The following is an 86,401-nucleotide window of genomic DNA, read 5'->3' on the forward strand; positions in this document are numbered from 1 at the left end:
CATCGAGGCGCGCGGACAGGTTATCAGGATCGGTGACGAGACCTTCGAGAACAAGCTCGTCGACGTCTCGAACGGAAACGGTATCACGTTCGTCGTCGACGGCGCGGCAACCATCCGAAACATCGGGATCAGCGGTCTCTACCAGGGAGACGGCTTCATCTTCTCGATCACCGCTCCTCGAGGAACCGTCGAGTTCGAGAACATCTACATCGGCGACGGCGCGAACAAGTCGGGAGCGAGCTTCGTCCACGGTCCCGGCGCGATTTTCTATCACGCTACCGCCGGCGCCGACGTGATCTTCCGCGAGTGTAACGTGCAGGGCTACCCCAACAACGGCTGGTACTGTTCGAACAGCGCCAAAGGCGGCTCGATCACGTGGGAGCGGTGTTTCGGCAAGAACAACGGCGTCACGACGTTTCGCGCCGCCAACCGCAACGACACGCTTCGCGACTGCGTCGCGTACAACGACAACACGGACTACTCGACCGACTACGGCAGCTGGGGCAACTACAGCGAGAGCTCCGGCCGCCCGCTGTGGGTCTGGCAACCCGGCGGCTGCACGGTCGAGGACTGTCACTTCGACGCCGGCCAGTACGGCGCGGCCGTACTCACGCACCGGGGAGCGTCGATCTCCCTCGACGGGGGTGCGGTCTCGGGCGGCACGCACGGGCGCGTCAACACGTCGAGAGCCGGAAGTAATCCCGACCTCTCGATCCCCGACGGCGTGCCGACCTCCGCGGAGGCGGCCGCGTCCGGAGGATCAGCGAGCGAGAGCAGCGCCGACGCGGACACCGACGAACAACTCCCCAACGTCGTCGTCTTCGACGGCGACGGGACCGACGATTCGACGAGCTACGAGTTCGTCGTCAGCGACGAGGTCGAGCCGAGCGACGACGACGGCGCGTCGATCGACAGCGCAGCCACCGTCGACGGAACCCGCGCGAAGGGCACCGTCGTCGACTACCTCGACGCGTGGCGCTTCGAGGGAGAGATCGAACGCCTCAGCCTCGCCGGCGACGCGACGGTCCGCGTCAACGGTACCGAAGTCGACCCCGACGAGTTCGACGACATCCTCGAGCACACGCTCCTCTTCGACGGCGACAGTTCGGACGTGACCCGATACGAGTTCGGAATCGACGGCGACGTCGAACCCTCAAACTACGAGGGGGCGACGATCGACGACGCGACCGAGATCGAAGGGTCCCTGGCCCACGGCGTCGTCGCCGACTGGCGTGATGCCTTCCGCTTCAGCGGCGACCTCGACCAGCTCACCGTCGACGGTCCGGCAACGGTGTTACTCGACGGCGAGGAGATCGATCCGGCCGATTACGGCGAGGACCTCCCGCACGCCCTCGAGGTCGACGGCCAGGGCGAGCCGACGAGCTTCGAGATTACGGTCGACGGGACGATCAAACTCGACTCCGAGGACGAGCCCGAAGACGAGGCGACGACGATCTCGGGCTCGACCGTCCAGAGTTCGGTCACCGACGACAGCCTGACGTTTCAGTTCTCGGGTGCGCTGACGGACGTTTCCATCATCGACGGCGAGGCCGCGGTCAGCCTCGACGGCGAGACGATCGATCCGGACGATTTCGGCGACCACGAACTGCTCCCTCACGCGCTGGTCATCGACGGGACCCGAGACGAGGAGCCGAGCGCGTACGCGTTCGAGGCGAGCGGCGCGGTCTTCAAGTCGACCTATCAGGACGCGACGATCGATGCTGAGGACGTGATCGAGGGCCGAGCCGTCCGCGGCATCGTCGGCAACCACCTCGACGCCTACTGGTTCGACGGCGACATCGAGGACTTCACCCTCCGCGGCGACGCCGCGGTCGACGTGCAGTACAACGTCCGCGATCAGTAATCGCGGCCGGCGCTCGCGACCGGTACCGACGATCGTCACCGGCGCTCAGGTCAGTTGGGCGATCGTCTCGCGCGGGTCGATCACGCCGCTGGCCGTGATCAACACGCCCCAGATAGCGACCCCGGCACCGATCACGCCGAACAGAGCCGGCAGATTCGACGCGTACGGCAGCAACAGCAATACCGCGAGACCCATCCCGCCGGCGATAGCCGTCGTCACGGCGAGCGAACGAGCGATCCGAACGAAGTCGAGCGAGAGTTCGCTGTGCATGACGGAGACGTTCACCAGCGTGTAGACGCCGAACGTGATCACCGTCGCGACGGCAGCGCCGGTGACCCCGTAGATCGGGATCATGACGATATTGAGGCCGACGTTCGCGACGGCCGTCGATCCCTTCGCGTACGCCCGCGTTTTCGCCCGGCCCAGAAAGTCGAGCCCCTGCGTCGTCACGCCGGTAATCGCCTGGAAGACGACGTAGACGCCGAGCACCTGCAACACCGGTGCCGCGCCGGCGTACTCGGCGCCGAAGACGAGCGTGACGGCGGGCTCCGCCACGAGCATCAACCCCACTGCGGCCGGCACGTAGAGTAAGAACATGTACTCGAGCGTCGTCTCGTAGATGTCCGCCGCGTGCTCGAGCGAATCGTTGGCCTTCTCCTCGCCGTACGTCGGCGAGACCGAAAACCCGAGCGAGCCGGCCGGAACGAGTACGAACTCCGCGATCTGCTTGCTCAGCACGTAGTAGCTGACCGCGACGGGGTTGATGAAGAACGCGACCAGGACCGTATCGATCTGCCTGTCGAGCACGCCGGCGCCGTGGGTCGCCGTCAGCGGCACGCTGTACTTCAACATCCGGTTCCGGAGCGACTTGCTCCCCCCGCCGTCGGCGTACTGCGTGTAGAATCGGCGGTAGAGGAAGACCAGACCGACGACCGTTCCAAGGAAGACGCCGACTACGTACCCGAAGAGCGCTCCGGCGACGCCCAGACCGAGGGCCGTCAGGATGACGACGAACACCAGGCGCGAAACGTTGTTGACGACTTCGATGATCGCGCTCAGATCGACTCGATTGAACCCCTGAAAAAGGGTCACGTGGTAGGAGAACAACGACTGGAAGATCAGGTATCCTACGGCGACCACCATCAGCGTCGAGAGCGCCGGAATATCGAGGGCGGCGGCGAGCGGTTCGCGGGCGATCACCAGGGCACCGGAAACGATCGCGAGCAACACCAGCCGGTAGCCGAGCGAGGACCGGAGGAGATAGGGGATCGTCGAGGGCTCGGTTTCTTTCTTGTCCGACACGTAGCGGGCGGCCGAGCGGCCGATCCCGAGGTCGGCACCGAGCTGGGCGACGGCGATGACGGAGATGATGGTGAACAACAGCCCGTACTCGTCGTTCGTCAACAGGAATCGCGCGAGCACGAGCATCAACAGCCCGTTCGCGAGGTTGTTCACGAGGCGGGCGCCGAGCGTCGCCTTGAACCCGTCGACGATACGGTCAGTGAGCGCCACGCTCGAGTAGTCGCTGGTCGTCGGCGTCGTTTCGACGCGAGCCACCGGAACGGCACGCGACGCCTCCACTAATCGAGCGTCGGAGCCACGAACGGTCGACTGCACCGGCGGACTTCGACGGGCGATTCGACCATCGGGAGTGGAGAGACGGGTTCGCTATCACTGACCTGTGGCTCCCCAACCGGAATCATTGTAATCCTCCACATACCCGCTGTTTTAGCAGTCATACCGTTGGCCGACTGCCGGGCGTGAAGCGACCGAGATGGGCCGAGAACCGATACCGCTCTCAGTCGGCATCAGGGCTACTGTCTTGCGGTTTCGACCAACATATGAGACGGACGGATAGTACGCTGAAGATAACAAAGCAGTACGAGAACATCTCACTGGGTATGCAAATCGGGTTCTATCACGACGCTGCTGGGACCCGCCACGCCGGCGGAATCGCCGTCTACACCCAGCAGCTGGCCGCCGCACTCAGCGGATCGAACGACGTCTACCTCTACACGCAGCGAGGGGAGCTGTCGTCCGTGCTGACCGAATCGGACGTCACCGTCGTCGAAACGCCGTCGTTCGACGACCACTGGCTCCACTCGATCGATGCGCTGAGTCCGCTCACCGATCAGGACCACTCGAAACTCCTCATGACGTACTGGGCCGCTCGAAACGACGTGATCGACCACATGGACGACCACCTCGACGTGCTCGTTACCGCCCAGTTCCTCGACGATCTCCTCCTCTCGAACCTGACCGACGTGCCGACTATCTACACCTTCCACCAGTTCTCCGACGTGGGTCTCGGAATCAAACTGCGCGACGCGCTCTCCCGGACGGAGCTGATTCTGGCGAACTCCGACGATACAGCCCGGAAGGTGTCGGAGACGTTCGACTGCGATATCGGGGAGGTGATCTATCCGGGCATCGATCCGGATCAGTTCCGACCGGGCGTCGATCCGGCGATCGACGGCGACGACCCGATCATCCTCTTCGTCGGTCGGCTCATCGAAGCCAAGGGCATCGGCGACCTACTCGAGGCGGTGTCGCATCTCGAGGGGCGCCAGGAACTCCACGTCGTCGGCAGGGGCGACGATCAGTGGGTGCGACGCCGAGCCCGCTCCCTCGGGATCTCGGATGCCGTCGTTATCCATGGGGAGGTTCCCAACGCGGAGCTGCCGTCCTATCACGCCGGCGCCGACGTGTTCTGCCTGCCGAGTCACGACGAGAGCTTCGGCATGGCGAACGTCGAGGCGATGGCGTGTGAGCTCCCGGTCGTCACGACGGATCTCGAGGGCATCGAAACCTACCTCGCCAACGGCGAGAACGGGCTCCTCGCCCGGGTCGGGGACCCGCGGGATCTGGCCGACAAACTGACGATGCTGCTCGACTCGCCGCGGCTTCGGGAGCGACTCGGCGCGCGCGCTCGCGAGGACGTACGGCGGTTCAGCTGGGACGAGCAGGCGCGAAACCTCGAGCGGTTCTGTTACGAAGCGCTCGACATCGACGCTCCCGCCGACCGACCCGAACCGGAGCCCGTTCCGAAGGTGTAGAACGAGACAATCGAACCGGAGCCACGGCTCGCGGTGTGAGTTCGAAAGGTGGCTCCCGCGCCTGAATCGGAAACAGATGCTGGCACGCGAACTGCTCCGGTACTGGATGACGGTCGCCGGGAGCCAGTCAGTACTTCGGGATCCGTGAATAAAAGTCCTTCCTACCCACAGCGGTGACAGGAATCGGGAGACGAGTCGCGTGCGACCGAACGGGCACGCCGATCGCGGGGCGAAGACGGAGCAGTTAGCGGCTTCGGACGGCGTGCTCGACGCCCCCTCGATGGCGTCGCCCTCGCCGACGGACGCGTCGCGGGAGGTCGGCGCGTTCCTCGTCGATGGAGACGTGCGTCGAGCTGTCGACGGACGTGCTATCGTCGACTGCGCCGGAAAGCCGGAAACGCCGGACGCCGCGCTCGATCGATTCCTCGAGCGCGCTCTCGGAGACGGTCGTCTCGACGTAGTCCCCCGCCGGTTCACCCTCGCCGATGACGGCGATCGTATTCTTCGGGAGTTCCTCGAGTCGGCTGACGCGGGACCACAGACGAGCGGATCTCGAAGAACGAGCGGCGAACCACCAGACGTGTGGAAGGAGGCGTGTTGAAAAGGACGCGTGTAGGTGGAGACGCGCGTGGAGCAGTAGACGTACGGGAACGCAGCGAGCGCGAGAGAGAAGAGTCACACCGTGCGAACGTTGCCACCCGTCGGCGCGGCTGTCACCAGCAGGGCGGTCAGTGTCGCCGGAAACGTCGGCACGAGTCCGACAGTACGGTCACTCGATTCGCGAGAGTTTACCATCGACGTTGCGCTCCAGCTGTCGGTTGGTCGCGACGTGTGCGACCGAGAGGAGGAAGAACGCGACGACGACGACGCCGGCGAGTCCGAGCGTCGGAATCGACGACAGCGGCGGGACGCCGAGGAACGCACCGGTGACGACCGCCGCTCCCACGACGCTGAGCGTCGCGTACCATCGGTCCCATCGATCCTGTCGATGCGTATCCGTATCGAGATACATCATCAACAGGTCGGCGTTGTCCGCGAGCGAGATCAGGCCGCGGTCCTGATCGTACTCGACGATGCCGGCATCGTCCATCTTCGGCAGATGCGTCTGGTAAAGGGCGACGTACACTCGCTTACGCTGGTCCGAACTGAGTGCGTTGACCTCGGTATCGTTCTCCCAGGCAGCGATCTGCTCGGCGAGTTCGCCGAGCGTAACCGTTTCGTCGGATTCGAGCAAGTACGCGAGGACTTCTCGACGGCGGCGGTTTTTCAGGAGCTCGAAAATAACGTCTTTCGAGAGCCGTTGCTCCTCGTCTGAGTCGGCGACCGACGCGATCTCGTCCGGAAGCGAGGTATCGATCGACGACATTACTCTCGACCTCCAGGCCCTGAACGGCCGGTCCAGTCCCATCCGTTGGGCGAGAAACGTCTACCATACTGTCGGGTCGACGGGTTCCGCTGTCTGTTTGATCGGCAAATCGCAATCACGATTGACACACCAAGTTGTACACCAATACTGACACTCTTAAGGACGGCCACGTTTCGCACCGGCTGCAAAGCGGGTACGGATACACTTCCCGGCGTTGCCGATACCACATCGAGTCGATACCTCGGCGGTCGATCCGGGCAGCGGATCGGGGCGGACGGTATCGATCGATTGTGGTCGAGTATCTTTCGCGTACGTACGAAAGAGTCGGGGGCAACGAAATGCGTCTCCGGGTCGAGGGGCAAAGATGCGACACGACACTGGTTCGGAACGTTTGCTCGTAGCGACATAAAGTCGAGCGACAGTTCGCACGAGAAACTCGAATTTACGCAGTGAACGCGTGATTTACGCCGGTCCTCCGTCGGAACAATTGCCGCATTTCACGTTTCGTGTCCACACTAAACACAGGAGGGCGAAACCGGTTCCGGCCGACGGCCACCCGTAGCATGGGACGCGACTCGACACGATTCGCCGGCCGCCTCGATCGGGGACGGCGATATCGCGTCGATACTGCTCCGCTCGCTGCGACTCCCACCGCGTGATAGTCGCTCGCAACTCTCGACAACCCGCGTAGAAAGACGGCTGAGCGAATATTCGTCGTCAGTCGGCGATCGAAGCGGTAAGTCAGCGTTTCTCGCGAAACCATGTGAACCCCTTACAGTGCCGGCACGGCTCTTTCCACTACTGATGACGCGGTCCATTATCGATCACACGGAGACAGAATCAACGAAAACGGAGCCCGGGCTGTGTCCTGACTGCGAAACCGATACGATCATCCACGACCCGGACCGCGGCGAACGAGTCTGTGAAGAGTGCGGTCTCGTCCTGACCGAAGATCCGATCGACTACGGTCCCGAGTGGCGGGCGTTCAACGCCCAAGAGCACGACGAACTCTCCCGCGTCGGCGCGCCGCTGACGCAGTCGATGCACGACCGCGGGCTGACGACGACGATCGACTGGCGCAACAAGGACGCGAACGGTCACTCGATGTCGGCCGACAAGCACGGCCAGCTCCACCGACTCCGCGTCTGGCAGGAGCGAATCAGGACCAAAAACGCCGGCGAACGAAACCTCAAGTACGCGCTCTCGGAGATCGACCGCATGGTCAGCGCGCTCGGCGTTCCGCGACCCGTCAAGGAGACCGCGAGCGTCATCTACCGACAGGCGCTCGATCAGGACCTCATCCGCGGCCGTTCGATCGAAGGCGTCGCGACCAGCGCCCTCTACACGGCGTGTCGGAAGGAAGATATTCCGCGCAGCTTAGAGGAGGTAACCTCCGTTTCACGCGTCGATCAACGAGAGATTGGTCGAACCTATCGGTACATCGCTGACGAGCTCGATATCAATCTCGAGCCCACGAACCCGCGTCAGTTCGTTCCTCGTTTTTGCTCCGAACTCGACGTCGGGAAGAACGTCGAGACGAAGGCCGTCGAGATCATCGACGCGACGACCGAACAGGGACTGCACTCCGGGAAATCCCCGACCGGCTTCGCCGCGGCGGCGATCTACGCGGCCGGCCTGCTCTGTGACGAGACGATCCCGCAGCGAGCCGTCGCCGACACCGCACAGACGACCGTGGTGACGGTTCGGAATCGGTACCGAGAACAGCTCGAGGCGATCGATCAGCAGCCGGCCTGATTGCGTGGTGCCGAGAGCTGCTCACATAATCGACCGCTCTTCGTCCCCGCGTCCGCTCGTGTAGAGGTCCTGATCCGCCACCGCGTGTAAGTTCGCGTACGGAACGAACGCGATGAACTCGTCGTCCGCGTCGTAGAGTTCGATGCCGTTCTCGGAGTGCTCGTATCGATCGCAGTCGATCTGCCCCTCGGGGAGGATTGCACGATACATAGCTGACGGGACGCTCGCCAGGCGGAAATAGCTGCGGTAGGGGATAGCAAGACAGTAGTAAGCGGGGGCCGCCGTCGCCTCGAGAACTGCATCCGACGGCTCGCTGCTCGAGCGACTCCGTGGACGGCTGTTGTCCCCGGACGGCATCGGTTCGGCGTCTCCGACCTGACCGCCGAGGACCGCTCGAGAGACGGACCCGCGGCTACCGCAGTGAAGCGAGCAGCCGCGCGTGGCTGCAGTGGAGCGTGGGTAGTGGAGTGGAGTCTCTCTCGAGAGCCGTTCCGACCCCGTGGACGGGCCTATCCGTGGACGTCAGCTGTCTCTGGGTCGCTCGAGTCGGGCGTCTCGTTCTCGGTTCGGCTCGTCGAGTCGGTCCGGCGGGTCGAGTCGAGCGCCTCGTCCCGTCCCGCCTCGCCGGGGATCGAGGCGTCCGCCGGGAGGAGTACCCGTCGTTCGGTGTACTCGAGGCCGTTCTTGCGTTCGGTCTTCCGGCGCACCGCGAGCCGGTTCTTCGAGAGATCCAGGAGGGAATCGATCGTCCGCGAGACCAGCTTCTTCGCGTAGCTCTCGCTGATGCCGGGTTCGGTGCGGCGGATCCAGTGTCGCAGATCGCTCGCGGTGACGAACTCGGCGACGTCCTTGCAGCCGCGTTCCCACGGATCGTCGCCGACGCTCGGATCGGTTCGTGCTTGCCAGAGTTTCGCGGCCAGTCTAGTGGGGAGGGCGTTCGCCGCCGAGCGACGCCGCTGGTCGTCCATCCGGGCGAGTTGCTGGATCGGGAGCAGGTCGCCGTAGGCGAGCGAGACGGCGTCGTCCCGGTCGAGCGGGTCGGCGTGCTCCGGCAGTCGGTAGTAGGCCGCGCCGTCGTCCTTCTCGATCCGCTCGAGGCGACCCTCCGGGACGGTGACCGCGTGCTCGTCGACGTGTTCGGTCCGGAGGTGGGCGCCCTTCTCGAGTTCGCGGGACTGCAGTTCCGCGATCCGTTCCTTGTTCGCGCCGGCCTTGTTCAGCGCCGCGTCGGTGACGCTATCGAGGCGTTGAGTTTCGCTCTCGAGCCGTTCGGTTTCGGCCTCGAGCTCCGCGACTCGATCGCCCAGCCGGTCGACGGTCGCTTCGAGTCGGTCGCGGTCCCGCTCGAGGTCGTCGATCCGGTCGTCCTTGCGCTCGAGGCTGGCCTCGAGGGTCTCGAGACGCTCGCGAAGCTGTTCGAACCCGTTGCATCGGTCGGGCTGCGAGGGGTGGTTGCGGGTCGGTTCGTCGGTCTCGGCTGCTGTCGGTGATGGCATCGGTGTCGAATGGTGTGGGTGGTTGCACGACGATACGGGGGCGTCGGGAAGTGTCCGAGCCGTCACTCGGGCGGCGGATCGTCGGACTCGCTCTGAGAGCCTCGGTCGTCGGACTCAGTGTGCGGGCGACCGGCGTTGGTGGTCCCGCAGGAGTGACCGTCGTCGGTCTCGACGCGAGAGCGGAGCGCGACCAGCAGCGGATTGATTTGGGCGCGGATCTCCCGCAAGCGACGCCTGGTCCGGGCACGGGTCTCGTCGTCGAACGCCTCCGTGTCCGGGATCGACTCGAGAAGCCGCGCGACGTGCGCGTCGAGCTCCTCGAGGTGGTCGATGAACCACTCGGTGGTCATCGCCTCGGGGACGCCGGACGGCTCGGAATCGTCGAAATCGTCGGGATCGTCGCTCACGGCTCGGCCCCCGCGTCGCGTTCACCGTCGGCCCCCGCATCGACCTCGAGACACGGATCGTCCGCCGCGTCGACGAGCAACAGGCCGGGTCGGTCGTCGATCACCGCGAGATCGTAGACGCGGACCGAATCGCCGGGCTCGAGCCCCAGTTCGGCCACGACGACCGAGCCGACGGCGACTCGAGCGGCGTCGTGGCGGGTGCACAGCACGTACGCGGCGATCGGCTCCGTCGACTCGGCCGCGGGGACGAGTGCGACGCCGTCCTCGTGGGCGACGGCGTGGACTCGAGACCGGTCGGTCCAGTCCCGGTCGCCGAGCACGGCAGTCGAGAGCGTGACCGTCCGATCGGTGCTGACGGCGTGCGTGCCGAGGTAGCCCCGACCCGTGGGGACGACGTACCTCGAGTCGGTCATCGGTGGGATCCTCCGCGGGACTCGAGGATGGCGTCCTCGCTGACGACGACGAGCGCGTGATCGCTGAGAAGTGGGAGTGCGATGGCTTCGTCGTCCGGATTGATCGCGGGGTGGTCGTGGCCGTCTCGCTGGCTGGCTGTACGGTCGTCTATGGGGTAATCTCTATGACCCCTCGAGCGTTCGTTTCGCATGGTCGGAAATCCTCGTGAAGAGGGTGACCCGACCCCCGGCGTGCTGAGACACGTCGGACCTTTTGGCCCGAAAGGGACGGATCGACTGGGTATTGAGACTCCGCTTACAAATAGCTTCATAACGATTTACATTCATAGGAGAAGAATTCACCAACAGATTCAAACGGTTTAGATACGATATCGTACTTATCGGTACACCTATGGCCGCTAATCGAGCCTCTAGAGACGTGGTACGACAACGAGCCGACTGGATGCGCCCGGTCGACGAACGCATCATGGAAACGATGCGCGATGAGGGAAATCTCACTCCGCAGGCTGTGGAGAATTTCGAAGTGTGCTCTCGCAGCCATGCCAGCGTTCGGCTCTCCAAACTCGAGGAGTACGGACTCGTCGAGCGAATCGCCCAAGGTCTCTATCGACTCGGTGAGAACGGTCGTGCGTTTCTGGATGAAGAACTTGACGCGGGCGAACTCGACGCAACAAGTAACAATTCGTGACGGTCCACTTCATGACTGGAGTGAGAGTTGCGTAACCGATCTACGACTCGAAAGCGGACCTGTGAACACTGATTCAATTTTTCAATACCAGTTGGTCTAGTGTTAGAGCGACAATGGTGGGAAAATGGCTGAAGAGATTCTAATAAGATGGATAACCAAAATCGAGAGAGATGAACACAGAAAATCCGTGCTCGTGTTCATATACAGTTGATCAGACGATTCTACGTGGGACTCCCCGAAGTGCCATCACTTCTGTCTCTCACGACGTTCTGTCCAGACGAAAACCATCTGTATGGCACGGTAAGTCCACGTACGAAGTGACCGCTCCAATCTCAGTTAGATCTCGGTAATATTTTGAAAATCGTGTTGAACACAGGGCTTGAAAGTCATTTCATCATAAATTCAGTTGTACTCACAGTGATCAGTACAAGGTAAAACATAGCTAGCCCGATTATAACAAGGTCTTGATGATACAGTCTCAATACTAATTCTCCGATGGAAGACAATAATAAAACAATGTAAATTAAAACTAATACTGTTAATAAGAGCTTCGATTTACCACTAAGCGATTTTAGTTTATCTCGCGCTTCTGACTTTGAAAGATCTGAACTCAATGCATTAAGAACCGTATATAGGATAGAAGCGACAACCACACAAACAACTGTGAGAAGGAGAAATGCGCGCTCAGAAAACCCAAATGAGAACGGATTAAAGTAAGGCGTTAATTCGTCGAATTCGACATAGATGTAACCGAACACTAGAACAGGAATGAAAATCACCTCCTCCCTGTCCTTACTGATCCACCGGCCAATGTTACCGAGCATGGGGCTTATTCCTCATCCTCATCGTCTTCGTAGTTATCGTCCTCGTCATCCTCCGAGTCAGAAGAAGGCAAAAACAGAAAAACAAGAAAGGTTAGGGCAACATGGGTAATCATCTCAACGACAACCCTCGTTTGTTGGTCTGCAGTCCTCACCAACTCTGTGAAAGCCTGTCGTTTTTCCCAAACCGGGTCGCTCAGAAGGATTCTTTCAGCACCTTTTGTTGTTGTCTCTGAAAAGGCATCACCACCATTGAGAATGTATGTCGCCACAAAATTGTATGTGTTCTTTTCAATCCCATTCGAAACAGAAACTTCTCGAATTTCTTCGGCTCTTTCTTCGTCTCCTTCCTCAACCGCCTCCACTTCTTCCTCAGCTTCAATCTGATTAATTGCAGCTACAACCTCATACAAATTTAAAATAGATGATTCTTCGATGTCCTTGTAAATATCAAATATTTCGGGGTTGATGCTTCTGGCAATCGCTCTATTTGCTGCATCAAATTGCTTGAACTGCTCCTGCGTCATCTCCAGCTGTCGCGCAAAGCCCTGTAATTCCTGTTGCGGAATTGTGAACTCTTCTGCGATCTGTTCTAAAGTCCTATTGATCGACTCCGTGTCTCTTGCTAGTTGTTGAAAAGCTAACGTAGGAATTCGGATCTGATTAAGTGTCTCGTTCAATTCTTTGAGTTCATTATCAAATGATCCGTAGTAGAAGGGGTTTGAAACAGTCTGTGGGTCGGATTCGTCCTCTTCGTCATCTCTGCTTTCCTCCTCTTCTTCTTCGTTATCTGCTTCTTCAGTGTCGTCAAACTTGGAGTCCTCCGTCCCATTTTTATCTTTATTTTCCTTAGGTTTCTCTGACTCGTCTTCCTCATCATTAGGATCGGGCTTCTCTGATGGCATTGTTGTCTACATGTCACCGCCCCTATTTAAATTGAGTATTTAATTACGAGAAGAGGTGTTCGTAGTGAGTGCAACGTTCATGATCTCTGCATCCGGTTCTCGCTCGAATAGACAGTAGTCCTCACTCCTGTTGGGGGGTTCATTCGAGTAGCACGGATTAAGCCTACTGACCGCTAGTGGAGTCGCTGGAGAAGTCTTCGCTGGACCTACTTAGATGCTCATTCATAGCTTCGAGTCGCTCCTCGAGGTCGGCGATCCGGCACTCTTGCGCGAGTAGGATTGAAATGAGGTGTGTGGTCGTCGGATCGGTGTGATTCTGAATTCCACCAGCGTCGGCGAAGTTCCGCGCTTGGACGAATAGCCGCTCGAAGTGATCTTGATACTCGAGCCGAAGTGCTCTGTGGTACGGTGACCACTCATTCTCGAATTCACAGAGCCGATCGCGGTAGGTAGGGTTTGTTTTGCCCATGTAGCCCAAAGCGAGCGAACAATAGATAAGCAACGGAGAGCTGTTTCCGGAATTCCGATACGGTCTCACATCTGGAATTGCGTCATTGTGCATATTCGGGAAACCGGATCTGTCGACTATAAACTCCAGTGCTTCCCGACATTGTAGCTCCAACACTCCAAAGTGACTAGATGCTTTCCTCTAACCAAGCATGTCATCGAGAGAGGATAGAGTCGATTGACTTTGGCTACTGATGAAGTTGTTTCTGGTTGTCTCCATACTTTCTATTTCGTTGTGATCTATTCCCTGTTTTCTGTCTACGTGATCTAGTACTCGCTGTTCATCTATAGCTGGTTGTAGATTACTGGTTTCTAGAGATTGTTGCTCACCGTTCAGAAGAGTTGCTAGTCGGTAATTGTCATTCTGGCGGGTCAGAATCCGTCTCTTATTCAATCCAGTATCTCTTGGAATGCTGTTATTCAATTGACTATATTCATAATTCTCATAAATGTAGTGATCCTTATTGAACATCCTAAAGGTAGGATCAGAGTCATCTAGCTTTGCAAATAGTTCTGGCGGTAAATTTCCACCAGTATGCTTGTCACCGAGAATGTCCATACCAAATCCAAATGATAAAAAGTCTCTCGCAGGAATATAACTTGCTCCAGCCTTACTCCTTCCCCTGTGGGCGTTTAGAGTATAGAACATGGTATCCTCTTCCATCTCTTCGATCGCAATCCGTCTCATTAATGGAGTGACCATATCAGTCAGTTGTTGCTGAGCCGTTACCGTTCTCCCATCAAAATTGAAGCAGTATGCCCGAATCCGATTGTTGAGATATACATCAAGAACTTTATTTATAAACACTCTAGGCAGCGAGGGCACTGTTCCCATAATCGGCTTATTCCCCATTTGTAGTGCCACTTCGATAAAGTTCTTCACATTATTGAGATACGAAGTAAAGTGGATTGAGGCTGTTCCTTGTCCATCTTCTTTTATTTTCTTCAGCAATTCAGGCATTAGTGGTACAGTTATAAATTCTGAAGTGGAATAAATCAAATCTACCAAGTAATTGAGATTGTTTTTTGGTATCTGATCTGTAGATTGGTAGCTAATGAACACAACGTTGAATTCGTCCTGTCTCCCTTTGTTGAGTGATCGGCGAATGTTGTCTTTCAGACTTGTTTTGTGTTTCCTTTGTGCTTCTTCAAGAGTCCCCTTGTCTACCTGAAAATAATGCTCATTGAAGCCACGTGCTTCTTCAGAAATTTGGTCTTTTTTCCGCGATTTGGCTATTGGGATTGCCTTGCACGGGGTCTCTATCCTTTTTGAGCCAATTTTTATAGTTTTATGAGAGAATAATGTATTATCATCAATGGTCCTCACCTTGACCTGAAACTTTCCCATATTATGTTTCTCAATGAACTAATCCCTTATATAGAAACGGGGTTCTAAACCGGGGGGTATTAAGTGTTTGTGCTTCGAATTTGTGTGTAGTGCAATGAGCGGACAGACGATCAACTCAAAAGATGGACCTGAAGAACTAACAGAAGAGTTGAAGAGTCCTGAAAAGATGGTGCTACTACTGCTGTCTGCAGCTCACGAGAAGGCAATACCTGGAAATCTATGGCTCCAAAAAGAGCTATTCTATGTTTCTGATTCTCTTCCAGACCTCAGAGAATTTCTAGATTATGAGCCTCATCTTCAGGGTCCTTACAGTGAAACAGTGAACAATCTGGCAGAGGATCTCCAATATCTAGGCTTGGTTGAACGTGATCGAAAGGGTCTACGATTGACAAAGCGAGGCAAAGAAGTAGCAGAGATCGTGGAAGATGGGACTAATGAGCAGCTATTAGATATGATTGAGGATTCTAAAGAAAAGCTCAATGACTTATCAAAAGACGAGTTATTGGTCTATATCTATTACACGAACCCCGATATGACTACTGAATCCCTTGAAAAAGATGGGCTAGAACCAAAACGGGCCTCCGTAGCTGTAAAGTTATATGAGAGAGGAAAAGTTGATCTTGAAAAAGGGGCAGAGTTAGCGGGGTTATCACTTGGTGCGTTCGAGCAAAAAGTTACGGCTAAGTAATAATATTCGTACCAACGTCTTCTCCTATTACCATCTCTGGCATCTCTTCAAGGCCGATATCAAATTTACTAGGGTCATCAACGAACATTCTCATATCGAACCCAGAGTGATCACTTAGCCAGTCCTCAAACAGCCGATGTATTGACAACTCGCAACTATCTGCTCTCACGCCTTTCCCAGTTACTTTGATCCGAGCTCTAATATCGTCATCTATCCTTATGCGCCCGCTGTCTTCTGGATTTGGTCCATCTCCGAGAAAGCGTATTTGCTCATTTAAATCTGTTCGAATAATCACGGGAGATAATTGAGGCTCAGTGAGACCATCGTAATCCTCTAGTTGACCCGGGAAATTTGTAGTCACTTTATCAGAAGAGGGGCCACTTTCAGTATGTTCAACTACAACTGCATAAGAGCAATCGTCAACCGAATTCATTGATTTGTTTTCAAAGTGAAAGCTTAATCCAAACTCAAATGGCAAGTCTACGTCTGGTGAATCTAACGTAAGATCCGGATCATATGAATCGACTAGATCTGGACGACGAATGTGGGGTTCCTTAATTACGATTCTTTGCGTCCTCCACTTAGCAGTATATCGTCCGAGATCTATGAGTTTCTCAAAAGCAGTACCCCAGCCCATGTAACCTAGTTATGATTTGCTGGTTGGTAGTCAGTATATATAAAAAGTCTGCTTAGCACTACCACTAAATACACAGTCGAACTAACAATTAATGAATAGAATTGCTGGCAACTCAGGTTTCAATTTGCCTAATCGCATCAGCGACTGTAAGTCCATGTTGACTTGCAATCTCGTCAGCAAGACACAAGATATCTTCTTCTAACTCCGTCCCTCTAAGATCCTGGGCTAATTCAACGAGAGCCCATACAATTAGCAGATCATCTTGTGGGTGTCGCATGGCCATTCCGTCTGGCCGCGCCTTTACTAATAAACCCTCGTAGGCGCATTCGACAATCACGATTATCGAGGTTTCACTACACCCTATCAGTGGCTTGGCGCCGCCATAACGTCCTGTATCGGCCGCTCAATTTTTTGCAAGCACGGCGTGCACTCCTCACGACGCCTAATTTCTCCGCCCTCCAGGGGCATGGTGTGTGAAAAACATCACCTGTTATCCACTTTTGCAATGAGTTTCTGATTGAATTTCTCGCCGTTCTGACCATAGTGTACTCGGCGATGACAATTCGGGCAAAGAGCAATCACATTATCTGGGTGATCAGCCCCACCATCAGTTCGTCGGTGAAGATGGTGTACTTCGAGAAATGGCCGACCGTCTTCGCCAACAAACGGTGACTCATTCTCACAACCTTTGCAGACACCGTCTGCCTCCCTTCGAGCGTACTCTTTGACTATCTTTGAACGACGGTATGTTGTTCGAGAACTACTTTCTGATTCGACTGTGGATTCGCCTGCGACACTATTTTCGGCTCGATCGTAGAGTTCTTCTGTTGAAAGTCTACTAAGGTTCGATTCTCCAACATCCATCTCAAGACCACCAGCGGGGACCAACTCAAAACGGAATGCATCTCGCATGTTGTCGTTGCGATCAGGTAGTCTCAATTGTTGGTGATCGTTATATTGGTATTCACCGACATAGGAAACCTCCCAAGCACCTTCTTTAATTTCAAAGACGTGCAATTCGTCATTGTTCGATTGGTGGTCTCGGATTGCAGCATTTCCACCGTCCATCGTCATATTTCCGTCTCGGCCTTCACCAGTGTAGAGGAACCGGCCATCATCTAAGAACTCGTCATCATAGCCATGCCACTCGCCAGCTTCTCCATAGAAGATGAATACGTAAGGATACTTAGCACAAGGTGCGATCCCACTGTAACGGTTACCGCCGTACTTCTCATGAATGTCTTCTACTCGGTGATAAGTTTTGCCGATCTTGAAAGGAAGGTCAGGCATAACCAATAGTTGTTCATTGTAGGTCATTTAGCTTGCCAAAGCTAATTTGACCTTCATATTTCTACATACAAATAGATTCGGGGAAGAAATTTAGGTGATAATCCCCTATTTTCGTGGATACTACTGGGGTCCGTTTCATATGCTTCAACTGGAGATCCGCGTGCGGAGGCGGGGGCAGGGCGCTGTAATTTTTTGGCTCAGTCCCCTTGGGGACACTCACAACGGGTTTCAACAGAACTGACCGAATCAACTCCCTCAGAAAACGTCGGTACCGAACCGACGTCGAAGCTCCCCATCCGCTGGTGGTGTGTCAACCGGACGGGCCGATCGGCGATCAGGCGTCGGTGACGGTGAACCGATCCCGATCGGTGACGGTGGGGTCGATGTCTCACGTCGAACGGACCTGTCGGCAACGACAGTACCCCTTTCCCCCCGTCGGCTGGGGTATTCGACCGGTGGAAAGTAAGCTTATTGGCCGCCAACGGGGTTCTGAGGCGGCGTTTGCCGGTATTTCGAATTCCCTCGAGCAGCGTTTCGAGTTGCTCCTCGAGGTCGGCGATCCAGTACTACTGAGCGAGCAAATTCCTGGGATGAGTGAATATCTAACAAGAGATTTTACGTAGGTGAACTGCATCAACACTCATACAAATGCAGACTAGTCCTTCTATTGAAAAGATAGACAGGAGTGTGTTAATGTTTTTAAAAGAGGACTCACCATCTACCCCGAAAGATATCAGCAAAGACCGTCTTCGAGAGAACGTCGTCCGTCTCCGTTGCCAGCAATTAACGCGGGAGGGCTTAGTTGTGGAGGTTACCCACGACCTCTATGCACTGTCTGAGAAGGGGCACAGATTCGCAAACTCAGAAACCAAACTAGATGGTTTTCGGGAAAGTATCCCTAGCCCAGGAGTCGATCGGATTACTGATTTTAGTGAACTGGATCCAGAGGACATCAAATGGCGGAATAGAGAATATTTCAAAAATCCAGATCACAGATATGACTATGGAGATCTATTGACATACAATCAAGTGAAACACAAAATTTCGGTAGTTCGAAATGGCGATCTAAATCGTGTCATGGATGAGTTCCCGAAAAGAGAACCAGTAACACAACAATGTGCTCACTGGGTGAGAGCAATTATTGGATTACATTTCTTTCCCGATGCTAATCATCGAACAGCGATGGCGACTCTCAATATATTATTGTCATTAAATGGAATTGAAAAGTTCGATTGGGATGATGTCAGATATCAAAAGGCGATTTTCAAATCGAAACTATTGCGAAGACATATTATTGAAGTCCGGTTCGATAACCTTTGGAGTAAGGACGAACTGTACCTTTTGTGGCACCGTTATTTCGTCGAACGATTTTACGACATTACAGACTTTGATCACCATTCTCCAAATCGTCAAAGGCAAGATCAAATACTAGAACAGCTATAGATAGAGACGGTCACTCTTGAGAGTGGTCTTTTCCTAACTGAACTTCTCCCATTGCCACATAGGCATCGTAGTTCTCCTGTTCATCCTCCCTCATTAACTCTCGTGCTAACTGTCCCATAGACCAAGTCTGATTCCGAGTAAGACACTAGGTTACTTAATCTTTACCATCAGTAGCAAGGCTAATTCGGCTCCTTACGAACCTTACAGGCTCTCTAAAGGCTATTCTTTGTATTTTAGCGCCATATTCAAATATAATTATTTTTATTGTTTGGCTATTGTTTTTATTTGTATGTTTGGAGAATGATGCTTTTCAAGTTTTCAACTGTAACTCTGCTTTGCGGAAGTATGACGGAAGCGGTGTGGTTTTTTAGCGCTGTATCCTTGGGGACGGCCGAAAAGGGTTCGATATGACTAATGGAATCAACTGCGTCAGAAAACATCGGTTCGAAACCAATATTGAAGTTTCCCATCCGCTGGTAATGTGACCACCGATCGGAGTTGTTCTGAATCGTTAGTTGCCGACTTTTCTCGAGACCGCATCCGGCTGGGTAATATTACCACTCACAGCTCTCGAGACCGCTTCACCGAACGCCAACTGATCCTCTCCGAGACGGATCTCTCGCATCACGTCCCCAGCTTCGCTTTGCAGTTTGATCGTTACGCTGCCGTCCGCAGCGCTGTAGCCCTCGATCACCAGGATGATGCCCATGAGACCGACACCGACTCCGACCAGTAGCATCAACCCCATGAGACTTCCGTCGAGGCCCGCTGCCGCTGCGAGGGCTACAAAACCGATAAGAATCGAGAATATCCCGTATCCGACCGTCTCTTGGTCGAAGTCGGGTTTCCGTTGTTGTTCTATCTTCGTCCCGCCCACTAACTCAAGGTGAACCGTATCGACGAGTGTCCGTTCGGTGTCTCCCTCGCTCCTCCGAACCGAGAACAGCCGCTGATCGGTCAGAAGAAACGTTTCTAGCTCATTTGATTGTGCCTCGATCGCGGTTTCGTTCTCACCAATGAATGGCTGGAGTGTCTCTAACCTACTCTGAGATGACATCGATGGGGAGCTATCCGATTACCATCGGTTGATACTTTCGGCCGGAATCACAACCGAGAATCGCAGGCCCTAAATCGTACCACCAGCCGAATAGTTGGCCCAGCGAAACCGTGGGGAGGCGTATGGTTTCCTCTGAAACGCCGATCAGAGTTCGATCTCCGCACCGACGGGAGCCTCGAGCACCACCGTCTCCCCGGCCGTCATCGCATCCCCGATTTCCACGTCGATGTCCTCGAGTTCGACCTCGGGCGGAAACAGGAGATCCACCCGGCTGCCGAAGGCGATGTGCCCGATTCGGTCGCCGCGCTCGAGGTCGTCGCCGCGCTCGGCGTAGGGGTGAATCCGGCGGGCGAACGCGCCGGCGATCAGCGTCACCTCGGCGTCGCTCGGCGGCTGGTCGGCTTTCGCGTGCGGGTCCTCGGCGGCTGAAGCGTCGTCACCGCTCCCATCCCCCACTCCCCCAGACGACCCGGAGGCGGGAAGGTTCGACGACTCGGTTTCACACCGCACGTGCACGCGCTCGTTCCGATCCGAGTCCTTCGAGAAGGCGGGTCGGTTCGCCCCCGAGACGTGCTCGACGTCGGTCACCGACGCGGCAAACGGCGCGCGGACGACGTGGACGTGCCAGACGTTCATGAAGACGCCCAGCCGAACGCGGTCGCCCTCCTCGCGGAGCACGGAGACGTTTCCGTCGGCCGGCGAGACGACGCCCGTCGGCGGCGGCGTTCGCTCCGGATCGCGGAAGAACGCGAGCGTTCCGGCACCGAGTGCGAGTGCAAGAATACTCGCCGTCACGCTGAAGACGAACACGAACGGTGCGGCGAGCAACGGGAGGATCGCGTACTTCCAGGCTCCCGGCGCGAAGTTCATGCGCCAACCCACGTGACCGATTCGTATGGCCGTTACGGTGGCCCGCGGCCGAGAGACGCGAGACGGAGCGCAACACGACCGACGACGACAAAAGACGGTGACCCGCAACGGAAACCCGCACGCACTCGCTCCGACCGAACCGACCCCTACCGAAGCCCCTCGGCCGGCTGTTGGCCCGGCAGCGTAAACGAAAACGTCGCCCCCTCCCCGGCCTCAGAATCGACCCAGATCTCCCCGCCGTGGCGCTCGACGATACGCCGACAGAGCGCGAGCCCGATCCCCATACCGTCGTACTCCTGACGGCTGTGCAACCGCTGGAACACCTGAAAGATCCGTTCGGAGTCATCGGGATCGATCCCGATCCCCTCGTCGTGAACCGACAGCGTCCAGCCGCCGCCGGTTCGCTCGGCCTCGATGCGAACCCGCGGCGGCTCGTCGCCCGAGTACTCGATCGCGTTCGACAGCAGGTTCTGGAACAGCTGTCGGAGCTGATCCGCGTCGCCCCGCACCTCCGGAAGGGGCTCCACCGTGATCTCGGCCTCGTGCTGCTCGGTTATCACCTGCAGATCGGTCAGGACGTCCTCGAGCAGCGCGTCTAAATCAACGGATTCGAACGGTGCCCCCTGCGAGTCGATCCGGGAGTACGCGAGCAGACCGTTGATCATCGACCGCATTCGCTCGGCGCCGTCGACGGCAAACTCGATAAACTCCTCCGCGTCCGAATCGAGCTCGTCCGCGTACCGTCCTTCGAGCAACTGGAGGTAGCTCGAGACCATCCGCAGTGGCTCCTGGAGGTCGTGGCTGGCCGCGTAGGCGAACTGCTCGAGACGCTCGTTCGACTCCTCGAGTTCCGCGACGGTGTCGTTGAGCCGGCGCTCGTAGGACTGCCGCTCGAGGGCGGTCGAGATGATCGTCGCGACGCTCTCGAGGAAATCCACGTCGTGGTCGGCAAATTCCTGTGGCTCCGGATCGTAGACGGTGAGGACGCCCCACGGATCGGTCAGCGAGCCGACGGTGACGCCGATACCGCTGCGGACGCCGGTTTCGCCTCCCCCGACGGTGTCGACGGCGCGAGTATCGGCCTCGAAATTTTCGACGACGACGGGGTCGCTCGCGTCGAGCGTCGCACCCGCGAGCGAACGGCGTTCGTCCGAACGCCGCGTTTCGTTCTCGAGGAGTGCGTCCGCACAGCCGACCTGCGAGCGCACCTGAAACGGGTCGTCGGGGGAGTTGGGAGTGCTCTCGAGGAGCGCACAGCACTCGACGTCGAGCGCCGTCGTGACCAGTTCGGCCGCTTTCTCCGGGAGATCGTCGGTATCCGTGTTCTCGAGTGCGTGCCGGCCCAGATAGGCGACCGACTCGAGTTGGGCGACCTTCGCCGTGAGCGTCTCCTCGGCCTCCTTTCGCGGGGAAATATCCCGAAACAGCCCCACGAAGTAGCGGTCGCCATCGTACGTAAAATCGTTGAGCGAAACGCCGAGCGGGACCTCGTGGCCCGCTTTGTGCTGGCCCGGCAGTTCGACGTAGGTCCAGTTTAAGTTTCGCTCGCCGGTCTCGAGGTACCGCTGCAGCGCGTCGAGGTGCCTCTGGCGGAGGCGCGGCGGGATGATGTTGACCTTGCTCGAACCGAGGAGTTCGTCCGCCGAGTAGCCCAGAATGCGTTCGACGGCGGGGTTGGCGTACTGGATCTCGCTGTTCGTGTCGAGGACGATGATCCCGTCGGGGAGCGCGCCAGCGAGCGCCTGAAACGTCCGGCCGTACGTGAGTCCGGCGTCCGATTCCGACTCGGACGGCACCGATCGCCGGTTGATGACGCCGGCGATCCGAGGCTCGTCCCCGTCGGACTCGAGGCGTTCGAGGTGGACGTCCTCGGAGCGGACGGTCTCCGCGTTCGTCCGAATCGGGAGCGTCGTAGACACCGGCCGTCCGTTGTGCGTCTCGGCGACGATGGACTCGAGGGAGGGAGCGTCCGGCCCCGTGATCCGCGAAAACGGCGTCTCGAGGAGTTCCGAACGGTCGTGCCCGGTCAGCGACGCGAACGCGTCGTTGACGGCCGTAATCGTCCCGTCCGGTCGGGTCCGAAAGCTCGCGATGTCCGCCGCTTCGAGGAGCGAGCCCGGTTCGCTGCTGGTCGCCGCGTCTCGACGGTCCGGGTTTCCGGAGGGCGGCGAAGACGGCGGGCCGGATCCCATTGCGCGTAGTTGGCCAGTCTCCGGCATAAGGGCTGTGTTCCCGAAAACGGCGTCCGGCCGTGACCAGACCGGCTGCCGACGATAGCCGATAGACGAAATCTGCCGGCCGTATTCAGACGTTTCGATCCCAGCGATCGGCCGCATCAGTCCCAGAACGACTGGGTTCGCGCGTACTCTCGCTCCTTCGAGAGGATGTCGCGGTAGAACTCGTCTTCGTCCTCCCGAAGCTTGTTGATGATCCGGGCGGCGTTGTGCGGCCCGACGCCGCGGGCGGCCATCGCGATCACGGCCTGTTTGCCGTGGCTCTGGACCAAGCTGGCCGCACGGAACGCCCGCTCGGTCATGGCCGCCTGCTCCTCGTCTTTCTCCGCGGCCCGAACCGCCTGTACCACCTCGTCGGCCCACGGATTCAGCGAGGCGATCCGCGTCGAGCCACACTCCGGACACTCGGGCTGGTCGCGAACGCGCTTGACCTTCGTTTTCACCTTCCACTCCTTGCAGTGCGTACAGAGCAGGATGATCCGGTCGTTCTGAATCCGCTCCCGGACAGTGTTGATGACGCTCGCGTCCGCGTTCTCGGGCGCCAGCAGCTCCTTCCCGCTCGAGGAGCGACCGCCCAGTCCCACCGGCGTCCGACCGCGGTGGGTCACGAGGTCAATCTCGCCGGATTGGATCCCCGCGAGCACCGCGCTCGCCCGCTCGACGTCCAGATCCTCGTGGAACACCTCGCGGATCGACTCCCGGTACATCGGAGTCTCTTCGAGCGCCGCGAGCAGGCGATCGTTCGAGATCCGCCCCGACCCGCTAGCCTCCCAGCGCTTGAGCGCGCCGAACTTCGCCGAAACCTGCGCGAGTCGGAAGGCGAGCGCGTCCGAGTTCTTGAGCCCGAGTTCGACGATGGCCTCGACGTGCCCGGGATCGGTTTCCTCGAGCACCGACAGCACGTCGCTGGTCGCGACAGAACCGGGGACCTCGAGTTCGATCCGGTAGGGATCCGTCTCGAGCCCCACCGACGAGCCCGACTGCTGGCCCAGAAGCGCCGAGAGCACCCGTCCGAGCGTCTCGTTCGCCGTGTGGCCAAAGGGCGCGTTCAACACGACGGTCCGGCCCTGGCGCTCGAGGACGAGTCGGTCCGCCGTCGGCATCGGCGCCTCGGCCTCGGTCTGACGCTCGAGTTGGTCGCAGGCCTCGGTGAGCGTGTAGTCGTCCGCGGGATATCGGTGCGCCAACTCACGACCGACCGCGGCGGCGTCGGCCCCCGCCGACAACTGCGGTTCGGCGACCCCGCGAATTCCGCCGACTTCACCCGCCACAGCCGCCGGGACTGGGATCTCCTGACCGATCCACGACGGCACCTCGCCCGCGGGGTCCTCGATCGGACTCACCTTGACCCGCCCCTCCTCGTCGTCGATCTCCGCGATCCGCCACATCTCGCCGCGCTGAATGAACACCTCGCCCGGCTGGGCGAAGTTGACCACGAACCGCTCGTCCAAGGTCCCGATCTGGCCGCCCGAGGCGATGTCGTGGACCTCGTAGGTCTCCTCGTCGGGGATCATCGAGAGGTTCGAATAGACGTACTGCCAGGTCCCGCCGGTCGTCTCGAGTCGGTCGTCGCCCTCGTCGAACCAGACGATCCGGTTGCGGTGGAGCTCCGAGACGACCTCGCGGAACGTCTCTTCGGGAAGGTCGCGAAACGGGTACGCGCGCGTGACGGTCTCGTAGGCCTCCCGGAGCGGCGTCGCGCCGCGGCTCTGGACGAATCCAGGAATCTGGTTCGCGACGACGTCCAGACTGCCCTCGTGGATCGCAGCCGGTTCGACCTCGCCGTCGCGGGCGCGCCGAGCGATCGCGAGCGCCTCGAACGTGTCGTCGGGACGGGTCGTAACGATGGTGCCGCTCGAGACCTCGTTCTGGCGATGCCCCGCGCGACCGATCCGCTGGAGCAGCCGCGTCACCTGCCGCGGGCTCTTGTACTGAATCACGTGATCGACCCGGCCGACGTCGATACCCAGCTCCATCGAGGACGTACAGAGCAGTCCGTCCAGTTCGCCCGACTTGAATCGGTCCTCGACACCGATCCGGGCCTCCTTCGACAGCGAGCCGTGGTGGACGCCGATCGGCAGCTCGAGTTCGGTGAATCGAGAGCCCAGCGCCTCGGCCGTCTGTCGCGTGTTGACGAATATCAGCGTCGACTCGTGGTCCGCGACCAGATCGCGGATCAGCCGAACGTGGCTGGCCGTGTCCGCTTCGGTCATCAGTTCGCCCGAGAGCCGCTCGTCTTCCTCGGTGATCTTGGGCTGGCAGACGGTGACGTCGACGTTGCTGCCGACCTCGATCTCACGGATCTCGCAGGGCCGCCCGCCCGTCAGAAATTGCCCGACCTCGCCCGGATCGCCGACGGTCGCCGAGAGACCGATCCGCTGAATGCCGTCCGCGAGGTCCTCCAGACGCTCGAGACCGATGGCCAGCTGTGCCCCCCGCTTGGAGGCCGCCAGTTCGTGGACCTCGTCGATCACGACGTGGGAGACGTCGGCGAGCGCCTCCCGCAGCCGTTCGCCGGTGAGCATCGCCTGCAGCGTCTCCGGCGTCGTGACCAGCACGTCCGGCGGATTCTTCGCTTGCTTGCCCCGCTGGTACTGCGTCGTGTCGCCGTGGCGGACGTCCACTTCGAGATCCAGATACTCGCCCCACCACTCGAGGCGTTCGCGCATGTCGCGGTTGAGCGCCCGAAGCGGGGTCACGTAGAGCGCGCCGAAGCCCTCCGGCGGCCCACCGTCGGAGGGCCCCTCCGACGAGGATCGCCTCCCTGTGTTCGGCTCACCGTCACCCTCGAGCAAGTGATCGAAGACCGGCAGCATCGCCGTCTCGGTCTTGCCACTCCCCGTGGGTGCGATCACGAGCGTGTGCTCGCCGGCTGATAGCGGCGGAATCGCCAGCCGCTGCGGTGCCGTCGGCGTCGAAAAGCCGCGCTCGGAGAGCGCCCCGCGAACCGTCGATCCGAGGTGCGTAAACGCCGCGACGTCGCCCTCACTCATCGAGAGCACGTAGGGGCGAGAACCGGATAAGCGCCACGTTCCCGGCGGTTAGATCGGGCGGATCGGACTCGAGAATCTCCCGCGTGTCCGTCCTCACTCCTCGTCTGCACTCGAGTCGGTAGTATCGTCTTCATCGGTGGTCGAGTCGCCGTCATCATCGTCGGTGGTCGAGCTACCGTCGTTCTCGTCGGAGCCGACGTCGCCGATCGGAATGGCCTGCGATTCCGCGGGAACCGCGTCCGAAACGCGGTCGCTGACGGCCGACGGGACGGCGTCGACGGCTTCATCTCGGATCGACTCGAGCGACGGATCATCCCCGGCACTCGAACCGAGAACGCGATCGAGGGCGTACGCGACGACGACGGTCCCGGCCGCCACGAGTACGAGCGTTCGGAGCGCCCTGCTCGAGTCGATGGTCGTCGCGTTCGGCGATCGGTCCTGCGGCGATGACGTCTCCCTATCGACGGCGGATCGAACGCGCATCGGAAACCGTACAGTCCCGCTCCGGAAGTCGGTTCGGGGTGCCAGCGCAAGCGTCGAGCGTCGACGACCGAGCGGAGGTTAGGCGAACGGGCTCGAACCGCCGGCTCGGCGGTCAACGCAAGCGAGTAGGGGCCGCGTTCCCGATCGCCGGTGCGGGGTAACCACTCCGAAACTGGCGTAAATCGTCTCCTACCCGTTCATGACATTCTGTTATCCGTATCATATAAAAATGGATGAATGACGCGGTTCGATCATATGAACCGATTCAGATCACGGCCGGCGTACCGATCCCGTTCGGAAACGCACCCAGCCCGCGGGGCTTCCCAGGGGACCATCGGTCGAGAACGTGCCGTCGGATTCGAAGCCCGGTCACGGACTCTCGAGCGTCGGGTCGCTACGGACGCAGGAGCCGAAGAACCGAACAACGCGACTGCGACGGTGACTCCCGGAGGACGGTCTCGATGAGTGCGGACCGAACACGGGTGACCGTCGCGGCCGGCGTGTTCGCGCTGTGTCTGGTCGGGATACTCGGACTCGCCGTGATGGGCGGCGCAAGCGCCGACGAGTCGGTGGCCGCATCCGGCGCGACCATCGATCCGGACGCGTCGACGAACGCGACCGTCTCCGAGGACGCGTACGTCGAGGCGGCGCCCGAGCGAGGCGACCCGTACTACGAGGCGAGCAACGGCGACTGGGTCAGCTACATCAATCCGCGCGACGAGTATCGATCCCCGTATCTCGGTGACGGCTCCGGACAGATCTGCGTGACGCTGCTCAACGAAGCCGGCGAGCCGATCGTCGGCGAGACCGTTCCGAACACGACCGTCACGATCGAGACCGGCGACGAGTTGAACTGGCACTCCCAGGCCAACCCGATGACCGTGCAGTACCCGGTGACCGACCACTACGACCGACCCCTCGACGCGGATCAGTTCGGCACGACGCCGGACCTGGCCCAGGGCGACGGCTACATGGACTCCCACTGCATCTCGATCCACGGCCAGCCCGAGGACTCGACCATCGAGTACGGCGAGGCCCAGATCGACGGCGAACACGCGGACAAGATCGAACTCGTCGGCTACATCCAGCAGGCCCACGACACCTGGGATACGAGCGTCGATCCGATCGAGGACGCCGAGTCCTACGAGGAAGCCGGCGGCGAGTGGACCTTCAGGCCGGACGGCTCGCACGGCCAGGTCACCGTCGTCCTCCAGCTCGACGGCGACGCGACGGGCGTCGACGACCCGACCGACGAGGACGAGACGAACTCGAGCAATGATACGGAGCAGTCAAACGACGACGATGAGGAAACGGGCGAAGCCGACGACGATGCCGACGATGATGCCGACGACGGCGATGAACTCCCCGGATTCGGTATCCCGGCAGTGATCGTCGCACTGGCGCTCGCCGCGCTCGTCGGCGTCCGTCGCCGGTCGACCTGACGACGGGCGAAACCGTCTCGGAGACCCAACACGGATAGCTACGCGAGAGCCGAAGCTGGACGAATTCGACTGCCCTACGGCGAACGAAAAACCGGAGAAGACCGGTCGATAGTCTATCGTCCCCTCGAGCGAACTGTCCAGACTCGAGGTAATAAGACTGCTGGCCGACCGACTCGGCCGGCGTTCCGTCAGCGGCCGGGTTCTTTCTGAGTGCGAATTCGCGTTGACGGCGGCGACCGGGGTCGTCCAACCAGTGAGATTTTGCCGCTCCGCTCGAGAGAGTCACGCGATGACAGCCGCCAGCGACTCGGACGATCCCCGCGTCCCGATCGTGTGTCCCGACTGCGAGACGACCTCCCGCATCCCCCTGTCGGACGTGGCCGACTCGATCGAACGCCACAACGACCGGTTGCACGACGGCGAGGACGTCGCGGGCGTCGATCCCGATATCGTCGAGACCATTGCCGACCTCGCCGCTACCGATCTCGGCCTGCTGGAGGACCCGGAGTAAGCGGGTGTTGGCATAGATACGACGGTTATCGGCCCAGGTACGAGCGGAGCCGTCGAAGCAGGGAATCCGACGTCGTCTCGTTCGAACCGTCGTCGGAGTTCGTCATGCGGCCCCCTTCGTCGGAGTTCGTCACGCGGCCCTCTTCGTCGGGCATCTCGTCCATTCGAACGTCGGGACGTTTCGGATCCATACCGCTCGGTACGGCCACGGACGAAACAAGCGGTCCGCTTGCGAGCGAAACCCGCGAGTCGGTGGATCAGAGCACGTCGAGGACGAAGATCGCGAGATACAACTGGCCGAGACCGGCAACGATCATGACGGCCCCCGCAACGCGTTTCAGCGACTCGCTGTGGGCGGCCAATCGACCGGCGCTCGCGACGAGCCCCATCCCGGTCGCGACCGTCAGCGAGACCATCAACACGACGACGCTGCCGACGTACGTGCCGACGACGAGCGCCGCCGAGACCGGCGGGAGCGCCAGCGCCTGTGCGACCACGGCGACGAACAGGGGTGCGACACAGCCCGCCGCAGCCAGCGCGTAGCCGGCGCCGAAAATTCCGAAGCCGAGGACGCTCGAGCGTCGTTTCGGAAGCGGGATCGTCAGCGACGGGGCGCGGTCGAAGACGACCAGCAGGCCGAACACGACGAGAATTCCGCCGACGATCGGCTCGAACAGGGTGATATTCGACAGCGTCGAGTGGCCGACCCAGTAGGCGGCGACCAGGAGTACACCGAACGTTCCCAGGACGCCGACGCCGGCGATGAGGCCGCGACTCAGTGAGCCGGATAGCGAGGCTTGCTCTCCTTCGGTCTGGCTCACGTAGAATCCGACGTACCCCGGCAAGAGCGGGTACGCACACGGCGAGAAGAACGTCGCGACGCCCGCCACCAGCGCGAACGTGAGCGGCAACGAGCCGTCAGTCATCGGTACGTCTCACCCGTAGTATCGGTGGACTCGTCGCCAGTAGCAGCGGTGACTTCGACGTTAATAGTAGCGGTGTACTCGTCGCTGGTACCAGCATCTTACCCGTCACCGGCATCGGCCTCGAGCGCCTGCTCGATTCCGGACACGATCTCGTCCGCGCTCTTGACGCCCGAATCGGCCCACTGGACGCGTCCCGAGGCGTCGATCGCGGCGGCCGTGGGAAAGCCGCCCTCAAGGTATCGCGCTGTAAGTTCGGCCGCCGGATCGTGGCCAACCGTCCAGTCGCCGTCGTGTTCGTCCCACCACTCAGCGAGTTCCGCTTCGGTAATCGAGCCGTTCTCACCGACTGACTCGTTGGTAACGGAACAGAACAACACCTCGTCTCCGATCCGCTCGTTGGCCGTCGCAAGCGCCGGCATCTGTTCGATACACGGCGCACACCAGGTGCCGAAGAGGTCGACGAACGTCACTCGTCCGAGGTCGGGAATCTCGATCGTTCCCGCCTCGCTCCCGGTGGCGTCGATCGTCTCGATCTCGAGCGGCTCGTCGGGTTCGGTGTCCGACTCGTCGTCCAGCAGACTCTCAGTCGACGGGATCCCGTAGACTGCGATCGCACCGGCGCCGGCGACGACGCCCGCACTCCCGAGTCCGGCGAGGACGTCCCGTCTCCGCATACTCACTCCACCCCGACGACCGTCCTCGTGTCCTCGACGATCTGTTCGTTGTCGACCGCTCGTTCGGACTGGACGGCCGACGGATACGCCCGTTCCACGACGCCGTCCTCGTTGACGAGCGTAATCAAATTGTTGTGCGTGAACGTGTACTCGCCGTGATCGTGCTCGTTATGATCAGATTCGTCTTCGTGATCTCCCGTCTCGTCGTGGCTCTCGTTCCCTCCGGCTTCGTCCTCGTCCTCGACTCGCCGGAGGGGCAGATTAAAGGTCTCCGTCATCACCTCCTCGGCCTCGTCGTAGGTCTCGGGCCGGAGGAAGTGCCAGTTGTCCGCCTCGTAGTCGATACTTCGCTCGCCGGCGTACTTCCGAAGGACCTCGGGCGTGTCGCGCTCGGGATCGAACGTGAACGCAAGCAGCGCGATATCGTCCTCGTAGCCGTGTTCGGCGGCGTCCTCCTGAATCCACCGAAGGCGCAAGAGCAGGGCCGGACAGGCGCCGTCCGGGCACGTCGTAAAGAAGTACGTCAGCAGAAACGGCTTCTCGCCGACGAAATCCTCGAGCGAGACGGTCGTCTCCGCGATCGGATCGGGGAGCGAAAACGAGGGGAACTCCTCGCCGTACTCCGGATACGAGGCACCCGTCGGGTGGTCCGGCGGCGGGAGAATCCCGTCACCATCGTGGCCGCCGGAAAGCGCTTGATCCACCGTGTCGAGACAGCCGGCGGTCCCAGCGATACCCGCGACCCCGAGAGCACGAAGGTACGTCCGTCGTTCCATACGAGATGCGTAGGAGCGCGCCATAAAATGCTCGTTGGTTCGCTCACCGAATGCGATACGATTCGGAGCGGGTGCGATACGACTCGGCGCGGAAGATTCCGAAACCGGTGTCGAACGGTTCCCTCTCGACTGCTGCGATCGAGAGCCGATTACATGTGGGTCGGCGTCGTGATATCCGGCGGTGTCACCGACGTGTTCGACTCGAGCGGTCGGTTCGATCGTCCTCGGATTGGGAGCGATCAGTGTCGTCGCGGGCTTCTGGACCGACCCCGCAGCGGCCTCGAACGTCGCCGCCGGCCTCGGTGACGATCGAACGCTCACCGTCCCGACGTGGCTCACGCTGCTCACCGGCGGCGCGGCCGTCGGAGCCTCCGCGCTGCTCGCCGCGCTCGTGACCGACCGTCGCTTCGTCGATGCGGTCCACGAGTGGGGCGTTCCGCTCGCGGCTATCGCGGAGTCGAGTCCCACCGAATCGGGTCTCGGCGAGTCGAGTCTCGATACGTCCAGTCCCGTCGGATCGACGGTGCTCTCGAGACGAACGGTCGCCGCGGGATCGCTCATCGGTGGAGGTCTCGGCGTGCTCGGACTCGCAGCCGTGATCGTCGTCGGTCTCGAGGGGCCGGCGATGCCGACGGCGAACCTCGCTGTTATCATCGCGTTCGTGGGCGTGCGAGCCGTCCTGCCGATGGTCGCCTTCCTCGTCGTCGATCCGTGGCCGGCGATCGATCCGTTTCGGATCCTCGCGCGCGGTGTCGATAAATTGGTGACTCGAGTCCGAGAATTTGTGACTCGAGTTCGAGAGCGCGCCCGGCGTCACCCGTCGAACCCGAACGCGAACGAAATGAACGGAACGAACGGAACCGGTTCCACCGCGGGCGACTCGGCTCTCCTCGAGTATCCCGCGTGGCTCTCGTCGTGGCCGGCGGTACTCGGGTTAGGAACGCTCGTGTGGCTCGAGCTCGTCCTCCCCGTGACGACCGATCCGGAGCGTCTCGCGCTCGTCGTGATCGCCTATACGGGGTACACCGTCACTGGCGCGGTCCTCTTCTCGCCGGCGGTATGGTTCCGACGTGCCGATCCCCTGGCCGTGCTCTTCCGTCTCTACGGTGCCGTCGCTCCGATTCAGCGACGCGACGGGGAATTTCGACTCGTCGTTCCGGGCGCTCGTCTTCGGGACGCGGACCTCGTGACCGACTCGAGCGACGTCGCGTTCGTCGTCCTGCTGGTCTGGGAGCTAACGTTCAACGGCTTCGTCGTGACACGACCCGGCCGACGGACCGTCGAGGGACTCGTCGCGACCGGACTCCCGGCCCGCGTCGTCTACCTCGCGCTGTTCGTCGGCGGATTCGCCGTCGCGCTCGCCCTCTACTGGCTGGCCGCACACCTCTCGCGGCGAACCGCACCGACGTACCTCTCGGAGCGGGTGCTCGCCCGTCGGTTCGCCCCATCCCTGCTGGCGATCGCCGCGGGCTATCACCTCGCACACTACGTCACGTTCGTCGTCTCGCTCTCCCCGGCGTCGCTGGCGGCGCTCTGGAGCCCGTTCGCCCCGCCGGTGAATCCGACGACGCTCGCCGTGCCCGGTTGGATGGGGACGCTCGAGATCGCCACCCTCCTCGCCGGCCACGTGCTCGCGGTCTGGACCGCCCACGCGATCGCGTTCGACTGTGTTCCGGGTCGGTTGCAGGCGATCCGAAGTCAGGTGCCGTTTGTCGTCGTCATGGTCTGTTACACGGCGCTCAGTCTGTGGCTCTTGACGCTGCCGACGGCGGAGCCGGTGTACGTTGCTGGATACGGTTGAACAGGCACTGGCAGCGAGGAGGGGCAAAACAGCCCCTCAATCGGGTCGATCACCGCGGTTCGAACAACAGGTCGACAGCCGCGATTCGAACGGCAGGTGACAGCCGCAATTCGAGCGGCAAACCAACAGCCGTTTTGTCACTGGCACCCCAAGATCGGCGTAATGAACCGTCGGGGATTCCTGCGCGGAACCGCCGTAGCCGGAACTGCCGCCACCGCGGGTTGTCTCGAGCGACTCGGCTTCGAAGAGCAGTCCGCCTGGTCGAACCCGCCGCTCGTCGACGATCGACCCGACGCCGTCTACCTCCCCGCCGGCATCGAGGAGATGGGGACCTACGGCCGGACGACCGACGGCGAGTACGCCGTCGAACTCACCTACACGATCCCGCACCGATTCTGGCTCGTCGCCGGCGAAACCGAGCGCGTCGACGTCGACACCGACGACAGTTTGCACCTCATGCTCACCGTCTGGGACCCCGAAACGGACACCGTCCTTCCGGTGAACGCCGAACTCGACGTGCGCCGGGACGGCAACTCGGTCACCGGACAGTTCTCGCCCTGGCCGATGCTCTCCCAGCGCATGGGCTTTCACTACGGCGACAACATCTCACTCCCGGAGGAAGGCGAGTACACGGCCCGGATTCGAATCGGCCGGCTCGAGGCCGAGGGGACGGGCGCGTTCGAAGACCGGTTCGATAGCTCGTCCACGCTGGAGATCGACTTCGAGTTCAACCGATCGGACATCCACGACCTCGAGTTCGATCTGATCGACGAGGATCGACGCGGAGAGCGGGACGCTCTCGAGTTGATGGACCACAGCGACCACGGAGCGCACGACGGGTACGGAGACGCCGAGCACGCTGATCACGGAGATACCGAGGACGACGAGCACGGACACGGGGACGGCGACGAGGGACACGACCATGACAACCACGATGACGACGACCCCGGACACTCACCGACGTCCGACGGGCCAGCCATTGACGAACTACCGGGTGACGTCCTCGGAACGGAACGGAGCGGCGACGCGAAGCTATCCGTGATCGTCCCCGACACCGACCGGTTCGCCGACAGCGAGGCGTATCTGATGGCCTGTCTGCGGACCCCGTACAACGACATTTTCCTCCCGTCCGCCTCGTTGCGGCTGACGATCGACCGGGACGGATCGGCCGTCCTTGAGAGCAGTGGCGAGTCGCTGACCGAGTGGATCGATCACGAATACGGTCACCACTACGGACTCGCAGTCGACGATCTCGAGAGCGGCGACGAGATCACGGTCGCCGTCGACTCACCACCACAGGTATCCCGACACGACGGCTACGAGACGGCGTTTTTCGAGTTCGAAGACGTTTCGTTCACCGTCTAACAGGCACGTACCTCTTGCGAGCCTACCGGGTGGGCGATCCAGATCTCCTGTAGACCGGGATCGGTGCCAATACCGATGGTGTGATCATTGCCGGTGCCGATCGTCGAACGGTAGAAATTCGACCCTACGACGACGGAACGAATCGAAACCGTCGGCAAATCGACCGTACGCCTGGTATAACTAACCAAAGCTCACGAATACTCTGAGGGTATGTCGCAATCAGACCACTCAGATATGCGTATCGGCTGTCCGGAGTGTGAAGCACGCGTCGACGCGTCCGTGCCGCCAGGTCCGGGGATCCACGAAGAGCGTGCCACGAACCGACTTCAGGGGACGGAAACCGCGTGTCGGAACTGCGGACACGAACTCGAGCTGTACTACTACTGATCCGCTCGAGTTGTACTACTACTACTGATCTCTTCATCAACGTCGGTGTCGACGGTCAGGTTTAGCTTCGACCGTCCGGTTTGATTGGCTCCGAGATCCCGAGTAGCCGTGGACGACGGACCCCACACGAGGGACACTCAGGCGACGGGAGACGAAACCGGACGGAATCCCAGTCAGTATCTGAAACCGTGCAATTGGCTACTATCGAGTGAGACGGACACACCGTGTTTCCGGTGAAATTACACGATGACCGGTACGAGATGCTGACTATCAGTATGCGATGCTGATCGTCAACACACGAGACTCGAGACCAGCGTCGCCACTGAGTCACACACCGTGTTTCCGGTGAAGACACGTGGTCGGTCCGCGGGGGACATCTTGTACGGCGAGTACGCTGAGAGTGAGGCCGTAAGCAGGGAAGACCGTCGGACGGCTGAAGCAGTGAGTAGAGCTACTGATGTGAGAATGAGAGGACCGAGTCGGTAATCGAAGATTCACGTACGTCGCAAACCTCCGGTTCGCTCAGCGTTGGAGTTTTCAGGTTTAACGGACGTGGTATCGTGCCTGCTCCTCGTATAATCGGTTGCACTGACACACCACGTTTCCGGTGAACGAAAAAAACGAGTGGGGATCGGAGATGTGTGAATAAGTGAGACAACTGAAAGGGTAAATGACAGAGTCGGGTCGCGCGCACACACCGGGTTTCCGGTGAAAGGGGGAAACAGGAGGGGGTGTGGGTGAGATCCGATTCGAGAACTACAGCGAAAATCTGAATTCGAACCAGCGTGGATGTACTTGAACGGAACGAATTCGTGCAAAAGAGTCAACCAGAAGAGTATCCTAAGGACCAACGCTGATTAGCGGAATCTGACCCTAACGGACGTGTATACCGGAATCTAACACAGCGAGACCTTGTGTGGAGACCAATAGTGAAAGTCAATAGTGGAGACCAGCACACCACGCTTCCGGTGAAACGAGAAATAGTCTCCAGATGTTTGTTAAGACGGAGAGGGTAAACAGTATCTATAAGTGTTCAGCTATCAAAAAGTCCATTAAGTCCCAAAACAGAACAGAAATCGACGTGAGTCGATTGCAGTTATTTCACCGGAAACGCCAGTCGTATTCCTGTTCTCCAGTGTGGTCGTTCTCAATAATCGGCTTCATTCGGACGTTATCGTCGGTTTTCGCCAAGTGGCGGTTTCATCCTCGAGGTATGCGATCTCGATCACCTTACGCTCCGTTTTTCGTCGCTGATGTCTTTGTACCGGTAGTGCTGGTCTTCCGTCGAGTTGCGTTCAACTGCTCTATTTTCACGATACGAACACTCACACTGATGAAATCGTGCTCTGATACATCGATAACCGACTCTCACCACACCGGGTTTCCGATGAATCCAACCCCCGTTTCAACTGCACCCCCACCCCCCTTCACCCCGTTTCACCGGAAACGTGGTGTGTGTGTGCTCCACTTTTCACCCCCTTCCAGCTCGTTCCACCCTCCCCTCTCGAGATCCGCTCTCCCCGTGAAATTTCACCGCCTTATCGGTTTTCCGCTGTTGAGTCCAAACAGTAAAGACGTTTCACCGGAAACGTGGTGTCTACTACCTATGTCGAGTTCCGGCGACGACCTCTTCACCCGAGACGATCCGATCTTCGAGAACAAAGAGTTGCTCGAGATCAACCACCTCCCCGAAGAAGGGCGTATCGTCGGGCGAGACGACGAGATCGCGGATCTCGCGAACGCCGTTAATCCGGCGATCTTCGGGCAGAGCCCGAGCAATCTGCTGATCTACGGCAAGACGGGCACCGGAAAGTCCCTCTGTGCGAAGCACATCTCCGAACGGCTGGTCCGCGTCGCGAAAGAGGAGGGCGTCACGGCCGACTTTGCTTACGTCGACTGTGCACAGGACAGCACCGAGACACAGGCAGTCCAGACGATCGCCCACTCGTTGAACGACTCAGCGGTCACTGATATCAAGATTCCCGACAAGGGACTCAGCACGTCGACCTACTACAAACGCCTCTGGCGGGTGCTCGACACCCAGTACGAGGTCGTGCTCATCATCTTAGACGAGGTCGACAAGCTGGACGACGACGACATTCTCATGCAACTTTCGCGCGCGGGCGAAGCCGGGAAACTCGAGGATTGCAAGATCGGCGTCATCGGAATCAGTAACAAGATCAAGTACAAAGACCGGATGGACGAACGGGTCAAGTCGAGTCTCTGCGAGCGCGAGTTCGTCTTCCCGCCGTACGACGCGAATCAGCTTCGGGACATCATGCAGGCGCGCAGCGACGCGTTCAAGGACGAGGTGCTCGACCCGTCGGTCATCCCGCGGGCCGCAGCGCTCGCGGCTCGCGAACACGGTGACGCCCGGAAGGCGATCGACATCCTCCGGTACGCCGGCGAGATCGCCCAGTCGAACGGGAGTAAAACGGTTCGCGAGGAGTTCGTCGTCCAGGCCCGCGAACGGGCAGAAACCGACCGATTCCGGGAGCTCATCCGCGGATCGACACCTCACTCCCGGTACGTGCTGCAGGCGCTCGCGGTGCTCGCGCTCAACAGACCCGAGGAGGACGGCTTTCGAACGACGCGCATCTTCGATGTCTACGAGGAGATCTGTCGGCAGGAGGGCTCCGATACGCTCTCGCTGCGCCGGGTCCGCGACCTGTTAAAGGAGCACGCGTTTCTCGACATCATCGAACAGTCCCGCCAGAGCGGCGGCAGCGCCGAGGGGAGCTACACCGAACACCAACTGCTCGAGGATCCGGACGTCGTACGGAAGGTACTCGTCGAGACGGACGACTCGTAGCGGCGATTCCGATCGATAGGCGAACAGTGCGGTGACATTTCACCGGAAACCAGGTGTCTGATTCACTGACAGTCCGAACTGATTCACCGGAAACGCGGTGTCTCGAGTTACGGCTGAGACGGTACGCCGGTTTCCCAGCCCCGCGGTGAGTCGTTCAGGCGTTCGGCACCGTCCTCGGTCACGACGACGAGATCCTCGATTCTGACACCGAATTCCCCCTCGAGGTAGACGCCCGGCTCGACGCTGAACACCATCCCGGGCTCGAGTTCGCGGTCGTTGCCCTCGACGATGTACGGCGGTTCGTGGACCTCGAGGCCGACGCCGTGACCGGTTCGGTGGACGAACGCATCGCCGTAGCCGGCGGCCTCGATCGTCTTTCGAGCGGCCCGATCGATCGTGCCGGCTGTCACCCCGGGTTCGACCGCATCGACCGCGGCGTGTTGGGCCTCCCGGACGACCTCGTGTACTCGCTCGTACTCGTTCGACGGTTCGCCGACGACGATCGTCCGCGTCTGGTCGCCCGGATAGCGTCCCGTGCCGGCCTCGAGATCGGCGTCGACGAACGCACCGAAATCCAACACGATGGGATCGCCGCGTTCGATCGGTCGGTCGCCGCTGTGGTGATGGGGCCGCGCGCCGTTCGGTCCCGACGCGACGATCGTCTCGAACGCCGGCTTCCCGCCGCCTTCGGCCGCGAGCAGCCGTTCGATCTCGGTCGCCAGCTCCGCCTCGGTCGTGCCGAGGAGGTCGTCCCCGCGCGACCGAATCTCGAGCGAGACGCGATCGGCGACCTGTCCGGCCCTCCGCAAGGCCTCGAGTTCGACCTCGTCCTTTCGGACCCGGAGATCCTCGAGGACGTCGCTCGCGAGACCGAACGCTGCATCCGGAACGCACGCTCTGAGGTCCTGTGTGAACGTTACCCACATCCGATCGTCGACGAGTATTGTCGTGCTGTCGTCGCCCGTTCCGTCGGTTGTCGTGCTGTCGTCGCCCCCTTCCTGCTCGAGCAGTTCCTCGAGAACACTGTCGATAACGGCAACCGGGTCGTCGCTGTCGCCCCAGAGTCGGATCTCGAGAGACGGATCGTCGATCGGCACGTCGGCGAGCTGTCGGTCGTACATCGTCGGCGCGACGATGGTGGGGTCGCCTGCTCGCGGAACGAACAGCAACAGGTGGCGCTCGGAGGGCGATTCTTCGAACCCGGTCAGATAGGTCATATTCGGGCTCGGAAAACAGACGAGGAGTGCCGTGTCGGTGCGCTCGAGTCGGCGTTGACAGTCCGCGATCCGGCGCTCGAAGGGCGATTGCATACTCGCGATTCGCGGGAGAACGGAAAGAACGTTTGGACTGACGAGCTGCTTTCTCGGCCGCATAGCGGTGCGGTCAGTGTTCTCCTGCGGGGCGAATCAGTGGCTGTCTGAGAGGCGAATCACTGCTAGCTTGGCAGACGGCCATATGTACTCCCCTCCGCACTATTGTGCTCCACGCGTCGAGAAATATGGGTGATTGGTATTGATTGGCTAGGCCAGATCCGATCATTTTTCCTCATTGTCTGATGTGTCTGACGAGTAGTGGACGCTATTAGAGGTCCATGCGGATGCAGGCCGCGCAGCAACCCGCCACGAAACTGTGTATTATCAGCGAATGCGATTTACCGACGAGCGGTCGTCGTCGACGCGCCCGACTAACAGACAGTTGCGGGCCGACGGGTACGGTCGTGTGACAGCCGACACGCAGGCCGACGGATCGACCTGTCCCGGCTCGCTGATCGTCGTTTCCAACCGGCAGCCGTATCGACACGAATACGGGGGCGGCCAGGAGGCAGCCGCGGGGACGGACAGTCGATCCATCGAGGTCGACGAACCGACCGGCGGACTGACTGCCGGTCTCGACCCCGTTCTCCAGGAGTCCGAAGGCACCTGGATTGCCTGGGGCGACGGCGAGGCGGACTTCGACGTCGTGGACGAGGACAACTGCGTTGCCGTCCCGCCGGCGGAGGAGTCCTACACCCTTCGACGGCTCGACCTCTCGGACGAAGCGGTCGACTCCTACTACTACGGATTCAGTAATCGCGTCCTCTGGCCCCTCTGTCACGGCTTTACCGATCTGATCGAGAATCGGACGAACGATTTCGACTGGTACCGGACCGTCAACGAACGGTTCGCCGACGCGGTGAGCGAGCACGCGACTGACGATTCGGTCGTCTGGCTGCAGGACTATCACTTCGCACTCGCGCCGGAAATGATCCGTGAGTCGGTTCCGCAGTCGACGACTATCGCGCAGTTCTGGCACATTCCGTGGCCGCTGGCCCGGACGTTCCAGCACTGCCCGTCGGGCGGCAGCCTGCTCGAGGGACTGCTCGGAAACGACCTGCTCGGGTTTCACGTCGACCGATACGCTGAGCGGTTTCTCGACTGCGTCCAGCGGTACGTGCCGGCTGCCAGCGTCGATCGCTCTCGGCGGGTCGTCCGTTACAACGGGACGACGACCCGCGTCGTCGCGACGCCGATGGGCGTCGACGCCGAGTCCTACGACCGAGATGCGCGATCGGTCTCGGATGCGGCGGTATCCGAGCTGCTCGAGCGATACGATATCTCGACGGAGAACGTCATTGGGCTCGGCGTCGATCGACTCGACTATTCGAAGGGGATTCCGGAACGACTGGCCGCTCTCGAGCGATTCCTCGAACGGAACCCGTCGTGGCACGGCGAGTTTACCTTCGTGCAGTCGTGCTCGCTCTCCCGAACGAATATTCGGACCTACGAGCAACACGGCGACCTCGTCCGAAGCGAGGTTACGCGCATCAATCAGCGATTCGGGACGAACGACTGGACGCCGATCGTCTACACCGAAGACTACCTCTCGAACGACGAGCTCTGTGCGCTCTATCGTCGTGCGGACGTGATGGTTGTGAGCCCGCTGTGCGACGGGATGAATCTCGTCGCCCAGGAGTACGTCGCCGCGAGCGTCGACGGCGATGGGACGCTCCTGTTGAGCGATCGGACCGGTGCCCACGAGACGCTCGGCTCCCACGCGCTCACGATCGATCCGGCGGATATTGAGGGCTTCGCGAGCCAGCTCGAGGCTGCGGTCACGATGCCGTCACACGGGCGACAGCGCCGGATGCGCACGCTCCGAAACCGGGTGTTCGACGGCGATCTCGAGTGGTGGATGGACACCCAGTTCGACTGGATTCGCCGGGTACATAACCAGGGCCGCAGCGATAGCCGCCACGGCGGCGCGACTCGAGGAACAGGCTCGGGAGTGGCTCGAGGAACTGACTCGAGCACTGCTCGGGATCGGCCGTCGGACCCGAATTCGGGTCAGACTGGTGACTCCAACGTTAGTACAGAGGATTCCGGTTCTGATTCAGATTCCGGTTCCAGTTCCAATCCAGATTCAGACTCAAATCCGGACTCGGATTCGGATACTGACCCACCCGAATACACCTCCACCGTGTGATCAATGTCGGACGCGACACCACCGCAGCCGATCGACGACCAGCGCGATCGAATACGGTCGCGACTCGCCCGCGCGTCGCATCTCCTGTGCTGTCTGGATTTCGACGGGACGCTCGCACCGATCGTTGACGATCCCGACGCGGCAGCGCCGACGGCCGAAAACGAGGCCGCGGTGGCGACCCTCGCGGCGGCACCGCCGGTGACGACGGCGATCGTCAGCGGCCGTGCGTTAGCCGACGTCCGGCAGCGAATCGACGGCCCGAAGACGTACGCCGGAAACCACGGTCTCGAACTCGAGCGCGATGAGTCGGTCGCCGTCCACCCCGTCGCTCGAAAGCGGGCCACGAAGATCGAGCGGGTCTGCGCGGCGCTCGAGACAGCCCTCGAACCCGTGCCGAACATCCGAATCGAGAACAAGCGCCTGACGGGGACGGTTCACGTGCGATCGGTCTCGCCCGCGCTCCGGCCGACCGTCGAGCACGTGACGACCGCGGTCGTCGATCGATTCGGCGGCGACGCACTCGAGATTTCGACCGGCAAGCGCATCCTCGAAATCGGGCCGTCGATCCCGTGGGGGAAGGGGAACGCGGTCGGCTTGATCGACGCGGATACGCCGCCACGGACGGTGGCGATGTACATCGGCGACGACGTGACCGACGAATCGGCGTTTCGGACCGTCGAACCCGATGGAATCGGAATTCGAGTCGGTGGCGACGAGCCGTCTGCAGCCTCCTGTCGACTCGACGCTCCCGACGACGTCGCGACGTTTCTGGAGTGGCTCGGTTCGATCGGCGTCGACGCACTCGAGCGAAATCGGACGCGAACGAGTTCGGTAGACGACCGATCGACCGCCGCCGTCCGCTCTCTCCCTCCGTTCCGTTCGACCGCTGATAGCCGACCGAACGTCGATACGACACCCATCGACGAGATCCGCTCGAGCTAACTACCCGTTTCAGTCACGCACTGAAACTGAATACCCGATGTTTCCGCGTGCCCTCTTGCCTTCTGCTAGCCGTTAAATGTTAATTTTCGTAATTTTCCGGGCTGTTTTCGCTGCTCGATATCGTAGAAACCACAACCGAAAAAGGCGAAAGTATTAGTTACCACTGGAAATATAGTGGCAGAAGAGAGTGAACGATAGTGAAGTTACGTCAACCTACTGATTTCTTGGTTCTCGAGGCGCTCGAGGACAAGGGTCGAAACGTCGCCACGAATCTCGCCGCTCATACGGGAAAGAGCCGCAAAAACATCAACACGAGGCTCCCGGTACTGGAAGATTACGGACTCGTTCGGAAAATCGGGCCGGCAGAACGGTCCGGATTATACGAGATTACGTCGCTCGGGAAGGCGGCGCTCGTCTACCGGGAGCAGTACGACGAGGTCGACGACTTCGATTCGCTAATCGAAGGTCCAAGCGCGGGCGGGACCGGGCAGAGCGGCGACGCGCAGGCGAGTTTCGTCCGCGGCGAGGACGAGAGCGACGACGACGAAGACTGATTCGGTCGCACCTTCCCCGTCGGCTCCGGGTCGAGTCCTCCCCGTCGATGCGTTTCGGACGGGCTCTCCCCGTCGGCGCGTCAGGGGTGGGTTGTGAAATAAGCGTTCGTCTACGGGAGAAATCCGCCGCCGTAGTTGGCGAGTTCGCGGCGCGCACAGGGCGAGAGCGCCAGGCTGAGCTTCCGGTCGAGACCCGCGGGGTCGGGATAGCTCGTGCCGCATCGCGAGCTATCGGCGTCGTAGTCGGACGACCAGGCGTAACTGCTCAGCATTGGTGAGGCGACGATCGCGTCCCCGTATCGATAGGTGACGCCGTGGTCGTGTTGTAAGCCCAGCGCGTGACCGACTTCGTGGGCGAGGATCTGTATCGTTCGCGGCGGCCGCCCGTTCGGGACGATCCAGCGGTCCGCGTCGGTCTCCGGCGACGAGAAGAGATCCTCGAACGGGTCGAGGGCTGCGATGTGCCTAGCGCCGCCGACCGACGCGATGTGCGGAAGCCCGTAGCCGGTCGGGGCCTGCCGCATCTGGCCGTCCGTGACGAGCAGGTTGACGTCGGAGACCGGTGAGAGATCACGGCGGCCGATCGCCCCCGCAGCGAGCGCTGCTGGCCATTCACCGCCGCTCGTCACCGTCGCACCGTTCTCGGTCGAGACGTCGACGGCTCCGCCACTCGAGACCGTGAGCGACCAGTACTCGAGGTCGAAGATTCGTTCGAGGTACTCCTGTACACGATCGGTAACGCCGCCGTAACTCGCCGCCTGCTCCGAGAGCCAGACGCGAATCTCGAGCGTGTCGACGGGGTCCCGGGTCGCGTACGCCAGCGTCCCGACGGAGGCGAGAGAGCCCGTCGTGCCGAGAAATACGCGTCGATTCACGTTCGTTCCTCTCGCCTCCGATGGCCAGTTCGTATCGCTTCACATAGCTCTCTATTATAGTTGGTCAGTCCTGGTTGATACTCACAGACACGCTCATTTCGACGTCGAACCGATACCGTTGCTTAGGACGTGCATCGTCAGGCTGCGGTCACCGTCGAACGTAACGAAAACTGCCGAGAGGGACGTTACTCGGGGAGTGGACGTCGCGTATCGACGACGCGAGTACCGCGGTCGTCGACGCGTATCTCCGCCCAGGCGGGGAGATCGTCTGTCGGTGTCAGCAACAGCAAGCTACCGTGGCTCGTTTCCACCAGTCGCCGGTCCGGGTCACGCTGTCTGATGCATGGCTTCCATCGTTCGGTACGCAGATTGGTCGTAACCTGGCAATCGGTGTAGTAGTGGCCGTTTGCCCCCTCGTAGAGTACGTCGACGGGCGTATCCATCACCACGATACCACGCTCTCCGTCGGTCGGTCGACGGTGATCGTCGTTGAGGTGGTTGTCGTCCCCATCCCAGTCGTTCGAACTCGAGGCGACGGCATCGGCCCTCGGGTTCACATACCGTTTCTTTAAGATATCGTGACTATCGGATCTCGTTATGAATGTTCCGCGGGCGAGTTCGGACGCAGGTATGCGACCGAGGGTGGTGCCTTCGCTGGCGTCTTGATGAGTTGTCCGTCGCTCGGCAGAATAGCGGTCGTCGTCGTTGACACAACCCGTTGTTGGGTCGCGTATCGCTCCCGTTTCGTCCGCTGCCGCCCTCAGTACGTAATAAGCTCGTCGCCCACCCGATATCGAACCGTTCGTGTCCGTATGCTCTCGATTTTCGCGTTTCGATCGGTGGATCTCTCACCTCGCACACCGGATTTCCGGTGAAGACCTATCGATCAAACCGAGAACGGCCACCCCAGTAGCGAGGTCGGTCCGCACCTCGTTCGACGTTGACTGTGCCGTCACTCCGCCTCGGTGCCAACATCGAAGAACTCGCAGAGCACCGCCTTCAGCCCCTTTCGAAGGTGCTGGTGCATCGTCGGTGGAGTGACTCCCATCGTGTCGGCGATCTCCTCGCCGGTACTCTCGCGGGGCCAGTCGAAAAAGCCGCTGTAGTAGGCGAGTCGCAACGTGGTCAGCTGTCGATCGGTGAGCTGATCGAGGATTCGGTCGCGACGCTCGGCTGCCGTCTGCACCGATCGGTCGACTTCGCGACGAGCGATGAGCTGTGTGTTCTCGTAGACGACGGTCAGCGCCTCCGCGATCTCCCGGACGTCCGCGTCCTGGGACACCTCGATCACGCAGCGGCCGACGCCGTCCTCGACGCTGACGTCCCTGATCGTCGCGCCGTGATTTGCCAGCGTCCGAACGCCCGACTCGGAGAGGCGCATCTCGATCGTACAGTTGGTATCGCCGTCGTGGATGAGTCGACATTCCTCGATCGAGTGGTGGTTGTTGGCCGCTTCGAGGACGGTTTCGCCGTTGATTCCGTCGACCGTCACGTACTGAACGGTCCGCCCGCTGGAGGTCGTTCCGGCCCACTCGAGCGAACACGTACAGCCGTACTCCTCCGAGAGGTCGAACGCGAACGTGTCGCCGCCGTCGATCCGAAACTCGAGTTCGACGACCGTATCGGCGAACAGCAGCTGCCGATTCTTCACGGCCATGATGGTGAAGCCGATGGTCTCGCCGAGAAGTTCGAAGCCGGTCAATTCGTCGCCACTGAACGCCTCGTCACGGCTCGAGAGGACGGTCAACACGCCGTAAATCGAGTCGTTGTGGTCGATTGGAACGGTGATCGCCGACCTGACGTCGTCCTCGCGAGCGGCGTTCTGCAACGGCTCGGGGACCGTCTCGCTCTTCTGGACGTCCATCTCCGTCTGGGCCGATCCCGTCTGGACGGTTCGCTGTCCCAACCACTCGTGGTCGGCGTCGAGCGCTTCGACTGCCTCGAGGTAGCTCTCGGCGTTGCCGGCACCGGTTCGGTACGCAAGCGTCCCTTCGCCCGTGCGCTCGGCGATCCAGGCGCCACAGTACAGCTCCGAGTCGACGAGCTGTTCACAGACCTCGCGCTCGATGGCGTCGCGTGACGGAGCCTCCACCAGTGTATCGATTACTTGTCCGACGACCGCGCTGATTCGATTGAGGGTCTCGAGTTGATCCTGACGCGATCGAAGCTCGCGTTCGCGTTTCGCCCGTTCGGTGATATCCCTGGCGAGCCAGACGACGGCTCGTTGCCCCTCGATTCGATCGTCGATCGGGACGACTCGGGCCTCGAACTGTCTGTCTCCGTCGGTCGTCTTCGCGCCGTACTCGATCGTCTGAATCGTATCGGTCCGGAGCGTTCGGTCGATACACGCTTCTAACTTCGCGGCGACGTCGTCCGGGAAGACGTTTTGGAGCTGTTCACCCGTCAGCTGGTCGGGCGGCTTCGTGTACAGTTCCGCGGCGTCCGGTCGCACTTTCACCTCGAGGTAGGTTCCGTCTTCGCCGAGGACGAACGCCTCGTCGGGCAGTTCGTTTGCGAGGATTCGGTGGTAGTCGCGGTCGTCAGTTCGTGCCGACGGCTGCGTTCTCGCCGACTTCAAGCGCGTCTCCTGGCTCGAGCGGACCGTCTCGAGAATTCGTTCGATCGGATCGTCGTCCGTCTCGGAAGCGACGTACTCCTCCGCGTTTCCCCGCAACGCAGCCGCCGCGAGTGCTTCGCTTCCCGTTTCCGGGACCACGATTGTCGGAACGGCTGCATCGGTCGTGCGACACTGCTCGAGTAGGGCCTTCGTTTCCGCCGGATCGTCGTGCTCGATGACGACGGCGACGGGACCCTGTGCGTCGCCTCCGTCTCGAGAAGCGGAGTCGAACTCGTCCGCGAGACCGTTTTCGAGAGCCGTCGCTACCGAAACCGTTCGAGTCGTGTACGGTGTCCCGTCCCGGAGTCGGCTCTGGAGGGAACTCGATCGAGCAGCCGTGATATGAGTGATCGATTCGGATGGGTTCTCGTGGAACATGCGGTACCAGTATTTACCGATCGCAATCTAACGCCGTCTTCTTTCTGTCCTATCACCACATCAGAATAAAAGACTACTGGTACATCGCCCCGCCGCTAGACGAGCCGTTCGGGAAGTCGTGGGCGATGTCGAACGATCGACCGAATCTCATAAAATTTGATATTAACTCCGTGGGGACTCGTGAGTTCCGCTCACGGGCTGTTCAGTCGACACGCCAGACGTCTCGGCAGCCGGGAACACGTTCGACGGTGGTTCACCTCGTTCGTCGCCCGCTCGCTTGATTTCTGGAATGATGGCTCGTTAACACAGTGTGCACGGTTTACACTGTGTAGAACTTATTCACTGCTTGTACGATACCGTCTCGATAGGCGACGGTAGTGCAGGTTGGGTGATCACCACGTCGCTCAGGGACAGTCACCGCGCAGTTCCAAGACTGTCACCACGTCGCTTCGGAGGGGCCACCACGGTGCCCGTGTGACCACATTTCGGCAGGTCGATATCTCCGATCCGGATTCGCTGAAACTGGTGTCGGTGTCTGCACCGCCACATTGGGACGACGACCACTGACTGCTGGGCAACTACTGAGCCGTGAATTTGCTGAGTCGTGGATCTACTGAGCCGTGAATTTGCTGAGTCGTGGATCTACTGAGCCGTGATCGTTGGAGGAATGAGGACTGGAATCGCCGGGGAGCCAGTCCGTCTCCCGTGCGTGAAACGGTCGTTCGGTGATACGGGTTCGAGTTTCCCCGTCCGAGTTAGATCTCGCCCTGTTCTTTGAGGTCCTCGATGATGTCGTCGACGAAGGACTCGGGGTCGTCGTAGGGGAAGTCCCCGCCCGACGTCTTCGTGTTCAGCTCCATCGCGGTCATCGAGAAGTCGCCGGACTCGAACTTCGTCCCGGGACCGTTTGGCAGTGCCGGCACGAGATCCATGGGGCTCGAGATTGGATAGTCGGCACCTTCGAACGCGTCGATCATCTGGTCGCGGATTTCGGATTCATCTGCCATTGCGCGTGCTAGTTATGCCCGATAAATAATAAATTTGCAGGTAGTTGCTACTGGCGCCGTCGGCGCGATAAGACCGCTACTGTGGCGATAAGGGATCCTCTACAGTGACGTCTGACAATAATTCGCGCAGGTGGACCGCACAACAGCTGCCCGTCCTGCAGCGAGCGGTTCCGTGCTGATTTGTCGGCACGGTAAACCGCCTCGGTCTGCATCGCCTGTAGACGACCCGTCCAGCTAGAGTCGGCGCATGAACTCCGGAAGGATCCCCCGTTCGCTCGAGTCCGCGGCGGCCGCCGGCTCGGCCCCAGGATGATCGAATTCGGTGCCATCGTTACGCACGCCGGGGTCGTCGAACGGGTCCGTCTCCGCGTGGCCGGATTCCGGCGCGCCGGCGGAACGGGCAGTCGCTTCGTCGGCTGTCGCCGCTGCTGTCGGCTCGGTTTCGGACGCTGTTGTGGCCGACTCGGCCGTTGAGCCGCCAGTCTCGGCGGTCGGTGCGTCGACCGGTGATCCGGCAGTCGCTTCGGTCTCGAGGCTCGCTTCGAACGAATCTTGCGAGTCGGGACCGAAGTAATACGGTTCTCTGGGGCTGAGGTACTCGCGAAGCTGGAGGTTGGCGTACCCAGCGACCGCGAGTGCAGGAACGACCAGCGGCTCGATCCCGAACAGCGTCGGTCCGGCGGTCAGGATGACGAGAAAGACCGCCAGCGGCGAGTAGACGAAGTACGCGAGCAATCGAAACCAGGCCCCGACGTAGCCATCGATCACGTAGCTGTACAGCCCGTATGCACCGACCAGGAGACCGATATCGGCGTACAGCGCGACCAGGACTCCGACGTCGCCGGCGACGAAGATGTGCATGTGCGTGGCGATAGCGCCGGTGAGGATCGTCGTCCGATTGACGTAGGTTTCGTCGAGTGCCATCCCGACGACGAGTACCGCAAGCTGGAGCAGCGGCGCTGCCAACCACCAGGGGAGGGAACTGACGAAGAGGCCGAAAGACACGTCGATTACACCTATCTGTGTGGCCCAACCCCTCCCGTTCGCTTTAACGTTCGTTCCGTTTCGAGACTCGATACGAGCCTCGAGTGTCCGTCGGTTTCGTCCGAGTCTTCCGATCCTGTCTCAAAGTCTACAGCTGTTCGAAACAGTAATGAGCCAGGAGTGTGCACTGTGTCGATATGGCGAAAGATACCGTCAGATACCCGGACGAGGTCGTCGAGGCGATCGACGAACTCGTCGACGACGGTATGTTCGAGAGCAAATCCGAGTTCTATCGCTTCTCCGCGGAGTACGTACTGACGCTGATCAACTCCGATCACGAGGTGGAGACGTTCAACTTCGACGAGATCAAGTCCGAACTCGATATCAGCGAGCAGGATCACGCGGCCGTGCTGGGCACGGACGGCGGCACGTTCTTTCTCGACGCCGTGATCAACGTCCGCAAACACGGCCTTCGCGGCGACTACGAGGCCGCGGAACGCTTCATCGACACTCACTACGATTCGACCGACCAGGAGTGTATTATCCTCGAGGAACTGCTCGGAACCTACCGTAACCAGTCTGCCTAATTTCGCAGTCGGTTTCGCTCGACCCGAACGTCGTTCGATCCCCACGGAGATGGATCCGACCAGCGCTCCCCAGTCTCAGGAGTCGAGGGCTTCGTCGAACGGTTCGCCCAGCGCCTCGAGATCGAGATTGTCGCGGACCAGCGTCGCGGCGCGGTCGTAGGGCGACGTGCCGGCCGCTGCCTTCCCATTAGTTGCCGTCGATTCACTAGCAAGCGGCGGCCACTCGATTCCAGCTTCGTTGGCAACGTGTGCGAGAAACGCCGACCGAACCGCCTTGTTATCGAACAGTCCGTGGAGATACGTCCCTAGCACACGCCCGCGGGCCGCACTCGACTCCCCGAGCGGCCGAGAGACGTCCTCGAGCGCCCGCGTTCGTCCGGCGTGGATCTCGTACCCAGAGGCGGTCCCATCCGTTCCGATGCCGGCGAGCAGCGGCGTCGCGGTTCCGTCGACCGGAACCGACGTCTGCTCGAGCCGTTTGCTGCCCTCGAACTCGGTCTCGACCGGCAGCAGGCCGAGTCCGTCGATCACGTCCGCCTCGCCCGTGCCTTCGAGCGAGGCGTTCGTGATTCGCTCGCCAAGTAGCTGGTAGCCACCACAGACGCCCACGATCGGGCCGTCGAAATTCGCGAGCGCGTCTCCGAAACCGGCCCGGTGGAGCGCCAGCAGATCGTCCACCGTGTTCTTCGTCCCCGGCAGGACGACGGCATCGGCGTCGACGTCCTCGAGCGCCGCCACCGCGTTCACGGTTGCGTCTCCGCCCTCGTCGGTCGACCCGCTCTCGACCGGGACGAAAACGACCGAGACGCCGGGTTCAGCCGCCAGCGCCTCGAGATCCGTCGCGTTCGAGATTCTGGGGAGTCGGGGGACGGCGATCCGCAACCGTCGGTCGGCGGGCACGCCGTCGTCGTCACCCAGCATGCCGCGTTCACTCGTCGACGGAAGGCCGACGCTGTCCTCCTCGGGCAGTCCCGGATCGTCGTAGGGGAGGACCCCCAGAATCGGGACGCCGGTTTTCGCCTCGATCTCCTCGATGCCGGGCTCGAGCAGCGTCGGGTCGCCCCGGAATTTGGTGATGGCTGCGCCCACGACGCGCTCGCGAAGCGCGTCGGGCAGGAGCTCGACGGTGCCGTAGAGGCTGGCGAACGCCCCGCCGCGTTCGATATCGACCAACAGAAGGACGTCGGCGTCGGCGAATTGAGCCGTCTCGACGTTTGCGAGGTCCCGATCGTGGAGATTGATCTCGCCGATGCTCCCCGCGCCCTCCGCGATGATTACGTCGTGGTCGGCCGCGAGTCGGTGGAAGGAGCCTTCGGCCGCGGTGCGGGCTTCGTTCCAGTACGATTCGTAGTACTCGCCGGCGGGAACGTGCCCGTGGGCCGCTCCCTGGAGGACGAGCTGGCTCTCCCCGTCGCCGCGGGGTTTGAGCAGCACCGGATTGCAGTCGGTGGTCGGCGTCGTGCGGGCCGCTCGAGCCTGCACGAACTGGGAGACGCCGATCTCACCCCACTGGTCGGCGTTCGGTTGGTCGACGTCCGTGGCGTCGTTTCGACTGCTGGCGAAATCCTCGTTATCGCTCTCGGCGTCCTCTGCTCGCACCACGACGCGAGCGTTGTTACTCATGTTCTGTCCCTTGAACGGGGCGACCGAAACGCCACGATCTGCGAGCAGCCGGCAGAGTCCGGCGGCGACCGTCGACTTGCCGACGTGGCTGGCGGTCCCCGCGACGAGAAGGGTTCGTGTCATCCGCGTTGGGGCTACTCGCGTGCCGTGAAGTATCGTCCTATCGGTTCGGCGTGGCGCGGACTCGAGTGAGTCCCTCGCTCGAGGTCGTCTCGCCCACTATTCGTCGTCGTAGCCGGGTTCCGGCGGCTGGCCGCCTTCGAACTCGACCATCTCCCCCTCGTGCGGTTCGATGTGGCTCAGAATCTCGTGGGGGACATAGCCGATGTTGTAGCCCTCCTCGTCGTGGAGGACGATCCCGTGTTCGTACTCGCGGAAGTCGAAGCAGTTGATCTCCTCGTAGGCGTTGCCAGGTTTGTAGATGACCTTCATGCGAGACCGATCAACGGATTGGCTGGTCTGGGTGTGCCTTGCAGATGACGGGCGCTTTCAGGGTACAGACGTGAGCCGACTCGAATCTGCAATTCATATCATGCTTTCGAGGACGGTCTGTCCCGACAGCTTCCGATGAGAGAGACACCACCTGTTCAATCGTTTTCCTGCCCACCCTCTCTTGAGTGGCGTTACAGACCCCACCACCGATTCAAACGTATCGTTGGGACAGATGTCGTAACTAGCCTATTTTCGCGCATTCACTCTCTGCAATGGGCCAGACTACTTCTCACACACCACTTGTTCAAACGTTTTCAAAACGAGTGCATTACGGTTCTGATTAGAAAAGCATCATTATAAGTTTACTTATTTTTCAGCATCCTCATTCGGTACTTTTCCGGATAATAAGCGTTCTCGCGTCACATAACGTTTGAATTAGTGGTGTCTCTCTGTTGTCTATCGAAACGAATGAATCGTTCGTAACGTTCGAACCAGTGCCTTTATTATATAGAGTGAATGATTGTAACCAATGACCCTCTTCGAGCGATCTGAAGCTATCTTCGAGGATGAAAACGTCCTCCACGACGATTATCAGCCCGACTCGCTCGAGGAACGTAACGACGAACTCGAACAGTATACCGCGTATTTTCAGCCCGTTATCAATGGTTCACAACCGCGGAATATCTTTCTCTACGGTAAAACAGGAGTTGGAAAAACAGCGGCCACAAAGTATCTTCTCCATCACCTCGAGGAAGATGCAAAACAGTACGACGACCTCTCCATCACGACGGTCTACCTAAACTGCGAGGATCTGACCAGCAGCTATCGAGTGGCTGTCGCACTCGTCAATACGTTCCGTAGTCCCTCCGAGCAAATCAGTCGAACAGGACATCCGTTGAATGGTGTTTACGAAAAGTTGTGGACAGAACTTGACCAGATCGGCGGAACCGTCCTGATCGTTTTGGACGAAGTTGATTATATTGGAGACGACGATTCGATCCTCTATCAGCTCCCTCGCGCCCGGAGCAACGAGAAAATCGAACGTGCTCGTATCGGAATCATCGGGATCAGCAACGATTTTAAGTACCGCGAAAAACTCGATCCGTGCGTTGAAGACACGTTGTGTGAGCGCGAACTCCACTTTCCACCGTACGACGCGAACGAACTCCAAAATATCCTCGAAAAACGTGCCTCGCTTGCGTTTAAAAACGGTATTCTCGAGGGAGAGGTTGTCCCATTATGTGCAGCACTTGCTGCGCAAGATAAGGGCAGTGCTCGTCAAGGCCTCGATCTACTGCTCGAAGCCGGAGATTTGGCTCGTCGACGAAGTGACTCCGTCGTCACTGAGGATCATGTTCGCGAGGCGAAGCAGCTGCTCGAAAAACAGCGGATCGAAGAGAGTATGAAGGAGCTAACCTCTCACGGGCATCTCACTCTTCTGGCAGTTGTCTCGGCGACTGTTTCACGACCGTCTCGAGTACCTTTTCAAAAGCAAGACCTTTACGAACAGTATACGGATCTCGCGGTCGCGACTGACCGTGATCCACTCGGAGGCAGAGCGTTCCACAATCACTTAGCTGAACTCTCGATGCTTGGCGTTCTCAATCGAACGAAGCGAAACGATGGCAGAGGTGGTGGGATATATTACGAGTACGAGATCGATGTCCCGATCGATGCAGCCCTCTCAACGCTGGAAAATCTACATATGAGCAGTGAACTCGATTTGGAATCGCTGTGGCGAAACGCGAAAGAAGGAGGTCTCGTGTGACCTTTCACAGAACCGATCAGTCAGCAGGTGACCCCCACACCACCGATTCAAACGTTTCTTTCTTTTACCTGCCGGCCAGTCGTCGGGTTCTCACGGGCTGAACTACCGCCTTTCACTTGTAGCGGTTGCGTGTCCTATCACCGAATTCGAGTTGTAACTCTCAGTCACTCACTCGATACCGTTCCTCCCAGCGCGGCCCGGCGCGACTCGAGAGCACCACCCCGATCACACCAAACCCAACCCCTGCAACGCCGAGCACGAGGGCAACAGCCCCGGACGGCGGCACGACGACGAACCCGGCGACCAGCGTCGGCACGAGCGCGACGCCGACGCCGACGGTGAACATCGTGAACCGAACGGCGTCGAAGAGGAACTCGTTGGGATCGAAGCCGGCGATGTAGACGGTTAGGCCGTAGTAGTACAGGGCGTAGCCCGCCAACAAAATCACACCGACCAGCGCATCCAGCATCGTTGCGTCGAACCAGACAACCGCCGCCAGGTACGGCACCGCGACCGTCGGTGCGCCGACGAGGACGAACGCGATCCGTTTCGCCCGAAAGACGTCTTCGATCGAGACGGGGTAGGTGAGGTAGTCCTCGAGCGAGTCGAACTGCGTCAGCCAGTTGTACGTGGTAAACGCCGTCAGGCCGAGCACGCCGCCGAAGAAGATCCCTGGCGCGGGCGCGATGCCGGTGATCGAGTCGACGACGCCGACGAGCGCGGCGACGAGCGCGAACAGGATCGCCGCGGAGACGAACGGCTTCGCGACGCCGCCCGACGAGCGCGCCAGATCGAGCAGCGTTTTCGAGACGAGCGCACTGCTGTTGTCCGTCCCCAGCGGTAACGCGTCGCTGAGCCGTGCGAACCGGTCGCCGGCAGTCCGGGAGGGCCGGCCGTAGGTCGGGTCGTACAGCGCGAGCGATGCTACGCCGACGAGAACCGTCCCGGCGGCCAACCCGAGCGCACCGCCGAGCGAGCCCTCGATCGGCACGAACAGGGTCCAGCCGTCTCGAGCGGTTCCCGTCAGCCACGATCCGCCCGCAGCGACTGCGATCGTCCCGGCGATCGCCCACGTCGGCACGCCGCGCGTCCGAATCGCGATCATCGCGACGGTCAGCGCCATGCCCACCGCGAACGAAAGCGATAGCGAGAGCCACAGCGTCCCGACGGCGACCGGCGCGGCGGACACCTCTCCGACGAGGACCGCGTTGGCGAGCGCCATCGGAAGCACGAACGCGACTGCGTAGAACAGCGCGTCCTTGACGAGGAAGATCCCCAGCAACCGCCGCCGGGACAGCGGCAGCGTCGTCGACGTCGAGAGGACGAGCGAGAGTCGACCGAACACGTTCTCGAGCATGTCCGAGCCCGCGAAACCGGCCGTCCCGCTGTAGAGTCCGAAGCCGAGCGCGAGGACGTGGAGCCCCGTCACGATCGTTCCGTCGGCGGTTCCGGTCTCGAGCAACGCCACCGTCGCGCCGACGGTCAGGACGCCGATGACGACCGGGAAGAGCACGAATCGCCAGCCGCCGAACAGCTGCGTGTGCAGCCGCCACTCCTCCCGGAGAAGGAGCGCGAACAGTCGCCACGTCGTCGATCGCGGTGAGCGAGAGACCGTACTCATTGTTTCGGCTCGGCCTCTAGACGATCGAGCGACGGTGCGTCACGAACGTCAGCGTCCTCGACGCGCTCGAGGAAGATCTCGAGCAACGATTCGTCGCTATCGATACCGTCGCTTCGGTCATCGGGACCATCGCCCGCACCGCTATCACCGCCGTTACTGCCGTCGAGCGACCGTTCCGTCACGATCTGCCCATCGGCGACGATGCCGACCCGGGTACAGATCTCCTCGGCGACGTCGATGTTGTGCGTCGAGACGAAGACGGCGTTGTCGCCGGCGGCGTAGGAGACGAGGAACCGCTTGACCTGTTCCTGGACCAGCGGATCGAGGTTCGCCAGCGGCTCGTCGATGAAGACCACGTCGGGTTCGTGGACGAACGCCTGCGCGATCATTACCTTCTGCTGTTGGCCCCGCGAGAGATCCGTGTGGAGCGTGTCGAGTTTGCTCTCGAAGCCGAGTCGGTCGGCCCAGACGTCGGTCTGCGTCGCGACTCGATCGGGCTCGAGCCCGCGGACATCCCCGACGAAATCGAGAAACTCCCGCGGCGTCAGAAAGCTCGGTGGCGAGCCCTGTTCGGGCAGGATCCCGACCCGGTGTCGCGTTTCGATCGGTTCAGCAGTCGGGTCGGTCCCGAGGACCTGAACCGTTCCTGCGTCCGGCCGGAGCTGTCCGGTCAGGACTTCGATCGTGGTCGTCTTCCCGGCGCCGTTCGGCCCGAGAAAGCCGTACAGCTCGCCCCGCTCGACGGAAAACGATAGCTCGTCCACTGCGTCGACATCCCCATACGACTTCACCAGACCGTCGACCTGTATTACACCCATCGGCTGCGTGATCGTTCACAGTACCCGATAATAATTGTGCTGGCGACGACTGTCGGCATTTTTGACCAGTGCGGAATCGCTGGGCCGCGTCGACCCTCCCGATGCCACTACTCCGTCAGGAGCATGACGGGGAGCATGATCGCGACGCCGAGGACGATTCCGCCGACCAGTTCCCGGCGACCGCCGCCCCGAAGATCCGCGCCGTGTTCCAGTGCCTCGGGGAAGATGTCGTGGAGCACGAGGTAGATCATCGCGCCGGCGGCGAAGCCGAAGCCAAACGGGAGCAATTCGCGGGCGACGCTGACGAACGCGAACGCGATTCCCGCGCCGATCGGCTGTGGTACGCTCGAGAAGACCGCCCAGCCGAAGATCTTCCAGTTCGGGAGCCCGTACGTGTGCAGCGGGATCGCCACGGCGAGCCCCTCCGGGATGTTCTGGATCGAGATCGCGACCGTGATGAAGACCGCCAGCGCGGGCACTGCAAGCCCTGCGACGACGAGGTCGCCGTCGACGCCCAGATCGGCGAACGCCACCCCGAGAGCCACCCCCTCCGGGAAGCTGTGGACGGTCAGGATACCGACGATGAGGACGAGTTTTCGGAAGTCGGCGTCGGGCATTTCGCGGGGCCGGAACTCGTGATCTGAGATGAGCCGGTTAGCGACGATCACGAGTCCGACGCCGACCAGGAGGCCGGTTCCGACCTGGGTCAGCGTGCCCTCCTCGAGCCCTTCGACGACGAACCCGAACAGCGACGCGAACAGCATGATGCCGCCCGCGATCCCCCATAGGACGACGGTCACTCGGTCGCTGATATCGTCGACGAAAAAGAACGGGAGGGTTCCCAACCCGCAGACTATCGCCGTGAATATCCCGGCGCCGAGTACGAGTACGAGCCCCTCGATAACCATATTACTCCTCGCTGTCAGAACGCATTACGGTTGTCGATCCGCCGGCCCGCCGAATCGACAGCTCACATCACTCCTCGGCCGACGATCGCCCGCTCTTTGCTTCAGCTGACGACCGTCACCGGGGCCGTTGCGCGACGAACGACGCGCTCGGCGACGCTGCCGAGCAGGACGCGGGAGACGCCGGACCGGCCGTGGCTCCCGATGATGATTCCGTCGATGTCGTGTTCGTCGGCGAACTCGATGATGCCTCGGGCGGCCGGCCCACTGATAGTTTCGGTCGCGATCGTTACGTCGTGTTCGCTCGCGAGTTCCCGTGCGCGCTCGAACAGCGTCTCGGCTCTCTCCTCCTCGATCTCGAGGGCCCGTTCGACGTTGTACGCCGTGTCACCTCCGTACATCGCCATCGACGGATCGACGACGTGCAACACGGTGATGGTCGCGTCGGGAAACGTCGTGAGTGCGTGTTCGAGTGCCGCGCGCGCCGGTTCGGAGTCGTCCATCGGAACCAGTAGGTGCATAGCTACCGGTTCGACGACTGACCGTATATAGGACGGGTGACAGTCCCATTTCGTGGAAACACCTCCGAGATAGATCGGGATCGAACACGACAGTGGAGCACGCCCTCGAGTGAGCCCCCACTCAAAACTCCGTCCCGCGTCGCGCCCGCTGGCCGTCGTCGATCGGGTGTTTCACCTTTCGAACGTTGGTGATCAGGTCGACTCGGTCCTCGAGATACGTCGGTTCGGCGTGGCTGCCCGAGAGCACGAACTCGAGATCGGCCGGCTTCGCGTCGAGCAGCCCGTAGATATCGTCCTCGCTGAGCAGTCCGCGATCCGCGGCGTAGAGCACCTCGTCCAGAATCAACATGTGGACCCCGTCTTCGGGCGGCGCGTCGAGGTCGATCGGCGAACCCAGATCGGTCCCGTCGGCCGCCTCGAGCAACTCGCGGGCGCGGTCGAGGCCCGCCTGGGCCTGCGCCGCGTGGTCGGCCTCGTCGCTGCCGTCGGCCATGCCGTGCCAGCCGTAGTGGCCGAGGTTCTCGTAGCTGATTCCGGGGAGCACGGCCATCGCGTTGTACTCGCCGCGGACGGCCTCGACGCTCGAGGCGCCGCCTTTCATGAACTGGAGCACGTGGACGCGGTAGCCGTGGCCCGCGGCGCGCATTCCCATGCCGAGCGTGGCTGTCGTCTTCCCCTTTCCGTCCCCCCACCAGACCTGCACGAGGCCGAACTCCTCGGGGGCCGAGGGCTCGATCCGCTCGGCTTCGGGCGTTCGCCCCTGTCCGGGCGTGTTTTCGACCGTCGACTCCGACGGGTGATCGTCGCTCATACGGTGTCCGTCGGCCCGGGTGCATATGTAGATAGGCACATCGAGTGATTCGCCGACCGACGAGCGATTCGATGACCGGGGGAGACGACGGGCGGTATCGACCAAACGTGTCTTTAGGCTTCGCTCCTAATGTGGTCGCAGTTATGCCACTCGAGTTCTCGTCGTCCGGCGACAGGCCCGATCTCGAGCGCATCATCGGCGTGCTGGACGACGCCGACTGTCGGGAGATCATCTCGTTGCTCGAGGCGCCCAAGACCGTCCCGGAAATCGCGGACGAGGCCGAGCTGCCGCTCTCGACGACCTACCGCAAACTCGATCGGCTGACCGAAGCCGACCTCGTCGACGAAACGGTCGGCGTGCGACAGGGCCGCCATCACAAATCGCGGTATGTGGCGAACTTCGATCGGATCGCGATCAGCCTCGATCCGGATCGCGAACTCCGCGTCGATATCGACCGATCGACCGACCAGTCGCTCGGCATCTGGTCGAACGCGACGGAGAAATTCTGACGATATCGGTCGCTCCCTTCGCCCCACCTGCCTCTGAAGCCTCGTTCTGAGTCGATCGCTGATCCCGTTCTCGAGTCGCGGCTTCGGGGCGGCTTCGGGGCGGCTTCGGGACGGCTTAGCGATCGGAGCCGGACTCGTCGCTGGAGTCGACGTCGGGTTCGATTTCGGTCGCCGTCGCAGATGGCTCCGTCTCGCCGCCGATGTCTTGGCCCTCTTTGATCGCCTGGGCCTCCGCTTCCATCGCTTCGACGTCCATCTCGGTCTGCTCGATCTCGCCGATGATTTCGGCGATGTCGTCGAGCCCGATCAGTTCGCGCGTCTCCTCGTCGAACTCGAGGCTCTCGAGTGCGTCTCCGTCCGCTTTGATGTCGCTGCCCGAGAGATGCTTGCCGTAGCGGCCGACCATCGAGGTGAGTTCCTGGGGCATGACGAACGTCGTCGAGTCGCTCTGGCCGATCTCGGCGAGCGTCTCCATCCCCTGGTCGATGATGGCGCGTTCGCCCATCGACTCGGCAGATTTCGCGCGCAGGACCGTCGAAATCGAGTCTCCCTGTGCCTCGAGGATCTGGCTCTGCTTTTCACCCTGGGCACGGATGATCTCGCTCTGTTTGGCCCCTTCGGCCTTCTCGACGGCGCTGCGGCGTTCACCTTGGGCTTCGAGAATCATGGCGCGGCGTTTCCGCTCGGCGGAGGTCTGCTGTTCCATCGCGCCCTTGACGCCCTGGGACGGCGTCACCTCGCGGACCTCGACGCTCTCGACGCGGATCCCCCACTCGTCGGTGGGCTCGTCGAGTTCGGTGCGAATTCGCTCGTTGATCATCTCCCGGCGGCTGAGCGTGTCGTCGAGTTCCATGTCGCCGATGACGGCGCGCAGCGTCGTCTGGGCGAGGTTCGAGACCGCCCGCTCGTAGTTTTCGACCTCGAGGAACGCGCGTTTGGCGTCCATCACTCGGATGTAGATGACGGCGTCGGCCGTCACCGGGGAGTTGTCCCGCGTGATCGCTTCCTGGCTCGGGACGTCGATCGTCTGGGTTCGCATGTCGAAGGTGTAGACCCGCGAGACGAACGGCGGAACGATGTTCAGCCCCGGCTCGAGCAGTTTACGGTACTCTCCGAAGACGGTCAGTGCGCCCCTGTCGTAGGCGTCGACGATCTCAACCATCTGCCAGACGGTGATGACGACGAGCAGGAGAACGACGACTCCCGCGGTCAGCATCGGATCACCGAGTTGCAGCGGTCCGAGTGCCAGAACGTTCATTGTTCATCTCAGGGGCGCTGCCCCAATAACCATTGGGTTGCGTTAGCGTCCGTTTAGTTACGCACGATTGATAAAAGTGACCTACACAAGGAGCTGAACGTCGGACTCGGCCATGTGCTGCAGCGCGGTCGCCGCGCCCACGCCTGTTGTCACATCGTCGTAGAAGTCGTCTTCGTCGTACTCCATCAACTCAATCGTCATCTGACAGGCCTGCAGGTCGACGCCGGTTTCCAACGAGAGGTCGATCAGTTCCTCGATGGTGGCCGTCCCGTTTTCGTCGATTTTCTTCTGCATCATCCTGGTGGCCATCGTGTCCATCCCTGGGAGCGCGGCGAGCGCGTTCGGCAGCGGCATGTTCGGATTGCCGACGGCGCTCAGCTTGAGGTTCTTCGATTTCTCCTCGTGGAGGATATCGAGTCCCCAGAACGTGTGGAAGACGACGACGTCCCAGCCGAAAGCGGCGGCCGTGCTTGCGAGGATCAACGGCGGATACGCCATGTCGAAACTCCCCTGCGTGGCGACGATCGTCAGCTTTTGTTGGTCGTCGCCGTCGTCCAGTTCGGCCATCGACGCCTCGAGCTCCTCGACGCGCTCGCGGAGTGCCTGAACCTCGGCGGCATCGAACTCGCTTTCGCCGTCGGCGTCGACCGACGATGGGGAATTGTCCGTGCTCATGTTATTCCGCTTTCTTGATGTAGTGGGTGTAGAGGTCGCTATCCTCGACCTGGTCGAGGAGTTCGACCCCGCTGGTGCCGTCGGCCCAGCCCTGAATGTCGCTTATACTGCCCGAGTCGGTTGCAACCACTTCCAAGATATCGCCGGCCTCGAGGTCGTCGATGGCCTGCTTCGTCTTGACGATGGGCATCGGGCAGGACTGTCCTTTCACGTCGAGCGTCTCCGAGGTGTCGTATTGGGAACTCATAGCTGATTTCTGTGCTCTGTATTGGAGCTATCATACAATATCGACCACGCCCATAAAAGGATATCGGTTATTGCACTGTATAAGAACATCCGTGGTTTGCGGGAGTGGTGTATATTCGCCACATGAGCATTTTACACGCGCTTATTGGATTATTCTCCGATCCACTCCGCAAGCTGTATTGTGCAATTTAGGAAATACTATGCAAACGCTTAAGGGTTCGTAGCCGCTACCGAGTAATGTACAATATGGACGACATGGACTTTCCAACGCCGGATGTCGAGATCGAGTCGGTGACGTCGGACGGGCTGAAAGCACGTATCGACGCGGGCGAAGATGTCACGCTCCTCGACGCCCGGATGGAGTCGGATTACGAGGAGTGGAAGATCGACGGCGAGCACGTTGAGTCGGTCAACGTCCCGTACTTCCACTTCCTGGACGAGGAGATCGACGACGACGTTCTTGCAGGGATTCCGGACGACCGTGAGGTCACGGTCCTCTGTGCGAAAGGCGGTGCCAGCGAGTTCGTCGCCGGCTCGCTCAAAGAGCGCGGCTACGACGTAAACCACCTCGAGGAGGGGATGAATGGCTGGGCACGCATCTACGAAGCCGTCGAGGTCGAGCGCTACGACGGCGCGGGCACACTCTACCAGTATCAACGTCCCTCGAGCGGTTGTCTCGGCTACCTCGTCGTCTCCGGCGACGAGGCGGCCGTGATCGACCCGCTGCGTGCGTTCACGGATCGGTACCTCGAGGACGCGGACGATCTGGGGGTCGATCTAAAATACGCGATCGACACGCACATCCACGCGGACCACATCTCGGGCGTTCGGACCCTTGTAGAGGAGGACGTCGAAGGCGTTATCCCCGCGGCCGCCGTCGATCGCGGCGTCACATACGCCGACGAGATGACCCTCGCGGCTGACGGCGACGAATTCGAGGTCGGCGACGCCGTCATCGAGACGGTCTCCACGCCCGGCCATACCTCCGGGATGACCTCGTACCTCATCGATGGCGAACTGCTCGCGACTGGCGACGGGCTGTTCGTCGAGAGCGTCGCTCGTCCCGACCTGGAAGAAGGCGACGACGGCGCCGAAGCCGCTGCCAAACAGCTCTACGAGTCGCTGCAAGAGCGCGTGCTCTCGCTGCCTGACGACACTCTCGTCGGCGGTGCCCACTACAGCGACGTCGCCGAGCCCGCCGCGGACGGCACGTACACGGCACCGATCGGCCAGCTCGAGGAAGAGATGGCCGCCCTGACGATGGCAGAAGACGAGTTCGTCGAGTTGATCCTCTCGGATATGCCGCCTCGGCCAGCAAACTACGAGGACATCATCGCGACGAACCTCGGTCAACAGAAGACCGGCGATCAAGAAGCGTTCGAACTCGAGCTCGGTCCGAACAACTGCGCCGCCAGCCAGGAGTCGCTGGCCGGTGACTAACGACCCACATCCACAGTCGAATGGTCACTGAACTCTTCGCTCCGGCGCTGTACGAATCGCTGTTTCCCGTGGGGATCAGCCGCTACGTCGTCGGCGGGCTGCTCGTCGGCCTCGGGGCTGTCGTTATCTACCTCGGCACCGGCATCGCGGCCGGCGCGAGCACGTTCCTCGAGTCGACGCTGTCGTACGTCTCCGACCAGTCGCGGTTCCAGCGCTACCGGAGTTCACGGGACTGGCGGGTCGTCTTCACGCTCGGGATCATCGCCGGCGCGTTCGCCTACGCGCTGACGTTCCAGTCCGGACTGGTCTCGAGCGGGCTCTACGAGGCCGGGGCGACCGGCGAGTTGTACGAGCTCGGCGGCGTCACGCTCTGGCTGACGGAGGTCCAGCCCTGGCGGCTGTTCCTCGGCGGGATCCTCGTCGGCATCGGCACCCGGATCGGCAAGGGCTGTACCTCGGGCCACGGCGTCTGTGGCGTCGGCTCGGCCTCGAAGACGTCGATCGTCGGCGTGATGACGTTCCTCGCCGTGGCGATCGGAACGGCCCAGATCGTGATGGCACTGGGGGTGAGTCCGTGATGAGCGAGATTCTCGGACGAGAATCTCGGGAACGCGAACGGGGAGGTGACGACCCGTGAGCGGCAATCGCCACCCGCTGTTCATGCCACTGATTTTCGTCGGCGGCCTGATCTTCGGCTTCGGGCTCGGTTTCAGCCACATGGCCCGCCCCGAGGTCGTCCTCAATTTCCTGCAGTTCGAGGATTTCGGACTGCTGTTCGTCATGTTCGGCGCGGCGATCGTCTCCGGGATCGCGTTCGCTGTGATGCCACGGATCCGCGACAGCGCGCCGTTAACGGGCGACAGGTACGAACGCCGGCTGAAGCCGTTCGATCGGAACGTCCTGATCGGGGGCGCGATCTTCGGCGTCGGCTGGGGGCTCTCGGGAATCTGTCCCGGCGCGGCCTACGCCAGCCTCGGCGTCGGCAACGTCACGATCTTGTGGGCGCTCGCCGGCATGTTCGTCGGCGCCTACCTGCAGGGCGTCTGGCGCAGCCAGCGGGTCGGGACGGAATCCGTACCGGCAGGTGCCGACTGACTCTGTATTTTGGCTGTCGATCTGCACTCCGGGTCGTCAGTGCGAACGCGATCGTGGCTCGTTCGCCCTCGCGCAAGGGCTCCGCTACGGGGCGATCTGGCTCGTCGGGCTATGAGCCGCCACGATCTGGCGGCCGATCAAACTCGAGGCGCTGTCGCCGATCGGCCGTCCTCGTCTGCCGTCCGTCGCAGGTTACCGGTCGCCGTCGTCGGCGACGCCCGTAGTGAAGACCGGAACCGGCGCAGTCCGGAGGACTTGCTCCGTGTTGGACCCGAGCAGGTGCTGGCCGACTCCGGTTCGTCCGTGCGTCGCCATCACGACGAGATCGACACCGGTCCCCGCGGCGGCGGACTGGATCTCCTGGGGTACCGATCCAAACCCGAGCAGCGTTTCGACGTCCTCGACTCCCGCGTCCGTCGCGACCGCGGCTGCCGCCTCGAGGTGGAACCGACGTGATCGAACGCTGGCTGCCGGTCTCCGCCCCGGAGAGACGGCCAAAACGCGACACGACGGCTCCGGGACGAGCCGAACCGCATCGATTCGTCCCCCGGCACTAAGTCCGTTGAGCATGACTGTTCGACCATGACACCCCCGATACGGCGTCTCGTCCTCGATATCCTGAAGCCCTACGAGCCGGACATCCTCAAGTTCACTACCACGATCGCTGACGCCTCGGGTGTCGACGGCGCCAACGTCGTCCTCGTCGAGACCGACCGCGAGGTCCAGACGGTCAAGCTGACACTTGAGGGCGACGACCTCGACGCCGACGCGATCGAGGATGCCGTCGAGTCGATCGGCGGCGCGGTTCACTCGATCGATCAGGTCGTCTGCGGTGAGCGACTGGTCGAACAGAGCGGCACGCCACAGGACCGCTGAGTCGTGAGCCGACTCGATATCGTTCGCACCCTCCTCGAGGACGAGGAGGTCAGGTCGATTTCACGGCGATACTTCATCTCCAACGGCTTCGACGGCACGCTGACGAGTATCGGGATTATCGTCGGCGCGTACCTATCGGGGGTTTCCGAGGGGATCACTGTCGTCACCATCGGCCTCGGCGCGGCCGTCGGGCTGGGAACGTCGGGAGTCTGGAGCGTCTGGGAGATCGAGCGAGCGGAGAAACAGGCCGAACTGATACGAATCGAGCGAGCGATGCTAACCGATCTCGAGGGGACGGCACTCCAGGAACGACGCGCAGGTGCCCGAAAGATCAACGCCGTCGCGAGCGGGATCGGCCCGCTCATCGGCATCACCCTGCCCTTGCTCCCGTTTCTCGCCCACGGCGTCGTGTTCTCGCTGCTCGAGGCGACGCTCGTGGCCGTCGGCATCGGCGTAACGGTGCTGTTCGTCTTCGGCGCGTATTTGGGCTCGATCTCGAAACAAAACTGGATCGTTGCCGGGATCCGGATGGGTCTCGCGGGAATCGTCGTCGCGTTTCTCAACCTGTTTTTGCCCGGTTGACAGGGCGAGTCGCAGTGGTAGTCCACGACGGACGGCCAGCCGACTCGTCACCCGTGCTGTTCGATCAGCCCCTCGAGCGTCGCGCGGTCCTGTGCGCCGACCAGTCGCTCGACCGGTTCGCCGTCGGCGTAGGGGACCTGTGTCGGGACACCGCGTGTCCCCAGTTGCTGGGCCAGCCCCTGGTGGGCGTCGACGACGTCCTCGAGGTGACCCGATCCGTCGATCGAAATCGGTTCGGACGGTGCCGCCGTGGCGGTGGCACCATCGTCTGCACCCAGCTCGCCGCTGTTCTCGAGGCGCTACTGGAGTTCTCGTTTCTTCTGCTCGCGGATCTGCTCTCGTTCCTCGTCGAGTGAGTCGATCATTACGTCCTCGTACGGACTCGCTATTCTTGAATTGTGTGAACTAAACAATACCCTCTCGTGGGAGATCGTGCCGAATCGAACAAGTTCCCACTGCCATCACACTACGTGAACGCTTATTCAGGACGGCTTCAAACGATTCGTATGGAGACGCCATTGAGTTCCGTGTCGCTTGCCGAAGACCAGCCGACAGCGCTGACAGACCGGCTGGACATTCAGCGGCAAGCGGTGTTCGTCGTCCTGACGTTCCTCGGGATGACGAGTGGACTTCTCGGAAGCTGGTTCGGTGCACCCCCGACCGTCGTCTGGACCAGCTATACGGTCGCCTACGTGTTCGGTGGCTGGTATGGGCTCAAAGAGAGTCTCGCCGCGGTACGAGAGCCGGCAGTGGAGATCGATCTGCTGATGATTATCGCCGCACTCGGTGCGCTTTACATCGGGGCGCCGTTCGAAGGAGCAATGTTACTATTTCTGTTCTCGCTCTCGGGCGTCCTCGAGGAGTACGCGATCGGCCGCTCGCGAACCGCGATCAAGTCGCTGGTCGGTATGCGCCCGGAGTCGGCGCAGGTTCTTCGCGACGGGACGGAAACAACGACGCCGATCGAGGACGTTGAGGTCGGCGACGTGTTCGTCGTGCGCCCCGGCGAACGGCTGCCCTTGGACGGCGTCGTCGAGTCCGGCCAGAGTACGGTCGATCAATCGTCGCTCACCGGCGAATCCGTTCCCGTGACGAAAGACCCCGGCGACGAGGTGTTCAGCGGGACGATCAACGAGACGGGCAGCCTCGAGGTACGAGTCACTCGAGAAGCCACGGAGTCGGCGATCTCTCGGCTGATCACCATGGTCGAGGAGGCACAGGAAAAACGCGCGCCGACCCAGCAGCTCATCGACCGCTTCGAGCAGCCCTACGTGCTGAGCGTCTTCGCAATGACTGCCGTCGCAATCGCGCTGCCGATCGCACTATTGAACCACTCGTTCGAGCCGACGTTCTACCGCGCGATGACGCTCATGGTCGCCGCTTCTCCCTGTGCGGTCATCATTTCGACGCCGGCTGCGGTACTCTCCGCGATTTCGGCCGGCGGCCGACAGGGCGTCTTGTTCAAAGGTGGCGAACACATCGAAACGGCAGGAAACGTCGACGCCATCGCGTTCGACAAGACGGGGACGCTGACGGAAGGCAACACGCGGTTGACCGACGTTCGCGCTCGCGAGGACGCCCTGTCTACCGACGGCGGTGCGGTCGGCAGCGATCTGCACGCAGACAGCGCCCTCGAGACCAACTCGCTGGCCGACGATCGACTGCTCGCGATCGCGGCGGCCGTCCAGTCCCGATCGGAACACCACCTCGGCGAGGCAACCGTCGAGGCTGCCCAGGAGCGCTCGCTCGAGGTGCCCGATGCCAGTGACTTCGAGGCGGTCGTCGGCAAGGGCGTCCACGCGACCGTCGAAGGCCGGACGATTCACATCGGGAACCCGCGGTACGTCGAAACCGTCCTCGGCGACCGTCAGATCGACGGCCGCGAGACTGGGCTCGACGCCGTCCACGATCTCGAGGACAACGGGAAGACGAGCGTCCTCATCGTCAGCGAGACTGACGAGGGCCTGCACGTCCTCGGCTGGCTCGCGTTCACCGACACGATCCGCCCCGACGGGGCCGAGATGATCGAGCAACTCCGAGAGCGCGGGGTCGGGCAGATCGTTATGTTGACGGGCGACAACAAGCGGGTGGCCAAGTACATCGCCGACGAACTCGAGATCGACGAGGTGTACGCGGAGTTACTCCCCGAGGAGAAAGTCGACCACATCGAGACACTCCAGGAGCGCCACGAAGCCGTCGCGATGGTCGGTGACGGCGTCAACGACGCCCCTGCCCTCGCGACGGCCGATATCAGCGTCGGCATGGGTGGTGCCGGAACCGACGTGGCACTCGAGACGGCCGATATCGTGCTCATGTCGGATAAACTCGACCGGCTTCCCTACGCGTTCGCGCTCAGCAAGGAGACGCGACGCACGCTGTATATCAACTTCGCCATCGCATTCGGAGCGATCGGGATCATGGTGATCGCAATTCTTACTGCCGGGATTCCGCTCCCGGTCGCAGTGGTTGGCCACGAGGGTTCGACCGTCCTCGTCAGCCTGATCGGCCTGCGGTTGCTGCGGTTCGACGACTGACGATGCGGTCGTCTCGATCGAACACGAAAGCGCACACTCTTGTGATTCTCGCCCAAAAGTGCACGCACGGGATTCCATACGTTCCCCGTCGAGCGTGCGGACAAACTCGAGGATCCGTCACGATACCGTTTCTGCTCGCGCGAGGAACTGCTCGAGATGCTGGGACTGGAACACGGGTCGGATGCCGTCGTCGCCGACCTGGCGTCGGGAACGGACTTCTACTCGCGGGACGTCGCGCCGTTCGTCGACACGGTGTACGGCGTCGACGTTCAGGCGGCAATGCACGAGCACCACCGCGAAGCGGGCGTCGCCGCGAACGTCGAACTGGTCACGGCGGGCGTCGACTCGCTGCCCTTCGACGACGGTGATCTGGACGGCACGTTCTCGACGATGACTCACCACGAGTACGCCGACGCCGAGACGCTGGCGGAACTCGCCCGCGTGATCCGATCGGACGGCAGCCTCGTCACCGTCGACTGGTCGCCGACTGGAGACGGCGAGGACGGACCGCCGATGGACGAGCGGTTCGGCCCCAATGAGGCCGCGAGCCAACTCGAGGATGCCGGATTTACCGTCGATCACGTCCACGACCGGTCGGAGACATTCGCGGTCGTCGCCCGTCAGTAACCGGTGGTTCGGTGCGTCACTCCCGAGCGAGCCGTCGATAACGCGCTCGTGGAGCGAACCGATATTTTATAGACTTGGGGATAGTGTACACAACTATGTCTGACCAGAATGTCGCAACCGAACGGCTCGGAATTGTCCTCGAGACCGCAGATCCCGAACGTGCCTGGAACGCGCTTCGACTCGGTATCACGGCCGTAGAGGACGGCCACGAGGTCTCGGTGTTCCTCCTCGGCGAGGGCGTCGAGGCCGAAGAGATCACCGACGATCAGTTCGACGTCCGCAATCGGATGGAGGCGTTCGTCGACGCCGGCGGCGACCTGCAAGCGTGTGGGACGTGTCTCGAGATCCGCAACAGCGAGGAAAGCGGGTACTGTCCTATGTCGACGATGTCCGACCTCCTCGAGATCGTGACGTCGTCCGATCGCGTGCTGACGATCGGCTGATCGCCGTCGCGCTACCGCCCCCTCATTCGTTCCGCTGTAAGCGCTCACGCCGTTGTTCGAACTCCTCGTCGGAGAGATCACCGCGAGCGTAGGCCAGTCGGAGTTCCTCGAGTGCCGGGTCTTCTTCGGTCCGCGCCGAGCGCGCGGCCGCCTTGTATACCAAATAGCCGACGACGAGGAGCAACAGGAGGGGAAGCCAGCCTATCAACCACATTCCCGTCCTGGTTGGACCGTTCCACGTGCCGCCGTTCCACATGTGACCACCACCCCACATACCCATCATCGGCCAGGCGACGGCCATCAGCAGGAGCGGCACGAGTACGACGAGTGTAACGACGAGCAGCACGATTCGAAGCAGTGTACTATCGTCAGACATACGAAATTATCCGACCGGTGTCGTAATAAGTGCCAACCACAATTTCGAAGAATTCTCAATAGTACTATCGTTCGAGTTGGTGCGGTCTCACGCTCGGGACGGCGGGACGAGCATCACGTTCCCGTTCGCTCGAGCGACGATGTCCTCGGAGACGCTGCCGAGCAACAATCGGCGGAGCCGGCTGTGGCCGCGCGAGCCCACGAGGATTGTCGTCGGATTGTGGGATTCTTCCGCAGCGAGGATCTCGTCGGCGGGGTCTCCCTGCCGGACTTCGGTCCGCGTCTCGATATTCCACGCCTCGAGTTGGTCGGCCAGTTCACCCAGCTGTGCTTCTGGATCTCCGTCGTTCGAGAGTCCCGGATCCTTCGGCGTCTCGACGTGGACGAGCGTCGCTTCCTGGGTCGCGTGACGCAGGTACGAGAACGACTCGAACGCGCGCTCGGCGTTCTCCGAGAAGTCCGTCGCGTACAGCATCCGCTGGAAGAGGTGTTTTCTGACGACGGCCGGGTCCTCGGCCGCTCGCTCGATGCGGTTGACGAGCAGCGGCGTCTCGGTCGTCCGGGCGAGGTTGCGCGCCGTCGAACCGATGACGCGGTTCTCGAGCGGGCTCTTCCCGCGCGAACCCACGACCGTCAGACTCGCTCCGACCGTCTCGGCCAGTCCGGTAATGCGTCGGTGGGGCGTCCCGCGGACGACGTGTGTCTCGACATCGAATCCGGCGTCTTCGATGACCCGTTCGTACTTCTCGATCGCTTTCCGTCGCCGGGTCTCGAAGTCGATACCGGGCATTCCTCTGTGGACGTTCGACGGGATGACCGTCACGAGGTGCATTTCTTCGGTCCCAATCCGTCCGAGACACTCGAGACAGGTCTCGTTCTCGATGGTCGCCTCGCTGGCGGCCGAGAGGTCAGTGGCGAGTACCGCTTTCATACCGGCCGTAGGTGCTGATGGTATAATATTGTTTGGGTATCCCAATACCGGGGAAAGCAATTGTTCACGGAGAAGTACTGGACGTAGTTACACGCCGACTCCTTGCGGCCGTCTGGACTCCCAGCGGACACGATCGCTCGTTCGCACACCCGGTTTACTCTCACGCTCTTGCGACGCGAAATCGAACGTATTTGTGACGCCAATCGACCGGAAATACTAACGCGGACGACACGACATCCCGGCACGAAGTGGCCGATCGACGAGCTCCCTGTATTTCCATAAGTTACACAGATATTCCCGTTGGATAGCCGTCCCATATCCTGTAGTAATATTGTGCGCTAGTCCCAAAAGCGTTATACCGACTCTCCGGGTAGAGAGTACTGAGTAGAAATCCATGATCCGCACACTATCGAACGCGAACGGGGGGCCGGTCGAATGATCGAATCCGCAGCCCTCTCCGAACCGGCACAGGCGACGCTCCTCGTGGGTGTCATCCTCGTCCAGGCGGTCGCCCTCTATGCTGGCTACGGCGTCCTCGAGCGAGTCGCAACGCCACTGATCAAAACGATCACGAACGCCTAATTGATGGAGATACTGGGACTCAGTCTGGCGCTGTTGGCGCTGTTCGTGAGTTTTGGCTTCATGGTCGGGGTGCTGTTCGGGTTCTTCGGGATGGGTGGGTCCTTCCTGATTACGCCGACGCTGTTGCTCCTCGAGTACCCTGCCTCGGTCGCGATCGGCAGCGGGCTGGCGTTTTACTTCGGGACGTCCGTGATCGCCGTCCTGAAGCACTACGACGTCGGCCAGGTCGACTACAAACTCGGCGCGATCCTGTTCGTCGTCCTTTCGATCGGGATCGAACTCGGGAGTCGGCTCGTGTTCGGCCTCGAGGCACTCGGCATCGCCAACCTCGTCACGGGCGTCGCCTACGTCGTCCTGCTGGCTGGAATCGGCGCGCTGTTCCTGCGTCGTGCGTACAACCTTGAAGACGATGACGACGATGGCGATGACGATGCCAACGACGACGAGATTCCGGCGATCGGCCAGAAGATTCAGTCGTACACCGTGCCGCCGATGATCACCCTCGCCTCCGGCGGTCGGGCGTCGGTGTGGACGATCGGTGGCGCTGGCGGGAGCGTCGGCCTCATCTCCGGGTTGATCGGTGTCGGCGGCGGGTTCATCCGAATGCCCGCGATCTATTATTTGATCGGGACGCCCCTGACCGCCGCGGTCGGCACAAGCCTTTTTGCCGGCCTCTTCTCGGGCGCGTTCGGGACCTTCACCTACGGCATGTCCGGCAGCGTCGACCTCACGGTCGTCTCCTTGCTGCTCGTCGGGAGCGCACTCGGGGCGCGAATCGGCTCGGCGGCGACTACGATGGTGGATGAGGACGACGTGATCGTCTACTTCGGGCTGATGATGCTGTTCGCCAGCGGCGGGATCGCGCTCAGCGAACTCGCGAACTGGCTGGGGACGGGCGCACTCGATATGCTGAGCGTGTTCCTGCTCGTCGGCTCGTCGTTTTTCGTCGCCTTGATGATTCTCTACAAGGTCTTTCAGTCGGCTGGCAGTGGGGAACCTGACGCACAGACGGCTCCCGACGGCGGTCGCTGATGATCTCGACGCACCGTCAGCACAGCGCTGAACCAACTGTTGCTTCATGCCCCTCGACAGGGAGTATTACCGCGCGATGATCGTCGGCTGGATCGAGTCGGCACTCGTCGATATCGGGCTCGAAACCGAGGGGATCGCGACCGATCCGACGAAATCGAACCTGCTGGCGACGCTACCCGCGAAGCGGTCGATGACCCTGCTGTACAGCGGGCACCTCGATATGGTCCCCTACGACCCGACGGCTGGTCGCCCGACCCGCTGGGCGAACGCGTTGGCGATCGATTTTACGGGCGCGGAACGACGGACATGTAAGGCGAGATTACCGCGGTGCTCGAACTCGCCCGCGCCTACGTCGTGGCCGATCGTCGCCCGCCCGTGACGCTTGCGTTCGCGTTCGTCAGCGACGAGGAAGTCGCCGGCGACGCCGGCCTCGAGGCGGTCCTCGAATCGGTGCTCGTGACGATCGACGTCGACGCGTCGAGTGACACCGTCGACCGGCTACGGGACGACGGGATCGTCGTCCGAGCGCTCCCGTCACCGAACGCGATCCGGGTCTCGGTTCACGCGGTCAACACGGCCGCCGAAATCGACGCCTTCCTCGATGCGCTTGCGGATGATTGGTAACGACCCACGTTATCGGCCGAGCGAACGCCGACGGTACATCTCTTTCGATGAATCGATCTCCCGTCTCACGTGCTGAGAATGCCGTTCATCTTGATTGCACAATATTCACACAACCCTTATACCAGCGCAGTCCCTATCCCGAAACAGTACAATGGCTAATTCGATGTCGGAGCAACTCCAGCAGGATATGGAGTGTGAAGGGTTACTGGAGTGTATTCACGGTCTCAAACAGCTCGACAAGGAGTGTTTCCGGGCGATGGTCGAAAGCGATGAACCGCTGACGATCGACGAAGTCGCGGAACGGGTCGATCGTGAGCGCTCGACCGCCTATCGATCGATCCAGCGCCTGCTCCAAAGCGGCTTCATCCAGAAAGAACAGGTCAACTACGATCAGGGCGGCTACTACCACGTCTACTACCCGACGGATCCCACCCAGATCTCGAACGACATGCAGCGGATGCTCAACGACTGGTACGCGAAAATGGGCCAACTCATCCAGGAGTTCGAAGACAAGTACGAACACGTCGAGGACACCCCCACAGTCGCTGAAGGATAGCCCTCGATTCTCTCGACATCCGTGCTGGTTTCGTGACCCCGGCCGACCCCTCGCACGAGAAATGTATGGGATTTACACTCCTGCCATACACCTTACTTGAGTTATCTACGGCACCGTGTTCGTTCCGTCGTTACTCCGGAAGATAGGGATGCTTCGATAACGCGTCACATTCCTCTGAATACATTGACATCGACCGTTTTCGGTGCGACTTAGTTTACTAGCTCATAGACGATTATTCTCCCGAGAACCATCGATGGCTCTTTTATACAATTAGTATTGTATAGTATCCACAAAACCTTAAATACTCGTGGGCCGTACGAGGAGGTGATGACAGTTGATGCATACGGCGGCTCACCCGAACGGTCGATCGACGAACCAATCCACATCGACGGCACGGGTCACCTCGACGAAATCGTCGCCGAGCACGATGTCGTGCTCGTAGATTTCTTCGCGACGTGGTGTGGCCCCTGCCAGATGCTCGAGCCCGTCCTCGACGGGCTGGCGGCCGAAGCTGACGCCGTGATCGCGAAGGTCGATGTCGACGAACACCAGCAGCTCGCGGGTTCCTACGGCGTGCGCGGCGTTCCGACGCTCGCGCTGTTCGCGAGCGGCGAAGAGGCCGAACGACACACCGGCGCACTGCCGGCGGACCGTCTTCGCGACCTGATCGAGGGATACACCGAATGAGCGGGAACTCGGATGAGATTGCGCCCGTCCGAGACGTGGTGATCGTCGGCTCCGGCGTCGCCGGGCTCTCGGCGGCGGTGTACGCCGCGCGGGCGGATCTCGAGCCGCTCGTCCTCGAGGGGCCGGAGCCGGGCGGGCAGCTCACGCTGACGACCGAGGTGGAGAACTTCCTCGGCTTCCCCGAGGGCGTCGGTGGGATGGAGCTGATCCAGCGGGGGAAAGACCAGGCCGAACGGTTCGGTGCGGAGTTCGTCCACAGCACGGTCGAGAACGCGACGCTCACGGAACGTCCGTTCGAACTCGAGCTTTCGACGGGCGAGGTCCTACGGACTCGAGCCCTGATCGTCGCGACCGGGGCGAGCGCGCGCTGGGTCGGCGCCGAGAACGAGGCTGAACTGATGGGGTACGGACTTTCGACCTGTGCGACCTGCGACGGCGCGTTCCACCGCGGCGACGACGTGCTCGTCGTCGGCGGCGGCGACAGCGCGATGGAGGAGGGGCTCTTCCTCGCGAAGTTCGCCGAGAGCGTCACGATCGTCCACCGACGGGACGAACTGCGAGCCTCCGAGGTCATGGCGCGTCGCGCTCGCGAACACGACCGAATCTCGTTCCGCTGGAACGCGGAACTGCTCGCGATCCACGGTTCGAGGGACGAGGGCGTCACCGGCGCGACGCTGGTGAGCCATCCCGACGGCCGGCCGACGGACAAACTCGAGGCGGGACGCGACGTCGCGGAGGAGACCGTCGCCGTCGGCGGTATCTTCTACGGTGTCGGCCACGTTCCGAACACGACGTTTCTCGAGGAGACGCCGGTCGAACTCGACGAGACGGGCCACCTGCTGACGCTCGAGGGGATGACAACCGAGACCGCGGTCGACGGAGTGTTCGGCGCCGGTGACGTGATGGATCCCGACTACCGGCAGGCGATTACGGCCGCCGGAACCGGGAGCATGGCCGCCCTCGACGCAGAGTCGTGGCTCGACGGAGAACTCGAGCGAGAGGCGCCGGCCGCCGTGACCGTCGCGGCAACCGACTGAGCGAGCCGTTTCGTCTGAGACGCACCAATGCAGTCTTCAGTTCGTGCTGGTCCTCCCGACGAGGTCCACGTCTGTCGGTCCCTGTCCGTCGAACTCCCGAACGAACTCGTCCAGCGTCGACGAATCGGCTGCACCTGGGAGTTCGGTTTCAGCGGTGACGCACGCACGATCTACTTCGAGCCTCTCACAGACGTGATCGGCCGTCACCTCGGCCATCCGTCGATATGTCGTGAGCTTGCCGCCGACGACGCTGACAAAGTTGTCAACGCCCTCATCGGACGCGTGATCGAGCACGTGAAATCCTCTGGAGATCCCGCGTCCGCCTCGAGCGGCCTCCTCCGGCTCGTACAGGGGCCGAACGCCCCACCAGGTTCGGACGTGTTCCGCGTCGGCGACATCGGGAAGTATCGTTGCACACTCCGACACCGTCTCGTCGACTTCCCAGTCGGCCGTCTCGTACGCGTCGGGATCGTCGACCGGCACGCTCGTCGTTCCGAGGACGACTTCCCCGTCGTGGGGGACGACGATGTCGCCGTCCGCGGGATCCCGACAGCGGTTGAGTACGGGCTCGAGTCCCTCGTAGCCGACTGAAATCATGACGCCTCGGGTCGGCCGCATCTCGACGTCGACGCCGGCCATGGCGGCCAGTTTGCCGGCGCGGGCGCCGGTCGCGTTCACGACGTACGTCGGTTCGATTGTCGCACCGACGTCGCCGCCGAGCGAAACCGCCGTGATCCGGCCGCCTTCGACGGTCATCGACGTCACGGGAGCGTGGGGGAGGATCCGTGCGCCGTGGTCTCGAGCGTCCGCCGCGTTCGCGGCGACCAGCCGCGACGGAACGACGACGCCGTCGGGCACCCACATCGCGCGCTCGACCGCGTTCGCGAGGCCGGGGACTGCCTCGCGGGCGGTCTCGCCGTCGATCACCTCGACTGGGATTCCGATCTCTTCGCACGCCGCGCGTTTCTCCTCGAAGTAATTCGGATCGTCGCCGGCCAACTGGACGAACAGGCCGCGCGTCTCTCGGATACACTCACCGCCGATCACCCTGAGAATACGGTTCTCCTCGAGACATTCGAGGGCCCCCTCGGCGTCGCTCTCCGCGTAGCGAGCGCCGCTGTGGAGCAGGCCGTGAGAGCGCCCCGATGCGCCGGCCGAGAGGCCGTCCCGGTCGACGAGCGTGACGTCGACGCCGCGCAGTGCGAGGTCTCTCGCGATTCCCGTCCCGGTCGCGCCGCCGCCGACGACGAGGACATCCGGTTGACTGTTCATACGGGAGCGTCGGGTTCCGGACGGAGGTACCTTTCACCTCACGAGTGAGGGGTGTCGGCTCTCGAAAACCGTCGCTATCCGTCTAGAACGTAGTTCGGAGTGATAACACGCAAACCGGCTACTCGTGGACGTCTATCGCTGTCGGAAAAGCATACGCCGAGGATCGTGGCATGATGATCTGGGATGACGTATTCCATTGTGTCGGGTTTCACGGAACCACACAGGGGTAGTGTCACAGATTCACAATGGTTAGGGTCGGGTTTCGGTCGGTGTGTGTCGAGTTCGTATCTTCATCACCTCACTCACAGTTATCACTTGTCCAGCAATAAAGGTTATTGTACGGACAACATCTGCTATTGGGGGGAGAAAATTGCCCGGGTGAGACAATATGGCCACCACTATCTCATATTCTTCGGATTATTATATATGTATTCGGCCGGTTTGTGATCGGTTCTGGTCGGAACCGTCGATACGGTCCCGTCGGTTGATATCGGGCACGTCTCGATCGGATCTTGACACGGGGGCTCCTCGCCACTGTCGGACTCGAGGATGAGTCCATAGTCGTCGCACTCTGGAGGGCCACCGATTGGGTGGCAAGGATAGTTGGATCGGTGTCGTGCACACGCGATGGAGAACCGGATCCACTCTCGAAACGACGTTATCACGCACTCCTGGACGCACTCTCTCGGACACGCGGTAGTGGGGGACGAGAGTGCTGAGAGGGGCCGTTCCACACCACGATCCGATTTCCCGAATCCGGCTCGAAAACTGAACGATCGAAACCGGCCGATCAACTCTCGTCTCAGGGGGACGGCTGCTCGCTCTCGACGCTATCGGTGAACTTCTCGCGAACTTTCTCGACTTTGGGTGCCGCGTGCATCGTACAGTAGGCGTCGGTGGGGTTCTTCTCGAAGTAGTTCTGATGTTTCTCTTCGGCCTCGTAGAACGTCTCGAGGGGCTCGATCTCGGTGACGACATCTTCGTACAGCCCCTCGTTCTCGAGTTCCTCGGCGAACGCCTCGGCGGTCTCGAGTTGGTCGTCGTCGTGGGCGTAGATGGCCGATCGGTACTGACTCCCGACGTCCGGCCCCTGTCGGTTCAGTTGGGTCGGGTCGTGAATCGTAAAGAACACCTCGAGGAGGTCCTCGTAGGCGATTCGGTCGGGATCGTACTCGAGTTGGACGACCTCCGCGTGGCCGGTCTGCCCGGAACAGACCTCGCGGTAGGTGGGATCCTCGGTGTTGCCGCCGGCGTAGCCGGAGGTGACCGACTCGACGCCCTCGAGTTGTTCCATCGCCGCCTCGACACACCAGAAACAGCCGCCGCCGAACGTCGCGCGTTCCATAGCCGAACCTAAGGGTCGCTCGAGGAAAGGTGTGACGGGTACCGACGCCGCTCTATTCGACGCTTCATTCATCACCCTCGGCTTCGTCCGCACTCGCTGCCGCGGTGCCAAGGGATTTGACGAGGGACGGTGAACGCCGGGACATGTCCTGGAACACTGTCGAACTCGATTGGGATGGAGACGTCGCAACGCTGACCGTCGACCGCCCGGAGGCGCTCAACGCACTGAACGTGGCGACGCTCGAGGCGATGAGCGAGGCGCTCGCCGAAGCGGCCGACGAGGACGCCCGCGCGCTGATCCTGACGGGGGCCGGCGACGACGCGTTCATCGCCGGCGCGGACATCGAGTACATGAAGGGCCTTTCGACCGCCGAGGGACAGGCGTGGGGAGAACTGGGTCACGACGTCGCGGACGCGCTCGAGGCGTTCCCCGCGCCGACTATCGCCGCCGTCAACGGCTACGCGTTCGGCGGCGGCTGCGAGATGGCCATCGCCTGCGACCTGCGCGTCGCGAGCGAGTCGGCCGTCATCGGCAACACGGAGATCGATCTGGGGATCATTCCCGGCTGGGGAGCCACCCAACGGCTGCCGGAACTCGTCGGTGACGAGACCGCGCGGCGGATGATCTTCCTCGGGGAGCGCCTCGACGCGGGGTCGGCCGCCGAGGCGGGCATCTTCGGCGACGTCGTGGCTGACGAGGATCTCGAGAAGACCGTCGACGAGTTAGCCGACCGGATCGCGGCGAAGCCGGCCGTCGCGATGCGTGCGGCCAAGCAGGCGCTTAATCAACGCCTCGAGGGATCACAGACGAGCGGGCTCGAGTACGAAAAACGGGCCTTCGCGAGCCTGTTCGGCACGCCGGATCAGCGCGAGGGGATGGAGGCGTTCGTCGAGAAACGGGATCCGGAGTTCGAATAAAACTAGCCACACGAACATTGCGAAGATGTTTTGCTTTCTAACTAGTGTGGGTAACAATAGGCGCGGTATCTCGGTGGTTACTGATTGTGTACAACGGGAGTTAGAGCGAATTATGAATACCACCCGTTCGAGTGAGCGGTTTTGTTTATATACACGGGGACCCCACCGTTCGAGTGAATTCTTCGAAAGTTCGTTCTCTCAGAGAATAGGTAATTACCCCGGCTGATCTATTGCGCTCCAATACTCTCTATGATGTCACTCTGCCGCTAGTATAGTCGCACTTTATCATCTAACTGTTAAAGCCTTTCCATCAGTAGCTTAACATATCTCCCTTTTCTATCAGTATATAGTGTTGGCCTTTCTTTATTCAATCTTGCACCTGAAACTGGAGCAGGCGATTCGGTAACTATGTGTGCGAACATACCGGCGAGTGGCAATCGATATCTGGATGATCCAGATTAGTCGTCAGTCACGACATTCAAACGTTCTCCATATGTTGAGTCCAGATTCGATGTTTTCATCGGAGGAATCTCCGATATGAATCTGCAACTCAACGCACTCGGCATCCCATTCTCGGAAATCGACAGACTCTCGATCTTCTCGGGATCGGTCACCCCGCCAAGCGTATACAGTATACGCACCCGGTTCAGTTGGGTAATCCTCGAAAGACTTCTCACCCCATCCCCCATCCGTCTCCCCGGTTGGCTCCTCATCGGTAGGAGTAACGTCGATTGCGTCGTCGTACACCGTCTCATCGTCTTCGGTTATCTCCACGTGGACTGTATGTGACTCGTAAGTGAAATTAACGACATGGAGGAGACCTAATCGAGTATCTTTCGTCGTACTATCGCTTCCTAAACAACCAGCGATCCCCAGAGGGAGACTCGTACTCATCAATTGGAGGGCTCGTCGGCGTGTAGGGCGGGACATGCGAAAGAATTCGCAAATTTCACACATATATTTTCGGGTCTCTATTGAAATCCTGATATCGTGGACAAAACCCAGAAGGCAGAGACAACGCTACAGCGCGCGGAGCAGATTCACGGCAACTAATTCTCTTCTTCATTCTGATAAAAGCGGGCTATTCACTTGTGAGAAGGGGTACGTGAGACCACTCAGTCCGGAGAGTGGTCACTGTCGGACCTATGCATTATTTCCTATCTTCGCAACACGTCGTACTACACTTTCTTTATCCGATTCGGTTTGTGAACGTCACAGTCAGTACATCCCCTGTACTGAACGCGAGTTTCACAGACTACTCTAAATAAAGAAACCGTATTACCAACTACTCCATTCAGATGAATACACTCGAACGATGGGGTCTCTGGGTACAACGACTTTATAAGGAATACTACTCAATCGAATCACTCGAACGGGTGGTCGAAAAGTCTAAAGGGACGTGTGAGAACGTTGTTAATAATGACCCAATTCGCCTTCACTCCAGGGAACTTCCCCTTTCAGAATCGGAACGCTCTGTTGGATGATTACACACCCGAGGAAATGGTCGGAAGAGACGACGAACTCGAGGAATACCACGCTGCGCTCCAGCCCGCGATCAACGCGAGCCAGCCTGATAACATCTTTTTGTACGGAAAAACAGGGGTCGGAAAGACGGCGGCAACCAAATTTTTGCTTGATCGTCTCGAGGACGCCAGCGAACAACACGATGTTGCGATTAATACTCATGTCGTCAACTGTGACGGTGCTGATACCAGTTATCGAGTAGCTGTCGAACTCGTGAATTCTTTCCGTGATGACAAAATCAGCGAGACTGGCCATCCCCGATCCAAAGTTTACGATCTGATGTGGGACTCGTTCGACGATCATGGTGGACTCATCATTTTAGTACTCGACGAAATCGACCACCTCCAAGACGACTCCCTGCTCTATCAGCTTTCTCGAGCGCGCGAAAACGACAACATCAGTAATGCACGCGTTAGCGTCGTTGGAATCAGTAACGACCTGACCTATCGGGACACTCTCTCCCCGAAGGTTCGATCCAGTCTCTGTGAACGGAGTATCAACTTTCCAGCGTACACTGCTGAGGAACTAGAGAAAGTGCTGCGTCAGCGTCGAACCATTGCGTTTCAGGACGACATTCTCGAGAACGGTGTCATTCCGTTGTGTGCTGCGTTCGGAGCACAGGAGTCCGGCGATGCACGGAAAGCTCTCGATCTCCTGTTGAAAGCCGGAGATGTCGCACATGAAAGTGATGCTGATATGGTTCGCGAAGAGCACGTTCGTCGCGGTCGTGGTCTTCTCCAAGAAGAGGAGATTACACGCGGGATTTTAGGGCTCAACACGCACGAGAAAATTCTGCTTTATGCACTGGCGTCGTACGTTTCGTCGGGTGACTCTCCCGTCCGATCTCGTGATTTGTACCGCCGGTACGAGATGTTTTGCGTAGGGGCTGGACACGATCCGCTGACGAGCCGATGGATGCACGACCATCTCGATGAACTCGAGATGCTGGGATTGGTCAGCGCTGAAAAGCGGAACGAAGGAAGCTCTGGGGGACAGTACAAGACGTTTGAGTTGAGCCAGGATTTGATCGCCGTCCTCGATGCGTTAGATGAGACGATTGAGACAGTGGGTGTCCATCACTCGGTGCAAACGATGCTGGACTAATGATATGGTTCAAACGTGTGTCCAAATGCTGGTCAGCGATTCATTTTAGCTAACCGGACGAGTGGGCTTTGTCGATACGGTATCTGATACCACATTGAATACCGACTCTCGAGTCAGCTATCCACTGTCCACCGCAACAATGCCCCGTCGTCGATTCGCTTCACGCTCTCGAGGCTCAACAGCGGAAACTCGTCGACGAACCCGTCGCCGTCGGCCAGCGTCGGCGCGTCGCGGCCGCCGATTATCTTCCCGCCGACGTAGACGCTGAGTTCGTCGACCAGCCCAGCCTCGAACAGCGAAAAGATGAGTTCGCCGCCGCCCTCGACCATGATCTGCTCGAGTCCCTGTCCCTGCAGCGTCGCGAACGCGCGCAAGAGGTCGACGCGATCCTCGCCCGCGGTCACGAGTTCCGCGTGGTCGGCGAGATCCATCCGCGAATCGATCGGGGCGGCCTCGCTCAGACAGACGTACGTCGTCGCCCGATCGTCGAGAATCGCTGCATCTTCCGGCGTTCGGCCGTTCGAGTCGACGACCACGCGGGCAGGGTGTTTCGACGCACCGCGCTCGAGTCGCTGTTCACACAGCGTCTCGTCTTTGACGGTGAGGCTGGGATCATCTGCGAGAACGGTGCCGACGCCGACGACGACGGCGTCGCTGTCGGCCCGAAGGCGATCGACGCGAGCGAAGTCCTCCTCGCCGCTGATCGCGAGCTGTTCGCGGCGGCGCGAGGAGAGTTTGCCGTCCGCGCTCATCGCTGCGTTGACGACGACGTGCATACGTCTCCTGCGTGGCGGACCCTAAAGAAGATACTGAGGTAGTGCAGATTCGAGACGTCTCTTCTCCCGTCAGAAACTCAGTCGTCGCGCGATCTACGCCCGGCAGACATCGATCACTGCACTTCGATGTCGCCGACCATCGACCCCGAGTGGGGTTCACAGACGTACTGTGTCATCTCGCTGGTGACCTCGTCGACCTCGAGGGTCTGGGTCTCTCCCTCCTCCTCGACGATTTCGGTCTCGTAGCCGTCGACGACTTCGTCGTTGTCGTCTCGAATTTCGATGTTGTGACCTTGTCCGTCGAGATTCTCCCACGTGAATTCGTAGGCTTCGCCCTCTTGGAGGGTGAGCGTCGGATTTTCTTGGTCGGCAATCTGGTCCGGTGCGACGCCCTGCCACGCTTGCGTTTCGCCGCCGAGTTCGATCTCGCCGGGCTCGATCACTTCGCCGGCTCCCCCTCCGTTTTCGGTCTCGTTTTCGGTCTCGTTATCCTCTCCTCCTGGTCCCCCGTTACCACAACCGGCGAGGGCTGCTGGAATGGTTGCAGCGGCGGTCAGTTTGAGAATCCGTCGTCGGCTCTGTGAGTCGTCGAATGTCATGTTGCGTTCTAAACGTCTCTTGCCGATTTCCATAACCTGCGGCCTGGCACTCTCATGGCTGCAAATCCCGGGATTTCGAGCGTGCCACACCGATTCAACCGAGCCGAAAACGCATTCCAGCGTCGTTACATGTACATCCGATCCGCGGGGAACTCCCTGTCCTCGAGCGAATTTTCTCCCTGCTGTAACGCGGTCAATCGGGAGGCGAGTGCCTCGTAATACTGCGTTACCTCCTCGAAGCGCCGGCGGAGTTCCCGCTCATCGACGTCGATCGAATAGCACGCTTCGAGTCCGCCGAGCAGTCGGAGTGCAGCGTCGAGGTCGGGATCCGGCGGATGCGACGGGGTAACGAACACGCCGGTAGCGGGATGGGACGCCTCGAGTCCCCGAACGAGGAGTTCGGCGTTCACGCCGTCGAGCACCCCGCCCGGAAGCGGCTCGATCGACGCCGTCTCACGGTCGGCGCGATCGCCGAACCGCGTTCGTTGCCAGAACTCGCTCCCGGCGTAGAAGACGAGGTGTTCGTCCTCGCTGTGTGGAAACGGCGCGCCGTGGATCGCCGCAATTTCGTCGATCCCGTTCGCACGTACCCAGTCGCCGATTGCGTCGACGAAGGATGTTGCCGCTCCAACGGGGATGAACAGCTCGCTCACGAGGAGCGTGATCGGCGTTTCATCGACGGCGTAGAGTCGAATCGGGTGGCGAACGCTTCCGTCCGTTACCGGAGCTACGACGGGCAAATTTTCGACCTCGAGGTGGCCGATCCGCGTCGCTTCGAGGGTCGTCGCGAGGTAATCGAGTGCCGTGAGGCTCGCCGCTCCGCTATCCGCGAGCCCGAGAAGGAGCGTCTCTCCCGCGTCGATACCGTCACTCGTTCGCACCGCGAACGATGGATCTCGAACCATAGTCGCGATTCGGGACGAGAGCGCGTAGTTTCTCCCGCGGACATCGCGGGCCGAGCCGTGGCAGTGCGCCGATCACCGACGCGCGACGACCGCGAACGTCTCGGGTCGATCACGAACGTCGTCGACCGAAAACCCCGCCCCCTCGAGCTGTGTGACGGCCGCCTCGGAGCCGAACCGTTCGTCCAGCGGCGGGCCATTGTCTCCCGATCCGTCGGCGGACCAATCGACCGTGACCAAGCGACCTCCCGGCCGGATCGCTCGAGCGAGTTCCGCGAACGCCTCGTCGTCGGCGTACTCGTGGTGGGTGTTCACCGAGAACGCGCCGTCGAGTTCGTCGTCGTCGAACGGGAGCGAGGTAACGTTCGTGGTCACCTGGTCGACGTTTGCGGGAACGCCGTGCTCCCGAAACCGGTCGTGCATCGCCGATTGTACGTCGACAGCGTAGAGCGTTCCGACGAACGGAGCGACGTCCGTCGCGTAGAACCCGGTGCCGGAACCCAGGTCGGCGACGCCCGCGTCCGGGTCCGGATCGAGCAACTCGAGCAGTTCCTCTCGCGAACAGAAGCGATAGCGTGACGGGTCGTCGAGGGCGTCAGCCCGTTCGACCGGGAACGTGTGAAATCCCATACCAACGGTTGGCGGGGGAGGGGCAAGAACACACCCCTTCGTACGGGTTGCTGTGCGTCTCTTCCAGTGCACTCGTGGGGTACCGTGACGTCCTTGGGTGACCGGCACCGAAAACCGTCTCAGACGGCGAGTCCGACGTCGACGATCACCATGACGACGAAGCCGACGACGAACGTGAGCGTGGCGGCGTCGGCGTAGCCGTGGCCGTGGCTGGCGGGAATCATCTCCCGGAAGATGACGGCGATCATCGTCCCGGCGGCGAATCCCGCGGCGAGCGGGAAGAGTCCGGTGACGAGGCTGACGAGCGCGAAGCCGAGCGCCGCCGCGATCGGTTCGGGGACTGCCCCGGAGAGGGTCGTGTACAGAATCGTCTTGGCGTTCGAGAGGCCGGTTCGACTCGCCGGCACGGCCATCGCGAAGCCGTCGGGGACGTTCTGAATCGCGATGGCGACGGCGAGCGCGATGCCCACGCCCTCGAGCCCGCCCGCGAACGCGATGCCGATCGCCAGCCCCTCCGGAACGTTGTGGATCGTTATCGCGCTGCCGACCAACAACGCTCGCCGACGGTTTTCCTCGGCGTCCTCACTATCGCCGTCCCCGTTATCGTCGGTCCCGCCGCCGGCTTTCGACGTCAACCCGTCGGCCTCGATCGTCTCCTCGGCTCGCGCCGTCGGCGGATAGGTTTCGTCGGTCTCGCCTGCGAGCAACAGGTGGACGTGCGGAATAAGTCGGTTCGCGGCGAGCAGAAAGACGCCGCCGAGAAGTATTCCGACGACGACCTCCCACAACGAGCCGAACTCGAGTCCCGGGACGACGAGGGCGAAGACGGCCGCGCCGAACATGATCCCGGCGGCGAGCCCGAGCGCGGCGTCGTAAAAGCGGTGGCTGATGCGCTCGGTGACGACGATCGGCAGCGCGCCGACTCCGGTCGCCGCACCTGCAAGCCCCGCAATCGCGACGACTTCGACGATCGAAACCACAGTGAATCCGATATTCACACTGGGCGTCAAAAGCGTTGGCGTCGACTGTCACTCCGTCAACCGATCCGTCGGGGATCGTCGCTCGAGCCGAGCAGGATCCGGTAGACGACGTAGCCGATCAGCAGGGCGAACGCGAGCGTTGCGACGGTTTCGGCGAACCAGATCGCGACGTACAGCGCTCGAGTGAGTATCCTGATGACGACGATCCCGCCGAAGATCGCGACGACGAACGCCAATCCACCGACTGCTGCGCCGACACGCTCCATACGATCACGTTCACTGCCACCGAGATGAACCTACTGCCGGTCGATCCGCTATCAGGGCGACGATATCGTGATCGTCGAGGGACGACTCGCCGACGAGACCGGCGTGAGTCCGAAGTCCTCCCAGGAGACGTAGTCGATCACGCCGGGCGGAACGACTGATCGAAGACGGACAGAGGATCACCAAGCAACGACCAATGCTTCAACAGCGGGTCGCTACCACCATCCAACCGACCGCTGAGCAGTAGCTACAGACCACTGTTCTTTTTATTCACCGATCCGACGATTCGAATGACGACTACCGAGCATGGAACGAAAAGAGCGCACTCGAGAGACCGGGACGAACGATCGGTGGACCGGGATCTCGTTGGTTGTCCTCGGTAGCGTTGGTATCGTACTCGTCTCGGCGTCCGACTCGGCCGGGGAGCAACTCGGTATCGAAGGGATTGTTGCTGGTGTGTTACTCCTGTTGGCCGGTCTCTTCGTCTTGTTCGATCCGCTGCGGACGGTTCCGGATCGATGGACTGGGGTTCCGTGGATACTCCTCGGCTCGGGGATGGTCGGAATCGTGTTCGTTTTGGACCCTGTACGCCCAGCACGACGGTCAGCGGGATCGTGATCGGCGTCGGGGTCATCCTTTACGGACTCTTTGTTATCTCTCGATTGTAACGGCTCGATTTCACTTTCGCTCCCCTGCGGGAACGCTTTTTACACCCCCGCGCGAATATCCGGTGATGGAACTCGACAATCATGCCGAGGATCTCGCCTCCGACCTCGGTGTCGACAAAGAGGAGGTCAAAGCGGACCTGCAGAACTTAGTGGAGTACAGCGTTCCCATCGACGAAGCCAAACAGAGCCTTCGCCGGAAGTATGGCGACGGCTCGAGCGGCGGCGGTGGGGCTCCCTCGAGCAAGGATATCGGCGACATTACGCCCGAAGACGGCAACGTCACCGTCACCGGCGTCGTGCTGACGGCCGGTAAACGGTCGATCCGATATCAGGGCGACGACCTCGAGATCGTCGAGGGACGACTCGCCGACGAGACCGGCGTGATCGACTACACCTCCTGGGAGGACTTCGGACTCTCGCCGGGCGACACGATCACGGCGGGCAACGCGGGCGTCCGCGAGTGGGACGGCGAACCGGAACTCAACCTCGGCGAAAGCACGTCGCTGTCGTTCGAGGACGAGTCGCTCGATGTCGCCTACGAGATCGGCGGTGAGGCCCAACTCGCCGACCTGCAGACGGGCGACCGCGCGGTCACCGTCGAAGTGACGGTCGTCGACTGCGAGCGGCGCACGATCGACGGCCGCGACGGCGAGACCGAGATCCTGAGCGGCGTCTTCGGCGACGAAAGCGGCCGACTCCCCTTTACCAACTGGGATCCGGCCCCCGAGATCGAAGACGGCGGGACGGTCCGCATCGAGAACGCCTTCGTCCAGGAGTTCCGCGGCGTCCCCGAAGTCAACGTCTCGGAGTTCTCGGTCGTCTCCGCGATCGATCGCGAGATCAACGTCGGCGCGGACGCGACGACCATGAACGTCGGCGAAGCCGTTCACACGGGCGGAATCTACGACGTCGAAGTCAACGGCAACGTCATCGCCGTCCGCGACGGGTCGGGACTGATCCAGCGCTGTCCCGAGTGTTACCGCGTCATCCAGAAGGGCCAGTGCCGAACCCACGGGAGCGTCGACGGCGTCGACGACCTTCGCGTGAAGGCGATCCTCGACGACGGGACCGGAGCCGTCACGGTCGTCCTCGACGACGAACTGACTCAGCAGGTCTACGACGGAACGCTCGAGGACGCCTTAGCGCAGGCCCGCGAGGCCATGGACCAGGAGGTCGTCGCGGACACGATCCGCGAGCGCATCGTGGGTCGCGAGTACCGCGTCCGCGGGCACCTCTCGGTGGACGAGTACGGCGCGAACCTCGACGCGGAGGACTTCGAGGAGAGCAACGACGATCCGGAAGCCCGTGCGAGTGCCTTCCTGACGGAGGTGGACGCATGAGCGCAACGGACGAAAACGGCGAGGAGATTCCGACTCGGGAGATCGCCTACAGACTGTTCGCAGCCGAGTACGACGACGCCTCGTTCTCCTACGCCGAGAGCGACGAGGAACGCGCGCCGAACTACGTCATCTCGCCGACCGGCGCACGGCTCAACCGCCTCTTCGCCGTCGGTACCCTGACGGAGATCACGTCGGTCAACGAGGAGATGGTTCGGGCCCGCGTGGTCGATCCGACGGGCGCGTTCGTCGTCTACGCCGGCCAGTACCAGCCCGACGCGCTGGCGACCTTAGAACAGCTCGACCCGCCCGCGTTCGTCGCGGTGACGGGCAAGGCTCGGACGTTCCAGCCCGACGATTCGGATCAGGTCTACACCTCGATCCGGCCGGAGAGCATCGCGACGGTCGACGCCGACACCCGCGACCGCTGGGTCGTCAGCGCGGCCGAACAGACCGTCGACCGCATCGGCGCGTACGCCGCCGCAGCCGAGAGCGGCGCGAGCGGCGATGCGTTGGCCGACGCACTCCGCGACGCCGGCGTCGAATCCGGCCTCGCCGCCGGCATCCCGCTCGCGCTGGATCACTACGGGACCACCCCGGCGTATCTCGAGGCCCTGCGCGACTGCGCCCTCGAGGCGGTCGAGGTCGTTGCCGGCGAGCGCGATCAGGTGACGCCGCTGTCGCTCCAGCCGGGCGACTCGCCCGACGCCGACGCGACGTTTTCGTCGCTCGCCGCGCACGCGAACGTCGATCTCTCGAGCCTCGAATCGGCCATCGAGGTCGAATCCGACGCCGAATCACAGCCGGCGGAACCAGCCGCGGCAACAGCTGGCGTCGGCGATGCCGAGGGAGACGCAGGCGTGGACGCCGGTTCCGAATCGATCGACGCCGGATCGGCGGCCGGAACGGCGACGGGGAGCGAACCCGACGCCGCCTCCGACGCGGCGTCCGCGGCGGCTGACGAGGCGGCCGACAGCGCACTCGAGTCCGGGTCGGACGCTGACGCGGAGACCGACACCGATGACTCGGCGGCAGCCGCCGGTACTGACGACGCG

Annotated in this window: 86 protein-coding genes and 2 pseudogenes (1 of these 88 only partly in view); 38 read left to right on the forward strand and 50 right to left on the reverse strand. The window is 61.1% G+C overall.

Annotated features, from left to right (window positions below; all coding sequences use genetic code 11):
* Positions 1–1,864, forward strand: the 3' portion of a protein-coding gene (locus tag ACSFC5_RS22115) for a hypothetical protein (protein WP_440767374.1). Its footprint begins 185 nt before the window's first position; 1,864 of the gene's 2,049 nt are visible here — the last part of the coding sequence; its start codon lies off the left edge, out of view; it ends in the stop codon at positions 1,862–1,864.
* A gap of 45 nt (positions 1,865–1,909) precedes the next feature.
* Here ACSFC5_RS22115 and ACSFC5_RS22120 read toward each other — a convergent pair whose 3' ends face one another.
* A complete protein-coding gene (locus ACSFC5_RS22120) occupies positions 1,910–3,421 on the reverse strand; it encodes a flippase (protein WP_440767375.1) in 1,512 nt (503 codons plus the stop codon).
* 344 nt (positions 3,422–3,765) lie between these two features.
* On the opposite strand from ACSFC5_RS22120, the gene ACSFC5_RS22125 reads away from it, so the two are divergent.
* Both ACSFC5_RS22125 and ACSFC5_RS22130 read left to right on the forward strand, forming a co-directional pair.
* Positions 3,766–4,920 carry a glycosyltransferase family 4 protein gene (locus tag ACSFC5_RS22125; protein ID WP_440767376.1) on the forward strand — a complete coding sequence of 385 codons (1,155 nt, stop codon included), beginning with the start codon at positions 3,766–3,768 and terminating at the stop codon, positions 4,918–4,920.
* Positions 4,921–5,119: 199 nt separating this feature from the next.
* Entirely contained in the window at positions 5,120–5,521 is a 402-nt protein-coding gene (locus tag ACSFC5_RS22130) for a hypothetical protein (protein WP_440767377.1), read from the forward strand.
* A 168-nt stretch (positions 5,522–5,689) separates the two neighbouring features.
* Here the strand turns inward: ACSFC5_RS22130 and ACSFC5_RS22135 are convergent, their stop codons facing one another.
* Positions 5,690–6,286: a DUF7344 domain-containing protein gene (locus ACSFC5_RS22135; protein ID WP_440767378.1), complete on the reverse strand. Its 597-nt coding sequence runs from the start codon at positions 6,284–6,286 to the stop codon at positions 5,690–5,692.
* An 804-nt stretch (positions 6,287–7,090) separates the two neighbouring features.
* Here ACSFC5_RS22135 and ACSFC5_RS22140 point away from each other — a divergent pair.
* On the forward strand, positions 7,091–8,041 hold the full coding sequence (locus ACSFC5_RS22140) for a transcription initiation factor IIB (protein ID WP_440767379.1): 951 nt from the start codon (positions 7,091–7,093) through the stop codon (positions 8,039–8,041).
* Positions 8,042–8,062: 21 nt separating this feature from the next.
* On the opposite strand, the gene ACSFC5_RS22145 is transcribed toward ACSFC5_RS22140, so the two are convergent.
* From ACSFC5_RS22145 to ACSFC5_RS22165, 5 genes are all read right to left on the reverse strand, one after another.
* A complete protein-coding gene (locus ACSFC5_RS22145) occupies positions 8,063–8,251 on the reverse strand; it encodes a hypothetical protein (protein WP_440767380.1) in 189 nt (62 codons plus the stop codon).
* A 299-nt stretch (positions 8,252–8,550) separates the two neighbouring features.
* Positions 8,551–9,537, reverse strand: a complete 987-nt coding sequence (locus ACSFC5_RS22150; RefSeq protein ID WP_440767381.1) for a DUF8008 family protein — start codon at positions 9,535–9,537, stop codon at positions 8,551–8,553.
* Positions 9,538–9,599: 62 nt separating this feature from the next.
* Positions 9,600–9,944, reverse strand: a complete 345-nt coding sequence (locus tag ACSFC5_RS22155) for a hypothetical protein (protein ID WP_440767382.1) — start codon at positions 9,942–9,944, stop codon at positions 9,600–9,602.
* Positions 9,941–10,357 (reverse strand): hypothetical protein, encoded by a 417-nt coding sequence (locus tag ACSFC5_RS22160; RefSeq protein ID WP_440767383.1) that lies wholly within the window; start codon positions 10,355–10,357, stop codon positions 9,941–9,943. Before ACSFC5_RS22160 ends, ACSFC5_RS22155 begins: the two co-directional genes overlap by 4 nt.
* A complete protein-coding gene (locus ACSFC5_RS22165) occupies positions 10,354–10,548 on the reverse strand; it encodes a hypothetical protein (protein ID WP_440767384.1) in 195 nt (64 codons plus the stop codon). Before ACSFC5_RS22165 ends, ACSFC5_RS22160 begins: the two co-directional genes overlap by 4 nt.
* Before the next feature lie 200 nt (positions 10,549–10,748).
* On the opposite strand from ACSFC5_RS22165, the gene ACSFC5_RS22170 reads away from it, so the two are divergent.
* Positions 10,749–11,045 carry a winged helix-turn-helix domain-containing protein gene (locus ACSFC5_RS22170; RefSeq protein ID WP_502263108.1) on the forward strand — a complete coding sequence of 99 codons (297 nt, stop codon included), beginning with the start codon at positions 10,749–10,751 and terminating at the stop codon, positions 11,043–11,045.
* 829 nt (positions 11,046–11,874) lie between these two features.
* Here the strand turns inward: ACSFC5_RS22170 and ACSFC5_RS22175 are convergent.
* From ACSFC5_RS22175 to ACSFC5_RS22180, 3 genes are all read right to left on the reverse strand, one after another.
* Positions 11,875–12,771 carry a hypothetical protein gene (locus ACSFC5_RS22175; RefSeq protein ID WP_440767385.1) on the reverse strand — a complete coding sequence of 299 codons (897 nt, stop codon included), beginning with the start codon at positions 12,769–12,771 and terminating at the stop codon, positions 11,875–11,877.
* 163 nt (positions 12,772–12,934) lie between these two features.
* Positions 12,935–13,333, reverse strand: coding sequence for a DUF8156 family protein (locus ACSFC5_RS23375; protein ID WP_502263110.1), 399 nt, complete (start codon positions 13,331–13,333; stop codon positions 12,935–12,937).
* Between the two features lie 87 nt (positions 13,334–13,420).
* Positions 13,421–14,626, reverse strand: a complete 1,206-nt coding sequence (locus ACSFC5_RS22180) for a hypothetical protein (RefSeq protein WP_440767386.1) — start codon at positions 14,624–14,626, stop codon at positions 13,421–13,423.
* A 94-nt stretch (positions 14,627–14,720) separates the two neighbouring features.
* On the opposite strand from ACSFC5_RS22180, the gene ACSFC5_RS22185 reads away from it, so the two are divergent.
* Positions 14,721–15,314, forward strand: a complete 594-nt coding sequence (locus ACSFC5_RS22185) for a hypothetical protein (protein ID WP_440767387.1) — start codon at positions 14,721–14,723, stop codon at positions 15,312–15,314.
* On the opposite strand, the gene ACSFC5_RS22190 is transcribed toward ACSFC5_RS22185, so the two are convergent.
* Together ACSFC5_RS22190 and ACSFC5_RS22195 are read right to left on the reverse strand one after the other, a co-directional pair.
* Positions 15,307–15,951, reverse strand: a complete 645-nt coding sequence (locus ACSFC5_RS22190; RefSeq protein ID WP_440767388.1) for a hypothetical protein — start codon at positions 15,949–15,951, stop codon at positions 15,307–15,309. The two genes, ACSFC5_RS22185 and ACSFC5_RS22190, sit on opposite strands and share 8 nt — an antisense overlap.
* Before the next feature lie 483 nt (positions 15,952–16,434).
* A complete protein-coding gene (locus ACSFC5_RS22195) occupies positions 16,435–17,268 on the reverse strand; it encodes an HNH endonuclease (RefSeq protein WP_440767389.1) in 834 nt (277 codons plus the stop codon).
* Between the two features lie 666 nt (positions 17,269–17,934).
* Here ACSFC5_RS22195 and ACSFC5_RS22200 point away from each other — a divergent pair.
* Positions 17,935–18,684 carry a hypothetical protein gene (locus ACSFC5_RS22200; protein ID WP_440767390.1) on the forward strand — a complete coding sequence of 250 codons (750 nt, stop codon included), beginning with the start codon at positions 17,935–17,937 and terminating at the stop codon, positions 18,682–18,684.
* A gap of 511 nt (positions 18,685–19,195) precedes the next feature.
* Here the strand turns inward: ACSFC5_RS22200 and ACSFC5_RS22205 are convergent.
* The 5 genes from ACSFC5_RS22205 to ACSFC5_RS22225 all read right to left on the reverse strand — a co-directional run bounded on the left by ACSFC5_RS22205 (position 19,196) and on the right by ACSFC5_RS22225 (position 26,321).
* Positions 19,196–19,741 carry a hypothetical protein gene (locus ACSFC5_RS22205; RefSeq protein WP_440767391.1) on the reverse strand — a complete coding sequence of 182 codons (546 nt, stop codon included), beginning with the start codon at positions 19,739–19,741 and terminating at the stop codon, positions 19,196–19,198.
* Between the two features lie 144 nt (positions 19,742–19,885).
* Positions 19,886–20,611, reverse strand: coding sequence for a protein sorting system archaetidylserine decarboxylase (locus ACSFC5_RS22210; RefSeq protein ID WP_440767392.1), 726 nt, complete (start codon positions 20,609–20,611; stop codon positions 19,886–19,888).
* Positions 20,612–20,757: 146 nt separating this feature from the next.
* Complete coding sequence (locus ACSFC5_RS22215; RefSeq protein WP_440767393.1) at positions 20,758–22,803, reverse strand: PAS domain-containing sensor histidine kinase; 2,046 nt, start codon at positions 22,801–22,803, stop codon at positions 20,758–20,760.
* A 143-nt stretch (positions 22,804–22,946) separates the two neighbouring features.
* On the reverse strand, positions 22,947–25,838 hold the full coding sequence (locus ACSFC5_RS22220) for a DEAD/DEAH box helicase (protein WP_440767394.1): 2,892 nt from the start codon (positions 25,836–25,838) through the stop codon (positions 22,947–22,949).
* Positions 25,839–25,931: 93 nt separating this feature from the next.
* Complete coding sequence (locus tag ACSFC5_RS22225; protein WP_440767395.1) at positions 25,932–26,321, reverse strand: hypothetical protein; 390 nt, start codon at positions 26,319–26,321, stop codon at positions 25,932–25,934.
* Positions 26,322–26,782: 461 nt separating this feature from the next.
* Between ACSFC5_RS22225 and ACSFC5_RS22230 the strand changes: the two genes are divergently transcribed.
* Positions 26,783–27,763, forward strand: coding sequence for a PGF-CTERM sorting domain-containing protein (locus ACSFC5_RS22230; protein WP_440767396.1), 981 nt, complete (start codon positions 26,783–26,785; stop codon positions 27,761–27,763).
* Between the two features lie 289 nt (positions 27,764–28,052).
* A complete protein-coding gene (locus ACSFC5_RS22235) occupies positions 28,053–28,274 on the forward strand; it encodes a DUF8149 family protein (protein WP_440767397.1) in 222 nt (73 codons plus the stop codon).
* 25 nt (positions 28,275–28,299) lie between these two features.
* Here ACSFC5_RS22235 and ACSFC5_RS22240 read toward each other — a convergent pair whose 3' ends face one another.
* From ACSFC5_RS22240 to ACSFC5_RS22255, 4 genes are all read right to left on the reverse strand, one after another.
* A complete protein-coding gene (locus ACSFC5_RS22240; RefSeq protein WP_440767398.1) occupies positions 28,300–28,464 on the reverse strand; it encodes a hypothetical protein in 165 nt (54 codons plus the stop codon).
* Positions 28,465–28,530: 66 nt separating this feature from the next.
* Positions 28,531–29,199, reverse strand: coding sequence for a cytochrome c biogenesis CcdA family protein (locus tag ACSFC5_RS22245; RefSeq protein WP_440767399.1), 669 nt, complete (start codon positions 29,197–29,199; stop codon positions 28,531–28,533).
* A 98-nt stretch (positions 29,200–29,297) separates the two neighbouring features.
* The gene (locus ACSFC5_RS22250; protein ID WP_440767400.1) at positions 29,298–29,873 is read right to left on the reverse strand and encodes a TlpA family protein disulfide reductase; all 576 of its coding nucleotides are present in this window, start codon (positions 29,871–29,873) and stop codon (positions 29,298–29,300) included.
* Between the two features lie 2 nt (positions 29,874–29,875).
* The gene (locus ACSFC5_RS22255) at positions 29,876–30,649 is read right to left on the reverse strand and encodes an SCO family protein (RefSeq protein ID WP_440767401.1); all 774 of its coding nucleotides are present in this window, start codon (positions 30,647–30,649) and stop codon (positions 29,876–29,878) included.
* A 181-nt stretch (positions 30,650–30,830) separates the two neighbouring features.
* Between ACSFC5_RS22255 and ACSFC5_RS22260 the strand changes: the two genes are divergently transcribed.
* The 4 genes from ACSFC5_RS22260 (at position 30,831) to ACSFC5_RS22275 (ending at position 37,014) form a co-directional block, all read left to right on the forward strand.
* Positions 30,831–32,450, forward strand: coding sequence for a hypothetical protein (locus ACSFC5_RS22260; protein WP_440767402.1), 1,620 nt, complete (start codon positions 30,831–30,833; stop codon positions 32,448–32,450).
* Positions 32,451–32,612: 162 nt separating this feature from the next.
* A complete protein-coding gene (locus ACSFC5_RS22265; RefSeq protein WP_440767403.1) occupies positions 32,613–33,815 on the forward strand; it encodes an iron transporter in 1,203 nt (400 codons plus the stop codon).
* Positions 33,816–34,025: 210 nt separating this feature from the next.
* Entirely contained in the window at positions 34,026–34,202 is a 177-nt protein-coding gene (locus tag ACSFC5_RS22270) for a hypothetical protein (RefSeq protein WP_440767458.1), read from the forward strand.
* Between the two features lie 1,606 nt (positions 34,203–35,808).
* Positions 35,809–37,014 carry a Cdc6/Cdc18 family protein gene (locus tag ACSFC5_RS22275; protein ID WP_440767404.1) on the forward strand — a complete coding sequence of 402 codons (1,206 nt, stop codon included), beginning with the start codon at positions 35,809–35,811 and terminating at the stop codon, positions 37,012–37,014.
* 107 nt (positions 37,015–37,121) lie between these two features.
* Here the strand turns inward: ACSFC5_RS22275 and ACSFC5_RS22280 are convergent, their stop codons facing one another.
* A complete protein-coding gene (locus ACSFC5_RS22280; protein WP_440767405.1) occupies positions 37,122–38,324 on the reverse strand; it encodes a M24 family metallopeptidase in 1,203 nt (400 codons plus the stop codon).
* A 334-nt stretch (positions 38,325–38,658) separates the two neighbouring features.
* Here ACSFC5_RS22280 and ACSFC5_RS22285 point away from each other — a divergent pair, with 334 nt between their 5' ends.
* The 3 genes from ACSFC5_RS22285 to ACSFC5_RS22295 all read left to right on the forward strand — a co-directional run bounded on the left by ACSFC5_RS22285 (position 38,659) and on the right by ACSFC5_RS22295 (position 41,972).
* A complete protein-coding gene (locus ACSFC5_RS22285) occupies positions 38,659–40,476 on the forward strand; it encodes an alpha,alpha-trehalose-phosphate synthase (UDP-forming) (protein ID WP_440767406.1) in 1,818 nt (605 codons plus the stop codon).
* 3 nt (positions 40,477–40,479) lie between these two features.
* Positions 40,480–41,418, forward strand: a complete 939-nt coding sequence (gene otsB / locus ACSFC5_RS22290) for a trehalose-phosphatase (RefSeq protein WP_440767407.1) — start codon at positions 40,480–40,482, stop codon at positions 41,416–41,418.
* Positions 41,419–41,615: 197 nt separating this feature from the next.
* A complete protein-coding gene (locus ACSFC5_RS22295; RefSeq protein ID WP_440767408.1) occupies positions 41,616–41,972 on the forward strand; it encodes a winged helix-turn-helix transcriptional regulator in 357 nt (118 codons plus the stop codon).
* Between the two features lie 110 nt (positions 41,973–42,082).
* Here the strand turns inward: ACSFC5_RS22295 and ACSFC5_RS22300 are convergent, their stop codons facing one another.
* From ACSFC5_RS22300 to ACSFC5_RS22320, 5 genes are all read right to left on the reverse strand, one after another.
* A complete protein-coding gene (locus ACSFC5_RS22300) occupies positions 42,083–42,847 on the reverse strand; it encodes a zinc metalloprotease (protein WP_440767409.1) in 765 nt (254 codons plus the stop codon).
* A gap of 185 nt (positions 42,848–43,032) precedes the next feature.
* Complete coding sequence (locus ACSFC5_RS22305; protein WP_440767410.1) at positions 43,033–43,404, reverse strand: hypothetical protein; 372 nt, start codon at positions 43,402–43,404, stop codon at positions 43,033–43,035.
* Between the two features lie 395 nt (positions 43,405–43,799).
* Entirely contained in the window at positions 43,800–45,842 is a 2,043-nt protein-coding gene (locus tag ACSFC5_RS22310) for a bacterio-opsin activator domain-containing protein (RefSeq protein ID WP_440767411.1), read from the reverse strand.
* 755 nt (positions 45,843–46,597) lie between these two features.
* A complete protein-coding gene (locus ACSFC5_RS22315) occupies positions 46,598–46,849 on the reverse strand; it encodes an MTH865 family protein (protein ID WP_090311698.1) in 252 nt (83 codons plus the stop codon).
* A 234-nt stretch (positions 46,850–47,083) separates the two neighbouring features.
* Positions 47,084–47,854, reverse strand: a complete 771-nt coding sequence (locus ACSFC5_RS22320) for a hypothetical protein (protein WP_440767412.1) — start codon at positions 47,852–47,854, stop codon at positions 47,084–47,086.
* 176 nt (positions 47,855–48,030) lie between these two features.
* On the opposite strand from ACSFC5_RS22320, the gene ACSFC5_RS22325 reads away from it, so the two are divergent.
* On the forward strand, positions 48,031–48,420 hold the full coding sequence (locus ACSFC5_RS22325; protein WP_090311696.1) for a CopG family transcriptional regulator: 390 nt from the start codon (positions 48,031–48,033) through the stop codon (positions 48,418–48,420).
* A gap of 75 nt (positions 48,421–48,495) precedes the next feature.
* Here the strand turns inward: ACSFC5_RS22325 and ACSFC5_RS22330 are convergent, their stop codons facing one another.
* Together ACSFC5_RS22330 and ACSFC5_RS22335 are read right to left on the reverse strand one after the other, a co-directional pair.
* The gene (locus ACSFC5_RS22330) at positions 48,496–50,166 is read right to left on the reverse strand and encodes a cobyric acid synthase (RefSeq protein WP_440767413.1); all 1,671 of its coding nucleotides are present in this window, start codon (positions 50,164–50,166) and stop codon (positions 48,496–48,498) included.
* A gap of 96 nt (positions 50,167–50,262) precedes the next feature.
* Positions 50,263–50,475, reverse strand: a complete 213-nt coding sequence (locus ACSFC5_RS22335; protein ID WP_440767414.1) for a hypothetical protein — start codon at positions 50,473–50,475, stop codon at positions 50,263–50,265.
* Positions 50,476–51,004: 529 nt separating this feature from the next.
* On the opposite strand from ACSFC5_RS22335, the gene ACSFC5_RS22340 reads away from it, so the two are divergent.
* Positions 51,005–52,243: an orc1/cdc6 family replication initiation protein gene (locus ACSFC5_RS22340; protein WP_440767415.1), complete on the forward strand. Its 1,239-nt coding sequence runs from the start codon at positions 51,005–51,007 to the stop codon at positions 52,241–52,243.
* A gap of 160 nt (positions 52,244–52,403) precedes the next feature.
* Here ACSFC5_RS22340 and ACSFC5_RS22345 read toward each other — a convergent pair whose 3' ends face one another.
* The 5 genes from ACSFC5_RS22345 to ACSFC5_RS22365 form a co-directional block, all read right to left on the reverse strand.
* A complete protein-coding gene (locus tag ACSFC5_RS22345; protein WP_440767416.1) occupies positions 52,404–53,864 on the reverse strand; it encodes a hypothetical protein in 1,461 nt (486 codons plus the stop codon).
* A complete protein-coding gene (locus ACSFC5_RS22350; protein ID WP_440767417.1) occupies positions 53,861–54,682 on the reverse strand; it encodes an ABC transporter ATP-binding protein in 822 nt (273 codons plus the stop codon). Before ACSFC5_RS22350 ends, ACSFC5_RS22345 begins: the two co-directional genes overlap by 4 nt.
* A gap of 107 nt (positions 54,683–54,789) precedes the next feature.
* A complete protein-coding gene (locus ACSFC5_RS22355) occupies positions 54,790–55,590 on the reverse strand; it encodes a ZIP family metal transporter (protein WP_440767418.1) in 801 nt (266 codons plus the stop codon).
* 101 nt (positions 55,591–55,691) lie between these two features.
* A complete protein-coding gene (locus ACSFC5_RS22360; protein ID WP_440767419.1) occupies positions 55,692–56,108 on the reverse strand; it encodes a universal stress protein in 417 nt (138 codons plus the stop codon).
* A 121-nt stretch (positions 56,109–56,229) separates the two neighbouring features.
* Positions 56,230–56,919 (reverse strand): cob(I)yrinic acid a,c-diamide adenosyltransferase, encoded by a 690-nt coding sequence (locus tag ACSFC5_RS22365; protein WP_440767420.1) that lies wholly within the window; start codon positions 56,917–56,919, stop codon positions 56,230–56,232.
* A 143-nt stretch (positions 56,920–57,062) separates the two neighbouring features.
* On the opposite strand from ACSFC5_RS22365, the gene ACSFC5_RS22370 reads away from it, so the two are divergent.
* Positions 57,063–57,428, forward strand: coding sequence for a helix-turn-helix domain-containing protein (locus ACSFC5_RS22370; RefSeq protein ID WP_440767421.1), 366 nt, complete (start codon positions 57,063–57,065; stop codon positions 57,426–57,428).
* A 115-nt stretch (positions 57,429–57,543) separates the two neighbouring features.
* Here the strand turns inward: ACSFC5_RS22370 and ACSFC5_RS22375 are convergent, their stop codons facing one another.
* The 3 genes from ACSFC5_RS22375 to ACSFC5_RS22385 form a co-directional block, all read right to left on the reverse strand.
* Entirely contained in the window at positions 57,544–58,686 is a 1,143-nt protein-coding gene (locus ACSFC5_RS22375) for an SPFH domain-containing protein (RefSeq protein ID WP_440767422.1), read from the reverse strand.
* 81 nt (positions 58,687–58,767) lie between these two features.
* Positions 58,768–59,361, reverse strand: a complete 594-nt coding sequence (locus tag ACSFC5_RS22380; RefSeq protein ID WP_440767423.1) for a DsrE/DsrF/DrsH-like family protein — start codon at positions 59,359–59,361, stop codon at positions 58,768–58,770.
* A gap of 1 nt (position 59,362) precedes the next feature.
* Positions 59,363–59,608 (reverse strand): sulfurtransferase TusA family protein, encoded by a 246-nt coding sequence (locus tag ACSFC5_RS22385; RefSeq protein WP_440767424.1) that lies wholly within the window; start codon positions 59,606–59,608, stop codon positions 59,363–59,365.
* A gap of 245 nt (positions 59,609–59,853) precedes the next feature.
* On the opposite strand from ACSFC5_RS22385, the gene ACSFC5_RS22390 reads away from it, so the two are divergent.
* The 3 genes from ACSFC5_RS22390 to ACSFC5_RS22400 are packed head-to-tail and all read left to right on the forward strand — an operon-like array spanning position 59,854 to position 62,142.
* Positions 59,854–61,047, forward strand: a complete 1,194-nt coding sequence (locus ACSFC5_RS22390) for an MBL fold metallo-hydrolase (RefSeq protein ID WP_440767457.1) — start codon at positions 59,854–59,856, stop codon at positions 61,045–61,047.
* A 20-nt stretch (positions 61,048–61,067) separates the two neighbouring features.
* Positions 61,068–61,625: a YeeE/YedE family protein gene (locus ACSFC5_RS22395; RefSeq protein WP_440767425.1), complete on the forward strand. Its 558-nt coding sequence runs from the start codon at positions 61,068–61,070 to the stop codon at positions 61,623–61,625.
* Between the two features lie 55 nt (positions 61,626–61,680).
* Positions 61,681–62,142 carry a YeeE/YedE family protein gene (locus ACSFC5_RS22400; RefSeq protein ID WP_440767426.1) on the forward strand — a complete coding sequence of 154 codons (462 nt, stop codon included), beginning with the start codon at positions 61,681–61,683 and terminating at the stop codon, positions 62,140–62,142.
* A 192-nt stretch (positions 62,143–62,334) separates the two neighbouring features.
* On the opposite strand, the gene ACSFC5_RS22405 is transcribed toward ACSFC5_RS22400, so the two are convergent.
* Positions 62,335–62,712 (reverse strand): universal stress protein, encoded by a 378-nt coding sequence (locus ACSFC5_RS22405; RefSeq protein ID WP_440767427.1) that lies wholly within the window; start codon positions 62,710–62,712, stop codon positions 62,335–62,337.
* A 12-nt stretch (positions 62,713–62,724) separates the two neighbouring features.
* Between ACSFC5_RS22405 and ACSFC5_RS22410 the strand changes: the two genes are divergently transcribed.
* Positions 62,725–63,018: a DUF211 domain-containing protein gene (locus ACSFC5_RS22410; protein WP_440767428.1), complete on the forward strand. Its 294-nt coding sequence runs from the start codon at positions 62,725–62,727 to the stop codon at positions 63,016–63,018.
* Positions 63,019–63,021: 3 nt separating this feature from the next.
* Complete coding sequence (locus ACSFC5_RS22415) at positions 63,022–63,600, forward strand: VIT1/CCC1 transporter family protein (protein ID WP_440767429.1); 579 nt, start codon at positions 63,022–63,024, stop codon at positions 63,598–63,600.
* 47 nt (positions 63,601–63,647) lie between these two features.
* On the opposite strand, the pseudogene ACSFC5_RS22420 reads toward ACSFC5_RS22415, so the two are convergent.
* A pseudogene (locus ACSFC5_RS22420) lies at positions 63,648–63,965 on the reverse strand (thioredoxin family protein).
* Between the two features lie 141 nt (positions 63,966–64,106).
* On the opposite strand from ACSFC5_RS22420, the gene ACSFC5_RS22425 reads away from it, so the two are divergent.
* From ACSFC5_RS22425 to ACSFC5_RS22435, 3 genes are all read left to right on the forward strand, one after another.
* On the forward strand, positions 64,107–66,134 hold the full coding sequence (locus ACSFC5_RS22425) for a heavy metal translocating P-type ATPase (protein WP_440767430.1): 2,028 nt from the start codon (positions 64,107–64,109) through the stop codon (positions 66,132–66,134).
* Between the two features lie 156 nt (positions 66,135–66,290).
* On the forward strand, positions 66,291–66,761 hold the full coding sequence (locus ACSFC5_RS22430) for a class I SAM-dependent methyltransferase (protein WP_440767431.1): 471 nt from the start codon (positions 66,291–66,293) through the stop codon (positions 66,759–66,761).
* 95 nt (positions 66,762–66,856) lie between these two features.
* The gene (locus ACSFC5_RS22435; RefSeq protein ID WP_440767432.1) at positions 66,857–67,204 is read left to right on the forward strand and encodes a DsrE family protein; all 348 of its coding nucleotides are present in this window, start codon (positions 66,857–66,859) and stop codon (positions 67,202–67,204) included.
* Between the two features lie 22 nt (positions 67,205–67,226).
* Here the strand turns inward: ACSFC5_RS22435 and ACSFC5_RS22440 are convergent, their stop codons facing one another.
* Positions 67,227–67,580 carry an SHOCT domain-containing protein gene (locus ACSFC5_RS22440; protein ID WP_440767433.1) on the reverse strand — a complete coding sequence of 118 codons (354 nt, stop codon included), beginning with the start codon at positions 67,578–67,580 and terminating at the stop codon, positions 67,227–67,229.
* A gap of 87 nt (positions 67,581–67,667) precedes the next feature.
* Complete coding sequence (locus ACSFC5_RS22445; RefSeq protein ID WP_440767434.1) at positions 67,668–68,510, reverse strand: universal stress protein; 843 nt, start codon at positions 68,508–68,510, stop codon at positions 67,668–67,670.
* A 435-nt stretch (positions 68,511–68,945) separates the two neighbouring features.
* On the opposite strand from ACSFC5_RS22445, the gene ACSFC5_RS22450 reads away from it, so the two are divergent.
* From ACSFC5_RS22450 to ACSFC5_RS22480, 7 genes and pseudogenes are all read left to right on the forward strand, one after another.
* Positions 68,946–69,092 (forward strand): DUF7512 family protein, encoded by a 147-nt coding sequence (locus tag ACSFC5_RS22450; protein WP_440767435.1) that lies wholly within the window; start codon positions 68,946–68,948, stop codon positions 69,090–69,092.
* A gap of 3 nt (positions 69,093–69,095) precedes the next feature.
* Positions 69,096–70,124: a sulfite exporter TauE/SafE family protein gene (locus ACSFC5_RS22455; RefSeq protein ID WP_440767436.1), complete on the forward strand. Its 1,029-nt coding sequence runs from the start codon at positions 69,096–69,098 to the stop codon at positions 70,122–70,124.
* Between the two features lie 46 nt (positions 70,125–70,170).
* On the forward strand, positions 70,171–70,503 hold the full coding sequence (locus tag ACSFC5_RS22460; protein WP_440767437.1) for a hypothetical protein: 333 nt from the start codon (positions 70,171–70,173) through the stop codon (positions 70,501–70,503).
* Between the two features lie 65 nt (positions 70,504–70,568).
* A pseudogene (locus ACSFC5_RS22465) lies at positions 70,569–70,748 on the forward strand (aminotransferase class V-fold PLP-dependent enzyme); the annotation flags it as partial.
* 151 nt (positions 70,749–70,899) lie between these two features.
* Positions 70,900–71,304: a helix-turn-helix domain-containing protein gene (locus ACSFC5_RS22470; RefSeq protein ID WP_440767438.1), complete on the forward strand. Its 405-nt coding sequence runs from the start codon at positions 70,900–70,902 to the stop codon at positions 71,302–71,304.
* Positions 71,305–71,631: 327 nt separating this feature from the next.
* On the forward strand, positions 71,632–71,991 hold the full coding sequence (trxA, locus tag ACSFC5_RS22475; protein WP_440767439.1) for a thioredoxin: 360 nt from the start codon (positions 71,632–71,634) through the stop codon (positions 71,989–71,991).
* Positions 71,988–73,028: an NAD(P)/FAD-dependent oxidoreductase gene (locus ACSFC5_RS22480; protein WP_440767440.1), complete on the forward strand. Its 1,041-nt coding sequence runs from the start codon at positions 71,988–71,990 to the stop codon at positions 73,026–73,028. The genes trxA and ACSFC5_RS22480 overlap by 4 nt, the downstream gene beginning before the upstream one ends.
* 36 nt (positions 73,029–73,064) lie before the next feature.
* On the opposite strand, the gene ACSFC5_RS22485 is transcribed toward ACSFC5_RS22480, so the two are convergent.
* Both ACSFC5_RS22485 and msrA read right to left on the reverse strand, forming a co-directional pair.
* Positions 73,065–74,300: an FAD-dependent oxidoreductase gene (locus tag ACSFC5_RS22485; protein WP_440767441.1), complete on the reverse strand. Its 1,236-nt coding sequence runs from the start codon at positions 74,298–74,300 to the stop codon at positions 73,065–73,067.
* Positions 74,301–75,102: 802 nt separating this feature from the next.
* Positions 75,103–75,645 carry a peptide-methionine (S)-S-oxide reductase MsrA gene (gene msrA, locus ACSFC5_RS22490; protein ID WP_440767442.1) on the reverse strand — a complete coding sequence of 181 codons (543 nt, stop codon included), beginning with the start codon at positions 75,643–75,645 and terminating at the stop codon, positions 75,103–75,105.
* 143 nt (positions 75,646–75,788) lie between these two features.
* Here msrA and ACSFC5_RS22495 point away from each other — a divergent pair, with 143 nt between their 5' ends.
* Positions 75,789–76,562: an enoyl-CoA hydratase/isomerase family protein gene (locus ACSFC5_RS22495; protein WP_440767443.1), complete on the forward strand. Its 774-nt coding sequence runs from the start codon at positions 75,789–75,791 to the stop codon at positions 76,560–76,562.
* A gap of 465 nt (positions 76,563–77,027) precedes the next feature.
* On the opposite strand, the gene ACSFC5_RS22500 is transcribed toward ACSFC5_RS22495, so the two are convergent.
* On the reverse strand, positions 77,028–77,336 hold the full coding sequence (locus tag ACSFC5_RS22500; RefSeq protein ID WP_440767444.1) for a hypothetical protein: 309 nt from the start codon (positions 77,334–77,336) through the stop codon (positions 77,028–77,030).
* Between the two features lie 645 nt (positions 77,337–77,981).
* On the opposite strand from ACSFC5_RS22500, the gene ACSFC5_RS22505 reads away from it, so the two are divergent.
* Positions 77,982–79,190 (forward strand): orc1/cdc6 family replication initiation protein, encoded by a 1,209-nt coding sequence (locus ACSFC5_RS22505; protein ID WP_440767445.1) that lies wholly within the window; start codon positions 77,982–77,984, stop codon positions 79,188–79,190.
* A 113-nt stretch (positions 79,191–79,303) separates the two neighbouring features.
* Here the strand turns inward: ACSFC5_RS22505 and ACSFC5_RS22510 are convergent, their stop codons facing one another.
* From ACSFC5_RS22510 to ACSFC5_RS22535, 6 genes are all read right to left on the reverse strand, one after another.
* Positions 79,304–79,966 (reverse strand): 2,5-diamino-6-(ribosylamino)-4(3H)-pyrimidinone 5'-phosphate reductase, encoded by a 663-nt coding sequence (locus ACSFC5_RS22510; protein WP_440767446.1) that lies wholly within the window; start codon positions 79,964–79,966, stop codon positions 79,304–79,306.
* A gap of 113 nt (positions 79,967–80,079) precedes the next feature.
* Complete coding sequence (locus ACSFC5_RS22515) at positions 80,080–80,565, reverse strand: cupredoxin domain-containing protein (RefSeq protein ID WP_440767447.1); 486 nt, start codon at positions 80,563–80,565, stop codon at positions 80,080–80,082.
* 125 nt (positions 80,566–80,690) lie between these two features.
* Complete coding sequence (locus ACSFC5_RS22520) at positions 80,691–81,470, reverse strand: proteasome assembly chaperone family protein (RefSeq protein ID WP_440767448.1); 780 nt, start codon at positions 81,468–81,470, stop codon at positions 80,691–80,693.
* A 72-nt stretch (positions 81,471–81,542) separates the two neighbouring features.
* Positions 81,543–82,097 carry a class I SAM-dependent methyltransferase gene (locus ACSFC5_RS22525; RefSeq protein ID WP_440767449.1) on the reverse strand — a complete coding sequence of 185 codons (555 nt, stop codon included), beginning with the start codon at positions 82,095–82,097 and terminating at the stop codon, positions 81,543–81,545.
* A gap of 119 nt (positions 82,098–82,216) precedes the next feature.
* Positions 82,217–83,077 carry a ZIP family metal transporter gene (locus ACSFC5_RS22530; RefSeq protein WP_440767450.1) on the reverse strand — a complete coding sequence of 287 codons (861 nt, stop codon included), beginning with the start codon at positions 83,075–83,077 and terminating at the stop codon, positions 82,217–82,219.
* 56 nt (positions 83,078–83,133) lie between these two features.
* Positions 83,134–83,343 carry a hypothetical protein gene (locus ACSFC5_RS22535; protein WP_440767451.1) on the reverse strand — a complete coding sequence of 70 codons (210 nt, stop codon included), beginning with the start codon at positions 83,341–83,343 and terminating at the stop codon, positions 83,134–83,136.
* Positions 83,344–84,074: 731 nt separating this feature from the next.
* On the opposite strand from ACSFC5_RS22535, the gene ACSFC5_RS22540 reads away from it, so the two are divergent.
* The gene (locus tag ACSFC5_RS22540) at positions 84,075–85,349 is read left to right on the forward strand and encodes a Single-stranded DNA binding protein (RefSeq protein ID WP_440767452.1); all 1,275 of its coding nucleotides are present in this window, start codon (positions 84,075–84,077) and stop codon (positions 85,347–85,349) included.
* A partial coding sequence (locus tag ACSFC5_RS22545; RefSeq protein WP_440767453.1) for an RPA family protein occupies positions 85,346–86,401 on the forward strand: 1,056 nt, incomplete at its 3' end. The genes ACSFC5_RS22540 and ACSFC5_RS22545, both read left to right, overlap by 4 nt.

The sequence above is a fragment of the Natronorubrum marinum genome, from assembly GCF_052040125.1.
Lineage (GTDB): Archaea > Halobacteriota > Halobacteria > Halobacteriales > Natrialbaceae > Natronorubrum.

Coding starts and splice junctions, on each gene's coding strand:
- ACSFC5_RS22125 (WP_440767376.1), top strand. CDS start 3,766: ATGCAAATCGGGTTCTATCACGACGCTGCTGGGACCCGCCACGCCGGC.
- ACSFC5_RS22135 (WP_440767378.1), bottom strand. CDS start 6,286: ATGTCGTCGATCGATACCTCGCTTCCGGACGAGATCGCGTCGGTCGCC.
- ACSFC5_RS22140 (WP_440767379.1), top strand. CDS start 7,091: ATGACGCGGTCCATTATCGATCACACGGAGACAGAATCAACGAAAACG.
- ACSFC5_RS22145 (WP_440767380.1), bottom strand. CDS start 8,251: ATGTATCGTGCAATCCTCCCCGAGGGGCAGATCGACTGCGATCGATAC.
- ACSFC5_RS22150 (WP_440767381.1), bottom strand. CDS start 9,537: ATGCCATCACCGACAGCAGCCGAGACCGACGAACCGACCCGCAACCAC.
- ACSFC5_RS22160 (WP_440767383.1), bottom strand. CDS start 10,357: ATGACCGACTCGAGGTACGTCGTCCCCACGGGTCGGGGCTACCTCGGC.
- ACSFC5_RS22165 (WP_440767384.1), bottom strand. CDS start 10,548: ATGCGAAACGAACGCTCGAGGGGTCATAGAGATTACCCCATAGACGAC.
- ACSFC5_RS22170 (WP_502263108.1), top strand. CDS start 10,749: ATGGCCGCTAATCGAGCCTCTAGAGACGTGGTACGACAACGAGCCGAC.
- ACSFC5_RS22175 (WP_440767385.1), bottom strand. CDS start 12,771: ATGCCATCAGAGAAGCCCGATCCTAATGATGAGGAAGACGAGTCAGAG.
- ACSFC5_RS23375 (WP_502263110.1), bottom strand. CDS start 13,333: ATGCACAATGACGCAATTCCAGATGTGAGACCGTATCGGAATTCCGGA.
- ACSFC5_RS22180 (WP_440767386.1), bottom strand. CDS start 14,626: ATGGGAAAGTTTCAGGTCAAGGTGAGGACCATTGATGATAATACATTA.
- ACSFC5_RS22185 (WP_440767387.1), top strand. CDS start 14,721: ATGAGCGGACAGACGATCAACTCAAAAGATGGACCTGAAGAACTAACA.
- ACSFC5_RS22190 (WP_440767388.1), bottom strand. CDS start 15,951: ATGGGCTGGGGTACTGCTTTTGAGAAACTCATAGATCTCGGACGATAT.
- ACSFC5_RS22195 (WP_440767389.1), bottom strand. CDS start 17,268: ATGACCTACAATGAACAACTATTGGTTATGCCTGACCTTCCTTTCAAG.
- ACSFC5_RS22200 (WP_440767390.1), top strand. CDS start 17,935: ATGTTTTTAAAAGAGGACTCACCATCTACCCCGAAAGATATCAGCAAA.
- ACSFC5_RS22205 (WP_440767391.1), bottom strand. CDS start 19,741: ATGTCATCTCAGAGTAGGTTAGAGACACTCCAGCCATTCATTGGTGAG.
- ACSFC5_RS22210 (WP_440767392.1), bottom strand. CDS start 20,611: ATGAACTTCGCGCCGGGAGCCTGGAAGTACGCGATCCTCCCGTTGCTC.
- ACSFC5_RS22215 (WP_440767393.1), bottom strand. CDS start 22,803: ATGGGATCCGGCCCGCCGTCTTCGCCGCCCTCCGGAAACCCGGACCGT.
- ACSFC5_RS22220 (WP_440767394.1), bottom strand. CDS start 25,838: ATGAGTGAGGGCGACGTCGCGGCGTTTACGCACCTCGGATCGACGGTT.
- ACSFC5_RS22225 (WP_440767395.1), bottom strand. CDS start 26,321: ATGCGCGTTCGATCCGCCGTCGATAGGGAGACGTCATCGCCGCAGGAC.
- ACSFC5_RS22230 (WP_440767396.1), top strand. CDS start 26,783: ATGAGTGCGGACCGAACACGGGTGACCGTCGCGGCCGGCGTGTTCGCG.
- ACSFC5_RS22235 (WP_440767397.1), top strand. CDS start 28,053: ATGACAGCCGCCAGCGACTCGGACGATCCCCGCGTCCCGATCGTGTGT.
- ACSFC5_RS22240 (WP_440767398.1), bottom strand. CDS start 28,464: ATGGATCCGAAACGTCCCGACGTTCGAATGGACGAGATGCCCGACGAA.
- ACSFC5_RS22245 (WP_440767399.1), bottom strand. CDS start 29,199: ATGACTGACGGCTCGTTGCCGCTCACGTTCGCGCTGGTGGCGGGCGTC.
- ACSFC5_RS22250 (WP_440767400.1), bottom strand. CDS start 29,873: ATGCGGAGACGGGACGTCCTCGCCGGACTCGGGAGTGCGGGCGTCGTC.
- ACSFC5_RS22255 (WP_440767401.1), bottom strand. CDS start 30,649: ATGGAACGACGGACGTACCTTCGTGCTCTCGGGGTCGCGGGTATCGCT.
- ACSFC5_RS22265 (WP_440767403.1), top strand. CDS start 32,613: ATGAACCGTCGGGGATTCCTGCGCGGAACCGCCGTAGCCGGAACTGCC.
- ACSFC5_RS22270 (WP_440767458.1), top strand. CDS start 34,026: ATGTCGCAATCAGACCACTCAGATATGCGTATCGGCTGTCCGGAGTGT.
- ACSFC5_RS22275 (WP_440767404.1), top strand. CDS start 35,809: ATGTCGAGTTCCGGCGACGACCTCTTCACCCGAGACGATCCGATCTTC.
- ACSFC5_RS22280 (WP_440767405.1), bottom strand. CDS start 38,324: ATGCAATCGCCCTTCGAGCGCCGGATCGCGGACTGTCAACGCCGACTC.
- ACSFC5_RS22285 (WP_440767406.1), top strand. CDS start 38,659: ATGCGATTTACCGACGAGCGGTCGTCGTCGACGCGCCCGACTAACAGA.
- otsB (WP_440767407.1), top strand. CDS start 40,480: ATGTCGGACGCGACACCACCGCAGCCGATCGACGACCAGCGCGATCGA.
- ACSFC5_RS22310 (WP_440767411.1), bottom strand. CDS start 45,842: ATGTTCCACGAGAACCCATCCGAATCGATCACTCATATCACGGCTGCT.
- ACSFC5_RS22315 (WP_090311698.1), bottom strand. CDS start 46,849: ATGGCAGATGAATCCGAAATCCGCGACCAGATGATCGACGCGTTCGAA.
- ACSFC5_RS22325 (WP_090311696.1), top strand. CDS start 48,031: ATGGCGAAAGATACCGTCAGATACCCGGACGAGGTCGTCGAGGCGATC.
- ACSFC5_RS22330 (WP_440767413.1), bottom strand. CDS start 50,166: ATGACACGAACCCTTCTCGTCGCGGGGACCGCCAGCCACGTCGGCAAG.
- ACSFC5_RS22335 (WP_440767414.1), bottom strand. CDS start 50,475: ATGAAGGTCATCTACAAACCTGGCAACGCCTACGAGGAGATCAACTGC.
- ACSFC5_RS22340 (WP_440767415.1), top strand. CDS start 51,005: ATGACCCTCTTCGAGCGATCTGAAGCTATCTTCGAGGATGAAAACGTC.
- ACSFC5_RS22345 (WP_440767416.1), bottom strand. CDS start 53,864: ATGAGTACGGTCTCTCGCTCACCGCGATCGACGACGTGGCGACTGTTC.
- ACSFC5_RS22350 (WP_440767417.1), bottom strand. CDS start 54,682: ATGGGTGTAATACAGGTCGACGGTCTGGTGAAGTCGTATGGGGATGTC.
- ACSFC5_RS22355 (WP_440767418.1), bottom strand. CDS start 55,590: ATGGTTATCGAGGGGCTCGTACTCGTACTCGGCGCCGGGATATTCACG.
- ACSFC5_RS22360 (WP_440767419.1), bottom strand. CDS start 56,108: ATGCACCTACTGGTTCCGATGGACGACTCCGAACCGGCGCGCGCGGCA.
- ACSFC5_RS22365 (WP_440767420.1), bottom strand. CDS start 56,919: ATGAGCGACGATCACCCGTCGGAGTCGACGGTCGAAAACACGCCCGGA.
- ACSFC5_RS22370 (WP_440767421.1), top strand. CDS start 57,063: ATGCCACTCGAGTTCTCGTCGTCCGGCGACAGGCCCGATCTCGAGCGC.
- ACSFC5_RS22375 (WP_440767422.1), bottom strand. CDS start 58,686: ATGAACGTTCTGGCACTCGGACCGCTGCAACTCGGTGATCCGATGCTG.
- ACSFC5_RS22380 (WP_440767423.1), bottom strand. CDS start 59,361: ATGAGCACGGACAATTCCCCATCGTCGGTCGACGCCGACGGCGAAAGC.
- ACSFC5_RS22385 (WP_440767424.1), bottom strand. CDS start 59,608: ATGAGTTCCCAATACGACACCTCGGAGACGCTCGACGTGAAAGGACAG.
- ACSFC5_RS22390 (WP_440767457.1), top strand. CDS start 59,854: ATGGACGACATGGACTTTCCAACGCCGGATGTCGAGATCGAGTCGGTG.
- ACSFC5_RS22395 (WP_440767425.1), top strand. CDS start 61,068: ATGGTCACTGAACTCTTCGCTCCGGCGCTGTACGAATCGCTGTTTCCC.
- ACSFC5_RS22405 (WP_440767427.1), bottom strand. CDS start 62,712: ATGCTCAACGGACTTAGTGCCGGGGGACGAATCGATGCGGTTCGGCTC.
- ACSFC5_RS22410 (WP_440767428.1), top strand. CDS start 62,725: ATGACACCCCCGATACGGCGTCTCGTCCTCGATATCCTGAAGCCCTAC.
- ACSFC5_RS22425 (WP_440767430.1), top strand. CDS start 64,107: ATGGAGACGCCATTGAGTTCCGTGTCGCTTGCCGAAGACCAGCCGACA.
- ACSFC5_RS22430 (WP_440767431.1), top strand. CDS start 66,291: ATGCTGGGACTGGAACACGGGTCGGATGCCGTCGTCGCCGACCTGGCG.
- ACSFC5_RS22435 (WP_440767432.1), top strand. CDS start 66,857: ATGTCTGACCAGAATGTCGCAACCGAACGGCTCGGAATTGTCCTCGAG.
- ACSFC5_RS22440 (WP_440767433.1), bottom strand. CDS start 67,580: ATGTCTGACGATAGTACACTGCTTCGAATCGTGCTGCTCGTCGTTACA.
- ACSFC5_RS22445 (WP_440767434.1), bottom strand. CDS start 68,510: ATGAAAGCGGTACTCGCCACTGACCTCTCGGCCGCCAGCGAGGCGACC.
- ACSFC5_RS22450 (WP_440767435.1), top strand. CDS start 68,946: ATGATCGAATCCGCAGCCCTCTCCGAACCGGCACAGGCGACGCTCCTC.
- ACSFC5_RS22455 (WP_440767436.1), top strand. CDS start 69,096: ATGGAGATACTGGGACTCAGTCTGGCGCTGTTGGCGCTGTTCGTGAGT.
- ACSFC5_RS22460 (WP_440767437.1), top strand. CDS start 70,171: ATGCCCCTCGACAGGGAGTATTACCGCGCGATGATCGTCGGCTGGATC.
- ACSFC5_RS22470 (WP_440767438.1), top strand. CDS start 70,900: ATGGCTAATTCGATGTCGGAGCAACTCCAGCAGGATATGGAGTGTGAA.
- trxA (WP_440767439.1), top strand. CDS start 71,632: ATGACAGTTGATGCATACGGCGGCTCACCCGAACGGTCGATCGACGAA.
- ACSFC5_RS22480 (WP_440767440.1), top strand. CDS start 71,988: ATGAGCGGGAACTCGGATGAGATTGCGCCCGTCCGAGACGTGGTGATC.
- ACSFC5_RS22485 (WP_440767441.1), bottom strand. CDS start 74,300: ATGAACAGTCAACCGGATGTCCTCGTCGTCGGCGGCGGCGCGACCGGG.
- msrA (WP_440767442.1), bottom strand. CDS start 75,645: ATGGAACGCGCGACGTTCGGCGGCGGCTGTTTCTGGTGTGTCGAGGCG.
- ACSFC5_RS22495 (WP_440767443.1), top strand. CDS start 75,789: ATGTCCTGGAACACTGTCGAACTCGATTGGGATGGAGACGTCGCAACG.
- ACSFC5_RS22505 (WP_440767445.1), top strand. CDS start 77,982: ATGACCCAATTCGCCTTCACTCCAGGGAACTTCCCCTTTCAGAATCGG.
- ACSFC5_RS22510 (WP_440767446.1), bottom strand. CDS start 79,966: ATGCACGTCGTCGTCAACGCAGCGATGAGCGCGGACGGCAAACTCTCC.
- ACSFC5_RS22515 (WP_440767447.1), bottom strand. CDS start 80,565: ATGACATTCGACGACTCACAGAGCCGACGACGGATTCTCAAACTGACC.
- ACSFC5_RS22520 (WP_440767448.1), bottom strand. CDS start 81,470: ATGGTTCGAGATCCATCGTTCGCGGTGCGAACGAGTGACGGTATCGAC.
- ACSFC5_RS22525 (WP_440767449.1), bottom strand. CDS start 82,097: ATGGGATTTCACACGTTCCCGGTCGAACGGGCTGACGCCCTCGACGAC.
- ACSFC5_RS22535 (WP_440767451.1), bottom strand. CDS start 83,343: ATGGAGCGTGTCGGCGCAGCAGTCGGTGGATTGGCGTTCGTCGTCGCG.
- ACSFC5_RS22540 (WP_440767452.1), top strand. CDS start 84,075: ATGGAACTCGACAATCATGCCGAGGATCTCGCCTCCGACCTCGGTGTC.